At 68.8% G+C, this 113,273-nt stretch carries 105 protein-coding genes, 1 tRNA gene and 2 pseudogenes (2 of these 108 only partly in view); 34 read left to right on the top strand and 74 right to left on the bottom strand.

Features of this window, described 5'->3' with window-relative positions:
* Both MWM08_RS07910 and MWM08_RS07905 read left to right on the top strand, forming a co-directional pair.
* Nucleotides 1–365 carry the 3' portion of a MerR family transcriptional regulator gene (locus MWM08_RS07910; protein ID WP_244458908.1) on the top strand. Its footprint begins 79 nt before the window's first position, so only the last 365 of its 444 coding nucleotides appear in the window; the start codon falls outside the window, past its left edge; its stop codon occupies nt 363–365.
* Between the two features lie 179 nt (nt 366–544).
* The gene (locus MWM08_RS07905) at nt 545–964 is read left to right on the top strand and encodes a hypothetical protein (protein WP_244458907.1); all 420 of its coding nucleotides are present in this window, start codon (nt 545–547) and stop codon (nt 962–964) included.
* A 310-nt stretch (nt 965–1,274) separates the two neighbouring features.
* On the opposite strand, the gene MWM08_RS07900 is transcribed toward MWM08_RS07905, so the two are convergent.
* The 15 genes from MWM08_RS07900 to MWM08_RS07830 all read right to left on the bottom strand — a co-directional run bounded on the left by MWM08_RS07900 (nt 1,275) and on the right by MWM08_RS07830 (nt 18,710).
* A complete protein-coding gene (locus MWM08_RS07900; RefSeq protein ID WP_244458906.1) occupies nt 1,275–2,711 on the bottom strand; it encodes a multicopper oxidase family protein in 1,437 nt (478 codons plus the stop codon).
* A 93-nt stretch (nt 2,712–2,804) separates the two neighbouring features.
* Nucleotides 2,805–4,580 (bottom strand): DUF3141 domain-containing protein, encoded by a 1,776-nt coding sequence (locus tag MWM08_RS07895; protein WP_244458905.1) that lies wholly within the window; start codon nt 4,578–4,580, stop codon nt 2,805–2,807.
* Nucleotides 4,581–4,862: 282 nt separating this feature from the next.
* Nucleotides 4,863–5,342 (bottom strand): hypothetical protein, encoded by a 480-nt coding sequence (locus tag MWM08_RS07890; protein WP_244458904.1) that lies wholly within the window; start codon nt 5,340–5,342, stop codon nt 4,863–4,865.
* A gap of 18 nt (nt 5,343–5,360) precedes the next feature.
* A complete protein-coding gene (locus tag MWM08_RS07885) occupies nt 5,361–7,463 on the bottom strand; it encodes a heavy metal translocating P-type ATPase (RefSeq protein ID WP_244458903.1) in 2,103 nt (700 codons plus the stop codon).
* A gap of 38 nt (nt 7,464–7,501) precedes the next feature.
* Nucleotides 7,502–8,161 (bottom strand): methyltransferase family protein, encoded by a 660-nt coding sequence (locus tag MWM08_RS07880; protein ID WP_244458902.1) that lies wholly within the window; start codon nt 8,159–8,161, stop codon nt 7,502–7,504.
* A complete protein-coding gene (locus MWM08_RS07875) occupies nt 8,158–8,397 on the bottom strand; it encodes a DUF2933 domain-containing protein (protein ID WP_244458901.1) in 240 nt (79 codons plus the stop codon). The genes MWM08_RS07880 and MWM08_RS07875 overlap by 4 nt, the downstream gene beginning before the upstream one ends.
* Before the next feature lie 5 nt (nt 8,398–8,402).
* Complete coding sequence (locus MWM08_RS07870) at nt 8,403–8,852, bottom strand: hypothetical protein (protein ID WP_244458900.1); 450 nt, start codon at nt 8,850–8,852, stop codon at nt 8,403–8,405.
* An 81-nt stretch (nt 8,853–8,933) separates the two neighbouring features.
* On the bottom strand, nt 8,934–9,560 hold the full coding sequence (locus tag MWM08_RS07865) for an RNA polymerase sigma factor (protein WP_244458899.1): 627 nt from the start codon (nt 9,558–9,560) through the stop codon (nt 8,934–8,936).
* A 15-nt stretch (nt 9,561–9,575) separates the two neighbouring features.
* A complete protein-coding gene (gene copM / locus MWM08_RS07860) occupies nt 9,576–10,031 on the bottom strand; it encodes a CopM family metallochaperone (RefSeq protein WP_244458898.1) in 456 nt (151 codons plus the stop codon).
* A gap of 157 nt (nt 10,032–10,188) precedes the next feature.
* Complete coding sequence (locus MWM08_RS07855) at nt 10,189–11,457, bottom strand: ATP-binding protein (protein WP_244458897.1); 1,269 nt, start codon at nt 11,455–11,457, stop codon at nt 10,189–10,191.
* A 98-nt stretch (nt 11,458–11,555) separates the two neighbouring features.
* Complete coding sequence (locus tag MWM08_RS07850) at nt 11,556–12,290, bottom strand: response regulator (RefSeq protein ID WP_230165320.1); 735 nt, start codon at nt 12,288–12,290, stop codon at nt 11,556–11,558.
* A 10-nt stretch (nt 12,291–12,300) separates the two neighbouring features.
* The gene (locus MWM08_RS07845; protein WP_244458896.1) at nt 12,301–12,687 is read right to left on the bottom strand and encodes a hypothetical protein; all 387 of its coding nucleotides are present in this window, start codon (nt 12,685–12,687) and stop codon (nt 12,301–12,303) included.
* Nucleotides 12,688–12,708: 21 nt separating this feature from the next.
* Nucleotides 12,709–15,822, bottom strand: a complete 3,114-nt coding sequence (locus MWM08_RS07840) for an efflux RND transporter permease subunit (protein WP_244458895.1) — start codon at nt 15,820–15,822, stop codon at nt 12,709–12,711.
* A gap of 12 nt (nt 15,823–15,834) precedes the next feature.
* Nucleotides 15,835–17,550: an efflux RND transporter periplasmic adaptor subunit gene (locus tag MWM08_RS07835; RefSeq protein WP_244458894.1), complete on the bottom strand. Its 1,716-nt coding sequence runs from the start codon at nt 17,548–17,550 to the stop codon at nt 15,835–15,837.
* On the bottom strand, nt 17,547–18,710 hold the full coding sequence (locus tag MWM08_RS07830; protein ID WP_244459927.1) for a TolC family protein: 1,164 nt from the start codon (nt 18,708–18,710) through the stop codon (nt 17,547–17,549). Before MWM08_RS07830 ends, MWM08_RS07835 begins: the two co-directional genes overlap by 4 nt.
* A gap of 368 nt (nt 18,711–19,078) precedes the next feature.
* Here MWM08_RS07830 and MWM08_RS07825 point away from each other — a divergent pair, with 368 nt between their 5' ends.
* The 4 genes from MWM08_RS07825 to MWM08_RS07810 all read left to right on the top strand — a co-directional run bounded on the left by MWM08_RS07825 (nt 19,079) and on the right by MWM08_RS07810 (nt 23,519).
* A complete protein-coding gene (locus tag MWM08_RS07825; RefSeq protein ID WP_244458893.1) occupies nt 19,079–19,279 on the top strand; it encodes a heavy-metal-associated domain-containing protein in 201 nt (66 codons plus the stop codon).
* 16 nt (nt 19,280–19,295) lie between these two features.
* Complete coding sequence (locus MWM08_RS07820) at nt 19,296–21,836, top strand: heavy metal translocating P-type ATPase (RefSeq protein ID WP_279323239.1); 2,541 nt, start codon at nt 19,296–19,298, stop codon at nt 21,834–21,836.
* Complete coding sequence (gene cueR / locus MWM08_RS07815) at nt 21,836–22,312, top strand: Cu(I)-responsive transcriptional regulator (RefSeq protein ID WP_244458892.1); 477 nt, start codon at nt 21,836–21,838, stop codon at nt 22,310–22,312. Before MWM08_RS07820 ends, cueR begins: the two co-directional genes overlap by 1 nt.
* A gap of 325 nt (nt 22,313–22,637) precedes the next feature.
* Entirely contained in the window at nt 22,638–23,519 is an 882-nt protein-coding gene (locus MWM08_RS07810) for a LysR family transcriptional regulator (RefSeq protein ID WP_255751392.1), read from the top strand.
* Here MWM08_RS07810 and MWM08_RS07805 read toward each other — a convergent pair.
* From MWM08_RS07805 to trbB, 10 genes are read right to left on the bottom strand one after another with little or no spacing between them, the layout of a single operon-like run.
* Nucleotides 23,498–23,755: a DUF2274 domain-containing protein gene (locus MWM08_RS07805; RefSeq protein ID WP_244458890.1), complete on the bottom strand. Its 258-nt coding sequence runs from the start codon at nt 23,753–23,755 to the stop codon at nt 23,498–23,500. The two genes, MWM08_RS07810 and MWM08_RS07805, sit on opposite strands and share 22 nt — an antisense overlap.
* Before the next feature lie 3 nt (nt 23,756–23,758).
* The gene (locus MWM08_RS07800; protein ID WP_244458889.1) at nt 23,759–24,919 is read right to left on the bottom strand and encodes a TraB/TrbI/VirB10 family type IV secretion system protein; all 1,161 of its coding nucleotides are present in this window, start codon (nt 24,917–24,919) and stop codon (nt 23,759–23,761) included.
* Nucleotides 24,916–25,875, bottom strand: a complete 960-nt coding sequence (gene trbG / locus MWM08_RS07795; RefSeq protein WP_244458888.1) for a P-type conjugative transfer protein TrbG — start codon at nt 25,873–25,875, stop codon at nt 24,916–24,918. The genes MWM08_RS07800 and trbG overlap by 4 nt, the downstream gene beginning before the upstream one ends.
* On the bottom strand, nt 25,872–26,555 hold the full coding sequence (trbF, locus tag MWM08_RS07790) for a conjugal transfer protein TrbF (RefSeq protein WP_244458887.1): 684 nt from the start codon (nt 26,553–26,555) through the stop codon (nt 25,872–25,874). The genes trbG and trbF overlap by 4 nt, the downstream gene beginning before the upstream one ends.
* Nucleotides 26,555–27,817, bottom strand: coding sequence for a P-type conjugative transfer protein TrbL (gene trbL / locus MWM08_RS07785; RefSeq protein ID WP_244458886.1), 1,263 nt, complete (start codon nt 27,815–27,817; stop codon nt 26,555–26,557). Before trbL ends, trbF begins: the two co-directional genes overlap by 1 nt.
* A gap of 44 nt (nt 27,818–27,861) precedes the next feature.
* Nucleotides 27,862–28,611, bottom strand: coding sequence for a P-type conjugative transfer protein TrbJ (gene trbJ, locus MWM08_RS07780; RefSeq protein WP_244458885.1), 750 nt, complete (start codon nt 28,609–28,611; stop codon nt 27,862–27,864).
* Entirely contained in the window at nt 28,608–31,046 is a 2,439-nt protein-coding gene (trbE, locus tag MWM08_RS07775; protein ID WP_244458884.1) for a conjugal transfer protein TrbE, read from the bottom strand. Before trbE ends, trbJ begins: the two co-directional genes overlap by 4 nt.
* 7 nt (nt 31,047–31,053) lie before the next feature.
* Complete coding sequence (locus tag MWM08_RS07770) at nt 31,054–31,326, bottom strand: VirB3 family type IV secretion system protein (RefSeq protein ID WP_244458883.1); 273 nt, start codon at nt 31,324–31,326, stop codon at nt 31,054–31,056.
* Nucleotides 31,326–31,646 carry a TrbC/VirB2 family type IV secretion system protein gene (locus MWM08_RS07765; RefSeq protein WP_244458882.1) on the bottom strand — a complete coding sequence of 107 codons (321 nt, stop codon included), beginning with the start codon at nt 31,644–31,646 and terminating at the stop codon, nt 31,326–31,328. The genes MWM08_RS07770 and MWM08_RS07765 overlap by 1 nt, the downstream gene beginning before the upstream one ends.
* Complete coding sequence (gene trbB / locus MWM08_RS07760; RefSeq protein WP_244458881.1) at nt 31,643–32,611, bottom strand: P-type conjugative transfer ATPase TrbB; 969 nt, start codon at nt 32,609–32,611, stop codon at nt 31,643–31,645. The genes MWM08_RS07765 and trbB overlap by 4 nt, the downstream gene beginning before the upstream one ends.
* Nucleotides 32,612–32,894: 283 nt before the next feature.
* Between trbB and MWM08_RS07755 the strand changes: the two genes are divergently transcribed.
* Nucleotides 32,895–34,054 (top strand): IS3 family transposase gene (locus tag MWM08_RS07755; RefSeq protein WP_244459925.1). Its coding sequence is split into 2 segments (ribosomal slippage): nt 32,895–33,156 and nt 33,156–34,054, totalling 1,161 coding nucleotides; the frame shifts between segments, so codons are not numbered across the junction.
* Between the two features lie 323 nt (nt 34,055–34,377).
* Here MWM08_RS07755 and MWM08_RS07750 read toward each other — a convergent pair.
* Genes MWM08_RS07750 through MWM08_RS07740 form a run of 3 tightly spaced genes read right to left on the bottom strand, consistent with a single transcriptional unit; the run spans nt 34,378 to nt 39,461 of the window.
* Entirely contained in the window at nt 34,378–36,279 is a 1,902-nt protein-coding gene (locus MWM08_RS07750; protein ID WP_244458880.1) for a UvrD-helicase domain-containing protein, read from the bottom strand.
* A 1-nt stretch (nt 36,280) separates the two neighbouring features.
* Nucleotides 36,281–38,266, bottom strand: coding sequence for an ATP-dependent nuclease (locus MWM08_RS07745; protein WP_244458879.1), 1,986 nt, complete (start codon nt 38,264–38,266; stop codon nt 36,281–36,283).
* A gap of 10 nt (nt 38,267–38,276) precedes the next feature.
* Nucleotides 38,277–39,461, bottom strand: coding sequence for a Fic family protein (locus MWM08_RS07740; protein ID WP_244458878.1), 1,185 nt, complete (start codon nt 39,459–39,461; stop codon nt 38,277–38,279).
* Between the two features lie 110 nt (nt 39,462–39,571).
* Here MWM08_RS07740 and MWM08_RS07735 point away from each other — a divergent pair, with 110 nt between their 5' ends.
* The gene (locus MWM08_RS07735; protein WP_244458877.1) at nt 39,572–41,017 is read left to right on the top strand and encodes a toll/interleukin-1 receptor domain-containing protein; all 1,446 of its coding nucleotides are present in this window, start codon (nt 39,572–39,574) and stop codon (nt 41,015–41,017) included.
* Between the two features lie 19 nt (nt 41,018–41,036).
* Nucleotides 41,037–42,563: an argonaute/piwi family protein gene (locus MWM08_RS07730; RefSeq protein WP_244458876.1), complete on the top strand. Its 1,527-nt coding sequence runs from the start codon at nt 41,037–41,039 to the stop codon at nt 42,561–42,563.
* Between the two features lie 183 nt (nt 42,564–42,746).
* On the opposite strand, the gene MWM08_RS07725 is transcribed toward MWM08_RS07730, so the two are convergent.
* The 11 genes from MWM08_RS07725 to MWM08_RS07675 all read right to left on the bottom strand — a co-directional run bounded on the left by MWM08_RS07725 (nt 42,747) and on the right by MWM08_RS07675 (nt 51,820).
* Nucleotides 42,747–43,169, bottom strand: a complete 423-nt coding sequence (locus tag MWM08_RS07725) for a CopG family transcriptional regulator (protein ID WP_244458875.1) — start codon at nt 43,167–43,169, stop codon at nt 42,747–42,749.
* A 6-nt stretch (nt 43,170–43,175) separates the two neighbouring features.
* The gene (locus tag MWM08_RS07720; RefSeq protein WP_244458874.1) at nt 43,176–45,152 is read right to left on the bottom strand and encodes a conjugal transfer protein TraG; all 1,977 of its coding nucleotides are present in this window, start codon (nt 45,150–45,152) and stop codon (nt 43,176–43,178) included.
* A gap of 154 nt (nt 45,153–45,306) precedes the next feature.
* Complete coding sequence (locus tag MWM08_RS07715; protein ID WP_244458873.1) at nt 45,307–47,064, bottom strand: relaxase/mobilization nuclease domain-containing protein; 1,758 nt, start codon at nt 47,062–47,064, stop codon at nt 45,307–45,309.
* 316 nt (nt 47,065–47,380) lie between these two features.
* Nucleotides 47,381–48,082 carry a lytic transglycosylase domain-containing protein gene (locus MWM08_RS07710; protein ID WP_423816018.1) on the bottom strand — a complete coding sequence of 234 codons (702 nt, stop codon included), beginning with the start codon at nt 48,080–48,082 and terminating at the stop codon, nt 47,381–47,383.
* Between the two features lie 113 nt (nt 48,083–48,195).
* A complete protein-coding gene (locus tag MWM08_RS07705; RefSeq protein WP_244459923.1) occupies nt 48,196–48,684 on the bottom strand; it encodes a S26 family signal peptidase in 489 nt (162 codons plus the stop codon).
* A gap of 38 nt (nt 48,685–48,722) precedes the next feature.
* Nucleotides 48,723–49,187, bottom strand: a complete 465-nt coding sequence (locus MWM08_RS07700) for a DUF2840 domain-containing protein (RefSeq protein ID WP_244458872.1) — start codon at nt 49,185–49,187, stop codon at nt 48,723–48,725.
* Entirely contained in the window at nt 49,175–50,254 is a 1,080-nt protein-coding gene (locus MWM08_RS07695) for a replication initiator protein A (RefSeq protein ID WP_244458871.1), read from the bottom strand. The genes MWM08_RS07700 and MWM08_RS07695 overlap by 13 nt, the downstream gene beginning before the upstream one ends.
* 7 nt (nt 50,255–50,261) lie before the next feature.
* Nucleotides 50,262–50,546: a helix-turn-helix transcriptional regulator gene (locus MWM08_RS07690; RefSeq protein WP_137127624.1), complete on the bottom strand. Its 285-nt coding sequence runs from the start codon at nt 50,544–50,546 to the stop codon at nt 50,262–50,264.
* 128 nt (nt 50,547–50,674) lie between these two features.
* Nucleotides 50,675–51,049: a DUF2285 domain-containing protein gene (locus MWM08_RS07685; RefSeq protein ID WP_244458870.1), complete on the bottom strand. Its 375-nt coding sequence runs from the start codon at nt 51,047–51,049 to the stop codon at nt 50,675–50,677.
* A 43-nt stretch (nt 51,050–51,092) separates the two neighbouring features.
* A complete protein-coding gene (locus MWM08_RS07680; RefSeq protein ID WP_244458869.1) occupies nt 51,093–51,431 on the bottom strand; it encodes a transcriptional regulator domain-containing protein in 339 nt (112 codons plus the stop codon).
* A gap of 122 nt (nt 51,432–51,553) precedes the next feature.
* On the bottom strand, nt 51,554–51,820 hold the full coding sequence (locus MWM08_RS07675) for a DUF2285 domain-containing protein (protein ID WP_244458868.1): 267 nt from the start codon (nt 51,818–51,820) through the stop codon (nt 51,554–51,556).
* Between the two features lie 157 nt (nt 51,821–51,977).
* On the opposite strand from MWM08_RS07675, the gene MWM08_RS07670 reads away from it, so the two are divergent.
* From MWM08_RS07670 to MWM08_RS07655, 4 genes are all read left to right on the top strand, one after another.
* A complete protein-coding gene (locus MWM08_RS07670) occupies nt 51,978–52,253 on the top strand; it encodes a helix-turn-helix domain-containing protein (protein ID WP_244458867.1) in 276 nt (91 codons plus the stop codon).
* A gap of 231 nt (nt 52,254–52,484) precedes the next feature.
* A complete protein-coding gene (locus tag MWM08_RS07665) occupies nt 52,485–53,726 on the top strand; it encodes a hypothetical protein (protein ID WP_244458866.1) in 1,242 nt (413 codons plus the stop codon).
* Nucleotides 53,723–54,070, top strand: coding sequence for a helix-turn-helix domain-containing protein (locus MWM08_RS07660; RefSeq protein ID WP_244458865.1), 348 nt, complete (start codon nt 53,723–53,725; stop codon nt 54,068–54,070). The genes MWM08_RS07665 and MWM08_RS07660 overlap by 4 nt, the downstream gene beginning before the upstream one ends.
* Nucleotides 54,071–54,073: 3 nt before the next feature.
* Nucleotides 54,074–54,652: an RES family NAD+ phosphorylase gene (locus MWM08_RS07655; protein WP_244458864.1), complete on the top strand. Its 579-nt coding sequence runs from the start codon at nt 54,074–54,076 to the stop codon at nt 54,650–54,652.
* A 19-nt stretch (nt 54,653–54,671) separates the two neighbouring features.
* On the opposite strand, the gene MWM08_RS07650 is transcribed toward MWM08_RS07655, so the two are convergent.
* The 8 genes from MWM08_RS07650 to MWM08_RS07615 form a co-directional block, all read right to left on the bottom strand.
* Nucleotides 54,672–58,049: a type ISP restriction/modification enzyme gene (locus MWM08_RS07650; RefSeq protein ID WP_244458863.1), complete on the bottom strand. Its 3,378-nt coding sequence runs from the start codon at nt 58,047–58,049 to the stop codon at nt 54,672–54,674.
* 95 nt (nt 58,050–58,144) lie between these two features.
* Nucleotides 58,145–58,651 carry a hypothetical protein gene (locus tag MWM08_RS07645; protein ID WP_244458862.1) on the bottom strand — a complete coding sequence of 169 codons (507 nt, stop codon included), beginning with the start codon at nt 58,649–58,651 and terminating at the stop codon, nt 58,145–58,147.
* A 57-nt stretch (nt 58,652–58,708) separates the two neighbouring features.
* Nucleotides 58,709–59,656 (bottom strand): toll/interleukin-1 receptor domain-containing protein, encoded by a 948-nt coding sequence (locus tag MWM08_RS07640; protein ID WP_244458861.1) that lies wholly within the window; start codon nt 59,654–59,656, stop codon nt 58,709–58,711.
* Between the two features lie 166 nt (nt 59,657–59,822).
* Nucleotides 59,823–60,140 carry a DUF736 domain-containing protein gene (locus MWM08_RS07635; RefSeq protein WP_149536470.1) on the bottom strand — a complete coding sequence of 106 codons (318 nt, stop codon included), beginning with the start codon at nt 60,138–60,140 and terminating at the stop codon, nt 59,823–59,825.
* Between the two features lie 139 nt (nt 60,141–60,279).
* The gene (locus tag MWM08_RS07630; RefSeq protein ID WP_244408573.1) at nt 60,280–60,579 is read right to left on the bottom strand and encodes a DUF736 domain-containing protein; all 300 of its coding nucleotides are present in this window, start codon (nt 60,577–60,579) and stop codon (nt 60,280–60,282) included.
* A gap of 578 nt (nt 60,580–61,157) precedes the next feature.
* Nucleotides 61,158–62,306 carry an IS110 family RNA-guided transposase gene (locus tag MWM08_RS07625; RefSeq protein WP_244408572.1) on the bottom strand — a complete coding sequence of 383 codons (1,149 nt, stop codon included), beginning with the start codon at nt 62,304–62,306 and terminating at the stop codon, nt 61,158–61,160.
* 501 nt (nt 62,307–62,807) lie between these two features.
* Nucleotides 62,808–63,347 (bottom strand): hypothetical protein, encoded by a 540-nt coding sequence (locus tag MWM08_RS07620; RefSeq protein ID WP_244458860.1) that lies wholly within the window; start codon nt 63,345–63,347, stop codon nt 62,808–62,810.
* A 102-nt stretch (nt 63,348–63,449) separates the two neighbouring features.
* Nucleotides 63,450–64,382: a DUF2493 domain-containing protein gene (locus MWM08_RS07615; RefSeq protein WP_244458859.1), complete on the bottom strand. Its 933-nt coding sequence runs from the start codon at nt 64,380–64,382 to the stop codon at nt 63,450–63,452.
* Between the two features lie 593 nt (nt 64,383–64,975).
* On the opposite strand from MWM08_RS07615, the gene MWM08_RS07610 reads away from it, so the two are divergent.
* From MWM08_RS07610 to MWM08_RS07590, 5 genes are read left to right on the top strand one after another with little or no spacing between them, the layout of a single operon-like run.
* Nucleotides 64,976–65,809, top strand: coding sequence for a MurR/RpiR family transcriptional regulator (locus tag MWM08_RS07610; RefSeq protein ID WP_244458858.1), 834 nt, complete (start codon nt 64,976–64,978; stop codon nt 65,807–65,809).
* A 19-nt stretch (nt 65,810–65,828) separates the two neighbouring features.
* On the top strand, nt 65,829–66,074 hold the full coding sequence (locus MWM08_RS07605) for a YjiS-like domain-containing protein (protein WP_244458857.1): 246 nt from the start codon (nt 65,829–65,831) through the stop codon (nt 66,072–66,074).
* The gene (locus MWM08_RS07600) at nt 66,071–66,823 is read left to right on the top strand and encodes a COG4280 domain-containing protein (protein WP_244458856.1); all 753 of its coding nucleotides are present in this window, start codon (nt 66,071–66,073) and stop codon (nt 66,821–66,823) included. Before MWM08_RS07605 ends, MWM08_RS07600 begins: the two co-directional genes overlap by 4 nt.
* Nucleotides 66,823–67,056: a hypothetical protein gene (locus tag MWM08_RS07595; protein ID WP_244458855.1), complete on the top strand. Its 234-nt coding sequence runs from the start codon at nt 66,823–66,825 to the stop codon at nt 67,054–67,056. The genes MWM08_RS07600 and MWM08_RS07595 overlap by 1 nt, the downstream gene beginning before the upstream one ends.
* Nucleotides 67,053–68,282, top strand: a complete 1,230-nt coding sequence (locus MWM08_RS07590) for an MFS transporter (RefSeq protein ID WP_244458854.1) — start codon at nt 67,053–67,055, stop codon at nt 68,280–68,282. Before MWM08_RS07595 ends, MWM08_RS07590 begins: the two co-directional genes overlap by 4 nt.
* 137 nt (nt 68,283–68,419) lie before the next feature.
* Here MWM08_RS07590 and MWM08_RS07585 read toward each other — a convergent pair whose 3' ends face one another.
* The 3 genes from MWM08_RS07585 to MWM08_RS07575 form a co-directional block, all read right to left on the bottom strand.
* A complete protein-coding gene (locus MWM08_RS07585) occupies nt 68,420–69,451 on the bottom strand; it encodes a DUF7146 domain-containing protein (RefSeq protein WP_244458853.1) in 1,032 nt (343 codons plus the stop codon).
* A 62-nt stretch (nt 69,452–69,513) separates the two neighbouring features.
* Nucleotides 69,514–71,646 carry a ParB/RepB/Spo0J family partition protein gene (locus tag MWM08_RS07580; protein ID WP_244458852.1) on the bottom strand — a complete coding sequence of 711 codons (2,133 nt, stop codon included), beginning with the start codon at nt 71,644–71,646 and terminating at the stop codon, nt 69,514–69,516.
* A 175-nt stretch (nt 71,647–71,821) separates the two neighbouring features.
* The gene (locus MWM08_RS07575; protein ID WP_244458851.1) at nt 71,822–72,652 is read right to left on the bottom strand and encodes an EamA family transporter; all 831 of its coding nucleotides are present in this window, start codon (nt 72,650–72,652) and stop codon (nt 71,822–71,824) included.
* A 126-nt stretch (nt 72,653–72,778) separates the two neighbouring features.
* Here MWM08_RS07575 and MWM08_RS07570 point away from each other — a divergent pair, with 126 nt between their 5' ends.
* Complete coding sequence (locus tag MWM08_RS07570; RefSeq protein WP_244458850.1) at nt 72,779–73,288, top strand: Lrp/AsnC family transcriptional regulator; 510 nt, start codon at nt 72,779–72,781, stop codon at nt 73,286–73,288.
* Here the strand turns inward: MWM08_RS07570 and MWM08_RS07565 are convergent.
* Together MWM08_RS07565 and MWM08_RS07560 are read right to left on the bottom strand one after the other, a co-directional pair.
* Entirely contained in the window at nt 73,245–73,625 is a 381-nt protein-coding gene (locus tag MWM08_RS07565; protein WP_244458849.1) for a hypothetical protein, read from the bottom strand. The genes MWM08_RS07570 and MWM08_RS07565 overlap by 44 nt on opposite strands.
* On the bottom strand, nt 73,622–74,590 hold the full coding sequence (locus tag MWM08_RS07560) for an ArdC family protein (RefSeq protein WP_244458848.1): 969 nt from the start codon (nt 74,588–74,590) through the stop codon (nt 73,622–73,624). Before MWM08_RS07560 ends, MWM08_RS07565 begins: the two co-directional genes overlap by 4 nt.
* Before the next feature lie 11 nt (nt 74,591–74,601).
* Between MWM08_RS07560 and MWM08_RS26460 the strand changes: the two genes are divergently transcribed.
* Nucleotides 74,602–75,102 (top strand): helix-turn-helix transcriptional regulator, encoded by a 501-nt coding sequence (locus tag MWM08_RS26460; protein ID WP_341482860.1) that lies wholly within the window; start codon nt 74,602–74,604, stop codon nt 75,100–75,102.
* On the opposite strand, the gene MWM08_RS07550 is transcribed toward MWM08_RS26460, so the two are convergent.
* On the bottom strand, nt 75,068–76,348 hold the full coding sequence (locus MWM08_RS07550; protein ID WP_244458847.1) for a tyrosine-type recombinase/integrase: 1,281 nt from the start codon (nt 76,346–76,348) through the stop codon (nt 75,068–75,070). The two genes, MWM08_RS26460 and MWM08_RS07550, sit on opposite strands and share 35 nt — an antisense overlap.
* A 317-nt stretch (nt 76,349–76,665) precedes the next feature.
* A complete protein-coding gene (guaA, locus tag MWM08_RS07545; protein WP_244458846.1) occupies nt 76,666–78,246 on the bottom strand; it encodes a glutamine-hydrolyzing GMP synthase in 1,581 nt (526 codons plus the stop codon).
* 99 nt (nt 78,247–78,345) lie between these two features.
* Between guaA and MWM08_RS07540 the strand changes: the two genes are divergently transcribed.
* Nucleotides 78,346–78,528 (top strand): hypothetical protein, encoded by a 183-nt coding sequence (locus tag MWM08_RS07540; RefSeq protein ID WP_244458845.1) that lies wholly within the window; start codon nt 78,346–78,348, stop codon nt 78,526–78,528.
* Between the two features lie 3 nt (nt 78,529–78,531).
* Here MWM08_RS07540 and MWM08_RS07535 read toward each other — a convergent pair whose 3' ends face one another.
* The 4 genes from MWM08_RS07535 to guaB form a co-directional block, all read right to left on the bottom strand.
* Nucleotides 78,532–79,110: a GNAT family N-acetyltransferase gene (locus tag MWM08_RS07535; RefSeq protein WP_244458844.1), complete on the bottom strand. Its 579-nt coding sequence runs from the start codon at nt 79,108–79,110 to the stop codon at nt 78,532–78,534.
* Complete coding sequence (locus MWM08_RS07530) at nt 79,107–80,459, bottom strand: RsmB/NOP family class I SAM-dependent RNA methyltransferase (RefSeq protein WP_244458843.1); 1,353 nt, start codon at nt 80,457–80,459, stop codon at nt 79,107–79,109. The genes MWM08_RS07535 and MWM08_RS07530 overlap by 4 nt, the downstream gene beginning before the upstream one ends.
* Nucleotides 80,456–81,133 (bottom strand): haloacid dehalogenase type II, encoded by a 678-nt coding sequence (locus MWM08_RS07525; RefSeq protein ID WP_244458842.1) that lies wholly within the window; start codon nt 81,131–81,133, stop codon nt 80,456–80,458. The genes MWM08_RS07530 and MWM08_RS07525 overlap by 4 nt, the downstream gene beginning before the upstream one ends.
* Before the next feature lie 173 nt (nt 81,134–81,306).
* Entirely contained in the window at nt 81,307–82,812 is a 1,506-nt protein-coding gene (guaB, locus tag MWM08_RS07520) for an IMP dehydrogenase (RefSeq protein ID WP_244458841.1), read from the bottom strand.
* 251 nt (nt 82,813–83,063) lie between these two features.
* Between guaB and MWM08_RS07515 the strand changes: the two genes are divergently transcribed.
* A complete protein-coding gene (locus MWM08_RS07515) occupies nt 83,064–83,339 on the top strand; it encodes a type II toxin-antitoxin system Phd/YefM family antitoxin (RefSeq protein ID WP_244458840.1) in 276 nt (91 codons plus the stop codon).
* Nucleotides 83,336–83,608, top strand: a complete 273-nt coding sequence (locus MWM08_RS07510) for a Txe/YoeB family addiction module toxin (protein WP_244458839.1) — start codon at nt 83,336–83,338, stop codon at nt 83,606–83,608. The genes MWM08_RS07515 and MWM08_RS07510 overlap by 4 nt, the downstream gene beginning before the upstream one ends.
* Before the next feature lie 150 nt (nt 83,609–83,758).
* Here MWM08_RS07510 and MWM08_RS07505 read toward each other — a convergent pair whose 3' ends face one another.
* From MWM08_RS07505 to MWM08_RS07485, 5 genes are all read right to left on the bottom strand, one after another.
* Nucleotides 83,759–83,911 (bottom strand): hypothetical protein, encoded by a 153-nt coding sequence (locus MWM08_RS07505; RefSeq protein ID WP_244458838.1) that lies wholly within the window; start codon nt 83,909–83,911, stop codon nt 83,759–83,761.
* Nucleotides 83,912–83,982: 71 nt separating this feature from the next.
* Nucleotides 83,983–84,672, bottom strand: a complete 690-nt coding sequence (locus MWM08_RS07500) for a hypothetical protein (protein WP_244458837.1) — start codon at nt 84,670–84,672, stop codon at nt 83,983–83,985.
* A gap of 485 nt (nt 84,673–85,157) precedes the next feature.
* Nucleotides 85,158–85,841 carry an RlmE family RNA methyltransferase gene (locus MWM08_RS07495; protein WP_244458836.1) on the bottom strand — a complete coding sequence of 228 codons (684 nt, stop codon included), beginning with the start codon at nt 85,839–85,841 and terminating at the stop codon, nt 85,158–85,160.
* A gap of 193 nt (nt 85,842–86,034) precedes the next feature.
* Nucleotides 86,035–87,090 carry a Ppx/GppA phosphatase family protein gene (locus tag MWM08_RS07490; RefSeq protein WP_341482859.1) on the bottom strand — a complete coding sequence of 352 codons (1,056 nt, stop codon included), beginning with the start codon at nt 87,088–87,090 and terminating at the stop codon, nt 86,035–86,037.
* A gap of 93 nt (nt 87,091–87,183) precedes the next feature.
* On the bottom strand, nt 87,184–87,711 hold the full coding sequence (locus tag MWM08_RS07485) for a hypothetical protein (RefSeq protein WP_244458835.1): 528 nt from the start codon (nt 87,709–87,711) through the stop codon (nt 87,184–87,186).
* Between the two features lie 86 nt (nt 87,712–87,797).
* Between MWM08_RS07485 and MWM08_RS07480 the strand changes: the two genes are divergently transcribed.
* Nucleotides 87,798–87,871, top strand: a tRNA-Gln gene (locus tag MWM08_RS07480).
* Between the two features lie 16 nt (nt 87,872–87,887).
* Here the strand turns inward: MWM08_RS07480 and MWM08_RS07475 are convergent.
* From MWM08_RS07475 to MWM08_RS07445, 7 genes are all read right to left on the bottom strand, one after another.
* Nucleotides 87,888–88,301 carry a DUF3830 family protein gene (locus tag MWM08_RS07475; RefSeq protein WP_244458834.1) on the bottom strand — a complete coding sequence of 138 codons (414 nt, stop codon included), beginning with the start codon at nt 88,299–88,301 and terminating at the stop codon, nt 87,888–87,890.
* Nucleotides 88,302–88,433: 132 nt separating this feature from the next.
* A complete protein-coding gene (locus tag MWM08_RS07470; protein WP_244458833.1) occupies nt 88,434–89,477 on the bottom strand; it encodes a C-terminal binding protein in 1,044 nt (347 codons plus the stop codon).
* 28 nt (nt 89,478–89,505) lie between these two features.
* Nucleotides 89,506–90,405 carry a carbohydrate ABC transporter permease gene (locus MWM08_RS07465; RefSeq protein ID WP_244458832.1) on the bottom strand — a complete coding sequence of 300 codons (900 nt, stop codon included), beginning with the start codon at nt 90,403–90,405 and terminating at the stop codon, nt 89,506–89,508.
* A gap of 10 nt (nt 90,406–90,415) precedes the next feature.
* Complete coding sequence (locus MWM08_RS07460; RefSeq protein WP_244458831.1) at nt 90,416–91,372, bottom strand: carbohydrate ABC transporter permease; 957 nt, start codon at nt 91,370–91,372, stop codon at nt 90,416–90,418.
* A 59-nt stretch (nt 91,373–91,431) separates the two neighbouring features.
* Nucleotides 91,432–92,766, bottom strand: a complete 1,335-nt coding sequence (locus MWM08_RS07455; protein ID WP_244458830.1) for an ABC transporter substrate-binding protein — start codon at nt 92,764–92,766, stop codon at nt 91,432–91,434.
* A gap of 36 nt (nt 92,767–92,802) precedes the next feature.
* On the bottom strand, nt 92,803–93,849 hold the full coding sequence (locus MWM08_RS07450; RefSeq protein ID WP_244458829.1) for an ABC transporter ATP-binding protein: 1,047 nt from the start codon (nt 93,847–93,849) through the stop codon (nt 92,803–92,805).
* 57 nt (nt 93,850–93,906) lie between these two features.
* Entirely contained in the window at nt 93,907–95,535 is a 1,629-nt protein-coding gene (locus MWM08_RS07445) for a thiamine pyrophosphate-requiring protein (protein ID WP_244458828.1), read from the bottom strand.
* 163 nt (nt 95,536–95,698) lie between these two features.
* On the opposite strand from MWM08_RS07445, the gene MWM08_RS07440 reads away from it, so the two are divergent.
* The 7 genes and pseudogenes from MWM08_RS07440 (at nt 95,699) to MWM08_RS07415 (ending at nt 102,789) form a co-directional block, all read left to right on the top strand.
* On the top strand, nt 95,699–96,187 hold the full coding sequence (locus MWM08_RS07440) for a tripartite tricarboxylate transporter TctB family protein (protein WP_244458827.1): 489 nt from the start codon (nt 95,699–95,701) through the stop codon (nt 96,185–96,187).
* A complete protein-coding gene (locus MWM08_RS07435; RefSeq protein WP_244458826.1) occupies nt 96,184–97,680 on the top strand; it encodes a tripartite tricarboxylate transporter permease in 1,497 nt (498 codons plus the stop codon). The genes MWM08_RS07440 and MWM08_RS07435 overlap by 4 nt, the downstream gene beginning before the upstream one ends.
* A gap of 33 nt (nt 97,681–97,713) precedes the next feature.
* A complete protein-coding gene (locus tag MWM08_RS07430) occupies nt 97,714–98,694 on the top strand; it encodes a tripartite tricarboxylate transporter substrate binding protein (RefSeq protein WP_244458825.1) in 981 nt (326 codons plus the stop codon).
* A 117-nt stretch (nt 98,695–98,811) separates the two neighbouring features.
* Entirely contained in the window at nt 98,812–100,341 is a 1,530-nt protein-coding gene (locus MWM08_RS07425; RefSeq protein ID WP_244458824.1) for a hypothetical protein, read from the top strand.
* A pseudogene (locus MWM08_RS26500) lies at nt 100,334–100,954 on the top strand (glycosyltransferase); the annotation flags it as partial. The gene MWM08_RS07425 and the pseudogene MWM08_RS26500, both read left to right, overlap by 8 nt.
* Before the next feature lie 15 nt (nt 100,955–100,969).
* Nucleotides 100,970–101,491: pseudogene (locus tag MWM08_RS26495) on the top strand (glycosyltransferase); the annotation flags it as partial.
* 122 nt (nt 101,492–101,613) lie between these two features.
* Entirely contained in the window at nt 101,614–102,789 is a 1,176-nt protein-coding gene (locus MWM08_RS07415; protein WP_244458822.1) for a polysaccharide pyruvyl transferase family protein, read from the top strand.
* A gap of 74 nt (nt 102,790–102,863) precedes the next feature.
* Here the strand turns inward: MWM08_RS07415 and MWM08_RS07410 are convergent, their stop codons facing one another.
* Both MWM08_RS07410 and MWM08_RS07405 read right to left on the bottom strand, forming a co-directional pair.
* Nucleotides 102,864–104,102: a polysaccharide pyruvyl transferase family protein gene (locus MWM08_RS07410; protein ID WP_244458821.1), complete on the bottom strand. Its 1,239-nt coding sequence runs from the start codon at nt 104,100–104,102 to the stop codon at nt 102,864–102,866.
* A 155-nt stretch (nt 104,103–104,257) separates the two neighbouring features.
* Nucleotides 104,258–106,801 (bottom strand): glycosyltransferase, encoded by a 2,544-nt coding sequence (locus MWM08_RS07405; RefSeq protein ID WP_244458820.1) that lies wholly within the window; start codon nt 106,799–106,801, stop codon nt 104,258–104,260.
* Nucleotides 106,802–106,937: 136 nt separating this feature from the next.
* Here MWM08_RS07405 and MWM08_RS07400 point away from each other — a divergent pair, with 136 nt between their 5' ends.
* From MWM08_RS07400 to MWM08_RS07390, 3 genes are all read left to right on the top strand, one after another.
* Nucleotides 106,938–108,929 carry a DUF6212 domain-containing protein gene (locus MWM08_RS07400; RefSeq protein ID WP_244458819.1) on the top strand — a complete coding sequence of 664 codons (1,992 nt, stop codon included), beginning with the start codon at nt 106,938–106,940 and terminating at the stop codon, nt 108,927–108,929.
* A 221-nt stretch (nt 108,930–109,150) separates the two neighbouring features.
* Nucleotides 109,151–110,050, top strand: coding sequence for a Hint domain-containing protein (locus MWM08_RS07395; protein ID WP_244458818.1), 900 nt, complete (start codon nt 109,151–109,153; stop codon nt 110,048–110,050).
* Nucleotides 110,051–110,105: 55 nt separating this feature from the next.
* On the top strand, nt 110,106–112,187 hold the full coding sequence (locus MWM08_RS07390; RefSeq protein ID WP_244458817.1) for a tetratricopeptide repeat protein: 2,082 nt from the start codon (nt 110,106–110,108) through the stop codon (nt 112,185–112,187).
* Nucleotides 112,188–112,332: 145 nt separating this feature from the next.
* Here the strand turns inward: MWM08_RS07390 and MWM08_RS07385 are convergent, their stop codons facing one another.
* The gene (locus MWM08_RS07385; RefSeq protein ID WP_244458816.1) at nt 112,333–113,124 is read right to left on the bottom strand and encodes an enoyl-CoA hydratase/isomerase family protein; all 792 of its coding nucleotides are present in this window, start codon (nt 113,122–113,124) and stop codon (nt 112,333–112,335) included.
* Nucleotides 113,121–113,273: the 3' portion of a metal-dependent hydrolase gene (locus tag MWM08_RS07380; RefSeq protein ID WP_244458815.1), read on the bottom strand. It continues 558 nt past the right edge of the window; the window shows 153 of its 711 coding nt (coding positions 559–711); the start codon falls outside the window, past its right edge — the gene reads right to left on this strand; it ends in the stop codon at nt 113,121–113,123. Before MWM08_RS07380 ends, MWM08_RS07385 begins: the two co-directional genes overlap by 4 nt.

The raw sequence follows: 113,273 nt of genomic DNA, 5'->3' as shown, positions 1-113,273 counted from the left end.
AGGGCTGGATGCCCCCTCCCGCGCGCACCGAAGGTGGGCATCGGGTCTATGGTGTGGCGCATCTCCGACGCCTGGGCTTCATCCGCCATGCGCGCGAACTGGGGTTTGAGAGCGAGGCAATCCGAGCGCTGCTCGACCTGGCCGATCATCCGGAAGCCGATTGCGGCGCCGCGCACACGCTGGCAACGGCGCAGATCAGCGAGATCGATGCGCGGCTGCGGCGCCTCTCGGCACTGCGCGCCGAATTGCAGCGGATGGCGACCAGCTGCGAGGGCGGCGTGGTCGGCGACTGCAGGATCATCGAGACCCTCGCCGATTTCGCGCATGGGCACTGCGCGGATCCGATCCATCGGGAGCGCGGATGATCACGCCCGGAGGCACCTGAGCGCCGCGCATTGCCGTCACCCAGGCGCGCGCGCCCTTCGAAGCTGCAACAGTGCTACAGCTCGGGAATCCTTTGTCACGGGACTGTTGTTAGCCGGAAAACTCCGAGCGGCATGTTCACCTCGTCGGCCAAGCAACGGTCGAAAAGGAGAATGCATCCATGCACACCCAGATCCGCAATCCGCGCGTCGTTCTCTTCGCCGCGACCGCGCTGGTCATCCTCGGCACGATCGCCACTGCGGCCAAGGCGGATGGCCAGCCCGTGGTGTCGCTCGAGCCCATGATGCTTGGCCGCACCGGCTTCATGATCTATTCTGATCGCGCATCACCGCTATCGTCCCTGCCGGTCCGCCGCGTCATCACGAACGGCGACAATGTCGAGATCGAGTACGACACGTCCGCGCCGCCGCGCATGGTCGTGTCCCGCCCGGTCGCGCGCATCGTGGGCAGCGGCGAGAATCTCAGCGTCGAGTACGACGACCAGCAGGCCTCGAACATGCCGCATGCGATGCCGAATGTCGGCGGCGGCCACAACGCAGGCCTGTGGAACCTGCGCTCGCTGCCGCCGTCGCTGCGATAAAGCAGGCAAGCCCGGGCCGCGATGGCCCGGGCTTTGTGGCAGCCTTGCCGGTAACGGTTTGAAGCCCCTGGTCATCGCCGCGAAGCAACACTCTTCAGCATGCCGCTGAAGAGTACTGTTGCGTTCCTGACAGCGCTCTTGGCGACGCAGGAGCCACTCATATCAACGGTTGAATTCTTCGACCGGTTGGTATCCGCCTTTGCCGACCCTCAGACGCCGGGCGGAAACCTCCGGCTTCCTTGGCTTCGCCGGTCTCCCGGCGGCGCCCGTTCGGGCGCTCGGCACGAGTCAAGCGCTCGTGCCGTGGGTATCAGCCCGCCACGACGAATTCCGTCATCATGCCCGTCGCGAGATGCGGCATGTGGTGGCAATGGAACATCCAGCGACCAGGCGTTGCGAACTCGAAGGCCAGCGTAACGCGCTCCATCGGCGGCACCTGGACGGTGTCGCGCCTCGCGCCGACGAAACGCTGCGATCCCCATCCCACGACCTGAAACACTGTCCCGTGGATATGCATCGGATGCGCCATCATCGATACGTTCGTCATCGTCAGCTCAACGCGTTCGCCACGGCGGGCTTCGAGCACCCTGTGCCGACCCCAGGGGCGATCATCGATGGACCAGACATAGGGCGTCATTCCGCCGTTGAGCGTGACCGCCAGATTCCGATCAGCGCGACGCGCGGGCACCGGGCTCGCCGAATGCAGCCGCAGCTCCTGCCGTCCGTCGAAGCCAGGCGCGGCGCTCTCCGCCTCCGGGGCGATGCGCGCGACCGGAGCATTGGGCGTGGCCAGGATGATTCCGGTCCGCTCACGCGCGCCTTCCCGCAGCGCGAGGATCGGAAAGGTGCCGCCTTCACCTGGTAGCTCGAGAAGGAGATCGGCGCGCTGGCCCATCGCAAGCGCGAAGCGAGTTGTGCGAAGTGGATCGACCGGATGCCCGTCGACCGCGACCACAGACGCCTCGAGGCGCCCCGTATCGATCCAGAACACCGTCGCCGCCGCGCCGTTGATGACGCGCAGCAGAACGCGGCCGCCGCGCTCGACCCGGACCACCTCCGGATCGCCCAGCGTCCGGTCGTTGGCGAGGTAGGCGTCGAAGTCGATGTCATTGATGTCCGCCGCGCCCATCGGCATGCCGCCGTGCGGCGCTGCGGCAGGCGACATCCCGCCATGCGGATTGCCCGCCGCGGCATGCGGCGCGCCACCGCCCGCCCCGAGCCGGGCGAGGATCTCGCCGAGCGGCGTAAACGAATAGTCGTGCAGCATCATCACGACCTCCTGCCGATCCGCCCGGGCATCCTCCGCGCTGCGTACGATGTGCGGCGCCGCGAGAAGGCGCATCTCCTGGTCGGGCACATGGGCATGCATCCAGTGGGTGCCGGCATTGGGCACGAAGTCGAAGGCACGGTCGGCGCCGGCTGCGATCAACGGCAGCGGCGTATCGGGCACACCGTCCTGCGCGAAGGGCGGGGTCTGGCCATGCCAGTGGATGATGGTCCGCTCCGGCAGCCGGTTTTCCAGGCGCACGCGGAACCGCTCGCCGGGTTGTTGCACCAGTCCGTGACCGCCATCCGGGCGCAGAAGGCCCAGGACCGTCGCCGCGCGACCGTCGATGTCGAGCGTGCGTGACGTGGCACGGATCACCGTGGGCTCGGTGGCTGCTTTTGCCGGCTGACGGGCCGCACTCCAGATCGACAGGGGAAGTGCTGTGCCGCCTGCCATCAGGACACGGCGTAAAAGGTTCATGGTTTTCGCTCCAATCAACAATCGCGGAAGTCTGCCCACCGTGAGACGACCCGGAATTGAACGGAGCGCTACAAAGTGTTTCCGCCTGATCACTCATCCGGCGGTTGGTATTCCCGAGACATCCCGCTCCTGGATGGTCGGGCCGGAGCCGCCCGGTCCATTCCGCTGGAACCCGCCGTAGAGCGCCCGAAAAAGGAACTCATGCCACGTGTCGCGCATCTCCCTCGTGGCGCGCAGGGCCTGAGTTACCGCGCCGAGCGCGTCGCGTTCGGCAAGTCGCAGGGTTGGGAATTTGTCGTTCCCGCCCGGGGCCCTTGCGGCGCGCACCGCATCTGCCATGACCGCGACGCCGCCCATCCAAGGTGCGAAGCGTTCCGAGAGGAGATAACGGCTGACGCGCATCGGATGCATCCAGCGCGCCATCGCGGCTGCCGCGGGGTTCGCCGCGGCGCGGATCCATGGCGAGACAAGGGCGCCATAGACTGCATCGTTCCATTTCGAGACCTCGCCGACGCGGTCGAAGGCGGCGGACGGAGGGGCGAAGTGGAGGTCCTCGACCCGGCGTTCGACAAACCCGACGCTGTACTGCGGTTTCCGGCATTCCGGATCGCCGGTCGGATTGTCGATCGTCATCTCGTAGAGACCGGGCGCAAGCAGAGAGACATCGTCGAGCGCCTCCAGGATGGCGCGATGCTCGAAGCGGGCGACCGAAGCCGAGACGAAGATCCCGAGGTGACCCACCTTCGGGTTGAGCAGATACACGATGCGCTGTCCCGCCTGCTTCAGCGCGTCGGTATCGCGGTACACCCGCGCGATCCAGCCGAGGGCCTGGTGCGGCGGCGTGATGTTGTCGCCCTGCGATGCGAAAATCACCAGCGGGCTGCGCAGCTCCCGCAGATCGATCCGCGTGCCGTCGCCAAGGTCGAGCACGCCGCGTTCGAGCTCGTTGCCGATGAAAAGGTGCCGGACGATGGTGGTGATCTCATCGCGACTCAGGGCGTAGAATGTGTTCCACCAGCGCTCGAAGGCGAGGAAACGGGCACGCTCTCCTTCCGGGTCGAGGAACAGCGGAAGGTACTTCTCCCACAAGGCGTTCTCGGGCTTCAGGCCCTCGAAGTTCTGCACGAGCCAAGCGCCATCGAACTGGCCATCGCCGAGATCGGCGAGCAGCCGTACCGGCCAGACGCCGCCGGACAGTCCGCCCGCCAGCCGCATCGGGTTCACGCCCGGCTCCCCCGACCAGTACGACAGCGGCGATCCGTTCAGCACGACGGGGCCGAGCGATCCCTCGCAGTGCAACGCCAACAGGATAGCCGCCCATCCACCCTGGCAGTTCCCGTAGAGAATCGGTGACCTGCCCTCGTGCCGCGCGGCGACGGCATCCACGAAGCGCCGCAGCGCGTGCAGCACGTCGATCAGCGTCTGCCCGGGGCACGGTGCGGGAAAGAACGTCACGAAGTAGACGGGGTATCCCTCGTGCAGCGCGATGCCGAGTTCGGACTCGCGTCGGGTTCCACCGATCCCCGGTCCGTGCCCGGCGCGAGGGTCGATGACAATCAGGGGCGGCTTCGCCGGGTCGAGACAATGGTCAGCCTCGTCCTCCCCATACGCCGTGATGCGCAGGAGCGCGTAGTTCGCCGGGCGCGGAAAACGTCGCGCATCGAGCAGCGTTTCGTGCCGGAACGCGAGGATATCCGGCGCGCCTGCGCTGTACTGGCTCAGGATGTCGTTGGCGCGTTCGCGCTGCACGTCCCAGAAGAGAATTGCGCGCTGCCACGCTTCGATCATGTATCCGGCAGCATCGGACATGTCGGGCAGGACCGCAGGCGTTGCGGGATCGGTCGGTGTGGCGCTGCCGAGGTCTGCCATCGTCCTGCCTTCCATGTGGCGAGGGCCGGCGGGGTGGGTGTCCCCGCCGGCGGTCCCTCACCGGCCGGTGCCACTCGAGGCGCCGGCGATCATGCCGGCGCCGCTGCCAGGAATGACGAGCCACGCCAACGCGTCCACGGTCCGCCGCTGGGCGTCGTCGAGCGTCGGCAGGAGCGCGGCGGCCGCCTCGCGGCAGGTCCGCGCAGGAGTTCCGGCGCGGGATTTGCGGACCCGATCGAGGTCCGATCGCGGCGCGCGACCGCTCCGCGATGCAGGTGCGGGTCACGGCTTGGCGGCCTGCTCGCGCAGCGCACGCCGCGCACCTGCTAGTGCAAGCGGCGGCAACACTGCCCATTGCAGCAGCGGGCCGGCCCCGGTTCCGAGAATAGGCAGGACCGGCATTGCGCCGGCGTAGGCCCAACTGCGTCGGATCTCGACGTTCAGCCATTCGCTGTACACCGTATAGGCGAGACCGATCACGACCGTGGCGGCGAGCACCCGTCCGAAGGCCCGCTCGGGCCACTTCGGCGCGCCGACGATCACCAAGGCCCAGGACAATGCGGCGAGCGCGATCAGCGCATCGCCGGCGGTGCAGTGCAGGATGGCGAAGGCGATCTCCCACGCCGTGCCATCGCGCCCGAGCGTGTAGAGCGGCAGCTGCAAGATCTCCCATGCGAACATCGCCGGGACGAGCCGGATCATGGTGCCGCGCATCGCCGGCAGCCAGTTCGCCGGATGGCGCGTGACGTGGCCCGTCGGCATCGGGGGGGGCGCCTTCGATCATCCTGCAGCCGTGTCGCTGCGCGCGACGTCGGCGCGAAGCGCCGCGAGCCGGCGTTCGCCCTGGCGTCCCAGCAGTCGCGCATTGACCGCGACGACGACGGTCGAGAGCGACATCAGCGCCGCGCCGACTGCCGGCGTCAGCAGGATCCCCCACGGCACGCCGACGCCAGCGGCCAGCGGGATCGCCACGACGTTGTAGCCGGTCGCCCAGGCCAGATTCTGCGCCATGCGGGCATAGGTCGCACGGGCGAGCGCGAGGATCGCGACGACATCGCGCGGGTCGTTGCGCACCAGAACGATGTCGGCGGCCTCGGCCGCGACGTCCGTCCCCGCGCCGATCGCGATGCCGAGGTCGGATTGGGCGAGTGCTGGCGCGTCGTTCACGCCGTCCCCCACCATCGCGACGGTCAGGCCGCGCGCCTGTATGGACTGCACCACCTCGGATTTCTGGTGCGGCAGCACCTCGGCGCGCACCTCGTCGAGGCCGAGTTCGCGGCCGACCTGCTCGGCGACCGGCCTCGCGTCGCCCGTCAGCATCATGCAGCGCAGGCCGAGCGCGCGGAGCTGGCGGACGGCTTCCCGACTTTCAGGACGAACGACATCCGCCAGCGCAACCGCGCCGGCCAGCGCCCCGTCAGCCGTGACGAACACGACCGTCCGCCCGGCCGCCTGTTCCTCGGCGACGCGCGCATCTGTCACCTCGACGTCGCGGCGGCGAAGCGTGCCGGGGCTGACCACCTCGACCGCGACCCCCTCGATCGTCGCGCGCGCGCCTTCGCCGGGCAGGTTGCGAAATTCGGTCGCCGCCGGCGGCACGATACCACGCGCCTCCGCACCGCGCAGGACTCCCTTGGCGATCGGATGCTCGGAGGAGGATTCGAGACCGGCGGCCAGACGCAGCACCGCGGCCTCGTCGAAGCCGACGCCGAGCGGGACCACGGCAGCGACGCCGAAGCGACCTTCGGTCAGCGTCCCGGTCTTGTCGAAGACGACGACCTGGAGCGCGCGCGCCCGTTCGAAGGCTGCGCGATCGCGGATCAGCAGGCCGTTGCGGGCGGTGAGCTCGGTGCTGACAGCCACCACCAGGGGCACGGCGAGGCCGAGCGCATGGGGGCAGGAAATGACCATGACGGTCACCATCCGCTCCAGCGCGAAGGCCAGCGGCGCGTCCAGGAGCAGCCAGACGCCGAATGTCCCGCCACCGACCCCGATCGCGACCCAGGTGAGCACGGCGGCGGCGCGATTGGCGAGATCCTGCGTGCGCGACCGCGTGGCCTGGGCTTGTTCCACGAGGCGGATCACCTGCGCGAGATAGGTCTCGCCGCCGGTGCGTTCGATCCGCACGGTCAGCGCGCCTTCCCCATTGACCGCGCCGCCGACGACGCGGGCGCCGACGGCCTTGTCCACCGGGCGGGATTCGCCGGTGAGCATACTCTCGTCCATGGACGAGCGGCCCTCGGTGACGATGCCATCCGTCGGCACCTTCGCGCCCGGGCGCACGAGCACGAGGTCGCCGGGCCGCAGCGCGGCGATCGGCACCTCCTCCTGCGCGCTGCCCTCGCCGAGCCGGGTCGCCGTTGCCGGCATCAGGCGCACAAGGGCCTGGAGGGCGCCCGAAGCGCCGAGCACGGACTTGGCCTCAAGCCAATGGCCGAGCAGCATGACCAGGATGAGGGTCGCAGTTTCCCAGAAGAACACGTCGCCCGGCAGCCCGGCGAGCACGGCAAGCGAATAGACGTAGGCGGAGACGATCGCGAGGCTGACCAGCGTCATCATACCGGGCTTGCCGCGCCGCAATTCCCCCGACAGTCCAGCGAGGAACGGCCAGCCGCCGTAGAAGAAGATCACGCTCGCGAGCGCGGCCTCGACGAACGCGCTGCCGGGGAAGGCCAGGACGCCGGGCAGGCCCACCAGCATCTGGATGTGCCGCGAGAGCACCACGACGGCAATGGTCAGCGGGAGGCATATCCAGAAGCGCCGGCGGAAATCGGCGACCATCGCGCCGTGGTCGTGACCTGCCTCGCCATGGCCGGTGTGCGGTGCGCCGTCGCTCGCGGGCGCAGTATGTTGGTGATGGCGATGTGCGGCGTGTTCGGTCATGTCGGACTACCCTGCGGTCGTTTTCGTGGGGCGAAGGGTCACGGCGAGATCGCCGGTCCGCGAGACGAGCTGCTGAGTCTTGGGATCCAGGCGGGGACGCGCTTCGCCCAGGCGGCATGCTCGGCGCGGAACTGCGCCGCCGCGGCGGCCTCCTCGCGTGCCGCGAGGCGGAAGTAAATCACGAGCAGAACCGGATACATCGCCATCGTGACGAGGGTCGGCCACTGGAGAAGGAAGCCGGTCATGATCAGGATGAAGCCCGCGTATTGCGGATGCGGGATGCGCGCATATGGGCCGCTGGTTGCAAGCGTGCCGCGCCGCACGGCCCGGTAGAGCACCGGCCAGGCCGCCGCGATCAGCCAGAACCCCACAAGAATGAAGACCGTGCTGAGCAGGTTGAATGGTCCGAAATGCGGGTTGATGCCCGGCCTGGCAACCATCTCGAGCAGGTGGCCGCTGTCGTGGCTGAACCAGTTCACTCCGGGCCAGCGCGTCTGAAGCCAGCCGGCGAAGAGATAGATGGTCAGGGGGAACCCATACATCTCGGCAAAGAGTGCCACGATGAACGCCGAGAAAGCGCCGAAGCTGCGCCAGTCGCGCCCGTTGAGCGGACGGGCGAAGCTGTACGCGAAGCCAATGAAGAGCGCGGCATTTCCAGCGGCGAGCAACCAGAAGCCGTAACCGGCGGTCGGACTCATGGCTGCTTGCCCGCATCGCTGCCGTGACCACCGTGCCCGCCATGCATGAAGATGTGCATGAGGGGGCAAAGAAGGATCAGCCCCAAGGGCAGCCACTGGAAGACGTGCGCCGTGTGGCTGAAGAGAAGGTAGCCGGCGACCGCGACCGCGAAGACGATGAAGGTGAGACCGGTGCGGCTGCGCCAGAAGCCTGCTCTCGTCACCTGGCCCGCCGGTTCGTGCGAATGCTGGGACATGCTTCTCACTCCTGGCGTCCACCGGGCGCCCGACCGTCGGACGCGATGCTTGCATTGGCCTTGCGTGAAGGGCCGCGTGATGGGTGCGCGTCCGCGGCTTGCTCAGCCCTCTCATGCGTGGAGGGTGACTGGGGTTCGGACAGGAAAGCGGTACTGGCGGTCCGTGGATGCGGCAGTCCCGTCAACGCGGCCCTGAACCGCGTGGTCGCGACTTCGAGCATGGCAAGGCAGCAATCCATCTGAATGACGACGGCCGAGAACGGGTCTCGGGCCTCCGCGAGCTGACGACCATGCGCAGCCAATCGGTCTATTGCGTCCTGGGCGGCGCCCGCCTGAGCAGTAGCAAATGCGCCGGTGATCCCCTGGACGAGAGCGGCGAGGTCCATGGTGAGCACGAGCGGATCGAGACCTCGGGGATCGCCCGGCTGTCCTGTTGCCTCTGCTTCGCGATGCATCGCATGCACTCCCTTTCCATTGCGTGGCCGGCTGAGACATCGCAGGGCCACATTGGAACAGACGGTGCCGTGGGCGATTCCTTACACGCCGTGCGCGGCAGGCGATGGGCAGGCTGATGGGTCGAAACTTCCGCCCTCGGAACACGCGTCGCAATGCGCCAGGAACGCAGTCCGCAACGCTGCCCGCGCACGATGCAGGCGCACGTCGAGCGCATTGCGCGTCAGGCCAAGGCGCTCGGCGTGCTGTGCGCGATCACCTCCCCCGAGATCGATCACTTGCAGTAGATCACGCTCCCCTTGCCGCAACTGCGCCACGACATCCGGGAGGCAGTCGCAGGGCTCGCTGTGACGAGACGACATCGGGTGCGGCAGCGTGTACTCTTCGCGACGCTCCAGGGTCTGGGGATCATCGGATCGGACCCTGCGGCGTTCGGCTCGTGCCGATCGCCAGTGATCCGCGACGGTGGTGCGCAGCACAATCGCAAGCCAACCGCGCACCGCCGCCGCGTCACGCACTTCTGGCGCACGCGTGAGTGCGCGCAGGCAGAATGCGGCCAGGATCTCGCCGGCGGCCTGCACATCACTTTGGCAACGACGCAATACCCACCGGCGGATCGCCTCGAAGTCGGCAACGAGAGTGTCGTGGACCGCCGTTTCTACCCGACGCTTGGGGGCTGGATCAGCGGGCCGGTCTTCGAGGCGTTGCATGACCGCGTCTGCCGATCAGCGGGCCGGCAGGCGCGCCAGCATGGCGCGCATCTGGGCGATCTCGCGTTCTTGCGCGGAGACGATCTCCTGCGCCAGCCGCCGGACCTCCGGGTCCTGGCCGTGCTGCAGGACGATCCGCGCCATGTCGATGGCACCCTGGTGGTGCGGGATCATGCCGGCGACGAAGTCCCGATCGGCATTGCCGCTGTATTGGATCGCCATGTCGCGATGCATCTTGTCCATCGCTGCCGCGAAGGCCTGCGATGACGGTGCGGAGGCGCCGGGCCCGGCGGGCTGCATGCCCTGCTGCATCGGCATCTGGCCGTGCTGCATGCCGGGCATCATCTGGCCGCCGGGCATGCGGTGGCCGGGCGGCATGCCCTGGGCGAGCACGTAGCCCGCGCCACCGCCGACAAGAGCGGCGGCGGCCACCGCGGCAAGAATGGAACGACGCATCTCGAACTCCTTCATGGTTTCGGCACCTGATCGGTGACGACGTGAAGTTCGGACCCGCGCATGTCCCGCGCATCAACACAGTGTGACAAAACATGTCAGGCGAGGCTGGAACGGTCGAAATGCCTGACATGGCCACGGAATCGTACGGACGAAGCCTGCCGCGGGCACGCCGTCAGCGCGTGCGCGGCAACTCCACGAGAGTGCTCAACCCACCCGCCGGCCGGTTCACGAGCCGGATCGTGCCGCCATGTTGCAAGATCACTTGGCGCGCGATCGTGAGGCCAAGGCCGGTTCCGCCCGTGCCGCGGTTGCGCGATGGATCGAGCCGCCGAAACGGTTCGAAGACGACCTCCATGTCGGCTTCGGGAATTCCGGGGCCATCGTCGTCGATGCGCACAAGGATGCGCTCAGCGAGATCATCGAGTTGAACCCGCGCCACCTTTCCGTATTTCACCGCGTTCTCGATGAGGTTCGCGAAAGCGCGCTTGATGGCCACCGGGCGGCATGTGAGGCGAGCCTGCCCAGGTCCATCATAGTGCGCTTCTGCCCCGGTGTCGGCTGCGGCGTCGCACAGTGTTTCGAGAAGGGCAACGATGTCCGTGGGACGCTCAGGTTCGAGTTCGTCCTCACCGCGAAGGTAGGCGAGCGTCGCGCCGATCATGGCGTCCATCTCGTCGAGATCGGCATCGATCGCGCGTTGTGCTTCAGGATCGTCGAGGAAACCCGCGCGCAGCCTCAGCCGCGCAATCGGTGTGCGCAGATCGTGGCTGACCGCCGCAAGCGCCTGCGTACGATCCGCGATCAGCTTGTTGATGCGGGATTGCATGCGGTTGAAGGCGAGCGCCGCATGACGCACCTCGTAGGGGCCGGTCTCAGGCATGGCGATCGTCACGCCGGGCATGCCGACCCGATCGGCGGCATCCGACAACTGCCGCAGCGGCCGCCCGATGAGGCGCACGACGAGCAATCCCAGGAGCAGGATGCCGGCCGCCATGGCGCTGGTGGACAACAGGCTCGCATGTTCGGCGGTAGGGGGGCGAAACAGGCCGGCCGAGAAATTGAGCCAGGACCCGTCAGGCAGCTCGACTGCACCGATGATCACGTGACGGAATTGCTCGCCACCAGGCATCGGCGATGTGCCGTCCTCTGCATAGCCCAGCCGCAGGCCGGTGCTCCGAAGTTCCGGAACCAGTTCGATGAGCCGGGTCCGCAGGGCTTCGATCCGCGGGCTTGTCTCATCGACCAGGCGGACGGTTGGCGCCGGGGTCCAATGCATGTCGAGGCTGGCGGATGATAGGGCATGCGCTGTCCTGTCGCGATCGGCGACGGGCAGCTCGGCCACGGCGCGCTTCGCCGCGGCGAGGCGTTCTGCAGTCTGGCGTTCACGCGTAGACCCGAGCAGGGCGTCGGTGCCGACCTGGTGCAGCCAGAGGCTGCCCACGTGGAATGTCAGCAACCCGATCAGCAGAACGAGGACGATGCGCCCGCCAAGGGTATCGGGGACAAGACGGAGCCGGAATCGGCCAGGAGGCGTCCCGCTCACCCGCGGGCGACCGCAGGGACGAACATGTAGCCGGCGCCGCGGATGGTCTTGATGATCGTCGGGCTTTCCTCGGTCGGCTCCATCTTCCGGCGGAGCCTGCTCACCATCACGTCCACCGTGCGATCAAGCGCGTCCGAGACCCGGTTGCGGGCGAGGTCCAGCAGTTGATCGCGGCTGAGGATGCGCTGTGGGTGCTCGCAGAACGCCAGCAGGAGATCGTATTCGCCACCTGAGAGATCGACAGCGACGCCATCGGGCGCCATGAGTTCGCGTCGCCGCGTGTCGAGCGCCCATCCGGCGAAGAGCAGGCGGTCCGCAACCAGTCCCGAGGCACGCTGGTCGCTCCCCTGCGCCCGACGCAGCACGGCACGAATGCGCGCGAGAAGCTCAGGCCGAGAGAACGGCTTAGGGATGTAGTCATCGGCACCGAGTTCGAGGCCAAGCACGCGGTCGGTTTCGTCGCCGCGCGCCGTCACCATGATGATCGGAACCTGGGTCTTCGCGCGCAGCGCGCGAGTCAGGTCTAGGCCTGACTGCCCTGGCAGCATCACATCCAGCAGGATGAGGTCCACCGCGGCATTCGCGAGGGTTTCCCACATCTCGCGGCCGTCGCGCGCACCGGTCGCGCGGTAGCCGTTCTGACGCAGAAACTTCGCGATCAGGTTACGCATCTCGCCGTCATCCTCGACGACGAGCACATGCGCCTCCGGCGTCAGCAGGTCCGGCGCCATTCGGTCATCCTCAACCCTGATCCCTCGGCGTGAACCGCCCCTGCGAAGGGCGCTGTCCCGGCATGGTCAAGGTAACGACCACGCGCATTCCAGCAGCCGCGGTAAAATCCCCCTGCCCTCGCAGCATATCTGCGCCTGCGGGCGTGAGGGGTACCGTTGTCTGCCGGCCACCGGCCAGCACGACCGCCTGGCCGCTGGCGCCCTCGGCGGACCGGGGGCGATACGAATTATCGCTCAGATAGAGCCTGAGTTCATTCCCGTCGGCGACAAGTTCGGCGTGTCCGCCGGCAAGGTCGATCCGCTGGCCGCCATTCGGGCCGCGGGTGATGCTTGCGCGCGCAGCTGGCGCGAGGACGGGCAGCATCGCTGTCGCGGCGAGGAGGATGCGTCGGTTCATGGGTGTTGTCCTTTCATCGAATCAGTAGGCCTCGGCAACCTTCATCTCCTGCTGGCGATCCATCAGGCTCGCGAGCGCCGGCCTGCCGAAGCGATGGAACAGGAGGGGCGTGAGGAAGGTGTCGAGCAACGTCGCGGTGACCAGTCCGCCGAAGATCGTGACGGCGACGGGGTGTAGGATCTCCTTGCCCGGCTCACTCGCGCCGATCATGAGCGGGATCAGCGCAAAGCCGGCGGACAGCGCCGTCATGAGCACTGGCGTGAGGCGCTCGAGACTACCGCGCACGACGAGCCCGAGGCCCCAGGGTTCGCCCTCGAGCAGGGCCAGGTTCAGATAATGACTGACCTTCAGGATCCCATTGCGTGCGGCGATACCAGCCAGCGTGATGAAGCCGATCATGGAGGCGACCGATAGCGGCTGGCCCGCGATCCAAAGCGCCGCAATGGCGCCCACCAGCGCCAGCGGCACATTACCCATGATGATCAGCGCCAAGACTGCTGAGCGATATCGGCTGTAGAGTACCATGAAGATCAGCGTCAGCGAGACAAGTGAGAGCATCGCAATCAGGCGGGTTGCTTCCTCCTGCGCCTGGAATGTGCCTTCCAGCGCGAAGAAGTAGCCCGGCGGGAGCGGCGCATTGGCCATTTCGGTGCGGATGCGCTGCACGATCGCCGCTGTGTCGCTGCCATCGGTATTTGCCAGCACGACGATGCGTCGGCGCCCATTCTCCCGCAGGATCTGGTTCGGACCGTCGGTATCGCGAACCTCGGCCAGGAGCGAGAGGGGAACACGCCCACCCGGTGTCTCGATCATGATCGACGACAGCCCGCTGCCGGTGCGGTCCTGGTCGGCAAGCCGCATGACAAGGTCGAAGCGGCGGGCACCGTCGACAACCTCGCTGACGACCTGGCCGCCGGACATGTCCTGCACCGCCTGGCCGATGGTCGCGGCCGAGACGCCATGAAGCGCCGCGCGTTCGTGATTGACCGTCACTTGCAGCTGCGGGACACGCACCTGCCGTTCGATCTGCAGGTCGCGCAAGCCTGCCACTCCGGCCAATCGCTGCTGCATCTGCTCGGCGATGGTGCGCAGGGTGTCGAGGTCGTCGCCATAGATCTTCAGCGCGATCTCCGCCCGAACGCCCGAGAGCATGTGGTCGAGCCGGTGTCCGATTGGCTGGCCGATATTCAGACTTCCGGGAATGATTCCGAGGCGCGCACGGATATCCGCCGCAATCTCCTGCTTGCCACGGCTGGAAGGGTGCAGCGTGACGTCGATCTCGGAGGAATGGACGCCTTCAGCATGTTCATCGAGTTCGGCGCGGCCGGTTCTTCGGCCAACCGACCGCACCTCAGGCACCTGCATGATCAGCCGTTCCGCGGCCGTGCCCAGGCGGTTGGCCTCGGCCAGGCTGATGCCAGGCTGGAACTGCAGGCTGATCGTGAGCGTGCCTTCGTTGAAGGGCGGCAGGAAGGCGCGCGGCAGGAATGGCAATGTTGCCACCGCGACCGCGATAGCGCCACCGGCCATGACATACATCAGCCGCTCGCGCCGGAACGCCCATAGCAGCGCGCGCTCGTTTCCGGCCTTCAGCTTGCGCACCATCCAGCCGTCGCCGTGGTCCATCCGCTTCATCCGCGGCAGCAGATAGTAGCAGAGCACCGGCGTGACCGTGATGGACACAATCAGCGACGCCATGATCGAGACGATGTAGGCGACGCCGAGGGGCGCAAACAGCCGGCCCTCGATGCCGGATAGCGCGAACAGAGGCACGAAGACGAGGATCACGATCATCGTCGCGTAGACGATGCCCGACCGCACCTCCTGGCTTGCTTTCGCGACGACGGTGAAGACCGGCAGGGGATTGCCCTTTTCCCGGTTCTCCCGCAGGCGCCGGAAGACGTTCTCGACATCCACCACCGCGTCGTCCACCAGCTCGCCGATCGCGATCGCCAGGCCGCCCAGGGTCATGGTGTTGATCGACAGGCCGAGGAGGTGGAAGACGACCACCGTGATCAGCACCGAAAGCGGGATGGCCGTGAGCGAGATGGCCGTGGTCCGCACGTTCAACAGGAACAGGAACAGCACGACCGCGACGACCGCGACGGCCTCCAGAAGCACTGTCTGGACATTGCCGATCGACGCCTGGATGAAGTCCGCCTGGCGGAACTGCACATTGTCGGCAGTGACGCCCGCCGGCATGACGCGCTGCAGTTCGCGCAGCGCTTCCTCGACCGCGCGGGTGACGACGACCGTATCGGCGTTGGGCTGCTTCTGGATCGACAGGATCACCGCGGGCCGCCCCATGCTGCCGGCCTCACCGCGGCGCAAGCGTGCCGCGAAGTCCACGCCGGCGACCTGGCGAAGAAGTATGGGCTGGCCATTCCGCAGCGCGATGGGCGCATTAGCCAGATCCTCGATCCGCGTCGTGCGCCCAATGTTGCGAATGAGGTATTCGCGACCCGCCTGATCGACGTAGCCGCCGCCGCTATTGGCTCCGAACTGCCGCAAGGCGGTGACGATCTGGTCATGCGTGATGTCGAGCGCATGCATGCGGGACACGTCCGGGGTCACGCGATACTGCTTCACCTCACCGCCGATCGGGATCACCTGGCTGACGCCCGGGATGGTCAACAGGCGTGGCCGCACGACCCAGTCGGCCAGCTCGCGCAGTTGCATCGGGCTCGCCCGCCCATCGGTGGACATGGCCACGAGCATGATCTCGCCCATGATCGAGGAGACCGGCGCCATCTGCGGCACGACATTCGGCGGCAGCTGCGAGCGCACGAGCGACAGCCGCTCGCCCACCTGTTGGCGATTGATCCAGATATCGGTACCCCAGTCGAATTCGACGAAAACGATCGACAGGCCGACCCCGGACACCGATCGCACGCGGGTCACACCAGGCATGCCGTTGAGGGCAGTCTCGATCGGGAAGGAGACCAGGAGCTCGACCTCTTCGGGCGCCAATCCCTCGGCCTCGGTCAGCAGGGTGACCACCGGCTTGTTGAGGTCCGGGAAAACGTCAACGGGCAGTTGGCGGAGCGTGAGCGACCCATAGACAACAAGGATGGCCGCCGCTGCGAGCACGAAGAGCCGGTTGCGCAGGCTCGTGGAGACGAGGAAGTTAAACATCCGATGCGGCCCTCAGCGGATCTGCGCGATGAGGCTGGCCGCTTCAGTGACGACACGCTTTCCCGAGTCGAGACCGGCAAGGACGAGCACGTTGCGTCCATCCAGCGGCTGCACGCGCACCGGGCGCGGCACGAAGCGCTCGGCCGTCGTCATCTCAAAGACGATGGGCGGACCCTCCGCGCTGCGGATCACGGCTTCGCCGGGAAGCACGATCCCAGCTGCACGCCGATTCGTCTGCACCGTGACGGTCACCGGCGTTCCCACCGACAGGCCGGGCGAAGCGTTCACGATTCGGAACTGCAGGGGAACCGCCTGTTGGCGCAAGGCGAGGCCGCGACCGATGAACGCAAGGTCCAGGGTGAGTCCCGCCGAGGTCGTCGCCCTGGCGCCAGCGATGTCGGCAACCATCCCGCCATCATAGGCTACGGCCTCGACCCACAGTCGGGTCGGCTCGACGATTTCAAAGAGCGGTTCGCGCGCATCGACGATCTGACCGCCGAGGGCGGCCGCGACGCTGATGAAGCCGGACGCGGTGGCCTGGACGGCGAGCCTGCCATTGAGGCCCTCGGCCACCGCTGCCCGACGGGCGCGCAGCCCGTCGAGTTCCGCGCGTGCTTCGGCGATCTCGCGTGTGGAGACGCTGCCCGCCAGGCCCGCAAGACGCTGGGTCCGTTGCTGGGCGATGCCGATCTGAGAATCGAGCTCGGCAAGGGTCGCCTGCACCCCGCTGCGCTCCTGCGCCCCGAGCACCGGAACCACATAGGCCAGGGTTTGCCCGCGCTCGACACGGCTGCCGAGGGCGGGAAATCCACCCTCCGGCGATTCCACCCGGCCGGCCTGGGGCGCCTGAACGCGCCCGGACGCATTCGGATCGGCGATCACCTGGCCAACCAGTTGTAGTGACACTGGTGCGTCGGCGCGATCGACGATCGTCGCGCGTACGCCGAGCAGTCGCTGCGTCGGCTTCGGGACGAAGACGCTGCCGTCCGGCTGGCGGCGCGGCTGGTCCAACGGCTGCGCCAGGACCGGCAGTGCCACGAGTGCCAGGACTAGAGCCATCGGGGCAGCTGCTGCCCGCGCCGGCACGCCACCGGCAGCGGCCTTGTGTGGCGTTTCCAAGGCCGGTTCGACGCGGGGCTTGAGCGGGACGGTGTCCGCCGCCACCAGCGGCGGGAGGTTGCGCGGTGCTGCGACCCTGCCAACGAGAACGCCCAGGAGAAGCAGCGCGAGGCCCGCAGCCCAAACCATAGGCTCCACAGCAGCGCGAATCGCTGTTTCGCGCCAGCCCGGCGCTGCCGCGGCCGCGGTCGCAACGGCGGGGACCTCGATCTCGAGCGGCAGCAGATCCACATCGGACCCTGCGGTGATGGTGAAGATCAGGCTGCGCGGACCCGCCTGCCCGAGCAGGGGGTGGGACACGACATAGGTCGCCTCCGCACTGCGGGTGACCTGGACGGGTTGCCCGTCGAGCGTGGCGCTGATCTCGGCATTGTCGATCGGCTCAGCGGATGAGTATCGGTCCAGGTAGAGCCACAGGCGCGCATCCGGACCGAGGACGCCGACGAGATCGAAGATGTCGGAATGCGCGATCGCACGCGGAGCGGCGTTGGCGGGCGGAGGTGGCTCGTCTCCGTGACCGGGATGGGCAAGCGCAGGCGGCGCCGCGACCAGCAGTGCGAGGGCGGCAGTGGCAACCAGGCGGCGGAACAGATACGTGGCACGCTTCATGGTTCGACCCCGATCGCTTGATTGTAGCGTGATATGGCTTGGCGGACCGCCACCTGCATCCGCCGACGATCGGCATCGGCGCCGGCAAGGCTGGTCCGCAGCCTTAGCGTCTCCGCGAGGGTTGTCTGGCCGTCACGGAACGCGCGCTCTCCCAGGCTCGCGGCTTCCGCGAGCGCCGCATGGCGCTGATCGGCCAGGCGGGCGGCGGCCCGCGCATCCGCGAGGGCTGCGCGGGCCCGATCCCGTTCCGCGGCAATGAGGCGATCGACCGCACCGGCTTCTGCGGTTGCGGTGGTGAGTTCACCCTGCGCGGTCGCGCGTCGTTCCGCATTGCGCGGCGGATGAGCGAACGGTATCCGCACGCGCACGCCGAACCGGGTGTCCCATCCGGAATCACGGTCGTCGCGCTCCTGCCGCATGAACGCCCCTATCTCCGGGCTTTCGCGATCTTCGACCTCGGCAATTCGAATGCCGGCGCGGGCGACGTCGAGCCCGAGCCGTGCGGCGACGATGCGGGGATGCTCGGCAGGCGCGGCAGCGTCGCGCAACACTTCCTGGGATCCAGGCGCGGGATCACGTCCGGTCAGCGCGCGAAACGCGATCCGTGCCTCGCGGACAGAGGCCTCGGCTTCGCGCAATGCGCCCTCGCTTTCCCTGGCATCTGCGGTCGCGAGCAGTTCCTCCGCCCGAGAGACCTGGCCGGCCCGAGCCTGGCGCGTGACGTCGCGCGTCAGCGCCGCGGTGCTCGCCGTTCGCGTTCGTGCCGCGGCCAGGGCGGCCTCCGCGGCCGCCCAGGTCCAGTACGCATCGCGAACCTCAGCGGCGATGGCCAGACGGCGGGCCGCAATCTGCGCCGCAAGACGTTGGCCTTCAGCATCGGCGAGACCACGCTGCGCGCGGGACTGGCCCGGCAACCACACCGGGACGCCTACTTCCAGTTCGGCTTCACGGAAGCCACGGTTCTGGGTGAAACGATCGGTGGTGTAGCCGAGTCCAACATTGGGGGCGCCTGGGGTCAGCGCATTGGCGCCGCGCAGTCGCGCATCGATCGCTGCACGCTGCGCCTCGAGTGTCCGCAGTTCGGGGTTCAGTGCAGCCGCAGCCTCGAAAGCGTCGCGCAACGGACTGGCGTGCGCCGTGACGATACCGCCCGCCAGCACGGCAGCCAAGATTAACCGGATCAGCACTGAATCCCCTTCCGCGTCGCCCCTGTGCGGATGGGTATGACGACCCCACGCGAACGGGTCTTTTCCCGATCATGACAAAGTATTGCAAAACGGGAGGCTCGCTGGTGCGCCGGGATCAGGCGCCAAAGTCGCGCAGGCAACGCCGCAGTGCGTCGTCATCGCCTGGTACAGCAGCCTCCCTGCCGCAAATGGCAGAGAACGAACGCAGTGCGGCGCATCATGATGACGTTCACCGATGCCCAGCCGCGCAAGGCGACATCAGGGTTGAGATTCCGCTTGACCCTCCCAACGTGGGAGGGGTGACGAAGGCGTCTCCAGCAATTGCTGAACAGGAGACACACATGCAGCGCTTCGACATTCCCGCCATGACCTGCGGCCACTGCGTGAAGACGATCACGCAGGCCGTGCAATCGGTTGACGCGGCGGCGCAGGTCCAGGCGGAGCTCGCCACGCACAGCATCGGCGTGACCAGCAGCGCGAGCGTGGCGAGCCTCTCGGCCGCCATAGCCGCCGCCGGCTACGCGAACACCGTAAAGGCCTGAGGCAGGAGCACGCACGATGGCCCCCGACACCAACATCAAGGAGTGGACGCCCGCGACCGCGGCCTCCTCCTCCGATTCGCCGGACGCCATGCTCTCGGTCCCGATCGAGGGCATGACCTGCGCGTCCTGCGTCCGTCGCGTCGAGCGGGCCATCGCCGCCGTGCCCGGCGTGGCCTCAGCCACCGTGAACCTCGCGACCGAGCGGGCCGAAATCCGCTTCGACGGCACGCCGGACCTGCCGGCGGTGCTCGGCGCCGTCAGCCAGGCCGGCTACGGCGTCGGCACCGAGGCGACCGACCTCGCGATAGAGGGCATGACCTGCGCCTCCTGTGTCGGTCGCGTCGAGCGTGCGCTCAAGGCCGTGCCCGGCGTGACGGGGGCCGCAGTGAACCTCGCGACCAACCGCGCGCGCGTCGCGCACCTGCCCTCTGTCGATGCTGCAGCGCTGATCGCGGCCGTGCAAGCGGCCGGCTACGGCGCCGAGCGCCTCGGCGCGGAGGCCCCGGCCGACCGCGGCGACCGCGAACGCGCCGCCCGCGCGGCCGAGATCCGTGGCCTGGCGCGCAACCTCGGCCTCGCCGCCGTGCTCACGCTGCCGCTGTTGGTGCTGGAGATGGGGGCCCATCTGTCGGTGGCCGTCCACCACGCCATTCGCGACAGCATCGGCTTCGCACTGAGTTGGCAGATTCAGTTCGTGCTGGCCGCGCTGGTGATGTTCGTCCCCGGCCTGCGCTTCCAGACCAAGGGCTGGCGGGCGCTGCTGCGCGCCGCACCGGACATGAACTCCCTGGTCGCGATCGGCACGGGGGCGGCCTTCGCCTATTCGACCGTCGCGACCTTCGGCCCCGCCCTGCTGCCCGAGGGCTCACGCAACGTGTTCTTCGAGGCGGCGGCGGTGATCGTCACGCTGATCCTGCTCGGCCGCTGGCTCGAGGCACGGAGCAAGGGCCGCACCTCCGAGGCCATCCGGCGGCTGATGGGCCTGCAGCCGGCCACCGCGCGCGTGCTGCGCGACGGGCAGGAGCAGGAGGTCCCGGCCGCGCAACTCCTCGCCGGCGACATCGTCCTGGTGCGGCCGGGCGAGCGCATCCCCGCCGATGGCGAGGTGACCGAGGGCGCCTCCTTCGTCGACGAGGCGATGATCACCGGCGAGCCGGTGCCGGTGGAGAAGACCCCCGGCGCGCGCGTGACCGGTGGCACGGTGAACGGTACCGGCGCCTTCCGGTTCCGCGCCACCGCCGTGGGTGGGGAGACGGTGCTCTCGCAGATCGTGCGCATGGTCGAGCAGGCGCAGGGATCGAAGCTGCCGATCCAGGCGCTAGTGGACCAGGTGACGATGTGGTTCGTCCCGGCGGTGCTCGCCATCGCGGCGCTGACCTTCGGCGTGTGGCTGGTGTTCGGGCCGGATCCCGCGCTCGCCTTCGCGCTGGTCAACGCGGTCGCGGTGCTGATCATCGCCTGCCCCTGCGCGATGGGCCTCGCGACGCCGACCTCGATCATGGTCGGCACCGGCCGCGCGGCAGAGCTCGGCGTGCTGTTCCGCAAGGGCGAGGCGCTTCAGTCCCTGCGGGACGTTGAGGTCGTCGCTCTCGACAAGACCGGCACGCTCACGGAAGGCCGCCCGACCCTGACCGACCTCTCGGTCGTGCCGGGCGAGGATGAGGCCGCGATCCTAACGCTGGTCGCCGCGGTGGAGGCCCAGTCCGAGCACCCTGTCGCCCAGGCCATCGTCGCCGCGGCGCGGACGCGCGGGCTGGTCCTGCCGGAGGCAACGGCCTTCGAGGCCGTGCCCGGCTACGGTGCGACCGCGCTGGTGGACGGGCGGCGCGTCGCGGTCGGCGCAGACCGCTACATGGCGCGGCTCAGCCTCGACGTCGCGCCCTTCGCCATCACGGCCGCCGCGCTCGCGGACCAGGGGCGCACGCCGCTCTACGCCGCGGTGGACGGGCGGCTCGTCGCGGCGCTTGCGGTCGCCGACCCGGTCAAGCCGGGGACGCCGGCGGCACTCGCCGCGCTGCGGGCGCAGGGGCTGCACATCGCCATGGTGACCGGCGACAACCGGCGCACGGCGGAAGCAATCGCCCGCGGCCTCGGCATCGATGAGGTGGTCGCCGAGGTGCTGCCGGACGGCAAGGTTGCCGCCGTGCAGGGCTTGCGTGAGGGCGGGCGGAAGGTCGCCTTCGTCGGTGACGGCATCAACGATGCGCCGGCGCTCGCCGCCGCTGATGTCGGCCTCGCGGTCGGCAACGGCACGGACATCGCCATTGAGAGCGCGGACGTGGTGCTCATGTCGGGCGACCTCGGCGCGGTGGCGACGGCCTTCGGGATCAGCCGGGCCACCATGGCGAACATCCGGCAGAACCTGTTCTGGGCCTTCGCCTACAACGTTGCGCTGATCCCGGTCGCGGCGGGCATACTCTGGCCCTTCGGCGGCACGCTGCTCTCGCCCATGCTGGCGGCGGGGGCGATGGGGCTGAGCAGCGTCTTCGTGCTGGCGAATGCACTCAGGCTGCGGCGTTTCCAACCCGCCGCAGCCACGGCGGTGGAGGGACGGTGATGAACATCGGCGATGCGGCCAAGGCGTCCGGTGTCTCGGTGAAGATGATCCGCCACTATGAGGCGATAGGACTGATGCCCTCCGCGACCCGGACGGAAAGCGGCTACCGCGTCTACCGACCCGAGGATGTGCACGCGCTGAGGTTCGTCCGAAATGCTCGCGACCTTGGCTTCCCGCTCGCGGAGATCGAGGAGCTGCTTGGCCTGTGGCGAGACAGGGAGCGAAGCAGTGCGGATGTAAAACGTCTCGCCCTTGGCCATCTCGCGGCGATCGAACAGAAAGTCAGGACGTTGCAGGCAGTCGGTGAGACTCTGCGACACCTTGCCAAAGCCTGCCACGGAGATGGCCGGCCCGAGTGCCCGATCCTGCAGGGTCTTTCCGAACGCGAGCCGCCAGCGGCGCCCTCGGCGAGGCGCGCCTCACGGTCCGGAGGAGGACTGCGACACAGCGGGATCAGCGCCGAACCGCGCGGGTGAATGTGTTGGCGATGCTCTTTACGGATTTGCAATCGAGGCCTGGGTTCCCACGCTGCAGCCGAGGACCGCAAGCAGCGGGCCGAGAACCGATGACCTCGGGCACGGTTATTTCATCTCGTTTGTGATTGCACACGGACAACTGAGTTCGGCATGCTCCCGTCATCGTAGAAGATGAAGGCCGGTCCTGCGCGTCTGGAGCGCGCTCCAAGGCCCGCGCACGACCGGGATCGGGGTCGGCCGGCATTGGAGGCTGGGGCAAGTGCCGCAACGGCTACAGCGGCCGAAACGAGGCGAACCACTTCGGGGCGAAATTGACCTGCGTGGAATGTCGTTGGCAATCTTGGTCGCACGCACCGGGAGCATCCGTTTGGCGGCACGCGAGGCGCGCAGAACTGTTTCGGCCGTCAGCCGCAGTATTCGGGCGCTTGAGGACGGGCTCGGGGTATCGCTCTTCGAGCGGCGTCCGTCGGGCGTGAAGCTGACAGCCGCCGGCGACGAGTTTCTTGTTGAGGCAACACGCGTGCTCGGCGGCCTGCAATCTGCCGTATTGCGGGCGCGGGGGGCTGGATCGGCAGCGACGGGCCGATTGGTGATAGGCACATATTTCTCGGCCTCGATCGGACGGTTCCGAGAGGCGCTGATGCGGTTCGTCGAGCAGAACCAAGGCGTCGAGATCTGGCTTCGTGAGGGAAGCCGCGATGAACTCCTGTTGACCCTGCGCCGCGGCGAGGTGGATCTCGCATTGCTGCTGGGGCCGATGGATGAGGCGGCGCTGGATCGCCTGGCGCTTTGGCAAGAGGCCGGCATGGTGGCCTTGCCCGAACGCCATCCCCTTGCCGACGCCGACTTCATTCGATGGCGGGACTTGGTGGACGAGACATTCATAGTCACGTCGCGTGGTTCCGGACCAGAGGCCCGCATCACGGTCCAAGGACTGCTGCCGCCTGGGACGACAGCTCGCTTCGCAGCGCATGATGTCAGTCGGGAGGGCATGTTCAATTTGGTCGGCGCGGGGTTTGGCGTCGCCGTGCTCGCTGAATCCGCGTCAGGCGCGTCCTATCCGGGCGTCGTGTTCCGGCCCGTTGGCGACCAGACCGGGCCGACGATGGTAGAGGCCGCGGCGTACTGGGACCCCAAACGCGACAACCCCGCCTTGCGTCGTTTCCTGGCGCAGTTGCGTGCGACTCAGGGATCGCGCGCTGACTGAGCCTGTGGCCCGCGCGATCGAGGCGCGGGCCGGCGTGCCGAGCGGAAGCCCCGGTCGCTCGCGAGGAACCGCGCCAGCATCGGCGCGACGAGCTTTGTCGGCTCGACCTGCTGCCCCGTCTCGCGCGAGAGCGCTTCCGCGTAGGCGACGAGGTCGCGGTGCAGTTCGGCAGGCAGCTCCACGCTGAGCTTCACCGGGCGGTCGTCGAGGATCGGGCCGAGCTTCAGCTTCGGCATGGATCAGCCTCCATAGGGCTCGAGCACGAGGTCGCGGTGGACGATGACGCGCACAGGAAAGCCGGGGCGCACGGTCAGCGTCGGCGGGACGGAGAGCTGCCGGCGGACGATCTCCTCGCCGGCGCGGCCGACCGTGTCCTGGCCGCTTTCGCGGATGGCGCGGGCGATATCGCTCTCGTCGTCGCGGCCGAGTTCCAGGCCGAGGTTCAGCAGCGTCGCCAGGCCCGCGGCGAGGAAGAGCCGCCCCCAGTGGTAGTCCACGCCGTCCTCGAGCCCCGCGTAGCCTGCCTCGTCGGCGCCCGGCATGCGCTCCAGCACGATGGAGCGCCCGTTGGGCAGGATCAGCCGGTTCCAGACGAGCAGGATGCGGCGCTGCCCGAAGCTGACGCGGCTGTCGTAGGCGCCGATCAGGCGCGCGCCCTGAGGGATGAGCAGGTGCCGCCCGGTCGGGCTGTCGAAGACGTTCGCCGTGACCTGGGCGGTGATCTGGCCGGGCAGGTCGGAGCGAAGGCCGGTCAGCAGCGCCGCGGGGATGACGCTGCCGGCCTGGATTACGAAGGGGCTGGCGGGCGCCTGGAGCCGATCCGGCGAGGTCGTGCGGCGGTCGGCAGGCCCGCCCTGGAAGGCGAGCCGCCGGTCGGTGGCGTCGGGGCCGATCGGCATCGCGCCCTGTTCCGCCGCCAGCGGTCCGGCGGGCGCAGCGCCGAGCGGCTCCCCCCGCGCGTCGACCTGCACGAAGAGCCGGCTCGTGCGCGCCGACTCGATCTCCTGCAGCCGCCGCTGTTCGGCCGGATCGGCGGTCGTGGGAACCGCCAGCGTCGCCACCGGCTGGCCGCGCTCCTGCGCCCGCACGATCGGCCGACCGAGATCGCCCGGCAGCGGCGGCCCCAGCTGCGGGATGCCGGCATAGTCGCGCGGCAAGGTCGCGAGACCGTCGGCCTGCGGGTTCCGATCGGTGCTGTAGAGCTCGCGCGGCCCCTCGCCGCCGCTGCGACCCTGGAGTGCGACGATCAGCGCCGCCCCGATGCCGAGCCCTGCCGCGACGCCAAGCCCGATCAGCACCCGCCGGGAGAGCCGCACCACGCGCGGCGGATCGGGGCGCAGGCGCAGCGCCGCGGCGATGTCACGCTCGCTCCCGCCCCGGTCCGGCGCCGTCCCGCTCATCGCGCCCGGCCGTCGGTGCGCACGATGCGCACGCGCTGCTGCCGGTCGCCGAGACGCAGTTCGGCGGCGGCGAAGAGACGATCGACGATCATGAAGTTCTGCCGGACGCGGTAGTTGACCAGCTGCCCCTCACCCTCCGGCCCGATGACGAAGAGTGGCGGCATCTCGCCCTGGCCGATGCCGCGCGGGAACTCGATGAAGACCTGCCGCCCGTCGTCGAAGGCGCGGAGCGGCCGCCAGGCCGGGCTGTCGCCCTCGATCTCGTAGCGGAAGCGCAGCCGCGCGAGATCGAGGCCCTGCTCGACAGGGGCCGCGGCGTTCTGCCGGCGCAGCGCGATCAGCGCGTCCTGCGGATACTGCCAGGAGACGGAGGCCATGTAGGTGCGCTCGGTCGAACGCAGTTCCAGCAGGTAGGTGCGGCGGTCGGTGTTGATGATGAGGTTGGTGGTGAGGTCGGGCCGCGTCGGCTTGACGATGATGTGCACGCGGCGTGTGGGACCGGTGCCGCTCTCGGTGTCGCCGATGATCCAGCGCACCGTGTCGCCGGCGGCGACGGGGCCGTTGCCGACCAGCGTCTCGCCCTCCTGCAGCATGATGGCGGTGACCTGGCCGGGCGCGGTGTAGACCTGATAGAGCGCGCCCGGCGTGAAGGGGTAGACCTGCACGGCATTGATGAAACCCGCGCGGACCGGCTGCACGCGCGCGGCGGCATTGGCCAGGTTGACGCGCACGGTGGGATCGGGCGGCTCGGGCGTGCGGCGCGAGGGCGGGATGCGCTGGAGCTGGCCCGGGAGCGGCAGCGGCGTCGGCACCTCGACGATTTCGACCGGCCGGGGCGGCTCGGGGATCTGCGTCGCCTGGATCGGCTCGTCGTCGTAGCTGATCTCGGGCGGGCGGAAGGCGCAGGCGCCGAGGCCGAGCAGAACGAGCGCCAGGGTGGGGTGTGCGTGCCTCATTGCCCGAGCTCCCGCGACCAGTTGATGGCGTGGACGAAGATGCCGAGCGGGTTCTTCCGAAGGCGTTCGGCATCGCGCGCCGGCTGGACGACGATGGTGAGGATCGCGGTCCAGCGTTCGGTCCTTGCGAGCTGACCGTTCTCGTAGGTGCGTTCGATCCAGGCGACGCGGAAGCTGTCGTCGGAGGCGCGAATGACGCTGGAGACTTCGATGGCCACCTGCTGGCGGCCGACACGGCCGAAGGGATCGCTGGCGCGGGCGAAGTCGTTCAGCGCGAGCGCGCCGCGGTCGGTCGCGAAGTCATAGGCGCGCAGCCAGTTCTGGCGGACGATGATCGGGTCGGCGGCGATGCCGCGCACCTGCTCGGTGAAGCGCGCGAGGTGCCAGGCGATCTGCGGGTCGGTCGGGCGGAAGTTGGCGATGGCGGGAGCGACCGCCTGCGCCTCGCCGAGCCGGTCCACCTGCACGACCCAGGGCACGATGGTGCCGCGGGCGGACTGCCAGACCAGGGCGCCGGCGAGCCCGGCGATCAGTGCGAGTTCGCCGAGTGCCATGAGCCGCCAGTTGCGTGCCTGGACGCGGGCGGAGCCAATGCGCTCGTCCCAGGCCTGGGCGGCGCGCTGGTAGGGCGTCTCGGGCTCGGGGGTGCGCCCGTAGCGGACGGAGGGACGGCGGAACATCAGCGATCCTCCGAGAGGCGGATGGAGGAGCCGGCGCCGCCTCCATCGCCGGACCGGATGGCATGGCCGAGGGTGGTGACGCCGTGGCTCAGCGCCTGCCCGCGCCGCATGCGGCGGGCCCAGGCGGGGGCGCCGGAGGATGGTGGCGGGTCAGCCGGTGGCGAGGCGCCGCCGGAGACGACCGCGCCGCCAGCGGCGTGGCTCGCGCGAAGGCTGCCCGCCGCGCTGCGCAGCGGGCTCATGGCGCCCGAGCCTGCGGCCATCGCCACGCCGGACGCGCCGCCGCTGCGGTAGGCGGTGCTGGTGGCGCCGAGCGCGTAGGCGGAGCCCCGCGCGCCGGCGCCGATGGCGGAGCCCGCCGCACCCACCGCGGCCGCGCCCGTGCGCACGGCCGCGGCGCCGGCGACCATGGCACCGCCGGCGGCGAGACCGGTCCCGACGGCCGCGCCCGCGCCGAGCTGCGGTCCGCCGGAGATCAGCCCGTTGGCGATGCCCGGCCCGAAGATGCCGAGCGCCAGCAGCGCCAGCGCCGCGAGCACAATGGACATCGCCTCGTCGATGGTCGGCTGGTTCGCGCCAAAGCCAGCGGTGAACTGCGCGAAGAGCGTCGAGCCGATGCCGATGATGACGGCCAGCACCAGCACCTTCACGCCGGAGGAGACGACATTGCCGAGCACGCGCTCGGCGAGGAAGGCGGTCTTGCCGAACAGCCCGAAGGGCACCAGCACGAAGCCCGCCAGCGTCGTGAGCTTGAACTCGATCAGCGTGACGAAGAGCTGGATCGCCAGGATGAAGAACGACAGCAGCACGATCGCCCAGGCGAACATCAGGATCGCGATCTGGACGAAGTTCGTGAAGAACGAGATGTAGCCCATGAGCCCGGAGACGGCCTGGAGCAGCGGCCGCCCCGCATCGAGGCCGACCTGCGCGACGCGTCCCGGCTGGAGCAGCTGCTGTGCCGTGATGGTCGATCCCGAGGCGACCAAGCCGAGCCCGGCGAAGCTGTCGAAGATGACCAGGGCGAGAAAATTCCAGTTACCGATGATCCAGGCGAAGACCCCCACGAAGAGGGTCTTCTTGATCAGGCGTGCGATGATGTCGTCGTCGGCGCCCCAGGCCCAGAACAGTGCGGCGAGGGTGATGTCGATGACGATGAGCGTCGCGGCGAGGAAGGCCACCTCGCCGCCGAGCAGCCCGAAGCCGCTGTCGATGTAGCGGGTGAAGACGTCGAGGAAGCGGTCGATGACGCCGGTGCCGTTCATGGCACGTCCCGAGATGCGCGAGGATGCGGCGCCACGACCCCGCCTCAGCGGCCATGGAACATCTGCGCCGAGCCCGGCTGGTAGCCGGCGCCCGGGGCGAGGAAGCGTTCCAGCTGCTCGCGCGCCTGCTCCTCGCCGCTGGCCACGCGCGCGGCCTCCAGCGCCTGGGCACGGCCCTGTGCGGCGAGCAGCGCAGTGAGGTCGGCGATCTGTTGGGACTGGAGGGCCAGGAGCTGATTGCCCGCCTGCGCCGCCTGGAGCGCGCCGGTCGCGCCCTGGCTCTGGCCGATCAGCGCCTCGATCTCGGCGCGGGTCCCGGTGAGGTTGCCGACCACGGTCGCCTGGGTCATCAGCGCGTCCTGGAATCCGGCGACGGAGGTCTGCCAGCGCTCGCGCGCATTGGCGAACATCTGCTGGCTGGAGCCAAGCGAGGCCGCGCTGCCATAGCCCTGGGTGAAGGCGCGCTCGATGTCGGTGACCTCGTAGGCGAGGCGCTGGGCGCGGGCGATCAGCGCTTGGGTGCGCGCGAAGGATTGCTGCAGCCGCATGAGCGAGGAGTAGGGCAGGCTCGCGAGGTTGCGGGCCTGGTTGATCAGCATCTGCGCCTCGTTCTGGAGCGAGGCGATCTGGTTGTTGATCTGGTCCAGCGCGCGGGCGGCGGAGAGGATGTTCTGCGCATAGTTCCACGGGTCGAAGACCGTCCACTGCGCCTGGACGGGCGTGACCGTGACGGGGAGTGGCAGCGCGAGGACGGCCGCGCCGAGCAGCGCGGCGCGAAGCGGGCGGCGGATCATGGAGCGATATCCTCCAGAGGGTCGGGCAGGAGCTCGGCGGCCCAGTCGAGGCCACGGCGTAGCAGCCAGGCCCGCGCGAAGCCGGCGCGGCCATGGGTGGCCAGGGTCTCGGCGATGGCGGCCTGGTCGGTCTTGGAGGAGGCGGCGCAGAAGGCGAGCGCGACCTCGGACAGCCCCAGCTCGAAGAGCCGGTTGCCGCGGCGGGACTGGCAGTAGTAGTCGCGCTTGGGCGTCGCGCGAGCGAGGATCTCTGTCTGCCGGTCGTTCAGCCCGAAGCGCGCATACATCGCGGCAATCTGCGGCTCCAGCGCGCGCTCGTTCGGCAGGAAGACGCGCGTCGGGCAGCTCTCGATGATGGCCGGCGCGATGGCGGACCCGTCGACGTCTGCCAGCGACTGCGTCGCGAAGATCACCGAGGCGTTCTTCTTGCGGAGCGTCTTGAGCCATTCGCGCAGCTGCGCGCCGAAGGTGGCGTCGTCCAGTGCCAGCCAGCCCTCGTCGACGATGATCAGCGTCGGCCGACCATCGAGGCGGCGGCCGATGGCGTGGAAGAGATAGGCGAGCACGGCGGGTGCCGCGGCGGTGCCAATCAGCCCCTCGGTCTCGAAGGCCTGCACCTTGGCCTCGCCCAGCCGCTCCGCCTCGGCGTCCAGCAAGCGGCCCCAGGGGCCGGCGAGGGTATAGGGCTCGAGCGCGCGCTTGAGCGCCTGGGACTGCAACAGCACCGCAAGGCCGGTCAGGGTGCGCTCATGGGTGGGCGCGGAGGCGAGGGAGGTGAGTGCGGACCAGAGATGGTCCTTCACCGCCGGGTCGATTGCGACGCCCTCCCGGGCGAGCAGGCCCGCGATCCACTCCGCCGCCCAGGCGCGCTCCTCCGGCGCGTCGATCCGCGCGAGCGGTTGCAACGCCACCGGCTCTGCCATGTCGCCGCCTAGCGCGCCGCCGAGGTCGTGCCAGTCGCCGCCCATGGCGATCGCCGCGGCGCGGATCGAGCCGCCGAAGTCGAAGGCGAAGACCTGTGCGCCCGCATAGCGGCGGAACTGCAGCGCCATCAGCGCCAGCAGCACCGACTTGCCCGCGCCGGTCGGGCCAATGACCAGCGTGTGCCCGACATCCCCCACGTGCAGCGAGAAGCGGAACGGCGTCGATCCCTCCGTCCGCGCATGGAAGAGCGGCGGGCCGCCGAGATGCTCGTTCCGCTCCGGCCCGGCCCAGACCGCCGAGATCGGGACGATGTGGGCGAGGTTCAGCGTCGAGATCGGCGGCTGCCGGACATTGGCGTAGAGGTGGCCGGGCAGGCCGCCGAGCCAGGCCTCGACGGCGTTCACACCCTCCCGGATGACGGTGAAGTCGCGGGACTGGATGACCTTCTCGACCAGGCGGAGCTTGTCGTCGGCGGCGCGGACGTCCTCGTCCCAGACCGTCACGGTCGCCGACACATAGGCCCAGCCAGCGATGTCCTGGCCGAGCTCCTGCAGCGCCGCGTCGGCGTCGGCAGCCTTGTTGGCAGCATCGCTGTCGAGCAGGACGCTCTGCTCGTTGGTCATCACCTCCTTGAGGATCGCGGCGATCGACTTGCGTTTGGCGAACCACTGGCGGCGGATGCGCGTCAACAGCTTCTGCGCATCGGTACGGTCGAGGCAGATGGCGCGGGTGCACCAGCGATACTCGAAAGCGAGCGCATTGAGCTCGTCGAGGATCCCGGGGAAGGTCGCGCTCGGAAAGCCGATGATGCTGAGCACGCGCAGATGCGCGTCGCCGAGCCGTGGCGCGAGGCCACCCACCAGCGGCTGGTCGGCTAGCAGTGCGTCGAGATGCATCGGCGTCTCGGGCACGCGGACGAGGTGGCGGCGCGTCGAGACCGTCGAGTGCAGGAAGGTCAGCGTCTCGGTGTCGTCGAGCCAGCGCGCCTCCGGCACGAAGGCCTCGATCTGGTCGAGCACGCGGTCGGTGCGGTCGATGAAGTTTCTGAGCGCCTCGCGGCCACTCGTTACATCGGCGCCCTCCGTGCCCTCATAGAGAAAACCCTCAGCGCGGGCGGCATCGTCGGCTGGCGGAAGCCAGGCGAAGGTGAGGACGTAGCTGCTCTCGAAATGTGCGCCGGCCTCTTCGAACTGGGCGCGGCGTTCGGCGTCGACCAGGGCGGAGACCGGGTCGGGGAAGGTGCTGGCGGGGTAGCCGCGCGCCGGGACGCGTTGCGCCTCCGCGAAGACCGCCCAGCCCGAGCCGAGGCGGCGCAGCGCGCCGTTCAGCCGCGCGGCGGTCGCGGCAAGCTCGGCCGGTGTGGCGCTGTCCAGGTCCGGACCTCGGAAGCGCGCACTGCGCTGGAAGGAGCCATCCTTGTTCAGCACGACGCCGGCAGCCACGAGCGCGGCCCAGGGCAGGAAGTCCGCGAGGGTCTGGGGCTTCCGGCGGTACTCGGCGAGGTTCAGCACCGCCGCCTCACGCGCGGAGCCAGGCGGGATAGCGCAGGTGCCGGCGCGCCACCTCGACGAACTGCGCATCCCGCCGCGCCGCCCAGACGGCGGCGAGGTGGCCGACCAGCCAGATCAGCACGCCCGCGACCCAGAGCCGCAGCCCGAGCCCGATCGCCGCGGCGAGCGTGCCGTTGGCGATGGCGACCGCACGCGGGGCGCCGGCGAGCAGGATCGGCTCGATCAGCGCGCGGTGCACCGGCGCCGAGAAGCCCGGCACGGGATCGGTCGGCACGGCCATCAGATCAGCGCCCCGCCGCCAAACTGGAAGAAGGACAGGAAGAAGCTCGACGCCGCGAAGGCGATCGAGATCCCGAAGACGATCTGCACCAGCCGCCGGAAGCCGCCCGAAGTGTCCCCGAAGGCCAACGTCAGGCCGGTGACGATGATGATGATCACCGCGATGATCTTGGCGACCGGCCCCTCGATAGACTCCAGCACCTGCTGCAGCGGCTGCTCCCAGGGCATGTTGGAGCCGGCGGCGTGGGCGGGCGCGGCGAGCGCGAGGCAGAGCGTGAAGGCGGCCGCGCCGGCGAGGCGCGTGCACAGCGTGGGCGTCATGGGATGTCTCCTGTGGGGGTGAGGTCGTAGTCGCCGGCTGCGGTCAGGCCGCGGACCTGGGCGAGCTCGGCGAGGCGGCGCTCGGCGCCGCGGCCGGCGAGCACGGCGATGACATCGATCGTCTCGGCGATCAGGGCTCGCGGGACGGTGACGACGGCTTCCTGGATCAATTGCTCGAGCCGGCGCAGTGCGCCGACGGCGGAGCCGGCATGGATGGTGCCGATGCCGCCGGGATGGCCCGTACCCCAGGCCTTGAGGAGGTCGAGCGCCTCGGCGCCGCGCACCTCGCCGATGGGGATGCGGTCGGGGCGCAGGCGGAGCGCGCGCCGGACGAGTTCGGAGAGCGAGGCGACGCCATCCTTGGTGCGCAGCGCGACCAGATTCGGCGCTCGGCATTGGAGCTCGCGGGTGTCCTCGATGAGGACAACGCGCCCGCCCTCGCGCGCCACTTCGGCGAGCAGGGCGTTGGTGAGTGTGGTTTTGCCGGTGGAGGTGCCCCCGGCGACGAGGATGTTGCGGCGCTCTGCGACGGCGGTGCGCAGCGCGGCGGCCTGGGCGGCCGTCATGATGCCGGCGGTGACATAGTCCTCCAGGGTGAAGACCGCGACGGCGGGCTTGCGGATCGCGAAGGCCGGGGCGGCGACCACGGGCGGCAGCAGGCCCTCGAAGCGCTCACCCGTCTCGGGGAGCTCCGCGGAGACGCAGGGGCGGTCGGCATGCACCTCGGCGCCGACATGGTGCGCGACGAGGCGGATGATGCGCTCTCCGTCAGAGAAGGAGAGACAGCGGCCGGTATCGGCGAGGCCCTCAGCGAGGCGGTCGATCCAGAGACGGCCGTCGGGGTTCAGCATCACCTCGACGACGGCGGGGTCCTCGAGCCATGTCGCGATGCCGGGACCGAAGGCCGTGCGCAGCATCCGTGCGCCACGCGCGGTCGTCTCGGCCTTGAGCGGATGCAGCGGCATGCGGTCCCCGGGGTTGCGCCGCAGCGAGCGCGCTGCGGCGGGCGGGGACGACTAATGGGCGGGCGGACGAAGGTCGATCAACGAGGGATCAAGGGTGTAGCGCTGGCTCGCGTAAAGGCAGGCAGACTGCGGGGCGGCTTTGCGCCGATGTCGGTCGCGGGCGGGTGTCCGCGCCTCCCCCAGAAGCCGCCATTCGTTCGGGTTTGCACCGGCGCTCGAACCACGCGGTTGGAGTTGACCCGGTTTTGTGGACACCCCGAGGCTTGAGACGGAGGTGTTCGAGATGCCCAGGTTCAGAGTGCCCTACCCGCCGGAGTTCCGGCGGCAAATGGTGGAGTTGGTCCGATCAGGTCGAACGCCCGAGGACCTCGCTCGCGAGTTCGAGCCGACGGCGCAGTCGATCGCGCACTGGGTCCGTCAGGCGGAGCGCGATGCCGGCCAGCGCCGCGACGGCGGTACGACCAGCGCCGAGCGAGAGGAACTGAGCAAGCTCCGCCGTGAGAACCATCGGCTGCGCCAGGAGCGCGACATCTTGGCAAAGGCGGCGGCCTGGTTCGCGAAGGACAAGACCCCGTCGGGGTCTTCGAATTCATGATCGCGCACCAGGCCGAATTCCCCATCCGTGTCATGGCCCGTGTGCTGCGGGTTTCCGTTTCTGGGTTCTACGCCTGGCGCAGCCGGCCGGCCTCGGCCCATGCCCGGGCCGACGCCATCCTGCTGCGCCGGATCCGCACGATCCACGTGGCCTCACACGGCACCTACGGCGCCCCGCGGGTGCATGCCGAGTTGCAAGCCGAGGGCACCGCGATCGCCCGCAAGCGTGTGGCGCGGCTGATGCGCCAGGACGGGCTGCGCGGTGTGTCACGGCGACGTTTCCCGACCACGACGCGGCGCGAGCCGACACACAGGCCGGCCAACGATCTCGTCGGCCGGGTCTTCACCGCACCAGGGCCGAACCTGCTGTGGGTGGCCGACATCACCTACGTGCCGACCGCGGCAGGCTTCTTGTTCCTGGCCGTCGTGCTTGATGCCTGGTCGCGCCGCATCGTCGGCTGGTCGATGGCCACAGACCTGCGGACGCGCCTGGTGCTCGACGCACTCGACATGGCCGTCGCCACGAGGAAGCCAGCCGATGTCGTGCATCACAGCGACCAGGGCAGCCAATACACCTCTGTGGCCTTCGGGATGCGCTGCCGCGAAGCCGGCGTGCGTCCGTCCACAGGCTCGGTCGGCGACGCCTATGACAACGCCATGGCAGAGGCGTTCTTCGCCACCCTCGAGTGCGAACTACTCGACCGGCGTCGTTTCCGTTCCCAAGCCGAAGCCCGCATGGCCGTGTTCCACTTCATCGAGGGCTTCTACAACCCCACCAGGCGCCACTCAGCCCTGGGCTACCTCTCCCCCATCGAATACGAAGCGACGAAGATGCTCATGAACGACTGATCACTACCCGCAGACCGTCCATGGAAGCGGGGCAACTCCAGGTAGAGGCGTGTCGGCGGGCTCGACCGTGACTCCGATGAGCACCGCGGCGAGGGCAGCTGGGGATAGATCTGCCGCCGCAGTAGCCCGTAGATCGCAAGGCGCGTCCTGGGCGCCAAGCGCGCGCTCAAGTCCCAGCAGGTGTGGGTCATGCGCTCAGCGCGCCGTCCTGACGACTCGCCCGCCCTCACATGGACCCTGGAAGCCGCCATGGCCGTCGGCCTGGAGGATGCTGGTGAACGCCTTGAGGTGCGCCTTCGAATGATCCAAAGGCCGGCCGCACTTCAGCCGATCGAAATAGTCGGCACCCCGGCCTTGTTCAGGAGATTGTACAGGGTAGCTATTCTGGTCCGCGTGCCGCGTCGCGGGCAGTAAGTGAACACGACCCTCTGCTTGGCCCGCGTAAACGCGACGAAGAAGCCGGCCGTCGCTTCGATCTGGTCACCGGCGAAGCTCCACCATGCGCCGTCGTCGAGGCCAACAAAGATGACGCTGTGATACTCTAGACCTTTGCTTTTGTGGATGGTCATGAGCGGAACCGCGTGCAGGCCCTCATAGGCGTCGAGCGCATCTGTCCAGGCCAACTGCCCATCGCAGGAGGCCTGGAGATGAAGCGTTGTCGCCTCGGTCACCTTGGCGAACCAGTCGCCTTGCGCATAGGCGGGATGAACCGCGATCAGGCGGTCCCGTCCAACGAAGTCCAGTATCGAGTCGACCAAGACGCGCGCTTCCGCGGCGGTCGCGACAGGTTTGGGAAATCGGCGGAGAAGATCGAGAGCGAAGGCGTCGATTTCGCGGGCCAGCTTGGCTTGCATCTCTTCGTCATCGGTCGAAATGCCGCGCAGCGCCGCGAGCGCCGCCTGACATTCGGTCCAATACCGACCTGCGCGCCTGGTCATGGCCAGCCGTAGTACGTAGACCAGCAGCGTCGATGCTTCTTCGGCGAGCAGTTCCTGCAGCGCGACCTTGCCCATGGACGCGGCTTCGTTACGAAGCGGAAGTCCGCCTCTACGGAAAGCCGGCTCCAGGACACCGGCATAGTCAGCCGCCTTCTGACGCACCAGTAGCACGAAGTCGCGTGGCGCGAGGTTGTGAGCCTTCATCTCGGCGGCGACGAAGGTGGCAAGCCGTTCGGCCTCCACTTGGGGCGTCGAGAAGTCCCAGATCGCGCAGCTATCGCCAGGCACGGTGCCGGCCGTTTTGGACAAAGCCTCGACCGCCTGCGCGTCGAGCGCTTGGGCCAGGACATGCTGGATGCGCACCAACGCCGGGGACGACCGATAATTGTTATAGAGGGGCGTGCGCTTGGCGCCGAAATCCGCATCGAAAGCGGCGAAGGGGTCTTCCATCGCCATTGCCCAGCGCATGATCTGCTGCTTGTTGTCACCGACCGCAGTGACCACGGCGTCGGTGCCGAGGAAGATGGTCCGAACGAGATCATACTGAACCTGGGTCGTGTCCTGAAACTCGTCCATGAACAGATGCGAATAGGTCAGTTGCAGCGCGCGGCGCGCCATCGGGTTGATGCGAAGCAGCAGTTCCGCAAGCCGGCCCAGCATCGGGAAGGACAGGTAGGTTGCATTGCCTTCGTGCAGCGACGACTGCCAGAACCGGTCCGCCGCCCATTGTTCGGGATTGGTCGCCGGCCACCCGCCTTCTGGAAGCGGTGAGCCGAGCAGATGGCCACGCTCGAACCGCTTCACCGTAATCGCCATGATGTCCGCGCGGCTGCCGACCGCGGTTGGCGGCGTCGGAAGCTCATCCAGAAAGCTGCGATACATCGCATCGGTCGGGAAGAGGATTTCGTAGTCCGGGCGCGGTCGCCAACGCCGCGGTAAGGCTTGTCCGAAGCGATCGACGAGGCCCTTTGAAAAGGCGTCGAACGTCAGGGAGTCCAGCCGGCCCGCATGGATGCGATGGCAGCGCTGCCGCACCCGTGCGGCGAGGTTGGTCGCTGCATCGCGCTTGAAGCTGATGGCGAGGATGCGCCGTGGCGCGGGCGCGCCGCCGGTCTGAAGCAGGTAGGCGGCGCGTTGAGCGAGGAGCTCGGTCTTTCCCGCGCCGGGGCCGGCGATCACCGAACGATTGCCGGTCGAGCGCACGACCTTCATCGCATTCGCTTCGAGGGCCTCAACCCCGATCGGGGTCCAGTCGTCAGGACGAACGCGCCGGGCGAGAACGGCCACGTCAGTCGCGCCGCAGATTGCCGACGATGTGCTTCAGGAGCTCCGCCAGGATCGGAGGCATGCCGTCACGCAGCGCTGTGGCCTTGATATGAGTCAGGGCCGCCAGATGCGTCGCCGGTTTGCTGTGCGTGAGGAAGTGGTAGCGATAGGCGGGCAGCAGGTTCGGATAGGCCTCGAACGCGCCGGCATAGAGGGCCAGGCCCGGCCCGGCTGTGCCGAGCACCGCCTCGGCAGCTTTGTCGACGGCCATCTTGGGCCCGCCGCCTTTGGGAATCGTCGCGGCATAGGCCTCGGGGAATGCGTTCAGCATGGCCAGGTCGAGGTCGAGCGGCGCTGAGAAAAAGACGCCATGCGGCTTCAGCGAGTCGATCCAGCCTTTGAGGTTGTCGAGCCCGTCGGCTCCCTGCCACTCATGCATCTTCGCGAGATCGCCATCGGAAAGTTGTGATCCGTTGCTCAGCGCGAGCAGTTTGGCTTTCGGCACGCCGACATCGATCAGCTTTTGGATCGCCGTCTTGACGCGGCCGAACCCGCCTCCCTCACGGCCGAGGTCAAGGTCGAGAAGCGTTGCATGGGGAATGCCCAGATGATTGAGCAGTCGCCAGAAGTGCTGAACGTGGCGGCCGCCGAGCGGAACGATCGCAACGAATGCCGGATCGATCAGAAGGCCGAGCGCCTCGGCGAGGCGCGGCAGGACGATGCGCTCGGAATCGCCTTCGACCAGCAGAACGAAGCGCGCGAAATAGAGCTCGGGATAGGCGAGAACCGCGCCGCGAACGAACTTGGCCTCTTCGTCGAGGGCGGGCGGCATCTTGATCGTCTTGATCGTGGAGATGCGCGTCTGCGGATCGCAGCGGCAATAGCGGACTTCGCGCGGATTGATGCGGCTCAGCACGGCCGGCGAATGGCTGGTCACTAGCGCCTGCGCGTTGCCGCTTTCGGTCAGCGACCGGACCTGCTGGATGATGCGCGCCAGGAAGTAGGGTGAAAGGTGGTTTTCCGGTTCTTCGAGGGCGAAGAGGGTAAGCGCGGGAATACGAAGCTGATCGTCGAGGAAGCCCTCGACGTCGCCGGCGACAACCTCGCGCTCCAGATCGAACACCGCGGCGGCGAGCGCGAAATAGAACAGGGATTGTTGGCCATCGCTCAAGGCGTCGAGCCCCCGTTCACGGCCGTCGGGTCCCTGTTCGAAGATCACGGCGATTTTGCTGACGATCTCCTCGAAGCGGCGGCTGACCAAGCTGAGCCTCGGCTTGGTGTCGACCACCTCGTCGTGCAGCCCGGACCAGCGTGTCTCCAGCGCCTTGCTGATGGCGGTGATCGCCGTTTCACCCTCGAAGGCGGCGGAAAGGCTCTCGCCGGCTTCCTGGACGGCCTCTTCGGTCTCGCTTGACCATTCGATCGCGCGAAGCAGCCGCGCCGCGAGCGCGCCGGCCGTGGCCCGCACCTGCGCGGCCGCGTCACGGCTCGCCGGCGTGTAATAGAGCTGAATGAGACCGCGATCGGCGGCGGAAACCGGTTGGCGTTTGTCGGCCGCCGGCGTGTTGTCCAGCGTGTCGACCCAGAAGAGCTCTTGCGAGACCTCGCCCTCGACGGTGCCGTCATCCTCCCATCGCGCTTCGAGGCGGAGCCGGCAGACCGGCGACTTGCCGGCCCGTTCCAGCTGCATGTGGCGGAAGGAGGGGGCGACCGTTTCGGCGGTCGCGGTATCATCAGCAAGCTCGGGTAAGCCGATCAGGACGTCGATGAAGAGGTCCTTCGGCGCCCGGTCGTCGGGATCGTCGTCGGCGCCGACGTGAAAGTCCGATCGCTGCATGGTTCGCTGCGCCCGAGAGACCCCGAAGAGTTTCGACAGGGCATGAAGGAGCGCCGTCTTCCCCGCCGCGTTCGGCCCGACGATTGCCGTGATCTCGCTGGCGACGGACATTGTGATCGGGGCAGGCCCGAAGCAGCGGAAGTTGGAGAGGGTGACGGTCTCGAGACGCACGTCGGTCCTTTCAGGGGTTTCCCGCCGGCAGTGGCTCGGTGCCTTCGGCGAGGATGGCGAGGTAGCGGCGATAGCCGAAGACGCGGCCGCGCTTCCGCCCGGTGACTTCCTCGACCACGCCAAGCCGCTCGAGATCGGCGAGCGCTGCGTTCACGGTCGGCGCGGAAAGGCCCGTGTGGGCGACCAGGTGGTTGGCGGTGAGATAGGGATTTTGCTGGAGGAGGTGGTGGACGCGGAGCGCCGAACCGGGCCGTTCGCTCTCAGCAGTGATGCGTTCGCGGTCGGCCTTGAACAGGTCGACGATCCGCGTCGCCGCGTCGAACGCCCGATTGGCGGTGTCGGCGACCCCGATCAGGAAGAATTCGAGCCAGGCCTCCCAGGCGCCATGCTCGCGCACTTCCTGGAGCAGCCGGTAATAGTCGGCGCGATGCGTCTTGAGATAGAGGCTGAGGTAGAGCAGCGGCTTGCGCAGCACGCCGTTGAGGCAGAGGTAGAGCGTGACGAGAAGGCGGCCGATGCGGCCATTGCCGTCCAGGAACGGATGGATGGTTTCGAATTGGACGTGGAGCAGCCCCGCCTTGATCAACGCGGGAAGCTTGGCCTCCTCCTCGTGCATGAAACGCTCAAGCGCATCGAGGCAGGCGCCCAGCTCGGTCGTTGGAGGAGGCACGAACAGCGCATTGCCGGGCCGTGTCCCGCCGATCCAGTTTTGCGAACGCCGGAACTCGCCCGGGTCCTTTGTCTCACCGCGTCCGCTTTGCAGGAGACGAGCGTGCATTTCGCGGATGAGGCGAAGCGAGAGCGGCAGGGTTTCGAGCCGCTCCAGCCCGAACATCATCGCATCGACGTAGTTGGAGACTTCTCGGATGTCGTCGACGGGCTGGCCGGCCTGGGCCTCGGTTTCGAAACGCAGCAGATCCGACAAGGTGGACTGGGTGCCCTCGATCTGGGAGGACAGCACCGCCTCCTTCCTCACATACATGTAGAGGAACAGCTCTTGGCGGGGCAGCAGCATAGTGATGCCGTCGAGGCGACCCAAGGCCCGTTCGGCGAGCGTCAGTCGATCAAGAAGGCCGAGCACGTCGATCTGCGGCTGCGGCGGCAGCGCCGGGGGGACGAAGGCGCGCACGATCTCGCCTGCAACCGGCGTTTCGACGTAGCGGCCTAAGCGTGAAGCGGTACGAGCCTCGACCATGGCCCCGATTATGGGGGCGGGAGCTTATTTAAGCAATGACGGCTTGGCTTAAATAGCGGTTCGGCTAAGGTAAGCGCACTTAAACAAGCGAGAGGAGTCGCGCGAAGCCGATGAAGGGTTCACCGCCGCAGGCCGCGCGTGCTCCCGGGTCAGTCACTGAGGCGGCCGATCGGCCCGCACTGTTCATCAGCCACGCCGCGCCGGAGGACAACGCCTTTACTTTATGGCTCGGCGCAAAGCTGTCGGCCATGGGGTATGAGGTCTGGGCTGACGTGCTGCGGCTGCGCGGCGGTGACGACTGGCAGCGAAAACTGGAGCACGCGCTCCGGCACCGGGCGCGCAAGATGCTTCTGGTCGCCAATCCGCGCGCCGTCGACAAGCAGGGCGTACGCAACGAGATCCAGATCGCGTCGGACGTCGCGCGCAACATCGGTGACAAGGAATTCGTGATCCCTCTCAGGCTCACGCCCTTCGAGGCGCCGTTCCTGATCGCGCATGCGCAATACATCGACTTTCAGCGCGGCTGGGCCCTCGGTCTGGCCGAGCTTCTCGAAACGCTTGATCAAACCTATCAGGTCCCCCGCAGCGCCACGGACAACAGCGCCATATGGCGCGAGATTCAGCTTCTTCACAGCCGAGCGGTCGCCGCCACGCCCGAGCGGCTCGTCTCGAATTGGGTGGCGATCGAGCGGCTGCCGTCCAGGATTCGGTATTTCGATTTCAGGGCCGGCTCCGAAAGCCTGGCGCAAGCGCGCATGAAGGACGCGCCTTGGCCGCTCGTCCCATTCCGACGCGGCTTCCTGACATTCGCCCGCTTCCACGATCTGCAGGACCACTTTGGCGCGCATCTTCCGCTCAAGCTTGAGGCCGAGCTATGTACCGAGGGGTTCGTCGAGAGTGGCTGGACGAAGTTCGACATCGCCCGTTGGGATGCCCGAAACAAGTTTTCCGACCTCGCGCGGCAAGCCCTGGAGGGACTGTTTCGAAGCAAGGGGTTGAAGAGCTACCGAATGTCGGGATGGCAGCAGGCTTGGTGGCCGCCCGTCGACCTTGCCCCGACGACAAAAGTGGCATTCCGCTGGGGTGATATCGCCGGCCTTCGCCAGATTCAGGGCGTCTCCGCGAAGCGCCAGATGAACTGGCACTTCGGCGTCAGCGTGGCGGCACGCACCGCGCCGTTTCGGCATGTCCGCATTCTAAGCCGCCTGATTTTCACGCAGGACGGCCAGAAGCCGTTCGATGATCCTGCGAAGATGCACCGGCTACGCCGATCCTTCGCCAAGACATGGCGAAACCGGCGCTGGCGGGACATGCTGCTGGCCTTTCTTCACTGGCTTGCGGACGGCGGCGATGTGCTGAGCGCGGCGGTCAACGGCGATGAAGCTCTTGTGCTCAAGCTCCCTCCGGTCTCGTGGATGGCGCCCGTCAGCATCCCGACCGAAGCAGATCCCGTTGAGGACGACGATGATGACCCGAGCGACGATGACGACATCGACGAATACGAAGCGGAAGAGGGCTTCGACGGCCCGCAAGCGACCGGTGAGGAAGAGCCCTAACGTTTTCGAGCCGCGTCTGATGCATCTCGGCGAGCCGCTGCTTGAGTTTCGCTATGGACAAAAGCTCGCGTATCCGCGCGACGGCCTCTTTCTCTATGGCCCGGTGGGCGATGTCGGGCAGCTGAAAGCCGTTCGCTTCGGCGTGATCGGGACAGCGGAGGGCGTTCGTCGCTTCAACGCGTGGTCGAAGCGCCTGCGAGGCTTTATCGACGTGCCGCCGCCGGGCCGGAGGTCGAGAGCGATCGAACCCCAACATGTGCCCTTCCCGGGCTTCGCGGAGGCCTTTCACGCCGAGTGGCCGGACACGCCGGCGGCCGTCGTGGCTGATCTCGATGCCGTAGTGATCGACAAGGCGCTGCATCTAGCCAATAGGCATGAGGCCGTTCGCAAGACCGTTGATCTCTTCGTCAGCCGGCTGGTTAACGAGAACAACCGGCTCGAACACCCGCCTGCGGTGTGGTTCGTGGTCATCCCCGAGGCCGTGTACGAACTCGGCCGACCCAAGTCGTCTGTGCGCAAGGGCGAGCGCATCGCCGGCGACGTCACGATCAGCCAGAGCCGGGCACGCCAGCTGCAAGTGCAGCCGACCTTGTTCGGAGAGGACGAACGCGAGGCCGAAGTCTACCTCTACGCGACGCATTTTCGTCGTCAGCTCAAGGCGCGGCTGCTGAAGGAGAGGATCGTCACGCAGATCGTGCGGGAGACGACCTTAGCGCCGGAGGAATTCCGGCGGGACAACGGCATGCCGACTCGGCGCGTCGAGGACGCCGCGACCATAGCCTGGAAGCTGGGTACGGGCGCCTATTACAAGGCGGGTGGCAAGCCGTGGCAGCTCGCGGACGTTCGGCCGGGTGTCTGCTATGTCGGTCTGGTCTACAAGCGCAGTGAGCTGACCAGCGACAAGCGCCACGCCTGCTGCGCGGCCCAGATGTTCCTCGCCGATGGCGAGGGCGTTGTGTTTCGTGGCGCGCTAGGTCCGTGGTTTCAGACCGATACCAAGCAGTTTCACCTGGACGAAGCCGCCGCCAAGTCTCTCATCGAGATGGTGGTCGGGGAGTACACGCGCCTTCATGACGGGCCGCCGCGCGAGCTTTTCATTCACGCGAAGTCCGCCTTCACGGACCCGGAGTGGAAAGGCTTCCTGGCGAGCTGTGGGACGTCGACCAATCTGGTCGGGGTCCAGATCGCCGAGGCTCGTGACGACCTCAAGCTCTTTCGGCCGGGCAATTACCCGGTCGTCAGGGGGACAGCGCTGCAAGTGGGCGAGCGGCAGGCGTTCCTGTGGACCTCGGGATACGCGCCGCGGCTCGACACCTACATGGGACCGGAAACCCCCAATCCGATTTCGGTGAAGGTGCTTCGCGGCGACTGCCCATTGAATACGGTCCTCCAGGACGTGCTGGGTCTGACCAAGATCAATTTCAATTCGTGTCTGCACAACGACCGTCTGCCGGTCACGATCCGCTTTGCGAACGCCGTGGGCGACGTACTGATATCCGCGCCGATGGACGGCGAACCAAAGCTGCCCTTCAAGTTCTATATTTGATGGCGCGGACTTAATCGCCCGCACCTCCCTATTCCGTTCGCCGATGTTGATGCGGCTCGCTCGCAATTCTCCTTTGAGCGATCATCACGCCCGGGGGCAAGACCGCCGGAAGCTGCGAACGTGCCCGTTTTGAGCCCTATCGCGTCCGAACCGGACAGGCAGCCTTCGGCCCATTGCCGGCCGTCAAGTAGCGTCTGGCTTTTCGCTGGGCGTTTCGCGGACGACCTCATCCGCCAGCACCTGCCCCTTTGCCAACCGTCGCCCGAGGGCCTCGACGAAACTCTGGTAGCGCTCCTTGCCCTTCGCCTGCGCAGCGGCCTGCGTCGTGTCGGGCAAGGGTGGCGTGGAGGTGAGCCAGAAGCGGACGAACAGCGCGACGGCCTCGTTGCCGACGGTGACGTGACGCTCAAGCCGTTCTGCGCTGCGGGTCAGGCGGTCGAGCCGCCGGGTGAGCGCGGCTTCGAGACGCTCGGCGTTGTCAGGGGAGAGGAAGCTCGCCAGCGCGGCCTCGACTACGACTGCCTGGCTAACGCGCTTTCGTGCCGCATAGTCGGCGAGGCGGTGCATCAGGTCGGGCGGTAGCCGGAACGTCGCCTTCGTGCGCATCGCGGCTCAAAGCGCAATGCCGTCGTCGGGATCGAGAGCCGCTTGGCGCGCCACGCGGCGTGCGCGCGCCGCCAGGGAGCGCGTGCGCGCGGCATCGTCTTCCTGGTCTTCCTCCGCGAAGACGAACTCCTTCTCGGGCGGCGGCCCTGGCTCGAGCGCGATCTGCTCGTGCTCAGGCACGGTCGGCTCCCGTCGGATGCCTCCGTCGGTATCATCATTCGTGCCGGCGGCTGATGGTGCTGCCTCACGCACGACCGGCTTCAGCGCGCTCCAGTCATCCTCACGGTTCGAACACGACGCAGCCGGCACGGGGTCCGGCGGCGCCACCACGCGCGCGCGCAGCTGCTGGTCCTCGTAGTAGCGGGCCTTCCACGCGCGAATCGGCGGGCAGCCCGACACCAGGACGATCTCGTCAGTGGGCGGCAGCTGCATCACCTCGCCAGGCGTCAGCAGCGGCCGCGCAGTCTCCTGGCGGCTGACCATGAGGTGGCCGAGCCATGGCGAGAGACGATGCCCCGCGTAGTTCCGGCTGTCGCGGATCTCCGTCGCCGTCCCGAGCGCATCGGAGACGCGCTTGGCCGTGCGTTCGTCATTGGTCGCGAAGGCGACGCGGACATGGCAGTTGTCGAGGATCGCGTTGTTCGGCCCGTAGGCGCGCTCGATCTGGTTCAACGACTGTGCGATGAGGAAGGACCGGATGCCGTAGCCTGCCATGAAAGCGAGCTGGCTCTCGAAGAAGTCGAGCCGCCCAAGCGCGGGAAACTCGTCCAGCATGAGCAGAAGGCGGTGGCGGCGGCGTTCGTTCTCCAGAGCCTCGGTGAGGCGGCGGCCGATCTGGTTCAGCACGAGCCGCACCAGCGGCTTGGTGCGGACGATGTCGGAGGGCGGGACGACGAGGTAGAGCGTGACCGGCTCGCGTGCCTCGACCAGGTCGGCGATGCGCCAGTCGCAGCGACGTGTGACTTGAGCGATGACCGGATCTCGGTAGAGGCCGAGGAAGCTCATCGCCGTCGAGAGCACGCCGGATCGTTCGTTGTCCGACTTGTTGAGCAACTCGCGCGCGGCGGAGGCGACGACGGGATGCGGCCGGTCGCCCAGATGCGGCGTCGTCATCATCGCCGCCAGCGTGCGCTCGATCGGGCGGCGCGGATCGGAGAGGAAGCCCGCCACGCCGGCGAGAGTCTTGTCCTGCTCAGCGTAGAGGACGTGCAGGATGGCGCCGACCAGCAGCGAGTGGCTGGTCTTCTCCCAGTGGTTCCGCCGTTCCAGCGCGCCCTCGGGGTCCACCAGGATGTCGGCGATGTTCTGCACGTCTCGCACTTCGCTGTCGCCGCGGCGGACCTCGAGCAGCGGGTTATAGGCGGCGCTCGCCGGGTTGGTGGGGTCGAACAGCAGCACACGGCCGAAGCGCGCCCGCCAGCCGGCGGTGAGCTGCCAGTTCTCGCCCTTGATGTCGTGCACGATGGCCGAGCCCGGCCAGGTCAGCAGGGTCGGCACGACTAGGCCCACGCCCTTGCCGGAGCGTGTCGGCGCGAAGCACAGCACGTGCTCCGGCCCGTCGTGGCGGAGGTAGCGCTGGGCGAACCAGCCGAGCACCACGCCGTCGGGGGCGAGGAGCCGGGCGTCCCGCACCTCCCGCTCCGTCGCCCAGCGGGCCGAGCCGTAGGTGGTGACGTCCCGCGCTTCGCGGGCGCGCCACACCGACATGCCGATGGCGATGCCGATTGCCGCGAAGCCCCCGGCCGCGGCGATGATGGCGCCCTCGTAAAAGACCTGCGGCGCGTAGGCGTCGTACCAGTACCACCACAGGAAGAAGGCGGGCGGCGGGTAGACAGGCACGCCCGCCCAGACGTCCATTGGGTGGCCGAGCTGCGCCTGGTAGCCGAGGCGCCAGGCGACCCACTGCGTCGCGCCCCAGACCGCGGCGAGCACGATCAGGAAGACGACCAGGACCTGACCCCAGAGGATCTTGGTGGCGGTCATGGGTGTGTGACGAGCGCAGCGACCATGCCGCCAGACGTGCGCGATCGTCGTGCTCGTGTTCAAGTCGTCGCGGACCTGCGTCGTAGCCACGGCGAGCGCATCGCGCGAAGCGGCGGGGGACCCTACCGGGCCGATCCAGCGGCGCGGCATGCGGTCAGAGGCTGAGGCCTCGCTTGCGTGCGGGCACGAGCTCGAGACTGCCGCCGGGCGCAATGCTCCCCGCCACGGCCAGCCCCCGCTGCCGCTCCATCGATAGCTTCCACGGCACGAGCTGGAAGCCGAGCCCGTCGTCGATCATCGCGAAACGCCCCGAGGCCAGGTCGAGGCGCCGGGTGAAGACCCCGGCGACGCTGTCCCCCTCCCGCACCGGCCGCCACGGCTTCCCCGTCTCGGCCGTCACCCGCGCGGCAGCCGCCTCCAGCTCGCGCTGGCGCAGCGTGTTGAGCAGATCGCGCGCGAAGATCACGCGCTGACCCTGCCGGCGCGCGAGACCGGCGGTCACGAGATGCTCCGTCCGGCGCGCGAGCGCGTCCTGCACCGCGGCGCCGAACCCCTGCCCGACGAGCGGCAGCGCCTCGCGGTCCAGCAGGCGCCGGTCCAGCCAGGTCGCGCCGTCGGCGGTGACCTGGGCCTCGACCGGCAGGTCCGACCGTACGGCGATGGCACTGCGCTCCCGCCCGCCGGCATCCTGGTAGCGCCGGAGCTCGACAACCGCACCCGGTTGCCCGTCGCCTGTCGCGTCGATGTCCGCGAAGCGAAGGTGGTGCACGCGGCCGTCGATCCCGTCGATGATCGCGTAGCCGCTGCCCTTGAGTTCGTCGGCGATACCGCGTTCCACTAGGCGACCGATGATCGGTTCCGGCCGGTCACCATGGATCGCGAACTCGCCTGCCGCGCGCTCGGCACCGAGGCCCTGCATGGCGCGGTGCATGGTCCTGATGATGTCGCCGCGGGTGCCGAGGTCACGAAGCGTCTCCTCGATGCCGGGCCTGAGCGTCCAGACCGCAGGTCCATGGCGTTCGGCGAGGCCGAACCGCTCCAGCGTCTGCGCCCGGCCGATCATCAGCCGACGGAGTTCCGGATCGGCAGCGTCCGCGCCGCCGGGGCGCAGGTCCAGGATGCCGCCCGCCTCATCGGCGGCGGCGCGCAGGGCTCGGTCGAGACCCGTCCAGCGCTCGGCACCGACCTCGGCCTCCAGCGCGCTGCGGATCTCCCTCTCGGTCCGTGGCCCGAGTTCCAGTTCCACGAGCGCCTCGGCGCGACCACGGAAGCCGCGCGCGATGTAGTCGCGCGCGATCACAAGGTCGCCGCCATCCTCGGCGCGGCCACGCACCAGGACATGGACGTGGGGGTTGTCGGTGTTCCAGTGATCGACCGCGACCCAGTCGAGGCAGCTGCCCAGATCCTGCTCGGCTTGGCGCATCAGGTCGCGCGTCCAGGCCTTGAGGTCCGCGAGGGCGGGCGCGTCCTCCGGGCTGACGATGATGCGGAAGTGGTGGCGGTCATCCGTGCAGCGCTCCGCGAAGTCTCGGGCATCGGCGTTGTCCGAGCCCGCGTCGAAGAGCCGCGCCTTGGCGTCGTCACGGGTCACCCCGTCGCGCTGGAGATAGCTGATGTGGGTCGCGAGCGACGTGGATCGGTAGCGCGTCCCCTGGTGGCGCACGACGCGCGCCTTGATCACGACGCGTCGCGAGGGTGAGCGGAGCGCGGCCTGTGCGGCGGCGGCGCGGCCCCGCCCGAAGCGCGAGCGGCTGCTGCCGCGCGTCCCGCCACCAAAGCCGGGGCCGGTGTGGCCGGCCTTGCGGACAGCCCGCATGACCTGGCCGACGAAGCTTCGCGCGCGGCGGGTCGGCGCACGCGTATCGACGATGCGGCCGGGGCGAACATGCAGGTCGTCGTCGCGGGCTGTCATGGCCGCCGATCCGCCGGCGCGCAGCGGCGGCTGGCGCTTAGGCCGTTGATCCGCCTTGGTTTTTCGCAGGAAGCGCCAGCCGCCACTTTGGAGCGGGACACGAATTGCCATGCTGGATCAGACACATACGACCGACCGCCAGCCCTGCTTTTATCTGGCAATCTGCGGTCGGGGTTCCTCAGTTCGCCGCCTCCATCGCTTTGGTGGTCGGTCCTGGAGTAGCCGGCAGCACGACAGACGCACCCGAGCGTGCGCGCACGTGTGACATGGGTGAGACTGCAGGGCCGCACGATGCCCTGCGGCCCAACGCCATCGCTCATGGTGCACCGCCCGGGCTGCGACGGATGGCGAAGATGGAGCCGCGATGGCCCCCCGGACCGTCGGCCTCATGCGCCTCCGCTGCTCCGGCTCGGCCGACGAATGGCTGCGCGGCTGGTGTGTCGGCTGCGATCGTCGCACCGCCAACCGGCACGAAGATCGACCGCGTCGGTGCCATGTCGTCACCGCCGAGCCGCACGAAGATGCCGTCAGCGTTGCGTGCAGAACGCAGCACAACCTGGCCAACCGCAGCGGTGCCGGCGTCACCGGTGAGCAGCGGCGCGAGAGCTGCGACGTAGGCGCGCGTCTCCGCCGGCAGCGGCTGCCCCGTGGCCAGATGCATCTCTACGCGACGCGGCCCCGCATTGTAGGCCGCCAGCATCAGCGGCACCGATCCGAACCGGTCCAGCATTTCGCGCAGATACGCGGTGCCCGCCAGGATGTTGTCGTGCGGCGCGAAGGGATCGGCGCCGAGGCCGTGCAGCGCGCGCAGGCCTGCCCAGGTCGCCGGCATCACCTGCATCAGCCCCATCGCGCCGCGGTGCGACACGGCGTGCCGATCGCCGGCGCTCTCCGCGCGCATCACCGCCCTGATCCAGCCTTCCGGGATACCGAAGCGCTGCGATGCGGCAGCGATCTCGGCAGCATGGATCGTCTGCGCCGCCAGCGCGGACAGCGGCAGGCTGACCAGCAGCAGCACGGCTGCGATGCAGGGCCACGACCGGGACGGGAGGGAGGAAGCGAGCTGTCCAGCGCGCCCTGCCGGAGCGCCGCGCGTCGCCAATGGGCGTGCGTGGGAAGGTGGCGTCGTGCTCATGGTCCGCGCCCCGTGATCCAGACCGGACGCAGCCGGGCGACGATGCTCGTGCGCGGGAGAGGCCCGAAGTAGCGGCCGTCGAGGCTGTCCGGCTCAGCGGGGTTGAGGAGGAACACCTCGCCGGATTCCAGCCTGTGGCACCCGTGCCAGGTCGGCAGCACGCGGCCCAGGCGGTCCGTGCCGCGGCGGTGTGCGACCGTCCCGCCGTCGACGATGATCGCGTGACCCTCTACGCACACCATCTGCGGCGGCAGGGCTGCGACGTGCTTCAGCAGTGGCACGCCGCGCGCGACATACCCTCGCTCGGCGAGGAACGCCGCCAGCGTCTCGGGCGGGCGGACGAGGACGAGGTCGCCCAGCGCCATGCGGTCAGCAGGTACCGTGACGTAGAGGCCGAGCGGCACGCTCGCCGACGCGTTCCAGATGATGCGCGGCTGCCAACCCGCGACCGCCGGGACGGCGATCAGCCCCAGCCCGGCGAGCATGGCCACGACGGGCGCCGTGCGCCTTCTCCGCCGTGCCGTCACGCGTCGATCCTCCGCCGCAGCAGCCAGGCGCGGTGGCGCTCGCGCGTGTAAGCGCGTGGCGGCTCGCCCGCCGCGAGGCGGTTCATCACGTGCCGCCAGTGGTCCGGGCAGGCGTCCTCGGGCGCGACGCCCGTCTGCTCGACCGCGCCGATCCCGCGCAGCGCCTCATTGACCTTCGGCCAGCCGGAGATGCGCAGCAGGATCTCCGCTCCCGGCTCCACGAAGCCGATCGTGCTGTAGGCCTCGCCGGGCGCGACCGCGCGCAGGATGTCGATGCGGCTGACTACGGTTCCGTAGCCATTGGACGCCCAGCGGACGAAGGCGAAGACCTCACCCGCCGCGAAGGCGACGACGCGGCGGCGGCGGTCGAGGATCGTCTCCTCGGCGATCCGCCCGAAGCGGATCCAGCGCTCGACGCGGCCCTCGAGCCACAGCAGCTCGACGCGGGTCAGCGCCGCCATGGCGCCGCCTCCCGCTCCCCGTCCCGGTCGTGTTTTCCACCGACCGCGCTGGGCCTACCTTCATTAGAATTAGACTCAATTAGAGTCTTTACGGGCCAGACTTCCGCTTGTGCTGCAACGGCTTGCGGGTGGTTCGTGCGCCTGATCTGCCGTGTCGGTTGCGCCTGATCTGCCGAATCTCCTGCGCCTGATCTGCCGTGCGGTTCCACAGGCCTGCACAAGTTATCCACAGGGCCGGCGTGGCGGCTGCACGGCGTGATCCGCAACAATTCGGTGCCGCCGGCATCGCGGCGGATGGCGAGGCGATAGCCCGGCAGGCTCTGGCGGGCGGCGATCCGGCGGAGATCGAGTGCGAAGTCGGCGAAGCGCGCGAGGCTGCCGGACTTGGCGTGCAGGTGCCGGAACTCGAACGCCCAGCCGAACGGCTGATGCCCGGCGTGCTTGCGCGCGACACGGTAGAGCCAGCGCTCGATGCCTCCCGTAAGGCGGAAGTAGGCCGGATCGATGGTCAGCAGGAGCTGCCGATCGAGGACGCCGCGGTAGAACCAGTCCGGCAGCACGAACTCCATGCCGTCGGCGCGGCCGGAGGCGGTGACCCGCTCCTCCCACTCGTTGATCCAGGAGAATTGTTGGCGTCGCCAGTGCGCGCCGTGCCGGATCGTGGTGCGGATGACGGTCGACTGGAGGCGGGCGAGCGCCGCCTTCAGCAGCAGGTACTGGTGCTGGCCGGTGCCGCGCCCGATGGCGGTCAGCAGTTGGTGCGGCGCGAAGCGCATGAACCGGGAGGCTGCGAGCCCTCGGTCGGCGGCCTCGACGATCTGCGAGCCGGCCCAGATCAGCACGTCGGCATCCCAGATGGTCGCCATGCCGTGTTCGGGAACGGCATGGACCTGCACCTCGATGTCGCCGGCGCGGTAGAGGATCGGCGCGACGCGGCGGCCTTTCGCCAGCGAGAAGAACGGCCGCTCCATCAGATCGCGCTGGTCGCGGCGCGGCGGTCCCTCGTCCGGCAGGGCGTCGAATGGGCTCAGCCTGAGCCGCTCGCTGGGGGTGCGCTCGCCGTGCATCGTCGGGTCAGCGACGTGCGGCGCCGGCGTAGGCCGGCGAGACGGCGGCATGGCGCTTGGCGGGCAGCACGGTCTCGCCCGTGTCATCGCTGGTCGAGGCCTTGGTGCCGCGGTTTACCCAGGCCTGGAGATCGGTGACGGCGTAGACAACTCGACCGCCGAGCTTCGAGTAGCGCGGGCCGGTGCCGTAGGTGCGGTGCTTCTCGAGGGTGCGGCCGGACAGGCCGAGGAAGCGCGCGGCCTCGGGCGTGCGGAGGTAGCGCGGCGGCAGGCCGGCATTCGGGTCGGGCATCGGGAGCCTCCGGTGATGCTGTCGGATGCCGCGCATGGGGCGCGGCGGTCAGGTCGGAGGCTGGCGAAGCGTGGTCGCAGTGGGGGAGTCCGAAGACGGCGCCGGCGAAAGCGGACCCCGTGCGGAGGTCAGAGGCGTATGCTGCCTCCGGCGGTCAGCAGGTCGCGGTAGCCGCCATCTCGAAGCGCGCGGGTAGCCGAGAGGAGGCGCAGGGTGCGGCTGCGCAGATCGTGGCTCTTCCAGACGGCGCCCCGGGGAACGCGGGCCGGTCCGAACAGGCCGACAGCAAGGTCGCGGATGCTCGCGCCCTCCGCATCGCCATCGAGTGCGCGCAGGCGGTTGATCAGGACGCGTCGGCGGTTGCGCGAAAGAGCGCGCTCGCGCGTGGGTCGACCCCGGAGCGCAGTCCAGAACTGCAGCGCAGCAGCCAGGCGCTTTGGCGTGAGGGCGTCGAGCGGCACCAAGACGCCGAGCGGCGCATCGGGCGGCGGATCGCCGATCAACCAGACCGGCAGCGGCGGCGTCCCTACGGTTCCGTGCAGCCCGTCACTCCCCAGCTGCGGTGAATTCAAGGGCGGCAGGGCAGCCGGCAAGGGAGGCGAGAAGGACGGCGGCAAGGCCGACAGCGCAACGGTGGCGGTAGAGATGGTCGGCGCCCAGATGACCGTTGCGCTGCGCGCGTCGACCGCCGGGTCGGCCGCGAAATCGCAACCCCCAGCGCTCGGCGACGGCGCTGGCCGCGTCGTCGGGCCGCCGGTCGTCGAGCTGTTCCCAGTCGCGCACATAGCGCGGGTTGCGCCGGAGGAATTCCCAGGCGAGATCGCGCGCCGAGGCGTTCTCCAGATCGGCATAGGCGGCCGCCGACCGCCAGTCTCGCGACGGCATGGCAAGGCTCCGACACAGCGCGGAGCACACGCTCCGCGCGCAGCACGCCGAGACATGCGACCATTCCGTGTGTTGTCCAGGCGCACGCCAGGCAAACCGTGTTGCCGTGGGTGCAACGCCGGTCAGTTTGTCGAGCTCTGCCGCAGCAGGTCGCGATAACCGGCCTCGGTCATCCACCGGGCGCGGGCCAAGTGGCTGTCGTGGATGCGCTTTGCGCGGTCAGGGTCGCGCGCCGGGTCCAGGCCAAGAACGAGGCGGCTTGCCTCGCGCCAATCGGCCTGATCGGCGGCGGCATCAAGCAGACGGAGATAGATCACCTTGTGGGCGAGATCGTACTCGGTGACGGTCGGCTCGTCTGGCGGCCTGTCGAGGATCTTCCTGCTGCCCATGCAAGCTCCTCTCAGCATCGACGACTCGGTGCACGCACCTCATCAGCGTCGTCGACTGGTGCGCAATGCGCCATCCCCCAAGCGCTTTTTCGGGGTCCCAGTCGATACATACTATAGGTGATAAACTCAAAGTATGTAGCGCCCCGACCGTGCCGGCATGGACATGCGCCGGCTGGTGGGGAGGAACGTGCGGCGGATCAGGCTCGAGAAGGGCCTGACGCAGGAGGCGTTCGCCGAAACCTCGGGCTTCAGCCAGCAATATCTGAGCAGCCTGGAACGCGGCCGCCGTAACCCGACGGTCGTCACGCTCTTCGAGCTGGCGTCCGCGCTCGGAGTGAGCCACGTCGCGCTTGTCGCGCCGGACGGCGAGAGCGATGCCGCCGCTCCGCTTCGCCGTGGCGGTCGCTCCGGCACCGCGGGCAAGCCGCGGTAGATGCCCACAACCCCTCAATCCCGAGGCGGGGTACACCGAAGCCCGCTCTTCCTTGACGCATTGGCGTTTCACAGATAGTTTCTCGTGAAACTCAGATGCGCGAGGTGCGCTGTGGCCGCCCAGATCCTCCCCTTCCCGAAGCCGTCCCCGGCCCCTTCGTCGCCGATCGCAACCTATCTCTGGGTCGGCGAGGCCCATCGGAAGCTCGCGGATCTTCATGGAGCAGGGCACTTGCCCGCCCGCCGCCTGGTCGTTGAAGCCTCCCGCCTGCGCCACCAGCAAGAGCTTATCGCGGCAGTCCGCGACGCCGGCGGCGAGATCGTCCTGGACACCGAAGCGGCAGAGCTCGCCAGCGTCGGGCGGCACTCCGGGCGGGTTCGCACCGCACCATGGGCCTTGCCCGAAGGTGCCGGGCCGCTCGGCCCCGATCATTTCCGGGCCGACGCAAAGTCCGACGTCATCGGCCAGATCGCGCGCCTGGCGGTCTCATCAGGCGTCACCGCTGTCCTGTCGCCGGCGCATCACCTGGGCGATCCGGCATTCCGCGATTGGTTCTCGGTGGATCGCGACGCCTGCCTCGCGTTGCGGAGAGCACTCGACCGCGAGGGGGGCCAGGGCATCGCGATCGACTATCCGCTGATCGTTCCGAACGCGGTGCTGAACCAGCCGAACCAGCGCGGCATCCTGGTCGCGACGCTGGCCGCGCTTCCCATCGACTACGTCTGGCTGCGCGTCGCGGGTTTGGGCGCCGATGCCGGTCCCCTGCAATTGAGCCGCTACCTTTCGGCCGTGGCGGGGCTGCACAACCTCGGCAAGCCCGTGATCGCCGATCAACTGGGCGGGCTGCCAGGCCAGGCGGCCCTAGCGTTCGGCGGGGTCTCCGGCATTGCGCAGGGCATTGGCGAGCGCGAGCGCTTCGACACGGGCGACTGGCACAAGCCAGCCAAACCGCGTCCCGACGACGCGAAGTTCGGCCGCGCGGTGCGGCTCTCGATACCCGGCCTCAACCGCACGCTGACGCGCAGCGAGCTCGACGTTCTCGCCAGCGCGAAGAATGGCCGCCGCATCTGCGGATGCGCTGATCGCGCGTGCTGCAAGCATGGGTACGACAGCATGGTCGCCGATCCGCGGGGCCATGCGGCGCGGCAGTTCTTCAACAGCATCGCGAAGCTGGAGGCCGTGCCGGACCTTCGCCGCGAGACGTACTTTCTCAGCCACGACGGGCCCATGGCGAAGGCCGACCGGACGGCGCGCGAGATCAAGGCGTTGCGCCCGGACGCCGCCGAAGCAGCGCGCCACAACATCGATCCGGAAGCCCTGATGAAGCGACTCGCAGAGCATAGCCGGACGACTGAGAAAATCCGCACGACGCTCGAGACCATTCACGAGACCCGCGGCAACGACGTGCCCCGCGCACGCGTGGCCGCGCTTCGGAGTGGAGGAGCACCCAAGGCCGCAAAGGGGCAGCCGTGAGCGGCAAATCGGGCGCAATGCCCCGCTACATCGACGATCTGAATGAGTTCGGCGGCCTGTCGGGCACCGACATCGCCAATATCGCCGATGTCTCCAAGGCCACCGTCTCGCGCTGGAAGTCGGGCACGGTCAAGCCGCAGCCGGACACGCAGCTGGTGCTGTCCGACCTGCACTTCATCGTCCAGCGCCTCACGGAGTACTACAGCGCTGACGAAATCCGCACTTGGCTCTATGCACGCCATCCGCAGCTCGATGGCCAGCGCGCCATTGACCTGATCAACCAGAATCGGTCCGAGGATATCCTGCGCATCCTCGATCGGCTGGACTCGGACGTGTATCTCTGACGCATGGCCGCGGCTCGCTCCCCGCGCGACAACCATCTGCTCGACGCCGTCGAGGCGTTGCCGCGGGAGGCCTGGAGCGGCCCTGTGTGGCGTGTCGTGCGCGAAGGGCGCGACCCAACGCAGTGCAGCGCGGTGGGCGGCCGTTGGGATGATCGCAGTTTCGAGGTGCTCTATACCTCGACGCATGAGGATGGCGCGCGGGCCGAAATGTTCTTCCATCTCAGCCGCGGCCAGCCGGTGATGCCGTCCCAGGTGCGCTATGGCCTGCACGAGCTTCGCGTCACGCTCGACGCCTGCGTGCGCATCGCATCCCTCGAAGTGCTCGCGGGCCTGGGTCTCAAGACCAACGCCTTCGGCCAGCTGTCCTACAGCGAGCGGCAGCTCGAATATCCGCGCACGCAGGAGATCGCCGAGGCCGCGCATTTCCACGGCCGCGACGGCCTGTTCGTGCCCAGCGCGCGCTCCGCCCATCCCAACCTGGTGGTGTTCTGCGGCGTTGCCGGACCGGAGGCGGTCGAGGTCCTGCGCGACCACGGCATCGTCGACTGGACGGCCTGGCGCAACGCGCAGCGCAACGGCTGAGCGGCGCGCCGCCGGCGTCTCAGGGATCGTTGCCGCCGAGCAGATCGCCCTGCGCCGCCACGCGCCGGCGACCTCGCCGTGCGGGGGGCGCCGTCGTCGCCTCCGCCGCAACCGCGGCCTGGAGCGCCGAGGCCGGCAGCGTGGCGCCGTTGCAGATGCGCTCCAGCAGGTCGGCCTGCGCGGTCTCCAGCGCGACCAGGCCGCCGAGCACGTTCAGCACGTTGAGCAGTTCCGCCGTGTACTCCGGCAGCCAGCCAGATGGCTGAATGTCGCCGAGCGGCGAGGGCTTGCGGCGGTCGCCGATGATCGGGCGCGAGCGGTCGCGGCCGCGATAGCTGAACCACTGCGTCAGCACCTGCTTGCCGGAGACTTCGTAGTCCCAGACCGCTGGCGAGACATTGTCGACATGGCCCTGGCCGACATGCAGCCGGCGCGTGGTCGCGTCGTGGCGGATCGTGTCCGGCATCGCAGCGGGGTCGGCCGGGATAGCGCCGTCTTCCGGGATGGTCGGGCGTTCGGCGGCGGGCAGGCGTGGCGCGCCGGCGGGGCGGCCCTCGGACGCATCGACGAAGCGCTCGCCGAAGCTGTGCAGCCAGATGACGCGACGGCCAAGGCGTGCGGCCTCGGCAAACAGCGCGGCGTCGGTGGTGAGCGGGATGCGCAGGCCGGGCTGCACGAGGTCGGTCGCGAAGCGGGTGACATAGGCCGGGTGCGCGGCGACGGCGGCGATGTAGGCGAGGAGATCGGGCGCGGAGACGGGCGTGCCGAGCGCAGAAGAGAGCGCGGCCAGCACCGCGGCGGGGATGTTCGGGGCCGTCGCGGCACTGTCGGCCCACAACGGAAAAGCGCGGCCGCCGCGACCATTGTAGTGGTCGAGATCTGGGACGAAGCCTGTGAAGGAGATGCCTGGGCCGGTGCTGGGCGACGTCCTATGCAGCGCCGTCAGGTAGACTTGCTTCTCTGAATGCGTGCGCCACAGCGTCGGGTTCGGTCGGTTCAGCAGGCGATTGTCGGGGATGATCCATTGGCGGTCGAAGGATCGGAAGCCGTAGCGTGTCGGAGCGACGATAGACCCCTTGTCCTTCGCGACGGAAAGCGGGCGATTGTCGTGCCCGGATAGCCCCTCGGTCAGGACCTTGCCGGTGTGGCGATCGCCAAGATCGCCTTCGGTTCCGTGCGGGTGAAACAGCAGTTCTTTCCGCGCCGGATCGCGCTCGGCCGCCAGGTGCTTCCACCGTTCTTCCAGTGACCAGCGATCCGGCGCGATCACCCAGGTGCGCCCCGGCATGACGCCCGAACCGTTGTAGGCGAACAGCGCATCAAGCGCCGGATAGGTCGCCCACCCGCCCGTCGCGGCCGGCAGGAAGGCCGCGCGCTCCTCCTCCGGACACTCGATCCAGCCCTCGCCGTCGAGCGTCAGCGTCGCCAGCGCCGCGAACTTCTCCTCCCGCCGCCCGACCGGCAGCGCGCGATACCGCACGCGGGCGGGCTTGCTGGCATCCGCCTTGCCCGTGCGCGCCACCAGCACGATGCACACCGGCTGCTGCACGCCCTGGAAAATGCGCGAGGCGACGGCGGGCTGATGCCCCTCCGGCGAGCAATCCACCACCCAGATCTCATCCGCCGTGCGGCGCAGATCGGCGCGCATCGCCTGGAAGCCCGGCCCGTTGAGAAACCCCGCCACGGTGATGAAGCACACGATTCCGCGCCGGTCCGCGCGCGCCTGCGGCGCGGCCGCCGCATCGCCGAACACCTTCCACGTCGCCCAACGCCAGAAATAGACATAGAGGTTGCGCAGATGCTTCGAATGCGCGCCCACGCCCCATTCGGGCGGCGGCATCCAGCGCGCGAGCGGCGCGGCCTCGGTCGCATTCGCGCTGCCGGCCTCCACCCACCCGCCGCGCCCCTTCGCCTTTTCCTTGTAGGGCGGATTGCCGATGACGACGGTGATCGGCTCCGCCCGCTTCACTTTGTTCGCTTCCCGCCGGGATTCCGCGAGCGGCTTCAGGATCTGCGGGATGTACTCCTCATCGGCATAGGGATTGCCGAGGGTGTCCGTGACATAGAGGCGCAGATGCACGTCGGACGGCACCGTCCCCTTCACCTTGAGCAGGTCGGCGACCTCCGCCAGCAGGCGCAGCTGCGCGACGGCGAAGGGGCCGAACTGCAACTCGAAGCCGATGATGCGCTTCAGCGCCGCGCGGATGACGCCCGGCACGGTGCCGGCGCCATCGGCGCGCGCGGTCTCCGCGATGCGCCGCAGGACGCCCAGCAGGTAGGTGCCCGTGCCGACGGCCGGGTCCGCCAGCGTAACCTCGTTGGAGGCAAGGCCCTCCGGCTGTCCGAAGCGCGCCGGGTCGCGCAGCACGTCATCGACCAGGCGCACCATCGCGGTGACCACCTCGGGCGGCGTGTAGTAGGACCCGGTGAGCTTGCGCAGGTCGTTGTCGTAGGCCTCCAGGAAGTGCTCGTAGAAATACAGCCAGGCCTCGGGGTCGCCCTCGCCGATGGCGGCCCAGTCCACGGCATCGAGCACGCGCGTGAGGGTACCGAGCGAGGTTTTCAGCGCTTCCTGCCCGTCGACATCGTCGGTCAGCACGCGGAAGGCGCCACCGATCACCGTGTTGGTCTTGGCCAGCGCCTTCGCGACGCGGTCCAGGCCATCGGCGAGCACGATGCCCTGCGCGCGCGCCATCAGCAGGCCGAAGGTTACGGCCTGCGCGTAGCCGTCGGCGAAGTCTTCGTCACTGGCTTCGGGGAACAGCAGGCGGCGCCAGTCCTCGGCGAGGCCGGTGAGCGCCGGGACCTTCTGATCGAGTTGCTCGGTGACCTCGTCGCGCAGCAGGCGGCACAGGCCAGCGCTGAGTGCAGCGAGCGCGCGCGCATTGGTCGGCGGGATCGGCTCCCAGCGCAGGAAGTCGCCGAACAGGCGGGTCAGTGCGTCCGGCGCGGTGAGCGCGGCACCGGCGGTTTCCACGTCGCCGGACAGCCGGACGATCTCGCCCTGGAGCGCGCCGTCTCGCCACAGCGAGAAGGCATTGCCGTCGGTGTAGATGAGGTTCGGTAGGGATTTGAGCTTGGTCCACTGGTCGCGGTCGTGCTCGTCCTTGAAGCGGCGCGGGTCGGCGCCCTTGCCCGGCGCCTTGACCTCGATGAAGCCGACGAGGGCATTGCGGGCCCGGACGGCGTAGTCGGGCCGGGTCTTCAGGGAGGACAGCGTGGTTTCGCCGATCGCGACCACGTCTCCCGCCTTGAACAACAGGATGGCGGCGAGGTCGGCGATCAGTGTCTCGAGCGGCGCGCGGAGCTGGTCCTCCGGTGCGCCGACCGCTGCCTTGCCGGAGAGCTTTGCCTTGAGCGAGGCACCGAAACGGGAAATGGCGTCGGCGAGCGTCATCACGGGCACGCGCGGGGAACCTCGGCTATTGTTGCTGTCCGGCCCAGGCTAGGGGACGCGGTGGCCAATCGCCAGCACCACAGCCGAAACGCGGCTCAGGTCGGCGCTGCGAACCGGAACAGGACGATTGGCTGTCCGCCAGGGTCGGCGGGCAACAGCCGCAGGTCCCAGTCCGTGATGGCGACATCCCCACTTCCACTCCCGCCGGCGGTGATCTTGCCGGATGCGATGTCGACATCGCGCGACCCCAACCGCATGCCCCCGCGCCGTTGAGGCACGCGCAGGACGACGCCGGACCTGCGGACGATCAGGCAGCCCTCGCAGCTACCGCCTGACGCTGCGAGCCGGATGCGAGGACTTGTCGGGTCGAAGTGGAAGCGGACAGCGGCGCCGAACGAGAGGACGGACGACGCCTGAAGCGCATGCGGCCAAACAAACTCGGGCAAGCCATCTGCGCTGCTGTTCAGCAGGACGAGTAGCGCGCCGTCCGCCATGGCTCCGCCAGCAGCGTCCTGCGCGCAGAAGCCCACGGCGGGTGATGCCAGGTCGAGCAGCAGGAATGCTTCGCCTGGGGACAGTTCCTCGATGGGACGGAGAGTCACCGGGGGCCACAAATGCATGCGCTGCCTTTCGTGCTACCGATGGGCGTCCTGCCCTCGTCACCGCCGCATATCGCGCAGGAAGAGCTCCCAGTACGCCTCGGCAGCCGCCTGCGGCATGAGACGTGCCGCATCCTGGCTGCGAATGTTCATGCCGATCGGACGCCAGAACAGGCCGTGTTCATCAGTTTCGACGTTGAGGATTTCGTTGTAGCTGTTGCGAGCTTGGCTTTCTGACGACGAATAGGCAATTCCGTCCGGCAGCTTTCCAAGGAAGATGTGGCAGGATGCCGCCTTCTTTCCGCCGCGGTACAGCGCCGCCGTGAACGCTTCGGCATCAATGCGCTTGAAGCGCGCCTCGACGTCGGGGTGTCGCTGCGCCAACTCATTCAAGGAGTTTTCGAAGAAGGCGGCAAAGAACTCGAAGGTTTCGTCACGGAAGCGGTCACGATCGATATCGGTGAAGCGTCGCGGCAACCCAAGATTACTGGACCTGGGTGCCGGACGAACGGGCTGTTGTGGGTGCGGCTTGGTAGCCGTCCGGCTCGGCGGCGCCGGCGGCGCAGTCGGGGCGCTGGCTTGCAGGGCCCGCCGGATAGCGCGCACCACCTGGAGAAAGCCTTCGTCCATATCGGCGAACGACCGGACTGGCTTTCCGTCATCCGGTGTTGCAGCGATCTTGCCGAACGGCGTGCCGTGCCAGTCGCAAGGACGCAGGATGACAGGGATGACCCGCGCTTCCCTTGCCGCATGTCGCTCCATGGCGCGGCGCATCTCGATGTCGAAGCAGTATCTCGAAGCGAGGAAATCTGCGCTGACGAGAAGCAGGATGACATCGGCGCGCTCAAGTTCGGCACTGATCGCGTCGTCCAAAACATCGCCGGCTGGGATGCGCCGATCGTGCCAGGTTTCGACCAGGCCCTCGTGCTTCAGCGCAGACAGGTGTTTTTCGAGCTGGTCGCGCAGTGCCTCGTCGGCGTGGGAGTAGGAAAAGAAGATCGTCGCCATGATGTCCCAGCTGGCCGCTGGAAGGGGCGAACCGTGTGTCAACACGGGCACGCTGGGCGGCACTCTCAGGGATCGGATAGCACGATCCGGCGATTCGGACTGGCGGTATCGCGGCTTTGGTGGGAGGGAGGCGCCCCGCCCGGCAGGGCGGGGCGCCGTTGGCTGTTCACTCCCGGCTGCGGTTGCCGTTGGGGCGGGACCAGATCAGCTCGAACTCGCCGCCCTCCATCTCGAAGAGGTTCGCCAGGATCGGCGCCGGCAGGGACGGGTCGTCGAGCTTGACCGAGAGGTAGTCGCGGCCCTCGTTCGAGGTCTTCTTCCACGCCGCCCCGATCTCGGCGCGGCCGGCGAAGATGCGGAAGTCGGGGGCCTTGTCGCTGCTCTTCTCGGCCGGCCGGACCTGGACCTTGGCGTCGAGGGTGAGCGTCGAGACCGTGCCGGTGAAGCCGTCGCCGGTGCGGGTGAAGGTGCCGATGGTCGCCATGATTGTCTCCTGTCTGTCGATCGGGCCGCGCCCATCGCGGCCTCACATGAGGGTTTCAGGTCAAGGTGCTTGTGGGATCCGGAGGGCTGTAGCGCGCAGATCGGACGCTCCGCCGGCGGCGGAGCGTCCGTGGCCGCGGTCAGCGCGACCAGATCAGGCGGTGCTCGCCGTTCTCGCCCGCCACCAGACTGGCGTAGACCGGGGCGTTGAAGGACGGATCGTCGAGCTTGACCGACACGTATTCGGTGCCGGTGTCCTTCGCCGCCTTGCTCCAGCCGGCGCCGAGTTCGACGCCGCCGACGGTGACCCGGTAGTCGGGGCTGCGCTCGCCGTCCTTGGCGACCGGGCGGATGGTTGCCTTGACGTTGATGTTCAGCGTGCGGATCGTGCCGTTGAAGCTGCCGTCCTCGCCGCGGGTGAAGCTGCCGATCTGAGCCATCGTCGTATCTCCTGACTGCTGTGCGAAGCCGCCCGATGCGGCCTCGACGGCGGTCGAGAGGCGTCGGCCGGCCGGCTTGCACCCGCAGGGCCGCAGCGCAGCGGAGGACGGCGGCAGCCGAGCTTCTTGCCTCGCGAGGAATGCGCGGAAAACCGGGGCCCCCACGCGGCTTGCCGCGTGGGGTGGTGGCGCAGGGGAAGAAGGTCGGCGAAGCCGTTGCTGGCCATAGGCCGGACGACGCCAGACCAGCCGACAGAGAGGCCGCACGGCGGCTGCCCGGCATGTCTGCCGAGAAGACGATGGCAGCCAGTGCAGCCCGAAACCGTGGCTGGCCTGCGCCGGCCCGCATCCCGCCCTGAACCTCAGGTCTGAGCCCATCTGCTGATCCGCGCCCGTGCACGTATCAACCTCACATCCGGTCGCCGCGCCTGCGGCTGCACCAACATCCCGCCTGCGGCGGCAAGGGCTCAGGAGGACGAGACCATTCTCGATGACGGCGTGTTGGCCATGCCGCGATGCGGTCGTCCACCTGGTTCCGGCGGGCTGATCAGGCCCAGGCCGAACGGTGAGTCAGCGTGTCATGCGCGCACGACCGCGCCCTCGATGACGACGCCGGCGGTGACGTATTTCCAGAGCGCCACGACCAGCTTGCGCGCCAGTGCCGTGATCATGACCTTCTTGAAGCGGCCGCCGTTCTGGGCGACGCGCGTGTTGAACCAGCGACTGAGCGCGGATGCGGGCTGATGGCGCAGCCATAGCCAGGACATCTCCAGCAGCGTGGCGCGCAGCCGGGGATTGCCCGACTTCCCGATGCCCTGCTCCCGGTCAATGGATCCGCTCTGCCAGGGTGTCGGCGCGAGGCCCGCATAGGCTGCGACTTGGCGACGGTTGTCGAAGTGGCGGTAGAGGCCCTCGCTCCAGAGGACGGCGGCGAACTCCGGGCCGACGCCGACGACGTTCGACAGTACGGCCACCTCGCGCGACGACTGCCGCTCCTCGGCGAGCATGGTATCGCGCTCGCCCTCGACGGCCTTGATCTGGTCGAGCAGAAGCTCCAGGCGGTCGAGCTCGCGCTCGACCTGGCGTTTCAGGTGATGAGGGAGATCGCACCCATCGCCGGTTCGCAGCGCCTCGAGGCGCTCGCGGCGATCGCGCTTGAGGGGATCGTACCCGGTGATGCCCTGCGAAAAGAGCAGGCCCTTGATCCGGTTGCTGTGCTGGATGCGCTCCTGCATGAGCACCTTGCGTTCGCGCGCGATGCGGCGGCGGTCCTCCTCGGCGGGAGACGGCACGCGCAGCATCGAGCAGACGCGCGGCTCACCGCGCTTGAAGGCGAGCAGCGCGCGGATCAGGCTCTCGCCGTCGAGCCGATCCGTCTTGATCCGCCGGAGCCGGCGCGACGTGGCGATCGAGGCGGCGTCAACGACGTGGCTTTCGTGTCCCTCCGCCTGCAGGACCCGGTGCACCCAGAAGCCGTCGAGCCCGGCCTCCTGGATGACAGTGATAGGGAACTCCTGGCCGGTTCGCGCACGTGCCTTTTGCCGCAGTCGACCGAGGCGTTCCAGCAGGCCGGCGAGATCGCCGCCAGGGACTGTGTGACGCGACAGCTTCTCGCCCGCGCCGGGCGACAGCGAGGTGATCAGCCATGTCTTTCGGCTGAGTTCTACGGAGACGACGACCTCAGCGAGCTCGCCATCACCTGTTCTGCGTGCATGGTTCTGCGACATCGACTTCCCGCTCCTTTCCTTCACGGCCAATGACACCCGCCGCACCTGAGCAGGTTGCCGGTCCGCCCTCATAGGATCTCGATGGCGATCGCCCGGCCGGGGGCGGGCGCCGACGCACTCCGCAGGAGCCGCAGCGCAGCGGAGGACGGGGCTGGGAGACTTTCTTGCCTCGCGAGGAATGCGCGGCACGCGCAGGGGAAGAAAGTCGCATCCGCGCCGTTGCGGCCGGGGCGCCCGAGGCGTCAGCCGTCCCTCGGCCAGATCAGGCCATCCGAGGCAGCGTGGCAGCGCGACACCGGACGGACCACGGAGACAGCAGGCGACGGTCGCCGCGCCCGGCACAAGCGCGATGAACCAGGCATCGCGGTCTCGGCGCCCATGGCGTGCACAAGGGAGGATCCGGCCGAAACGGGGAAGGCGAAACGCTGGCCCTGTTGCGCATCATCCCGGCTGTAAGGGTCGCGGCGCTGATGTTCCCGACGAGGGCCGCCCACCTTGGGCTTAGCCTCGCGGTTCCGATGATGGCGCGGTCAGGCGTGCCGTAGAGGGCGATGGCAGGCGAGGCTGATCCGGTCCCGCCCCTTCGGCAAACTCTGCGTCACGACGGCCAACGGTGACCTGCATCGGCTGGGCGCCGGCGCCCGCGAACGCAGCCAGCTGGACGGCTGCTGAGACACCCACGACGAAGCCGCCAATTGCCGCGAACACGTGTCGCCAGGCTTCCGACGGCACGAGCAGCGCCGAGATCCCGAGCACCGCGTGGTAACCAGCCACGGCGGCCGGTACGGCGAACAGCAGCGCGATGACGGCCCGGAGGACGAGCGAGCGCACAGAGGCGAAGAGCAGTTGCGCGGCGAACAGCGCCACCACGCCCGCGACTAGGCCAACCAGCGTCGCGCCGATGACACCCGCGCCCGTCTCGAATGCCCACATGCCGATCGTCAGCGCGACGAAGAACGGCACGGCGTAGATGGCGAGCGTGAACAGCAGCACGAGCGCCGTGCCGAGGCCGAACAGGCTGACGACAATGCCGAGCGTCATGCGACCCTCCTCGGCCGAGGCGCGATGCTGCGCGCCGATTGTAGCGGATCGCGGGCGCGCAGCGGTTCGCCTTTGCGCGAGCGCATCGTCATGCGGGCGTCGCTACCCGCCGCCCCCGCGGAAGTCGAAGAGCGGGATGCCGAGGCGCTTCGCCTTGTCGGCCAGGTTGTCGGTGACGCCCGAGCCTGGGAAGACGATGACGCCGATCGGCAGCGTCTCGAGCAGCGCGTCGTTGCGCTTGAACGGTGCGGCCTTGGCGTGCCGGTGCCAGTCCGGCTTGAAGACGATCTGCGGCACCTTGCGATGGTCGGCCCAGCAGGCGGCGATGCGCTCGGCGCCCTTCGGTGTGCCGCCATGCAGCAGCACCATTTCGGGGTGCTTCGCGTGAACGCGGTCGAGCGCGGCCCAGATGCGCTGGTGGTCGTTGCACTCGACACCGCCGGCGAACGCGATGCGCACGCCTGCGGGCAGCAGCAGCTCAGTTTCGGCGCGGCGCCTGGCGGCGAGGAAGTCGCGGCTGTCGATCATCGCCGCCGTCATCGTGCGGCGGCTGACCATCGATCCCGCGCGCGGACGCCAGGCGGAGCCGGTGTAATGCTCGAAGTGCTCGGCGGCGGCGTCGCGGAGGAACTCGAAGGCGTTGCGGCGCTCGATGAGCGTGAGGCCCTGGGCGAGGAGGCGTTCCAGCTCGACGGAGCGGACCTCGGAGCCGTCCTGCTCGCGCTGGGAGCGCTGCTGCGCGGCCTCGTTGGTGTCGAGCTCGCGGCCGATGCGGTCGATGCCGCGATGGAAGAGGTTGACCAGCGACCAGAGCAGGTCAGGCAGGTCGGGCTCGAGGCGCGTCTCGCCGACGCTCGCGACGAGGGCGTCGAAGATGTCGGCGACGGCGCCGGAGAGGCGGTCGGGATCGGGCAGCGACCGCGGGTCGGGCTCGTCGGCGAAGGGGCGGTAGCCGTGGAGCTGGAGCTCGTCGAGCAGATGCGCGGTGGCGGAGGCGGCGTGGGTGGGTTCGGCGTCGTCGAAGCGGTCGGTCATGGCCGGGTCCTCGCTGTCACGGGCCGCGCCCATCGCGGCCTTCGTGGCGATCACCCGGCCGGGGGCGGGACGGACCGGCACCCGCAGGCGAAGCCGGAGGGCCGCAGCGCAGCGGAGGACGGCGGCGCGCGGCTTTCTTGCCTCGCGAGGAAGCGGCCCGTCAGGGCCGCGGGGAAGAAAGCTGCGCGACGGCGTTGCGGGGAGGGAGCGGCCCGGGCCCGATCGCCCGTGAGAAGGCCGTGGGCGCCGTGATCGGCGAGGAGCATGAGTTGAAGTGCTCCGCGTGGACGAAAGAATGCCGAGTCCAGGTCTCATGCCTGCCTCGACGCCTTCCCTGATGGACAACTGCCGCGTGCGTCCGCGGCGACGCGGGAATCGGGAAGTGAAATCAATCCACTGGATCGCGGATTTGTTGCCTTGCCAGGCGGTGCATCCGGGCAAGCAGATCGTCGCTCAGCATGACGGAGCATTGACTACATAAACGATTTTTCTGTAGCATTTACTGCGTTGAGGAGGGTCATATGCCGCGACGCGCGCCCCAATCATCGCCGACTGAGGCCATAGATCCCTTCGGTGATCGCCTCGGCGCGACCTTGTCCACGCTCTCCCCTGCCGCACGCCGCGTCGCGCGCTTCGTGGTCGAGAATCGACCACTGGCGCTGGCGCTGTCCGCCGCGGAACTGGCTGAGCGCACCGGCACCTCCGACGCGACCGTCGTTCGCACCGTCCAGGCACTCGGCTTCGCCGGCCTGCCCGACCTCAAGCGTGAACTCTCCGCGGCCCTTGCGGCACCCCAGGCCAATCCGGCCGAGGCCATGCGCACCACCCTGGCGGAGGCAGGCGAGGAATCCAGGCGCGCCGTGGACCTCGCCATCGACACGCAGCGTGAGGCGGTGGAGGCGCTGGCGACGCCGGAAGCGCGCGCCACGCTCCGTTCCGCGGTGGCGGCCTTGCATCCCGCGCGGCGCATCCTGGTCTTTGGACTTGGCCCCTCTGCGGCGCTGGCGCGCTACCTCGCGACGCTGCTCGCGCGTGCGGGCCGCACGACGCGGGCGTTGGATGCGAGCGGTATCGCGCTGGCCGACCAGATGCTCGACCTCGGCCCCGGCGATGCACTGCTCGTGCTGGCCTATGGCCGTGCCTATCGCGAGGTGGTGGCGCTGTTCGGCGAGGCCCGACGGATGGCGCTGCCGGTGGTCCTCGTGACCGACAGTCTCGACCGATCTCTGGCACGGCACGCCGATGTTGTGGTGCCCGCCCGGCGCGGGCGCACACGCCGCGTCGCGCTGCATGGCGCGACACTGGTGGCGCTCGAGGCCATCGCCCTCGGTCTTGCGGCGATGGATGGCGAGCGTGCGCTGGCCTCGCTCGACCGTCTCAACGACCTCCGCGCAGCCATTGCCGGAGGGCGCCATGATGTGGGCTGACACCGCCCCGGCTTGGCTGATGGCCATGCTCGGCGTCGCGGATCGCAGAGCGCCGCGCCGCTGGCCGCCGCCGCGCCTGCCCATGGAAACCCCGGCCGAGCGCCTGGCGCGCCATGCCACTGACCGCCGTCGCCTGGCCCGGCTGGACGACCGCCTGCTGGACGACGTCGGCCTGACCCGCGACGCGGTCGAAGCCGGCATCCCCTTCCAGGATCCGCTCACCCAGCCCCGCCTCACGCATCAGAACTGGAGCCGCAAGCCATGACCTGGATCGAACTCGCCCCCACCGTATCGGCTGCCTTCCTCGCCTCGCTCGTTGAATGCGTGGAAGCGGCGACCATCGTGCTGGCCGTCGGCACCGTGCGCGGCTGGAAATCGGCCTTCGTCGGCACCGGCCTGGCGCTCGCGGCGCTGGTCGTGCTCGTGCTGGCGCTCGGTCCGGCGCTCTCGCGACTGCCGGAGCAGGCGTTGCAGCTCTTCGTCGGCGTCTTGCTGCTCCTCTTCGGCATGCGCTGGCTGCGCAAGGCGATCCTGCGCGGCGCCGGCATCATCCCGCTGCATGACGAGGAGGCGATCTTCAAGAGCGAGACCGCTAACCTGAAACTGGCGCGGACCACCGAGCGATGGGGCGTCGATCCCATCGCCATGGCCACGGCCTTCAAGGGTGTGCTGCTGGAAGGAGTCGAGGTGGCCTTCCTGGTGCTGGCCGTTGCCGCTGGCAGCCCCGCGCTGATCGGCCCAGCCGCGTTGGGCGCCCTCGCCGCGGCCCTGCTCGTGACGGTCGCCGCGGTCGCGATCCACAAGCCGCTGGCGCGCGTGCCCGAGAACACGCTCAAGTTCGCCGTGGGCGTCCTCATCTCTGCCTTCGGCATCTTCTGGACTGGCGAGGGCATGGGCATCGAGTGGCCAGGCCACGACCTGGCGCTGATCGGGATCGCGGTGGTCCTGCTGGGTGCGGCGCTGCTCGCCGTCCGGCTGGCCGCAGCGCCTGCGCAACCGATGGAGGCACGCTGATGGGAACGCTTCGCGCCATTCTGCACGAGATCGTCGGCCTGTTCGTCGATGACGGCTCGCTCGCCCTGGCCCTGGTCGTCTGGTGCGCGCTGGTCGGGCTGGTGATGCTGGCCGTACCCGGCGTCACGATGGCAGCGGCGGGGGCTGCGCTGCTGGCGGGGTGTATCGCCATCCTGCTGGTCAACGTCGTGACTGCCGCCCGCAAGCGTCGAGGCGCCAAGGCCGCGACGTGACGGCACCCACTCCGGGTGGCGGCAGCGAGGCTGCGCGGCCTCGCCTGCCGCGCAGCATCTGGGCGCTTGGCTTCGTCTCGCTGCTGATGGACGTCTCCTCGGAGATGATCCATGCCCTGCTACCGGTCTATCTCGTCGTCGTGCTCGGCACATCGACCATGACGGTCGGCATCATCGAGGGCATCGCCGAAGCGACTGCGGCGATCACCAAGGTCTTCTCCGGCGCGCTCTCCGACCGCCTCGGCAAGCGCAAGCTGCTCGCCGCCACCGGTTACGGCATGGCGGCTTTGACCAAGCCGATCTTCCCGCTCGCAGAGACGGTGGGCTGGCTGATCGGCGCTCGCTTCATTGATCGCATCGGTAAGGGCATCCGCGGTGCCCCGCGCGATGCACTGGTTGCCGATCTCGCGCCGGCGGATATGCGCGGTGCCGCCTTCGGGCTGCGCCAGGCGCTCGATACGGTGGGCGCCTTCGCAGGACCGCTGCTCGCCATCGCGCTGATGTGGTGGACCGCGGACAATTTCCACTTCGTCTTCTGGGTGGCCGTGATCCCGGCGGTTGGCGCGTTCCTGCTGATCCTTTTCGCGGTGCAGGAGCCGGCGCGACCGCCCGGCCTGGCTAAGCCGCGGGTGCCACTTTCGCTGGCGGAGTTGCGACGGCTGCCGGCCGCCTATTGGTGGGTCGTCGCCGTGGCCGGTGTCTTCACGCTGGCGCGGTTCAGCGAGGCCTTCCTGGTGCTGCGCGCGCAGCAGGCTGGCCTGGCGCTGGTTCTTGTGCCCGGAGTGCTCGTGCTGATGAACGTGGTCTATGCGCTCTCAGCCTATCCCGCCGGGGTGCTGGCCGACAGGATGGACCGCGGAAAGCTGCTCGCGCTTGGGCTGGGCTGCCTGATCGCCGCGGATCTGACGCTGGCCGCCTTCGATGGGCTTGCCGGCATCGCCCTCGGCATCGCGCTGTGGGGACTGCACATGGGGCTGACACAGGGACTGCTCTCAACGCTTGTGGCGGACACCGCGCCAGCTGCCCTACGCGGCACGGCATTCGGCATGTTCAACCTCGCCTGCGGCGTCGCCATGTTGGGCGCCAGCGTCCTGGCTGGGGCGCTGTGGGATTGGTTCGGCCCGGGCGCGACATTCCTGGCAGGCGCGATACTCGCGGCGGCGGCGCTGGTTGGTCTCTTGCGGCTGCTGGGTCGCTTCGGTATTGCGAGCGGTCAGAGCAAATAGCCTGCCGTGCTTGCGAAAAGCGCCCTATAAAGAAGCTTGAGAACTAAACGTCGCGCCCGGTTCAATGTTTCGATTGAATTTGGCTGTGGACGGGCCCAACGATGGTTGCGTCAATGCGATGGACGCCTCGGCTGACGTCAGCCAATTCCGGTAGGCGATAGGCAGACCGTATCCTCAGGTGCGATCTGAACGCGCACCCAAGCGGCCAACTCCAGAGGGCCGATCTGGCGCAGATCGCTGTTGAAATCATCCGAACGCGGGCACACGTCGATGGGCTCAATTCCCGCTCGCCAAGCCCACTCGGTCAGCATTGCAGCAGCGCGGATGCCTGCGTGGTCGCCGTCTTGTGCAGCATAGAGTCGGCGCAGTCCAGGCGGCAGTGCCAGTGCCACGAGATGGTTTGCTGACAGTGCGGCGATCATCGGGAGCTTAGGCATGACGCAGCGCAGAGCGAGCATCGTCTCGATGCCCTCGCCCACGGCGACGACGTCCTGCACGACGCCAAACCGCACACCATTCCCAAGCAGCCGCCCTATCGCGCGCCGTGGCGTCGCGACCGGCGCCTTGCCGCTGCCGTCGCGCGCGAGCCAGGTGCGGTGCACGCCGGTGATCGTGCCGTCGAGGTCCGTCACTGCGGCGAGCATTGCGGGCCACGTCTCGACCGGCGCATTCTCTTCCGCGCGGTAGTAGCAGCGCGGGTGGAATCGCAGCGCCGGCAGGTCGTCCAGGTAGGTGATGCCGCGCGCGCGCAGATAGGTCTCCGCGAGCGTCCCCTTGATCGGCTGCCCGGCGTGGAACAGCCGACGCGCCGCATCCGGCGAGCCGGCCGCGACCGGCGCGCGTGGCTCCGGCCGCTGTGGTGGCGGCAGGCTCAGGAACCGCCGCGCCTCGTCCAGCACGTCGCGCAGGCTGTCGAGGCCGCGCGCCCGGGCGATCAGGTCCAGCAGGTCGCCGTGCTCGCCCGTCGCCGCGTCGGTCCACTTCCCGGCGGCGCCGCGACCGGTGTCGGGCCCGTACAGCCGTACGAACAGGCTGCGCCCCGGCGTGTTCGCGACATCGCCCACGGTCCACCAGCGCCCCTCGCGCCGGCCGTTGAAGAGGTAGTGGCGGCAGACTGCTTCGGCGTTGCGGGCCAGGCGGCGCGCGATCGCTGCGGCATCCTCGCGCATCGGTCCCTCCATGAAGATGCGGGCCCGCCTTGCGACGGGCCCGCGAGGTGCAGGGAGGCCGGTTACTCGGCGGCGATCGCGGCGGTGGGGATCGCCGCGGGCTCAGTGTCCTCGGCCGGCGGCGCCGAGGCGATGGCCTGTTCGCCGCCGTCTGCCGCCAATTCCGCTTCGCCGTCCGGCGCCGCCTCGGTCTCCGGCTCCACCGCGGCGAAGACCTGGCCCGGCGTGCGCAGCGGCTCGGGAACCCAGCCGGTATCGGCGAGGAGCTCCTCCGCCGCCGTCGCCATCTCCGCCTTCTTCAGGCCGGCGAGGCGCTCCGCCGCCCGCGCGCCGCGCGCCTCCCGCACGGTGGCGAGGATGCGGCCCTTGGTGACGCGGCCGAGATAGGCCTCCGCCGTCGGCCGCCAGCCGACCGCGGCCATGTCGAGGCTGACGGCCTCCGCGATCCGGTCGGCATGCGCGATCGCCTTGGGCCGGCGGTTGTAGGCCTCGTGCACCGCGTTGACCGTCAGCCCGACGCAGTGTGCGAACAGTGCCTCGCGGCTGTCGGCGTCGAAGCCGGCAAGGACCGACCAGAGCTCCCCCGGCTCCTGCGGCATCTGCGCCTGCCAGCGCGCGTGGCGGGTCTCGATCGCGCGCGCTGAGGCGGTGTCGGTGAGGCCGGGCGCCTGGGCGGAGAACAGCGCGCTCTTCGGCTCGATCTCCAGGCAGGAGTCGAGGCCGTAGCGGTAGAACAGCCTCAGGCAGAGCGCGTGCAGCGCAGCCAGGAAGGCCGTCTGCGGATCGGCGGCGAGTGCATCACGCAGCGCGAGGGTGCGGTGCGCGGTGAGCTCCATCAGCAGCCGGTCGGGCAGCGGGCGGATGCCCTCGTCCTCCTCCGGCGGCTCGGCAGGCGGGGCGGCCGTGCCGGAGTCGGGCTCGTCCGTGGTCTCGCCCTCCGTCTCCGCATCGGCCGAGGGCTGGCCGGCCCCGACCTGCTCCTGCTCTGGCTCGGCCGCGACCGGCGGCTCGTTCTCCGGCCGGACATACCCGCGCTCGACGCGCAGCGCGCCCGAGCCGTCGATGCTGACGAAGACGCCGGCGCGTGACATCTCCCCGGGATCGTAGGTGACGGGCCGGTCTTCGAAGGCGGCGAGCGCCTCCTCGATCTCGGCCAGGCGCCGGTCAGTTTCTTCCGGCACCTCGTCGGCCTCGGCGGATTCCTGCTCCAGTCGGTCGAACTCGGCCTGAAGCGCATCGCGCCGCGCCGTCTCCTCCTCGGTCAGCGGCTGCGCCTCGCCGACCAGGCGGCGCTGGCCGTAGGTGTGGCCGTAGGGGAAGTCGGGCGCGACCTCGACCCAGCGCCAGCCCTCGGCGCGGATCGCCTCAGCCTCGCGCTCCAGCCGCTCGCGCGCGAGCCGGTCGAGCAGCCCGGCATCCTGCCACCAGCCGCCATCGTCGGGCTGGAACAGGTCACGCAGGATCAGCCCGCCCGCCGTCTCGTAGGCCTCGGCGCCGACGAAGCGCGCGCGCTTGTCGGAAGCACGGACGGCGCCCTCGGTCAGCAGGCGGCGGATCTGGTAGGGCTCCTTCGTGTAGGAGCGTTGCAGCGCCTCCCACACCTGCTCCTGGCGCTCATGGTCGGGGCTGACGGTGAAGGCCATCAGCTGCTCGAGCGTCATGCTGTCCTCGGCGTAGAGGTCGAGGAGGCGCGGCGAGACGGCGGCGAGGCGCAGCCGCTGCCGGACAACGCTACCCGAGACGAAGAAGGCCGCGGCGATGTCCTCCTCCGAGCGGCCGCGCTCGCGCAGCGCCTGGAAGGCGCGGAACTGGTCGAGTGGGTGCAGCGGCGCGCGCTGCACGTTCTCGGCGAGGCTGTCCTCCTCGGCGATGCCCTCGGTGCGGATGATGCAGGGGATCGGCGCGGTGCGGGCGAGGCGCTTCTGCTTCACGAGCAGTTCCAGCGCACGGTAGCGGCGGCCGCCCGAGGGGACCTCGAACATGCCGGTCTCGCGGCCGTCATCGCCCAGCACGGGGCGGACGGTGAGGCTCTGCAGCAGGGTGCGCCGGGCGATATCCTCGGCCAGCTCCTCGACGGCGATGCCGGCCTTGATGCGGCGGACATTCGCCTGGCTGAGGACGAGGCGGTTGAAGGGGATGTCACGCGACGCGGAGAGCGCGACCTTGGGGGCGGACTTCGAAGTGTTGGTCGACATGGGGGGGTTCTCCATGACGGGCCGGCCGGGAGCCTCTCTCCCGACCCTCAACCCGTCACGAGGACCGCCTCGGCCCTCTTACTCTGACAGCATCGACTGGGTCGCAGCCCCCGGTCACGCGCAGGCACTGCGGACCGCTGGGCCGCCCGGCGCTTCTTTGCCGGCACCGCCGCCGCTACTTCTCTGACCTGTGCAGGGCAACGCCTACGATGACCAGCCCGATACCCGCCACCTCGATGGGCGTGGGCACCTGCCCCAACACAAGCAGGCCGATCGCCGCCGCACTCGCCGGCAGCAGCGACAGCAACAGGGCGAAGGAGGCGCGCGGCAGCCGGCGCATGGCGAGTTGATCGCAGACGTAAGGGATGACGGAGGAGGACACACCGACGCCGACCGCAGCCGCGAGGAGCCAGAAGTCAGCGAAAGCGGGCGCGGCCTCACGCACGCCGAAAGGCAGCGCGGCTACGGCAGCGACGAGCATGGACAGCGCGAGGCGGTCCACGCCCGAGACGCCGGCGCCGCCCGCGGACATGCGGTGGCCAAGCAGGATGTAGAGCACGAAGAGGGCACAGTTGGCGAAGGCGAGGAGGTAGCCGAGCGGCTCGCCCGCGAGCCGCGCGTCCGTCAGCAGCCAGACGCCTGCGACGGCGAACGACAGCGCGGCGAGGTTGCGGCGCGAGCGGAAGCCGAGCGCGGCAAGCGCAATTGGGCCGAGGAACTCGATGGCACCGACGGTAGCGAGCGGCAGCCGAGCGATCGCCTCGTAGAAGGCAGTGTTCATCAGAGCAAGGACCGCGCCCATCGCGGTCACCACCCACCGATCGCGGGCGGGCAACGCCGCCCAGGCGCGCCAGGGTCGGCGCCACAGTGCAAAGACGAGCCCAGCGCTGGCAATCCGCAGCCACGCGACGCCCGGCGGTGCGAGGCTGGCGAACAGCAGCACGGCAAAGCTGGGGCCGAGATAATGGAACACGGCGCTGACGACGAAGAAGGCGTGCGGGGGCACGCGATCAACGAGGGTCGGAGCCGGCGGGGTTAGAGCGGACACGGAGACATAGTCGCATCCGAGTGGCGCGTGCTACATACCGAGACGAAGGCCAATCTATGCTTTTGGCTTCGAGACGGAGGAAGAATGGCCGCAAACGGCACCGCCTCGGAATTGCTATCCGATGCGCGCAACGTCGAACTGCTGCAACTGCTATGCAATGACCCACGCATGGGGATCGCGGACCTCGCGCGCCGCGTCGGCATGTCGGCACCTGCCGTGCGCGAGCGCGTCCTGCGGCTGGAGGAAGCCGGCGTCATCCGCGGCTGGCGGCTCGAGCTCGATCCGGTGGCCCTCGGCTACCCGGTCTGCGCCATCGTGCGTGTTCGGCCGGCGCCGGGGCAGTTGCCGAAGGTGACGGAGCTGGCGCGAGCGATTCCCCAGGTCGTGGAGTGCCACCGTGTCACGGGCGAGGATTGCCTTGTGCTGAAGGTGCACCTCCCGTCGATCGAAGGGCTCGACGCGGTGCTTGATCGGTTCCTTGCGCACGGCCAGACAACGACGAGCATCATTCAGAGTACGCCTGTGCCGCCGCGGGGCTTGCCCTTGCCGCTTAGCATTCCTGATCATCGCGGCGCTGTTCGGCGGAAGAAGTGACGGCGTTGGGGCCCGATGAGGCTGCGCGCTCACGCAAGTAGGTCAGCAATTCCGCACCACGCCACGACGAGCCATGGAGGTCAGCTGACCAGGAGAACCACGGCTCCTCGGGGTGTCCCTCCGCATCGCTCGCGACGTCGATGACGCGCCAGCCGTCGTGTTCCTGTGCCGCGAGCCACGCGCGGCAGGCCTTAGCATCCGCGGACTCCAGCTCCAGCCCGGACCAGTCATCGTTCACCAGGGCGGTCGCCCAGGATGCCGGCGCGACGATGGTCTCGATCTCCCAGATCGTGCCGCGGGCGTCGCGCACGGTACGGCTTCGCCCGTCGCCGGTCACGACACCACCTCCGCCGTCTCAGGGTCCCCGCATACAGGTTCTGCCTCGGCGGCGAAGGCGAGCAGGAAGTCAGCCGTCTTCGACGCCGCGCTCGCCGCGCGGACGATCGCGCGATTGTCCTCGCGCAGCACCTCCAGCCAGGAGCCTATGTAGTCGGCGTGGCGCACACTCGGCACGATGCCGAGCGCGGCGCAGGTGAAGGCCGCGGTCATCTCGGCGACCAGCTCCTCCTGCGCATACTTCTTCGAGCCGAAGCTGTTGGCGATTTCGCGGCTGAGGCGCGACGCATGCCCCGTCCAGTGACCGAGCTCATGCAGCGCGGTCCGGTGCCAGTCGATCGGCTTGAAATAGGCCTGCGGCGGCGGCACGCGGATGAAGTCGCCGAGCACGTCGTAGTAGGCGCGCTCCCCGCCGATGCGAAGATCGGCGCCTGAGGTCGCAATCAGCGCCTGGACCCGCGGCTCGATGAGCGAGGTATCCGCAGGCGGCGCCGTCGCGGTGAGCTCGGGCGGCAGGCCATCGCACTGCTCGACATTGAAGACGGTGAAGCGCTTGAGGAAGTGGATCGCGCGGGCGTCCGTGCCCGTCTCCTGCGCGCGCTGCCGCTCCTCGCCGGGAATGAACCGATCGGCGTAGACGACGGTGGTGCCACGCTCGCCCTTGCGCACGCTGCCGCCCAGCGCGAGCGCTTGGCGGAAGGTGAGCCAGCTCTGGCCGGTGTGGCCGCGCTCGACGACGGCACCCCAGAGGATCAGCACGTTGATCCCGGAGTAGCGTCGGCTGGTCGCGGCGTTCTTCGGCAGGGCCAGCGGCGCGGCCACGCCCGAGGTTCCCCAGGGCTGGACCCAGGGCAGGCGCCCGGCCTCGAGTTCGCCTATGATCTTTCCGGTGATCTCGTCGTAGAGGTTCGCGCGGTCAGCCGAGGCTCGGCCGCTCGGGGCCGGCCGCGTCGCGGAGCGGGTCATGGCGGTTCTCCATGACGGGACGGCCGCGAGCCTCTCTCTCGGCCCCGAAACCCGTCACGGCGACAGCCGCCAAACTTTCACCCTCTTCGGCGCGGTCAGACGTTTGCGTTGCCAGCGGATCACCATCCGATTTGCACGCAGCGACGCGACGCGGCACTACGGCGTTCAATCTCGGCTTTTCTCTGCTCGATAGATGCCGCTGCATGGCAATAGCGGTCGTCACGGAGTGGCACATGTCCGAAAGTCAGCGCAGCGTCCCCGCCCTTCGCCGCACTCTTCGACGGCACGAGCTTCGGGATCTCGTCCCGCTATCGGACACGACGATCTACGAGATGGAGCAGCGGGGCGAATTTCCACGACGGTTCCATCTGACGCCGCGTTGCGTAGCTTGGGACTATGCAGAAATCGCAGCATGGCTCGCGGAGCGGCGGCACGGCGCTGACCATGGTGCGTCAATGCGCGCGCCAATACCCGATGTCAGGATGCGGCGGACGCGGCCAGTGAAGGCATGACGTCAGTGGGCCCAAGCTGCATCGTAGGCGGATAGAGCGTGGGCACCCGCTTCTGGCCGCTGCACCATGCGTCGATCATGTCCGCCCACTCCTGGAGCATGTGTCGACGCTGCGGCTCATACTCCGCCTTGTTGTAGACACCGCGCGACGATCGATTGTCCTCATGGGCAAGGCTTTTCTCGATCCAGTCGCTGTTGAAGCCGAGCTCGTTCAGCAACGTCGCGCCAGTGCGCCGCAGGTCGTGCACCGTGAAGGCGCCCAACGGCAGCCCGCTGGTCTTCGCACGCCCGACAACCGCGTAGATGACGCGATTGAAGGTCGCACGGGACATCGGCTGGTCGGCCTCATAGCGAGAGGGCAACACATACGGTGAATTGCCAGCGCAGGTTTTCAGCGCGACCATGATGTCGAGTGCCTGTCGCGCGAGATAGACGTTGTGTGCGCGCGAGCGCTTCATGCGCTCCTTCGGAATAGTCCAGACAGCGTTCTCAAAATCTACCTCGTCCCAGGTCGCATCGAGCAGCTCGCTTTTGCGCACCATGGTCAGGAGAATGAGGCGGAGCCCGAGCCGTATGGTCGGCAAGGTTGCGACGTGTTCGATCTGGTCGCACAGAATGCGGATCTCCGACGGCGAAAGCGCGCGATCCTTCGGCAAGAAGGTCGCGATTGATGCCGGCCCCACTTCGTCAGCCGGGTTCGCGATCTTCTCGCCATGCAGGATCGCGTGGCCGTAGATCTGCTTGATGATGTCGCGAACATGGATCGCGGTTGCGGGCGCGCCTCGCTCCTTCACTTTGGCGCAGAGCCCGCGCAGGTCGTCAGGCGTGATCTCCGAAAGGAACCTGTTCTTCCACGTTGGTAGGATGTCTCGGTCGAAGATTGCCTTGCGCATGGCCCTCGTACTCTCGGCCATTCGCGCGCCCTCGAACCAGCGCTTTCCGGCGGCCGCGATGGTGAGTGCTTCTGCAGCGCGGCGCTTCGCGCGCTGCTTCTCCTGCGCGGGCGACTGTCCACCCGCAACGATCTTCCGAGCAATGAGGCAGCGCTCGCGGGCTTCGGCGAGCGTCAGTCCGCCAAGTCCGTAGGCGCCGAGGGTCAGCGTTTCGCGGCGCCCGTTCAGCCGATAGTCGTAGCGGAACGAGATCGCTCCTGACGGCAGGACCGCGACATACATACCGTCACGGTCAGCAACCTTGTACGATTTATCTTTTGGTTTCAGCCGCTTGATGGCGATATCGGTTAGCATGGCATCCTCCTCAGCGACTATGCTACGCCCCGCTCGGGAGCCGTCCATACCGTCAGAGTCGATACCGTCAAGTCTATCCAAATTCTCAATAAATTCAGCGCTTTACCTGTGAAAACTGGATCGAGCTTGATGGATCTCCAGGCTGGTAAGCTTTAACACGCCGACACTACCCGCCAGTTGATACCGTCAATGATGCCGTCAGATCAACTCGCTTGCGCGCGATAGATCGCGAAGCATATCACCAGGTAATCTCAATAATTTTCGCTACTTAGCGCCGTTGGCGCGATAGGTCTCGAACCATGCCGAAGCCTATCGCATCATTCCCACTCGATCGTCCCCGGCGGCTTGCTCGTGATGTCGTAGGTCACGCGGTTCACGCCGCGTACCTCGTTGACGATGCGGTTCGCCACCCGCCCCAGGAACCCCATGTCGAAGGGGTAGAATTCCGCCGTCATGCCGTCCGTGCTGGTCACCGCGCGCAGCGCGCACGCCATGTCATACGTGCGCCCATCGCCCATCACGCCCACCGTGCGCACCGGCAGCAGCACCGCGAAGGCCTGCCAGATCGCGTCGTACAGCCCGGCGTTGCGGATTTCTTCCAGGTAGATGCTGTCCACCTTCCGCAGCAGGTCCGCCTTCTCCCGCGTCACCTCGCCCGGGATGCGGATGGCCAGGCCCGGCCCCGGGAAGGGGTGGCGGCCCACGATCTCCTCCGGGATGCCGAGCTCGCGGCCGAGTGCGCGCACCTCGTCCTTGAACAGGTCGCGCAGCGGCTCCACCAGCTGCATGCGCATGCCCTCGGGAAGGCCGCCGACATTGTGGTGCGACTTGATCGTCACCGACGGCCCGCCGGTGGCGGACACGCTCTCGATCACGTCCGGGTACAGCGTGCCCTGCGCCAGGAAATCCGCGCCGCCGAGCTTGTTCTGCTCCTCCTCGAACACCTCGATGAACAGCCGCCCGATGGTCTTGCGCTTCAGCTCGGGGTCGGTGACGCCGGACAACTGGCCAAGGAACAGGTCGCTCGCGTCGCGATGAATCAGCTTGATGTTGAAGCGGTCGCGGAAGGTGGCCACCACCTGCGCCGATTCATTCGCGCGCATCAGCCCGTGGTCCACGTAGATGCAGGTCAGCTGGTCGCCGATCGCCTCGTGGATCAGCACCGCCGCGACCGAGGAATCCACACCCCCCGACAGCCCGCAGACCACGCGCCCGGACCCGACCTGCGCGCGGATGCGCGCGATCGCCTCGGCCCGGAAGCCGGCCATGGTCCAGTCGCCGGTGCAGCCGCAGATGCCGTGGGTGAAGTTGCGCAGCAGCGCCGCGCCATGCGGGGTGTGCACCACCTCGGGGTGGAACATCGTGCCGTAGAAGCGGCGCGCATCGTCGGCGATGACCGAGAAGGGCGCGCCCTCGCTGCTGGCCACCGACCGGAAGCCCGGCGGCAGGGCGGTGATGCGGTCGCCATGGGACATCCACACCTGCTCGCGGGCGCCTGGCGCCCACACACCCTGGGTGATGGCGCATTCGCCGGTCACGTCCACGAAGGCGCGGCCGAATTCGCGGTGGTCGGACCCTTCCACCACGCCGCCGAGCTGCGCCGCCATGGTCTGCTGCCCGTAGCAGATGCCCATCACCGGCACGCCGAGCGTGAAGACGAAGTCCGGCGCGCGAGGGCTCGCTCCCTCGTTCACCGAAGCCGGCCCGCCCGACAGGATGATGCCCTTCGGCGCGAAGGCGCGGATGCGGTCCTCGGGTGCGTTGCTGTAGGGCCAGACCTCGCAATAGACGCCCGATTCGCGCAGGCGCCGCGCGATCAGCTGCGTCACCTGGCTGCCGAAGTCGAGGATCAGGACGTGGTCGTGGCGGGGGGCGGGGGAAGCGGAGGGGTCGGCCATGGCGGCGTGAAGCACGGCCGCGCGAGTCGGGCAAGACGGCGCGGCGCAACCAAACCCCGTCCCCGCGCGCTGCGGTCCTGGAATGGATGGAGGACCGCGATGACCACGCTGATCGTCATCATCGTCGTGTTGCTGGTGTTCGGCGGCGGCGGCTTCTGGGGCTACCGGTCCGGGCACTACGGCGTCGGTGGCTTCGGCGGCATCCTGGGGCTGCTGCTACTGGTGCTGCTGGCCTACCTGATCCTGGGCGGCGGATACGTGCGCGGGCCGGCGCTGCCCTGAAACTCAGCCCTCGCGCGCCGGCGTCGTCGCCGCCAGCAGCGCCTCGATCGGGTCCCACACGAAGGCGGTCTGCTCGACCGCCTGGCCGCCCACGCGGATGCCTTCGCGCGCCGCCTCGCGCCCGCCCAGGTGGTTGTAGAACCAGCGCGTGGGGTTCTCGCGCAGCACCCAGAGCATGGCCGATCGGCAGCCCATGACGCGCAGATGCGCCCCCATGGCGCGCATCAGCCGTCGCCCCGCGCCGCGTTCCCGCCAATCCTCGAGAAGGTACAGCGTCTCGACCTCGCCATCCGCGATGCCCGGCCGGCGCGCCCGCCCGCCCGAGGCGAAGCCCACCACCGCCGACCCCGCAACCGGTCCGGCGGTCGGCGCCTCCGCGCCGCCGGCCACGGCCACGAACACGGCATGCCCCTCGCGCCGGTCCAGGATGGCGCGCTGGTAGAACCCCGCGAGCCGCACCGCCGACAGGGACGCGAGATAGGTCTCCGGCAGGATCCCGGCATAGCTCGACCGCCAGACCTGCGCATGGATCTCGCCGATCGCCGGCGCATCCGCAGGCCGCGCGCGGCGGATGCTGATCACGCCGCGCGCTCCAGCACCGCGCAGAAAAAGCCATCCGTCCCTTGCGCGCCCGGTGACAGGGAAAGCCAAGGCCCGGCGCAAGGCGCCGCCACCCCCGGCAGCAGCGCACCCCACAGCCCATCGAGCGGAACCGGCGCGAAGCCCGCGGCCTGCGCCAGGAAACGGTCCATCTGCGCCTCGTTCTCCTCTGGCAGCAGGGAGCAGGTAGCGTAGATCAACCGGCCGCCCGGGCGCACCAATTCTGCAGCCCTGACGAGAATATCATGCTGCACCGCCACCAACTCGGCTAGGTCGGCCGGCTGGGTGCGCAGCCGTGCATCCGGGTTGCGCCGCCAGGTGCCCGTGCCGGTGCAGGGCGCGTCCACCAGCACGCGGTCGAAGCTGCCCGCGCGGCGCTTCGCCCAGCGGTCGCCGGGTTCCAGCAGGTGGCGCTCGGCATTGTCCACGCCCGCGCGCTTCAGCCGCTTCGCAGCCCCCTCGAGCCGCGCGGCCGAGGTGTCGCAGGCCGTGATCTTCCCGCGATTGCCCATGGTCGCGGCCATGGCCAGCGTCTTGCCCGCCGCGCCCGCGCAGTAGTCGGCCACGCGCATGCCAGGCCGCGCATCCGCCAGCAGCGCGATCAACTGGCTGCCTTCGTCCTGCACCTCGACCAGGCCTTCGCGATACGCCGCGGCACCCGTGATCGGGCGGCGCGCCGGCAGGCGCAGCCCCCAGGGAGAGAAGGGCGTGGGCGTGCTGCCGATCCCCTCCCCGGCCAGCAGCGCCGCCGCGCGCCCGCGGTCGGTCTTGAGCAGGTTGGCCCGCAGGTCGACCGGCGCATCGCCTTCCAGCGCCGCGGCCTCGGCCGCCAGCGCATCGCCGAAGCGCTGCCGGAACGATGGCAGCACCCAATCCGGCAGGTTCAACCGCGGCCCGTCGGGCATGGCACGGTCCACCAGCGGCCGACCGGCCAGCGCCGCCGCGGCGCGCCGTTCCCCGGCGTCGAGCACCGGCGGGCCGTAATGCGTGCCATCGAACACGGCCTCGGCGGCCTGGCGCGTGCGGCCGTGGTCATCCCCCGCGCCCGACTTGTCCCCATCGAGCAGCATCCGCGCCAGCACCAGCAACCGCGGCGTCGCCGCCATGCCGATGCGCGACAGGTGCCAGTCCAGCCGCAACCGCTGCCGCACCACGCCCCAGGCCATCTCGGCCACCGCGCGCCGATCTCCGCCACCGATGAAGCGGCGGTCACGGAAGAAATCCGCCGCCACCGCATCAGCCGGGCGCCGCCGCGCGCCGGGGGCGAAGCATTGGTCCTCGAGCGCGCCCAGCAGCGCGATCGCCGCCGCCACCCGTGCCGAAGGGGTCACGCGATCAGGTCTTGCAGGCCGGAGAGATCGCGCAGCACCGGCACGCCCGTGGCCGCCAGCCCGTATTCATCCGGCGCATCGGCCCGGTTCACCCGCACCACGCGCATGTTGAACGCATGCGCCGCCTGCGCGTCCCAGGCATTGGCCGAGATGAACACCAGGCGGTCCGGCGGGCAGCCATATTGCCTGCTGGCCAGTCGATACACACGTGGGTCCGGCTTGAAGACGCCCACCTCCTCCACGCTCAGCACCTCGTCGATCAGCCTGGCGATGCCGGCATGGGCCAGCGCATCGGCCAGCATGCCCGGCGTGCCGTTCGACAGGATGGCGGTGGAGATGCCCTGTTCGCGCACGGCGCGCAGCATCTCGGGCACTTCGGGATAGGCAGGCAGCACGCGGTAGGCCTCCATCAGGTCGCGCGCCAGCGCGGCATCGGCAATGCCGTGCCGCGCCAGCACGAAGGCCAGCGCATCGCGGGTGCACAGCCAGAAATCCTCGTGATGGGCCGCGCCGGTCAGGCTGCGCACCCAGGTGTATTCAAGTTGCTTCGACCGCCATTCGGCCGACAGCAGCGGCCATCGGTCGCCCAGCCGCGGCGCATGGGCGGCCATGGCGGCATCGATGTCGAGCAAGGTTCCATAGGCGTCAAAGACGACCGCTTCGGGCGCGGACATGGCAGGCGTTCCCAGGCACGTGAACCGCCAGGATGGCCCGGAAGACCGCGCCGCAACAAGCGAGTCCCGCCCGGCCCGCCTCCGCGCGCCCTGGCCCGCGGCGACCCCTCGGCGCGCCTGGGATCGCGCTCAATCTCGCCCGATCGGATGAACCGCTCCGACTGGAGGCTACCCTACCCCTCCGCGCGATAGTTCGGCGCCTCCCGCGTCACCGCCACGTCGTGCACGTGGCTCTCACGCAGGCCGGCCCCGGTGATGCGGCGGAATCGCGCATTGGCCTGCAGGTCAGGGATGGTGGCGCAGCCCGTATAGCCCATGGCCGCGCGCAGGCCGCCGACCATCTGGTGCAGCACCGCGCCGACCGGGCCCTTGTAGCCGACCCGACCCTCCACGCCCTCGGGCACCAGCTTGAGGCTGTCCTGCACCTCGGCCTGGAAGTAGCGGTCCGCCGACCCGCGCGCCATGGCGCCCAGCGAACCCATGCCGCGATAGGATTTGTAGGACCGGCCCTGATACAGGAACACCTCGCCCGGCGCCTCGTCCGTGCCAGCAAACACGCTGCCCATCATCGCGCAATCGGCTCCGGCGGCGAGCGCCTTGGCCAGGTCCCCGGAGGACCGGATGCCGCCATCGGCAATGGCCGGCACGCCGCGTTCGCGCGCCGCCGCGGCCGATTCCATCACCGCCGTCAGCTGCGGCACGCCCACGCCAGCGACGATGCGCGTGGTGCAGATGGACCCCGGGCCGATCCCGATCTTGACCGCATCCGCCCCCGCATCGATCAGCGCCAGCGCGCCCTCCGGCGTCGCGATGTTGCCGGCCACCACCTGCACGGAGTTGGACAGGCGCTTGATGCGCTCGACCGCTTCCATCACGCCGTGGGAATGGCCGTGGGCGGTATCGACGACCACCACGTCCACCTCGGCCGCGACCAGCAGTTCGGCGCGCCTCAGCCCGTCCTCGCCGACCCCCGTCGCGGCCGCGACGCGCAGCCGGCCCATCGCATCCTTCACCGCATTCGGGTTGGCGTGCGCCTTGTCCATGTCCTTCACGGTGACCAGCCCGACGCAGCGGAAGGCATCGTCCACCACCAGCAGCTTCTCGATCCGGTGCTTGTGCAGCAGGGCGCGGGCCTGGTCGGGCGTGACCTCGGGGCCGGCAGTGATCAGGTTCTCGCGCGTCATCAACTCATAGACCCGCAGGTTCGGGTCGGTGGCGAAGCGCACGTCGCGGTTGGTGATGATACCGACAAGCCGGCCCGACCCACGCTCGACCACCGGAATGCCGCTGATGCGGTGCCGGTCCTGCAGGGCGCGGACCTCGGCCAGGGTCTGGTCGGGGTGCACGGTCAGCGGATTCACCACCATGCCCGATTCGTACTTCTTAACCTGGCGCACCTGGGCGGCCTGGTCCTCGGGGGACAGGTTCTTGTGGATCACGCCAATGCCGCCGGACTGCGCCATGGCGATCGCCATGTTCGCCTCGGTCACGGTGTCCATCGCGGCCGCGATCAGCGGGATGTTCAGCGTGATCTCCCGCGTCATGCGCGTGCGCGTGTCGGTCTGGGAGGGCAGGACGGTGGAATAGGCCGGCACCAGCAGCACGTCGTCGAAGGCATAGGCCTCCTCGATCCGGCTGAGGCCAGTGCGGGACGACGGGGGGGTGGTGTCGGGGGCCATGGGGGACCTTTCGGTGTCCGTACCTTGGCGGCCCTCCTTAGTCGTGTGAGGGGGCGGCGGCAAGCGCGGGAAAAAGAAAGGTTGGGGGAGGAGAACCTCCCCCGAATCCCCCTCCCTTCTGTGGGGAGTTGGGCGGGGGTACCGGGTGCGCACGATCGCCAGAGCGCCGATGGCGCGGGCACAGGGCGGACAATGCTTGCGGATACCGGGGGAGACGTACATATATCTGTACGGAAATCGGAGCGTCAGGCATGAGCACGTTGTCCTACACCGAACTGCGCAGCAACCTCGCCCGCACCATGGACGAGGCCATTGCCACCCGCGACGCCATCCTGGTCACCCGCCAGGGCGGCAAGGGCAACGTCGTCCTGATGGCCGAGGCCGAATTCCGGTCCTGGCAGGAAACCATCCACCTGCTCTCCGCCCCGGCCAACGCGGCGCGGCTGCTGCGGTCCGTCGCGTCGGCCGAGGCCGGCGACGCCGCCGAGCGCGACCTGGCCCCGCCCCCGCGCACCCTCCGCCGGTGAAGGTCTGGTTCACGGCCGAAGGCTGGGAGGACTACCTGCACTGGACCACCACCGACCGCGACACCCACCAGCGCATCAACGACATGATCGAGGACACGCGCCGCCACCCCTGCACGGGGCTCGGCAAGCCGGAACCGCTGAAGGGACCGCTGGCGGGGTTCTGGTCGCGACGCATCACGCGGGAGCACCGGCTGGTGTACCGCGTGGCAGGGAAGGCGGGGGAGGACCAGCGGATCGAGGTGGTGCAGTGTAGGTATCACTATGGGTGAGGCGCGCGGATGCCGCGGCGGATTCCAGGCGCACGTCAGCGCGTCGAGGAACGGCAGCGCGACCGGCCTGTAGCCATTCGTGGCCATCGGGAATGATGGCCTGGCCGATGCCCCGCCAGGCTGCCTCGCGCGCGATGACCGGCCCGGGCGTCACGCCGGCGGCGGCTGGCGCAGGCGGTCACGCAGCACCGTGAAGTAGGCCTCGTCGGCCCGCACGGCTGGCGCCGATGCGGCGCCCTCTCGCAGCAGGCAGCGCAGGCGTTCGATCTCCTGTTCCGGTCGGATCAGGCCGCCGTTGTCCAAGTTGCTGGCGCCATGGTCGCGCCTGGCGCCGGTGTCTGCGCGCCCTGGCCGCCGGCGCCGTGCCATCTCGATCACCGCGCTGTCCACTGTTCAAGCGTCCGCGTCACCGCCGCGTCGAGCCGCCCCAGCACCCATGTCGTCGCACTGGAACGCACGACGGTTTCGACCGACACGTCCGGCCCGGACACCCAATGCGAGGGGCGCCCGATGCGCCGGAAGTAGCGGACGATTTCGGTGAGCGTCACGGTCGCGACGCGCGTCGGTGGCGGAAAAACCAGGTCCTGGCTGATGTCACGCAGATAGAACTGCACCTGGATCGAGACCGCCGCGTCGCGTTCCTCCTCCGACATCATGGGGTGCCAGCGATACGGCTCCGGGTTGGGACCAGTCAGCACGCTCCCGGGCGGTCGAGGCTGGGCCAGGAGACGCTCGGTGAGCTCGCACACCCGTTGCTGAAGCACCGACGGACCGGTGTCCCGAACGTCCAGGTCGTTGCGGATCAAGCCGTCCGGTGACGCCTGCGGCCAATCACCGGATATGGCCGGCGGTCGCAAGGCTCGCCAGTGGCGATCGCCGGTATCCTGGACGAGGATTCGCGGCTCGACACTGACGAACCGCACCCCCTGGAGCCAATACTGAGGAATACCGGGACTGACGATGTGCGCGCGGGCATCACCCGCGCGAAGCGAACCAAGTCCCAGGCCGGCCGCGAGGACGTCGCGCCGGCGAAGAAGCCGAGGCGCTTCCCCGCGACGGGTCATCGTTGCACCGGTGCAGCGGGCATGCCCGCTGGGACGGCCGGGCGCTGTCCCCTCTCGGTGAGCGCGCGCCCATCAGACCGGCGCTTCCACGCCGGCGGCGCCTCGGCGCGCGCCGATCCTGCCACCAGCCCGGCAGACGGGACCGGCAGCGGGACCGTTCCTTGGCGCACGCGCAGGGGCGGGATCATGGCGCGACTCTTGCCCGCCGAACCATCGCCGGGCAAGCGCGGACCGCGACCCGACCGTTGGCACCAGCGCACTGGCCGTCAGGCTGCTGGACATTCACGCCAGGCCGAGATAGGATAAATTTCTTCATCGTCGCGAGAGGCGGCGGGACTGTTCTTTGACATTCGCATCCGCGCTCCCGAAGCGCCGCGCCGATCCAGACCGGCGGCGCGCCCACATTCGGGCAGAGGCACCCGCAAGCTCCGTCCATTTGTCCGAAACCATACAATCGCCGCAGATTGGCCCAAAATCCTAAAGCCCTAAAGCGCTAAAGCCCCCCGAAACCCCACCCCCACCACATACATCTCCGCACTGTCCTTCCGGCTCGCCGGCGGCTTCACGTGCTTCACACTGACAAAATCCCGCTTGAGCACCGCCAGCATCTCCGCCTCCGTGCCCCCCTGCAGCACCTTGGCCGCAAACGCCCCGCCCGGCGCCAGCACGCGCTGCGCGAAATCCAGGGCGATCTCCGCCAGCCCCATGATCCGCAGATGGTCGGTCGAGGTATGCCCCGTGGTGTTCGGCGCCATGTCCGACAGCACCAGGTCCGCCCGCCCACCCATGGCCGCGATCACGCGGGCCTCGGCCTCCTCCTCCTGGAAGTCGCCCTGCAGCACGGTCGCACCCGCCACCGGGTCCATCGGCAGGATATCGATCGCGACGACCTGGCCGCGCGGCCCCACCGCCTGCACCGCAACCTGCGTCCAACCACCAGGCGCGGCACCCAAATCCACCACCCGCATCCCGGGCTTCAGCAGGTGCAGCTTCTCGTCCATCTCCAGCAGCTTGAACGCCGCGCGGGACCGCAGCCCGCGCTCCTTCGCCGCCTTCACATACGGGTCGTTCAACTGCCGCGTCAGCCACCGCTGCGAGGCGGTGGAACGCCCCTCGGCGGTCTTCAGCCGCGTGGTCATGCCCCGGCTGCCGGGGGGGGTCTTCGCCATGGGTATCGTCCTCGGGCCCGCACGGGCGTCACGCGCCATGTAGCACGCCCCCGACGCGGCATCGCAGGCGGCCTCCGGTGCAGACGCGACCGTGGTCGATGTCGGAGCCGCACCAGGCGACCCAAATTTCCAAGACAGCCGGCCATGCCCGCGGCCGGATTGCCGGGCGGATCCCGCACGGACCACCCGGACGCTACCGCGCCCGCCGCCGCCCGCCCCGCTCCGCACGGATCATCCGCGTCAGCATTCCCTCCCGCAGGCCACGGTCCGCGACCGTCAGCCGCGGCGTCGGCCACACCCGCCGGATCGCGGCATAGACCGCGCAGCCTGGCAGGACGAATTCCACCCGTTCCGGCCCCACGCAGGGGTGCGCCGCCAGCCCTTCGCGCCCCAGCGCGAACAGGTCGCCGAGCGCCAGGTCCGCCGCCTCGCAGTCCAGCGTCTTGCCATCCACCAATGGCCGCCGGTAGCGCGGCAGCGCCATCGCCACCCCCGCCAGCGTGGTGACGGTGCCCGAGGTGCCCATCAGCCGCACCCCGCCGGCGCGGATCTCCTGCCCGATCCTGTGCACCTGGTCGAACCGCGCAAGGTAGGCGGCCACCTCGTCCACCACCTCGAAGAAGCCGTGCTCGGTGAAGCAGGAGTTGCCGGCGCGCTCGGCAAGCGTCACCACGCCGAGCGGCAGCGAGACATAGCCGATCAGTTCCGGCACCCCATCCGCCGGCACGCGGATCCAGGCGATCTCGGTCGATCCGCCGCCGATGTCGAACAGCAGGGCGCGCCGGTCGCCGGCTTCCAGCAGCGGCGCGCAGGATTCCATCGCGAGCTCGGCTTCCTCGCGCGCCGAGATGACGCGCAGCCGCAGCCCGGTCTCCGCGGTGATCCGCGCGAGGAAGGCCGGGCCGTTCTCGGCGCGGCGGCAGGCCTCGGTCGCCACCGCTTCCAGCCGCCGCACCTGGCGGCGCGCCAGCTTGTCGGCGCAGGCGCGCAGCGCCGCCGCGGCCCGTTCCATCGCCGGTTCCGCGAGCCGACCGGTATTCGCGAGCCCCTCGCCGAGCCGCACGATGCGGCTGAAGGAATCGACCACCCGGAACCCGGAGGAGGTCGGGGCCGCCATCAACAGCCGGCAATTATTGGTCCCGAGGTCCAGTGCCGCGAAGGGCGCCGGCCCGTGCTCCACGCGCGAAGCCGCCGGCGGCGCCGTCTCGGGCAATGCGGTGGCGGCGAACTGGGGCGCGTGGTCGGTCATCTCGGGGTCCGGACCGGCCAGGCAGCCGGTCGATCATGAATGATCCCGAGATGTGGGCCGCCGGGCAAGGTGTTTCCACCCGCAGGGGCAGCGTCACGGCAGGCTGGCCGCCACCTCCAGCACACGGCGATCGAGGTTGGCCGGGTCGCGGCACTGGCGCGGCAGCCCCTCGCCGACCCGGTCGAAGGCGGCACGGCCAACACGCCCCTCGGCGCCAGCCATGAAGGCCACGACCGCCGGCACGATCGCCCGCGCCTCCTGCCGCCAGCGCGGCGCGAGCGTCGCGCAGGTCAGTGTCGCGAGGTCGATCGTGGGTCCGTCCTGCGGCACCGGCACCGCGGCCGCAAGGTCGGCCAGCCGGGCCTGCGCGTTGGCGGGGTCGCGGCAGCCTTCGCGCAGCGCGTCGCGGATGGCGGGGCCGAGGGCAAGGTTCACCTCGGTCCGCCCGGCGCGCAGCGCAACCAGGCCGGCCAGGGTGGCCGGCAGGATCGCCCCGGGCAGTGCAGCGCCGTCGGCCATCGCCTCGGAACAGGTGAGCGTGGCGATGGCGGCGTCCTGCGCGCGGGCGGGCGCTGCGGCGAGCATGCCCGCGACAAGGAGGGCGGCGCGGGCGAGCATCATGGGGCACTCCGGGTTGGCAGGAGGCAGTGTTGCCGAGGCCGGGCAGCGGTGCTACATGCGCGCCCCCGGCCAGTGCCGGTCCCGCTTGGGGGATAGTTTAACGGTAAAACTCCCGACTCTGACTCGGGCATTCTTGGTTCGAATCCAGGTCCCCCAGCCACCTTGCGCCGCCCCGATTACGCCGGGCGAAAGGTGATCGGCTTAGCGCCGTCCCACAGCACCGACCGGCCGATCACTGCCAGGCGATCCAGTCCACCCGTGATGGTCAGAACATGGTTGCCTGCGAGCGGGCCAGCCTTGGACGCGAAGGCGGTCGGGCCATAGGCGATCAGGATTTCGGTCTCGCTGACCCCGCCCGGATAGACGATGACGTGGCCAGGTGCCGGGTGGGACGTCGCGTTCTCGAAGGACAGGCCGAGGTCGTAGTCGCCCATCGGGATCCAGCACGCCTCGCCTGACCAGCGCACATGGATGATGCGGTTGCTGTAGGGGATGAAGTCGCAGAACCGCGCGACGGTCTTGGGCGCGTCCTTGCTTTCGTAGACGGCTTCGAAGATCTCGCCGCCGATATCGATGATGACGTCCGCCATGAGTGCGTCCTTTGTGCGTGGTGCTGTCCGCGGTTAAGCGCGGTTCGCCCTTCGCGCAAGGCGCCAAGTGACGGGATCCAAGGGCCTCTCGGCCCTTGGCGGGGAGGTCCGGAGGGGCAGCGCCCCTCCGCCTTACGAATTGGGCCCGCGTTCCATCGAATAGGGCTGCCAGCGCCGCAGCGTCGACTTCTCCAGCACGGTCGGATTGACGCAGGACATCGGCCACTTCCCCTGCATGGTCAGCGCCAGTTCCTGCCCCACGCGCCGCTTGCGCGCAGGATCGAAGCGTGAGGATGCCGAGGCATTGTGCGGCGAGAGGATGATGTGCGGCATCCTGTGCAGTGGGTTGTCCTGCCTGGTGGGTTCGATCTCGAACACATCGAGGCCGGCGCCGGCGATCCACTTCTCCTCCAGCGCCTTGATCAGCGCGGCTTCGTTCACCGTAGGCCCGCGGCCGGTGGTGACGAAGATCGCGGTCTTCTTCATCTGGCGGAAGTGGTGTTCCTTGAGGAAGCCGCGCGTCTCGGGCGTGTCGGGCAGGTGCATCGAGACGAAGTCGGAGGTGGACAGCACTTCTCTCAGCGAGGCAGGCTCGACGCCGAGGGCGGAGAGCGTCAGTTCCTCCACATACGGATCGAACGCCTTCATGTGCAGCCCGAAGGCCTTGGCACGCCGCGCGGTGGCGCGCGCCACGCGGCCGAAGCCGATGAAGCCCAGCGTCTGGCCCATCAGCCGCGGGATCTGCAGCAGTTGCGGGCGGCCTTCCGCCCAGCGCCCTTCGCGCACCATGCGGTCCTGTTCGATGCAGCGGCGGTGTGCGGCCAGCAGCAGCATCATCGCGTGGTCGGCCACTTCCTCGATGAAGGTATCGGGGCAGTTGGTGACCGGAATGCCCTTCGCCGTCGCCGCTGCGACATCGACATAGTCCACGCCCACGGTGCCGAGTGCGATGTGCCGGCACTTGGTCAGCGCATCGATCATCGCCGCGGTGAACTTCATGCCCTTCGCGTAGACGGCATCGGCGTTGGGCGCGGCCGCGATGAAGCCAGCCTCAGTCGCCGGGCATTCCACGATCTCGGCGCCGGTGCCTTCCAGCGCCTCCATTTCGTAGTCGTAGCCCCCGCCCTGCGTGGTGAAGGACGCGCCCGCGGGCGTGAGGATGGTGTACTTCGCCAAGGCTCTCTCTCCTGATGTGCGGACGCCCCTATTCCTTCACCGCGCCGGTGAGGGAGGAGACGTAGTAGTCCACGAAGAAGGAATAGAAGATCGCGACCGGCAGCGAGCCCAGCAGCGAGCCCGCCATCAGCGCGCCCCACTGGTACACGTCGCCGGTCACCAGTTCGGTCAGGATCGCGACCGGGACGGTCTTGTTCTCGCTGCTCTGGATGAAGGCGAGCGCGTAGATGAATTCGTTCCAGGACAGCGTGAAGGAGAAGATGCCCGCGCTGATCAGCCCCGGCACCGCCAGCGGCAGCGTGATCTGCCACAGGATCTGCAGGCGCGTCGCACCATCGATCAGCGCGCACTCCTCGAGCTCGAAAGGGATCGACTTGAAGTAGCCGATCAGCAGCCAGGTGCAGAACGGGATGAGGAAGGTCGGATAGACCAGGATCAGCGCCATCGGGCTGTCGAACAGCCCGAGCTGGAACACCATGGTCGCCAGCGGGATGAACAGGATCGACGGCGGCACCAGGTAGGCCAGGTAGATCGCCAGGCCGACATACTGGCTGCCCTTGTAGCGCAGCCGCTGGATCGCATAGGCGGCGAGCGTGGACGACAGCAGCGACAGCACGGTGGCGCAGACCGACACGATCATGGTGGTCATCAGCCAGCGCGGATAGGCGGTGCCGAACAGCAGGAGCCGGATGTGATCGAGTGTGGGCGAGCTGATCCAGAACGGATTGTGCCGGCCGTAATCGTACAGCTCGGCGTTCGGCTTGAAGGCCGTGATCGTCATCCAATAGAACGGGAACAGCAGGATGATCAGGAAGCACACCAGCGGTACGTAGATCGTCACCATGCGCCGCGACCGGCTGTCCCAGGTCATGGTCTCCGGCTGGGCGGTGGCGGCGTTGGTCTGCTGCGGTTCGGTGGTCGCGCTCATGGCCGCCCCCTCAGTCGTTCGACTCGCCCTGCTGCCACTTCCGGCGCGCCAGGGCGAAGTAGGAAAACAGCGTCGCGAAGACCAGGAACGGGATCATCGACACGGCGATCGCCGCGCCTTCGCCCAATTGCCCGCCGGGAATACCGCGCTGGAACGCGAGTGTCGCCAGCAGGTGTGTCGAGTTCACCGGCCCGCCGCGCGTGATGGCATAGACCAGCTGGAAGTCGGTGAAGGTGAAGATGATGCTGAAGGTCATCACGATCGCCAGGATCGGTAGCAGCATCGGGAAGGTGATGTAGCGGAAGCGCTGCCAGCCGGTGGACCCATCCAGCAGCGCCGCTTCATAGAGCGACGGCGAGATGGTCTGCAGCCCCGCGAGCAGCGAGATCGCGACGAAGGGGATGCCGCGCCAGATATTGGCGCCGATCAGCGACCATCGCGCCGGCCAGGCGGTGTTGATGAAGTCTATGTTCGTGTCGCGCAGCCCGAGTTCGATGAACATCCAGGAGATGATCGAGAATTGCGGGTTGTAGATCCACCAGAAGGCGATCGCGGTCAGCACGGTCGGCACGATCCAGGGCAGCAGGATGATCGCCCGCAGCATGGACTTGAACGGCAGGTGATTGTTCAGCAGTAGCGCGAGCCAAAGCCCCAGGCCGAATTTCCCGATGGTCGCCACGCCTGTGTAGAACACGCTGAAGAAGACGGCGTTCCACCAGATCGGGTCCTCGAGCATGTATTCGAAATTCTCGAGCCCGACCCAGCGGCCCGACCGGCCGATCGTGGTGTCGGTGAAGGCCAGCCAGATGCCCAGGCCCAGCGGGTAGGTGAGGAAGACCGCCAGCAGCCCGACCGCGGGCAGCATGCACATCACGACCAGGAAGGGCTTCCAGTCGAACAGCTTCGACAGCGCGGATTGCGCGCGGGCCTGGCGGACCCAGACCTGTTGTTCGGCGGTGACGGACATGCGCGATCCTCCCTGGTGCAGCCGGCGGCGCCGCGCGGCGCCGCCGGCTGCGGGTCACGTCAGCGGCGGAAGATGCGCCGCGCGCGGCGATCGGCCTCGCGCATCGCCGCTTCGGGCGTGGCCTGGCCGGCCGCGACCGAGGCGAACATCTGCACCAGCACGTATTCCGCGTTGGCCTGGCCGGAGGCTTCCGAGATCGGCCCCTTGTAGCCGTTCCAGAAGCGATTGTTCATGGTGTCGCGGAAGATCGCGATCTTCGGGTCGCTGCTCCAGACCCCGGCATCGCGATACGCGTTCAGCGGCTGCGCCCAGTAGCCGAGGTTGGCGTTCAGCCATGGTTCGTATTGCGGCTGCTCCATCAGGAAGGCCAGCAGCGCTTTCGCCGCATTGGGGAAGCGGCTGTGGCGGAACACCATCGCGTTCAGCGTGAGCGGCGCCGAGGGCCAGGACGGCGCGGCGCCGAAAGGCAGGAAGGAGTGTTCGGTGTCGTCGGCGATCGGGCGCGTCGCCGGGTCGTTCTTCAGCGCGAAGTACAGCGAAACGCCGTTCGAGGTGAGCCAGCAGTTGCTCGCGGCATAGGCCTGGTTGTTGGAGATGTCGCCCCAGGAGATGGTGCCGCCATCGACGAAGGTCGCGTACAGCTCCTTCAGGTAGTTCAGCGCTGCCAGCGTCTGCGGGCTGTTCACCGCGACGCCGCCGGCCTCGTCGGTGATCGACGCACCATGCGACCACATCAGCCAGTTTGCGAAGCCGTTGCCGTCGCCCACCGCATTGCCCAACGCAAAGCCGGCCGGCTTGCCGGCCTGGCGCAGCTTGCGGCACAGATCGAGGAAGCCCGGCAGATCGTTGGGCGGCGTCTGGAAACCCACCTGGTTGACCGCCGACTTACGCCACACGAGCGGCCCGGCCGTGCCGCCGAAGGGCAGGCCGATCCAGTTGTTGCTCCCGTGACGCTTGCCGAGCTTGTCGGCGGCGAACATCCAGCCGCCATACTTGCGACCGAGGTATTCCGCCACGTCGCTGAGTTCGACCAGCTTGCTGACGTAGATGTGCGGCGCGTCGCCGAAGCCTACGATGATGTCGGGGCCGGCACCGGTGTTGGCCGTGACCGCGGTCTGCTGATTGATGTCCTCCCAGCCCACGAAATCGACGCGCACCTGCACGCCGGTCTGCTGCGTGAAGCGGGCACAGTTGGCGCGGAACACTTCCTCGTCCGGCGCCACGAAGCGCACCGGGCGCAGCATGCGCAGCGTCGCGCCGTTCTCGATCGGCAGGTTCGGCGCGGCGACGCCAGAGGCGACCTGCACCTGCGTCTGCGCCAGCGCTTCCTGTCCGAGCGCGAGCGTGGCCGCGCCGGCCCCGAGGATGCTGCGCCGTGTGATGATGTTCGCCATTGTCGTTCCCTCTCCCTTTCTTGTCGGCCGCGGGTTCTACAGACGCTGCCCGGTGGCCTTGTCGAACAGATGGATGAGCGACGGTTCGGGGCTGACGCGCAGCACCTCCCCGTGGCGGGTCAGGATGCGTTCGCGGAAGGCGCCGAGCAGATGCGCGCCCCCCACATGCATCACGACCTGCGTCTCGGAACCGGTGGGCTCCACAACGTTCACCACGCCCTCGAGCCCATCGGGATCAAGGCGCAGGTGCTCGGGCCGGATGCCGTAGATCACCTCGCCGGAGGCCGGCGCACCAGGCGGCAGCGGCCAGGCGACGCCGCCCGGGCCGTGGAAGGCGCCGCCGTCAATGCGCCCCTCGATCATGTTCATCGCCGGCGAGCCGATGAAGCCCGCGACGAACAGGTTGGCCGGGCGGTCATAGAGTTCGAGCGGTGCGCCGGCCTGCTCGATGCGGCCGTGGTTCATCACCACGATCAGGTCGGCCATGGTCATGGCCTCGATCTGGTCGTGCGTCACGTAGACGGTCGTGACCTTCAGCCGCTGGTGCAGTTCCTTGATCTCGGAGCGCATCTGCACGCGCAGCTTGGCATCGAGGTTCGACAGCGGTTCGTCGAACAAAAACACCTGCGGGTTGCGCACGATGGCGCGGCCCATGGCCACACGCTGGCGCTGCCCGCCCGAAAGCTGGCGCGGGAAACGATGCAGCAGTTCGCCCAGGCCCAGGATCTTCGCCGCCTTCTGCACCTCGCGCTCCATGTGCTCCTTCGGCGCGCCGGCGAGCTTCATGGAGAAGGCCATGTTCTGGAACACGGTCATGTGCGGATAGAGCGCGTAGTTCTGGAACACCATCGCGATGTCCCGATCCTTGGGCGGGACGTTGTTGACCACGCGACCGCCGATGGAAATCTCGCCGCCGGTGATGTTCTCGAGTCCTGCTAGCATGCGCAGCAGCGTGGACTTGCCGCAGCCGGACGGTCCGACGAGCACGACGAACTGCCCGTCCTCGATCGCGACGGAGACCCCGTGCAGGATCTTCGTGGTGCCGAAATTCTTCCGCACGTCGCGGATGTCGACCGTCGCCATTCAGCCTCCCCTGATCTGCCGGGCGGGTTGACTGCCCCGCCTCGTGGCCATGTCGCGCTACAGGCGCGAGACGGCGGTTTCCTTGGACGTGATGAACTCCAGCAGCGCCGGGGTTCCATTCTTCGTCTGCTCGATGCCCCGCTGGATGGCCGGGATGATGTCGGCGATCTTCGTGACACGCTCGCCATATCCACCGAAGGCGCGCGCCATGGCGGCATAGTCGCCCGAAATGTCAGTCGAGCGGAACTTTTCCGTACTCACCGGCATGACCTTCAGCTCGATGGCCATGGAGAAGTTGTTCAGCAGGATGGACAGGATCGGGATGCGCTCGCGCACCGCCGTTTCGAAATCCATGCCGGTGAAGCCGATCGCGGCATCGCCCCAGACATTGATGCAGAGCTTGTCGGGTGCGGCGAGCTTGGCACCCATCGCGAGGCCCAGCCCATAGCCCAGCTGCGTCGTCTTGCCCCACCCCAGATACGACAGCGGCGTGCGCGCCACCCAGAAGGGCGAGAGCTGGTCGCGCGGCGAACCGGCATCATGCGTGATGATGGTGTTGTCCACATCGACCGTTCGCCACAGGTCGCGCAGCACGCGATAGGGGTTCAGCGGTTCGGCGTCGCTGTCGGTCTTGGGCGCCCAGGCCGCCAGCCATTCGGCGCGGTGCTGCGAGATCTCGGCCGCGACAGGCGCGTGGTCGCGCGCCGCCTTCACGCGGCCCGCGAGTTCCGCCAGCAGCGCATCGAGCGTGAGCCCCGCATCGCCCACCAGGCCGATCTCGCAGGCGACATCCTTGTTGAGGTGGTCGGGGTCGAGGGTCGCGTGGATGATCTTCTTCCCCGCGGGCATCTTCACGCCGAAATTGGTCTCGGTGAAGGAACACCCGATGCCGAGGATCAGGTCGGCATTGTCGAGGAAGTGCCGCACCGGCTTCGGGATCGCCAGGCCACCCGAACCGAGCGCCAGCGGATGGTCCTCCGGGAAGGACGACTTGCCGCCGAGGCTGGACGTCACCGGTGCGGCCAGCAGTTCCGCAAGCTGCCGAAGCTGCGGCCAGGCGCGCGCCCAATGCACGCCGGTACCGGCATAGATCACCGGTCGCTTCGCCGCCGCCAGCGCATCCGCGGCGCGCGCAACGTCCACCGGATCCGGGCCGTAGCGCGTCGCGATGACAGGCGTGTAGGCCAGCGGTTCCGGCACCTCCTCATTCCACATGTCGGTCGGGATCTCGACCAGCACGGGACCACCGCGGCCGTTGCGCAGGCGCGAGAAAGCGCGGCGCAGGATGTTCGGTACCTCGGCCGCCGACATGATCGGCTCGGCGGATTTGGTGATACCGCGCATCTGCACGGAAGAATTGAAGTTCGGGTCGATATGCGCGAGCCGCCGCGGATAGCCCATCGGCAGCACCAGGACGGGAATGCTCTCCCCGTAGCACTGCGCCACGCCGCCATAGGCGTTTTCGGACCCGGGGCCGTGCTGCATGCAGAAGGCGCCGATGGTACGCCCCGAGGTGACGCGGCTGATCGCATCCGCCATGTGCAGGCCGATGCGTTCCTGGCGAACCATGATCGGGCGGATGTCGATCTCCGCGGCGAATTCGATCAGGTGATTCACGGGATAGCCGGTGAGGATCTGTATACCCTCACGCTTCATGATCTCGGCGATGGCTGCGCCAAGCTTCATCGTGCCGTTTCCTCATCTGCCGGCATTCGCGAGGACCGGCTTGCTATAGCAGCCTAGACACCACCGCGCTCCGGCCGCAACCCCCAAGCTGCCCGCTGACACCGCGCCGCACGATGGTCTAGCGTCCGTGCGCGGCAACGTCCGCGCAGGGGGAAAGCACCAGATGCATCTGTCGGATCGGGTCACGGGCGGCTTTCTCGTCTTGCTCGGCGCACTGGCCTTCTGGGGCGGATCGCGCCTGCCGGGCGTGCCGGGTCAGGATGTCGGGCCCGCGGTGTTCCCCATGGTGATCGGCGCGGGACTCGTGTTGTGCGGAGCGCTGATCGCGCTCGGCATCGGGCGGTCCTTCGAGGCACCGGAGAGCGACGACACCGAACCCCTGCCCGGCCTGGCCGGTCGCCTCGGCCGCTACGCGCCGCTCGCCGCGCTGCTGCCGCCCGCCTTGCTGATCGCCTACGTCTACGTGGTCGAATGGCTCGGCTTCCTGCCGACTGCGGCGATCATGGTGGGCGTCACGGCGCTGGCCCTCGGTGCCTCCGCACGCCTCGCGCTCGGCATGGCGCTGGTCGCGCCGCCGGCGGTGCACCTGATGTTCTACAAGTTGTTGCGCGTGCCATTGCCCGACGGTCTCCTGGCGGCGCCCTGGGCATGAACGCGATCCTCGACGCCTTCGCCATGGTGGCGACCACCGAGGTCGCCATCGCCGTCCTGGCCTCCGCCGTCTACGGCATGGTGATCGGCGCGCTGCCGGGACTCACCGCGACCATGGCGACGGCGCTGCTTGTGCCGGTGACTTTCTACCTCTCGCCGATCGCGGCGATGGCGACGATCATCACGTCGTCGGCCATGGCGATCTTTTCGGGGGACATCCCGGGCGCGCTGATGCGCATTCCCGGTACGCCCGCCTCCGCCGCCTATACCGACGAGGCCTATGCACTTACGCGCAAGGGGCAGGCTGAACTGGCGCTGGGTGCCGCGCTGTGGTTTAGCGCCATCGGGGGCATCGTCGGCACGGTCTGCCTGATGGTGATGGCGCCGGCACTCGCCGAGATCGCGCTGTCCTTCTCCACCTACGAATACTTCTGGCTGTCCTTCCTCGGGCTGATGTGCGCGACGCTGGTCGCGCGATCCTCGCCCATCAAGGCGATCGCGGCGGCGCTGCTCGGGCTGCTTGTGGCCTGCGTGGGCATCGAGAATCCGGGCGGCGTGCCGCGCTTCACCTTCGGCAGCACCGACCTGCTCGGCGGGATCGAGGCGCTGCCAGCCCTGGTAGGCGTCTTTGCGGTCAGCGAGATCATGCGTGCGATGAACAGCGCGCCGCCGCCACCCATCCCCAACCGTCGCTTCGGGTCGATCCTGGCCGGGCAATGGGAACTGACGCGGCGCTACCAGAAGCAGATGTGGCGCGGCAACGTGATCGGGGTGCTGATCGGCGCGCTGCCCGGCGCGGGGGCGGACATGGCGGCCTGGGTCGCCTATGCCACCTCGAAGCGCTTTTCGAAGGAGCGCGAGAAATTCGGCACCGGGCACCCCGAAGGCCTGGTGGAATCCGGGGCGGCGAACAACTCGGCCCTGGCTGGCGGCTGGGTGCCGGCGCTGCTGTTCGGGATCCCGGGCGACACCATCACCGCCATCGCCATCGGCGTGCTCTACATGAAGGGGCTGAACCCCGGCCCCACGCTGTTCACCGAGAAGGCGAGCAGCATGTACGCGCTGTACATCATCTTCATCCTGGCGAACCTGCTGATGATCCCGCTCGGCATCATGATGATCCGTGCCTCGCGCCAGGTGTTGCGGGCGCCGCGGTCGGCAGCGATGCCGCTGATCCTGCTGCTGTGCGCGGTCGGCGCCTTCGCGATCGGCAACAATCTGTTCTCGGTGCTGCTGGTGGCCGCCTTCGGCGTGATCGGCTGGATCATGGAACGCAACGGCTATCCGGTCGCGGCACTCGTGCTCGGCGTGGTGATGGGCACCATGGTCGAACAGAACCTGGTCAGCTCCCTCATCAAGTCCGACGGGGAGATCCTGCCCTTCTTCGAACGCCCGGTATCGTCGGTGCTGGCGGTGCTGACCATCACCGCGCTGCTCTGGCCGGCCGGCGTGTGGGCGTTGCGGCGCTTGCAGCCGGCGCAAGCCGCGCGATAGCGTCGCGGCATCGTCAGGAGGAAACAACCAACCATGTCCAAGATGACCCGCCGCGGGGCGCTTGCCGGCGCTGCGACACTTCCCTTCGTCCGCCCGGCGCTGGCGCAGCCGCGGTATCCGGCGCGACCGGTCCAGCTGATCGTGCCCTGGGGTGCCGGCGGGGGCACCGACGCCACCGCGCGCATCGTGGCCTCCCTGCTGGAACGCGAACTGGGCCAGCCCTTCAACGTGGTGAACCGGACCGGCGGGTCGGGCGTGGTGGGCCACAGCGCGATCGCGCAGGCGGCGCCCGACGGCTACACGATCGGCATGATCACGGTCGAGATCTGCATGATGCACTGGCAGGGCCTGACCGAGCTCAAGCGCACGTCCTACACGCCGCTCGCGCTGATGAACGAGGACCCGCCGGGCGTGCAGGTGAACGCCAGCTCGCCCTATCGCGACATCAAGGCGCTGGCGGATGCGATCAAGGCGTCGCGGCCGGGGCAGTTCAAGGCGTCCGGCACAGGGCAGGGTGGCATCTGGCACCTGGCGCTGGCCGGCTGGCTGGGCGCGATGGGGCTTGCGGCGGACCATGTGCGCTGGGTGCCCTCCAACGGCGCGGCACCGGCGATGCAGGACCTGGCCGCCGGCGGGGTCGACATCGTCACCTGCTCGGTGCCCGAGGCGCGCGCCATCATCGAGGCCGGGCGTGCGCGTTCGCTCGCGATCATGGCCCCGCAGCGCAATCCGCAATTCGCGCAGGTGCCCACGCTGAACGAGACGCTGGGCATCAACTACAGCGTCGGCGCCTGGCGCGGCATCGCCGCGCCGCTCAACCTGCCTGCGCCGATCGCGCAGCAACTCACCGCCGCGCTGCAGAAGATCTGGAACAGCAACGAGTTCAAGGACTTCATGAACGCGCGTGGTTTCGGCATGGTCTGGGGCGACGCCGCCGGCTTCGCGCAGCACATGGAGCGCACCGACGCGACACTCGGCGCGGCGATGCGTTCGGCCGGCCTGGTGCGCGGGTAGCCGGCGGGTTTGCCGAACTTCCCGGCATGGAGTGATCAGGCCTCGTGCACCCCTGCGTTGACAGCCGATTTAGCCAAGCACCCCCAGGTTGACGGTCCGACGCATGGAGTATGAGACTTGATCACCCAGCAGCCGGGACCCTTCATGCAGGCCAGCCTCGGCGGCAATGTGCTGGTCGGACTTGATGGCCTTCAGGTTGTCGCACCCAGCAGCGTGCTGCTGCTGGGCTGGGTAGGCTGGCCGCGTGGTGACGACCGGCCCGAACTCTCGGTCAGCCTTGATGGGCGGCCGCTTGCGACACTCGCGCAATCCCATCATGACCGGCCCGACCTTCGCGACGGGCTCGGCTTAGCGATCCAGGCGCAAGGCTTCGCCATGGTCGCACGGCTGCCCCCCGGCACGGCGGCGAGCTCTCAGCGGCTGTTCCTCGACGCCGCTGGCAGCGCGCAGGGAATCGCCCTGCCACGCGAACGCGTCGGCCCGCCGATCCACGAACTGTTCGGCCAGTGCCACTGGAGTGTCGTCTTCGAATTGCTGCGCCATGCCGCCCTGCTGCCGGAACTCGGCAGCCTGATGCACGACGACCAGGGCGGGCTCGGCGCCTTCACCCGCTGGGTCGATGGCCTGCCCCTGCTGCCCGCGGCCGTGGACAACGTGCACGGGTTCCTGCGCCTTGATGCCATCGCGACGCCGTCGGGCGAGTATGCGGTCGCGATCGCACTGCCTGCGCCGGTCGATGCGGGCACGACGCTGCATGCCATCGCGCTGGCGGGTGGCCCCGGCGGACGACGCGTGATCCCGCTCGAGGGCACCGCGCCGCTGCTGGGCGAAACCGGTCTGCTGCTGCACGGCCGCCCAGCGGTTCCGGCCGCCCTGCCCTCGCCGCCGGGCGAACTGGTGGTGCAACTGCGCGGCCCCGGCGGGGATGCCTGGTTCCGCACTCGTCCGGCGCAGAAATCGGCGCCCGACTTCCTCGACGCGCTGCGGCGCCTGGCCAGCGGGGCCGCCGGCACGGACGTCATGGAAAGCTTTGCCTGGCTGCGCCTGCTGCTCGAGGACCGGCTGGAGGCCCTCGCCCCGGCCGCCGGGCCGGCCGAATCTGCGATGGACGCGGATGCGCCACGGATCGCGGTGCTGCACGGCATCGACGACCCCTTCGCCGCACGCCTGGCCTTCCTGGCGGCGCCGGAGATCGAGCGGCGCGCGGCCGAGGTGCTCGTGCTGGGCCCCCGGCAGGCCGCGTCGGCGGTGGCGGACATCTTCCTCGAACGCGGGCAGGTGCCCACGCGCACCAGCCTCGACCTTGCCGCGGCGGTGCGGCGCGGCACCTATCGCCGCTGCGCGCTGGTGCCGATCGACGCGCAGGACCTGGCAGAGGCGGTGCTGGAGGACGGCATGGATGCGCTGTTCGCGCGCAACCTGCCCGGCACGCGGTTGCCGATGCTGCTCCACTTGGCCGCCGTGGCAGGCCGGATCGAAGGCGCGGATGCGATGGAGCGCGTCACACGCCTGATGCAGCAGGGTGCCGGCGGAATCCGCGGCTTCGGGCGGATGGAGGGGGCGGCCGGTCAGTTGGTGGGCGAGCACCTGGCGGCATTCTGGCGCCGCGCCGCGCCCGCCTTCGTCACGCAGGTGGCCGATGCCTGACGCGGGCGGCGCGCGGCGTGCGGCGGAGGCGGTGTGCATCCTGGTGCATGCGCATCCCGATTTCTCGAAGGGCGGAGGCGAGACCGCGGCCTATCGCGAGTTCCTGACGCTGCGCGCCGCCGGCAGGCAAGCGGTGATCGTCGCGGCGGCGGACCTCGCGGGCTTCGATGCGCCGGTGGTGGCGCACGCGCCGGGCGAGCATCTGTACAGCATCGCCGGCATGACGGAGGACCGGCTGTCCTGGGCGGATATCGCGAACCGGCGCGCGCTGGTGGGCTTCCTGGCCGAACTGCCGGTGCAGGTGTTCCATGTGCATCACCTGTGGCGCGTCGGGCTGGACTTAATGGCGGAGCTGATGGAGGCGCGCCCGGATGCGCGCTTCGTGGCCACGCTTCACGAGATGCTGCCGATCTGCGCGCATCATGGGCAGATGATCCGGACGCGGGGGCGAGAACTGTGCCGCGCGGCGGCGCCGACGCAATGCGCGGCCTGCTTCCCGGAGCGGCCGGCGGCGCATTTCGTGCTGCGGCGGGCGGCCTTCCTGGGGGTGTTGCGGCGCTTCGACGCGGTGATCTACCCGTCGGCCTTCGTGCAGCAGCGCTTCCGGGACTGGGGGCTGCGGCCGGCGATGGACCTGGTGCTCGAGAACTACCTGGGCGACGCGCTGGCGCAGTTTCCACGCCGGCGCACCGCGGACCCGGCGCTCGCGGGCAGCTTCGCCTTCTTCGGGCAGCCCACGCCCTTCAAGGGGCTGGATGTGCTGGTGCGTGGCTTCGCGATGGCGCTGGCGGGGAGTTCGTGGCTGTCCTTGTCGGTGTTCGGCTGCGAGCGGGAGGATGTGGTGCGCATGTTCCCCGAGGTGGTGCCCGCGCTGGACCAGGCGGGGACAGCGATCAACTTCTTCGGCCGGTACGACCAGGCCGAGGTGCTGGACCTGATGCAGACGGTGGGCTGGGTGGTGGTGCCATCGATCTGGTGGGAGAATTCGCCGGTCGTGATCCAGGAGGCGAAGCGGGCCGGGACACCGCTGGTGGTTTCGGATATCGGGGGCATGGCGGAGAAGGTGCGGCCAGGGGTGGATGGGCTGCACTTCAAGCGGGGGTCCGCGCATCATTTGGCGCGGGTGTTGGAGGAGGCGGCGGGGGCGGAGACGTTTGAGCGGCTGGTGCGCTCTCTCGGGGATAGCGTGGCGTGCGAGACGTTTCTTGCAGGTCTCGATGCATGCTTTGGGGCGGCCTGTCCCGTTAAAGAGCCCTGGGGAGATTGATCATCATGGGAACCAGTAAGGCGCCGCGAATTCTGGTTATTTCTCCCGCCGGCGAAATCTATAATCATGACGATGTGCGATGGTACCCACATTTTTCTCAGCGTGAGAATATCGATAGGTATTTTAACATAGGAGACATGGTTGTTTTTGATTCTACACTAAAGATTCTGTCGTTTTCTGAAGCAAAATCCTTAACAATATCCAAAATTGACGAAAAAGAAATTGATCATATCAAATCATATGGTTATGATTATTGTATCGTCCGAGCATCTAATTTCATCCACAATGAGATGAATTGGCTTAATGCAATTGATGTCCTGAAGCAAATTCATCTGCCTGTCTATGCCGTGGGCGTTGGCGCGCAGGCGCATGGCCGGGGTGTCTACAAGCTCGAAGGCATGAACTTGCGGTTCTGGAAGCTCGTGTCCGAACGCAGCCGAGTCATTGGGGTCCGCGGGGCGTTTACTGCCGATGTTTTGGCTGCGAGTGGCATCCATAATGTCGAGATCGTTGGTTGTCCCTCGATGTTTCGGACGCGCCGCCGCGAACTTGGACTGACGGCTCCGCAGGATCCAGAGCGGGTGGCGTTCTCGATCCGACGTGAGTCGGACGGCGCTTATTCCTCCGATGTAAAGAAATACCGCGCGGTTCAGCGTGACTTCATGCTCAAATGCGTTGGTGCATTCGATACCCGCATCACGATACATGGCGAGCCAGAGGAAAAGGCCTTCTTCTACGGCGACGAGGCAGGAATGGACCGCGCGCGTGCGCTATTCCGTCAAGAAGGATGGTGGACGCCAGAAACGGAAGCGCGAATGGAGGCGTGTTATCGGGACCGGCTTTTCTTCTTTCTGAAGGTCGCCGATTATGATGCGTTCATAAGGACACAGGATTTCGCCATAGGATACCGTGTCCACGGTGTACTTCCAGCACTCGCGAACGGTATTCCCGGCGTTCTGGTTCGCTACGATTCACGGAGTACGGAATTGGCCTACACACACGGCATTCCGTCCATTGAGCTATCAGCAGCCGAGGACATTGATGTCCTGGCATTGGTCCGAAACACGGACTTCAGTCAATTCAATAAGGTGCATACACTTCGCTACGACAAGTTCAGGTTCGTCCTCGAACAGAACGGGATGGCGCACCGCCTGGACGCTGCGGCGCCTGGTCAGATGTGATCCCAATCGAGCATACAGACCACGTCAACGAAAAGCGCAGCAGCAGCGCCGCGCAACTCCCGACCAATTCACCACTATCGCGCAAGGTTGAGCAAGAATGGTGCTGGCGCTACTGAGTTATTCTGCAGGAACGCAACATATTTCTGTGCCATACTCCGTCGGAATGCGTCGTATTTTTTGGCATTGAACGCAACCAGCTTCTTGAGCGCTTGGCGTGTGAGCGGCCCGGTAAGTTGTTCGTGACTGACGTGAGGCACGCCGGTGTTCTCACATAGCTCACGCGTACGACTATCGATGGTAATTGTCAGGCCCATCTTTTCCGCCTGCAGCGCGAGCGCCACCCCATGATAGCGCGCACCAATCGTCAGGTCATGCTGACGCAATGAGTCCATCCAGGCGGGAATATCGTAATACGAACGCGCATATCGCCGGCACCACCCAAGAAATTCCTCCCTTGAATAATGCGGAACCGTATGATTTCGGATTCTATCCAATATTTCATCTTGAATTGACGCGAATTCATTCCTGGATATTTTGATCATGTCGGACATCGACTGCACAACGTACTGTCCCGGATACAGAGGGTCCATCATCATCGCAATAAGCTGGTGCTCGATCGGCCTCATGTATCCCCAGGCCTGATGCCCAGCAGCCACCGTTATGGACCGAATCGTATCTCCACCATTCCAGTTTGCCGCGATCCGCGCGCCAAGATCCCTGGCTGGATTGATGAAGTGCGACGGGCAGCCACCGCTTTGCGCGCCGACAATCCCGATCTTGTTCAATTGCTCTACAGTGTAAGCGCCGCGGGTCAGGATGTTGGCGTCGGAGCTGACCTTGAGTCGCGCGAGCGTCTCTGCCCAGCGATGCGTCCCCTCGGAGAGTTGCATGTCTTCGCCATAGCCCTTGGTCTGCGCTCCAAGACCTATGGCCACGATCGGCACCCCTGCCGCCGCCAGATTGTCGGCCATCACCCCCAAATCGGTGTGCGCACCCAGTTGGTTCGCGCACGGGATGACCAACAGGTCAGCGGCCGCGCGCAGCGCCTCGGGCTTTGAGTGCCAAGGCATGAAAACCTTGGTATTGGCAACATGACTGGCAATTGCATAAACAAAGGCCAGATTCCCATTGTTATGACCGATCCCCTTATACAGCGTATCGAACTTTGTATTTGAATAGAGACCAAGAGAAGGCGTCTGCCACAACAGCGCAACACGCGGCGCCGAAAATCGGGACGCATCGACTATAATATTTGACGCGGCGACAGGAGATTCTACTGGAAAATCTTCACTTGCAGCGTTCTGCTCGGTCATCGGCGCCTTAACCGAGTTTTGCGGCAAAGTCCCATCCTCAGAAGCCCCAGGCACCGAATCTTCATCATTTTTGACCACGCGCACTCTCCACTACCGTTCAATGCAAAAACAACTGTCGGTCACTGCAGTCTATCAGCACAAGACAGATCGAAGATTCAAGTAAAACGTAAGACTTCCGAGACGTTTAGTGCAACAGAAAACCTGGCCGCCTCCGTCTCCCATCGCCTCGTGCCCCCCCGCTGCATCGCGCCCTGCGCCAATCGCCACCGCACCCCATCATCCCGCGCCAAACCCAGCAACACCTGCGCCATCCCCTGCGCAACCTCCCAATCGCTCCCGTCAGGCACCAGCACTCCGTCGCGCCCGTTCTCCACCGCCTCGCTCACCCCCCCCACATCCGTCGCCACCGGAATACAGCCCATCCGCTGCGCCTCCAGCACTGTCAGCGGCACACCCTCGAAGCGCGATGGCATCACCAGCACGTCTGCCCAGGCATAGAGCGCATCCAGCGCCGCCGGCTCGCTCACCGGCGGCTCGACCGGCAGCGGCAACACCGGCGGTTCATCGAGCACAGCGCGCCCCACGATGCGCCACTCCACCATCCCCTGCGTCGCGGCGATGATGGCAGGCAACCGGTCCGGCGCCTTCTGCCGGTCGAGCCGGCCGAGGAACAGCGCCCGCAACGCTCGGCCCCCCAGGCCCGCTTGCCGCGCCACACGAGCCGCGGCCACCCGCACGGGGTCGGCCTCGTAGCCAGGTGCATTCGACAAGGCCAGGATCTTCTCCTGCGGCACTCCCGCCCCCGCGCACCAGGCCGCGAGTTGGCGCGAATGCGTCACAAGCAGGTCGTAGGCGTGTTCGTAGGCCAGCGCGCTGTGGGGGTTGCCGATGGGTTCGCCGAAGCGCCCGCGCTCGGCCAGGTGCAGCCCGCAGGCGGTACGCACCCCCATCCGCCGCAGCCGCCCCGCCAGCGCATGGCCGGCGAAGGAATGTGTGGTCAGCACCGCGTGCATCGGCGCCAGCAGCCCGGCCAGCGCGTCCGCCTCCTCGGTGTCCTCGCCCAGCAGGGACGTGGCGGCCCCCGCATAGGCGTTGCGCCCGCCGCCATGGCGTTCGCTGTCGAAGCCCGGCAGCATTACCAGGCTGTCGAAGGCGCCGCGCGGCGGCGCGTCGACGCGCTCAGCCCCGGTCACGACCAGGTGCGTGCGCCAGCCCCGTTCGCGCAGCGCGGCCGCGAGGCACACCAGCACCCGCTCCACCCCGCCCAGCCCGAAGACTGGCGTGACGAAGGCGATGTCGCGCCGCGCCGGGTCGCAGCGGATCGGCAACAGCGGCCAGGCCCGCAAGGCCGATCGCGCCACGCGCCGCGCCGCCCGGTCGCGCGGCACGCGTCCGTCGGGCCTCCATATGCGCTCGCGCGGCAGCCGGGCCAGCGCGTCGGTCAGCGCGGACACCGCCTGCTCCGCCAGGTCGAGCGCCCCGCCCGGCACCGGCACCGGCCCGGGGATCGACGCCGCCAGCCCGCGCCGCGCCAGCAGCGCCGGTGCGGGCCCCTGGCGCGCCGCGGCCACCAGCGCGTCGCGCCGCACCACGACCAGCTGAGCCGCGGCGACATCCGGGCGGATGTCGGGCTCGAGACCCACCAGCCCGTCGATCGACGGATACAGCGTGAGGGTGCACAGCGGAGCCGCCTCCAGCAGCCGTTCGGCATGCGCCAGCGCGCCGCGCAGCAGCCCCGCCCCGCGCAGTGCCTCGACCGCGCCGGTCGCGGCGAAGACCAGCATCGCCGGCGCATGCAGCCGCCCCGGCGCGGCCTGCGCCTGCGCCACCTGGTCGAACAGCCCCGCCGCCGCGTCGGGCTCCGACGGCACACCGGGGTCGAGGCAGGCGGTCCCGCCGGCGGGTGTGATGATGCCGAAACGCGGCGCCTCCTGCGCTTCGAGCTCCAGGATGCGGCGCGGCGCATAGAGGCCAGGGTGGCGCGCCTGCAGGGCGGAGAACAGCGCGCCCCCGCTGCGGCGCGCGTCGCGCAGCATGCTTTCGGGCCGGCGGCGATAGACGAAGCCGGCAGCGGGCAGATGGGCGCCGCGGAAACCCGCGCCGGCGGCACGCAGGAAGAAGTCCCAGTCCTCGTAGCCCGCCTTCAGGCTGTCGTCGAAGGCAACGCCGGCCTCGACCATCTCGCGCCGCACCAGCACGGCGGCATCGCAGACATTCTCGGTCAGGTGCTGCAGCAGGTGGTGACTGCCCGCGGTCGACCAGGCGCCGCCCATGCCGAACAGGTCGAAATCCGGATAGACCCAACCGACCTCCGGGGGCGCCACCGTCAGCGCATCGAAGGCGCGGCGCAGCACATGCGGGCCGATCCGGTTGTCAGCATCGAGGAAGAACAGCGCCCGGCACGCCGGCCAGGCCTTGAGCGCGAAGCGGATGCCGGCATTGCGCGCCGCCGCGACCCCGCCATTGGCCTGCGCCAGCACCACGATCCGCCCGGGATGCGCCCGCGCCCAGGCGGTCGCGCTGGCGAGCGACTGCCGATGCACGCACCCATCGAGCACCACCGTGATGCGGAAGGGCGGCGGATCGACCTGGCGCAGCACCGAGGCGACGGCTTCCGAAAACAGTGAGGGCTGGCCGTACAGCGGAATGATGACGTTGACGTCGCATTCACTGGCGACGCTGTGCGCTAGGGCATCCATTCGCGGCGTTCCAGTGTCGGCACTTGGCTTGGCGTAGTGCAGACGTGCAAAATTGTCGACGTTGTTTTTGGCGCCTTCATGACAGATACGTGCATACTTGCAGCATGGTCCGCAGCGCCTACCCGCGAATGAACGCATGATGACGGCATCGTCCTCCGCACCTTTCGCCGCCCACCATTCCGTTCCGCTCGGCGTCCGTGTCGCCCGTCCGGACCTCGCAACCCTGATGGATGCGCAGCCCGTGATCCTGGTTGATGCGCGCCTGCCGGACGCTGTCGCCCTGCATGGCGCCGGGGCCCGGCTGTGCCGCGCGGTCGTTTCGCCGGCGGGGGTGACGCTGCGGCTCAGCCACGCCGCCGTGCCGGACCAGGAGACCGTGACGCTCGACCACGCCCCGTCCGGCGTCCTGGCGCTGGTGGCGCAGACGCCGCGCAGCCTGGCGCCGCTGCAGGCCTGGTGGGCGGCGCAGGGCGTCCCGGTACCGCCGCTGATCGTGGCCGAGAGCGGGCTCGCAGCCCTGCCCGCGCTGCTTGGCCTCAGCCTGGCCCAGGCCACCGAGGCCTTGCTCCAGGTCGCCGCGCTCGAGGCGCAGCTCGTGGCGCTGCGCAGCGAGGGCGAGGAGCTGCGAGGTGCCGTGGCCGCGCTGCTGACCACACTGGGCGGCCACCCGCCCCCGACGCTCGAGATGCGGCTACAAACAGCGCCCGATCCGGCGGCGCCCGCCCTCCTGCTGCAGCCGGGCGACCCGCCCATTGTGGTCGAACCCGGCCTGCCGACCAGCGGCGCGTCGCAGCTGTCCCTGCATCTGCAGCGCCCGGCCACTGCCGGCCTCGCGGCACAACTGGTCGCCGCCGAGACCGGGCGGGTGCTTGCAGCCTGGCGGGTGCCCGCCGCGGCGCTCCCCGGCGGCTGGATCCACCTCGAGACTCCCGAACCGCTGGCCGGGCGCGCCCAGACGCTGCTGGTACTGGTGGCGGCGGAGGGCGCGGAGGGCAGCGTGGCCTTGTCGCGCGCGGCCGATGCCGCCGCGGACCCCGCCCTTGCGGTCGCGGTGCTGCCGCCCGGGGCGCGCCTGGTGCAGCCCCTGCACTTCGACTGGGAATCCTGGCATGGCGATGCGCCGCCGGGCATCCCGCGCCTCGCCCCCGCCGCGGCGCTCGCCGGTGCCCGGCTCGAGGGTCCCGGCACACTCGTGGCGACATCCGCGCGTGCCAGCCTCGCCGAACTGCCCGAGGGTTGGGACCAGGCGCGCATCGTCCTGGGGCCCCTGCCGGAGGGCATCGCCGCGCTGCGCTGGGATCTCGAGCTCGAGGCCGGGCTGCTGGAAGCGAGGCTGGCCGTGGAGCCGGCTGGCCCGATGACGGAGTGGCGCCTGCTGGCGCCCGGCGAGGCTCGCCCCTTCGCCCTGCCGATCGGCCCGGACGGGTCCGCCGTGCTGGAGTTGCGCGGCGCCGATCCCGCCAGTCTGGTGCTGCGCCAGCCGGTCGTCTTTCCCGCCCGGATGGACCGTGCCGAGGCCGGGATCGTCCCGGTCCGCCTCGACCTCGCCGACGCCCCGTTGCGCGCGCCGCCACTGCGCGCCATCGAAGGGACCTACCCGCGCGAGGCCGCGGTCCCGGCCGAGCCACGCGCGCCGGCACTGCAAACGGGCGCCGAGGCCACCGGCACGGACGACGACGCCGAGCGCGTGGCCGGCTACACCGAGGTGGTTCTCGATGCGCGCCAGCGCGGCACCGACTGGGAGCTGCTGGACCTGCGCGTGCGCGACCTGGCCTGGCGCGGCGAGCGCTGGCGCGAGCTGAAGTTTAAGTTCGGGATCGCCGGCAGCAACGCCGTCCTGGAGTTCCGCCGGGCCCCGTCCTGGCCCCGCGCCTTCGAGACCTGGCCGGGCACCGAATCGGACGCCTATGGCGACAAGTTCGTGCTGGTGGTCGAACCGGAGCGCGTGGTGGGTCTCGATCGGATCGCGCTGGGGCGCGACACAACGCTGGTCGCGGCGATCGCCGTCGCGATGCCGCGCATTGTCGCCGAGGTGCTCATCGAGGAGGAGGAGGCCCCGGCCTGCGCGGCGGCTGCGACGGAGATCGCTGCCCGGCTGGCCGGGCTGGCGGACGCGGAGGCCGCGTGAGCGGCGGCGCGTGACGGCCTGATAGACTCCACGGGCGCGAAGTAACAAAAAGATTGCACGCTTGGGTTGTGGATGTTATTTAACTTGGTTGCGTCATCATGAATGATTGACTCGTCGCCAACAGACCCCGATTCTGACGATCCAAGTTGGGTCGCCACTTCGGCGTCTGGTGCGGCGGCGAGGGCAGATGGCTCCCCGCCGATGTGGGGGGATTTTCGACCATGCCTGTGACGTCCGTGAACGCGCCCGTGGTGAACCCTGCTGATCCGGCCGGCACACCGCCGACGGTGAGCATCGGCGTGACGAATGGGGCCGCACTGACCCGCTTCACGCTCTTCGCGCGCGACGAGAATGGCATCATCACGGCGGTCGCCCAGGAAGACCGCGCGTATGTCGGGAATGGCGCGCGCACCGTGACGTTCAACCCGAACAGCATCGATGATCTGCCGTCCGGGAACTACACGTTCTTCGTTTCGGCCGACAATCTGATCTCGCCGGACATCACCGGCCCGGATTCGAGCCCGATCTTCGTGTGCTTTCTCGCCGGCACCGCCATCCGCACCCCGACCGGCGACGTGGCTATCGAGTCCCTGCGCCCCGGTGACCTCGTGCTGACCGCCGATGGCAGTGCCGAACCGGTACTGTTCGTGGGGCGGCAGACCGTCTCCAGCCGCTTCGGCAATGCCGAGACCCGCGACCCCATCCTGATCCAGGCCGGCGCGCTCGACGAGAACCTGCCCGAGCGCGACCTGCGGGTGTCCCCGCACCATGCCATCGTGTTGGACGGCGTGCTCTGCTTCGCCCAGGCGCTGGTGAACGGCAGCACCATCCGCCAGATCCCGGCCCCGGCGGACACCTTCGAGTACTTCAGTCTCGAACTGGCGCGCCACGACGTCATCATCGCCGAGGGTCAGCCGGTCGAATCCTTCTGCGACCACGTGCCGCGCGAACGCTTCTCCAACCACGCGGAGTTTGTTGCGCTGTTCCCGCACGGCCGCGAGGTCGGCGAGATGGACCTGCCGCACGCCAAGTCCCGCCGCCAGGTGCCCGCCGCGACGCTCGCGCGGATCGACGCACGCGCCCAGGCGATCGGCACCGCCCCGGACCAGGCGGCGGCCTGAACCGGCGCGGGGCCCTGGCGGCCCCGCACCGCCGACCGCCCAGCGGAGGGCTCGATTGACCGTCGACATCCCGGGGATGCTGGCCGCTGCCCGGGCCGCGCGCCGTAACCGCGAGTTCGACGCGGCCGTGACCTTGTTCGACCGGATCCTGGAACAGCAGCCGGGCAACATGCAGGCCCGGCTCGAACGGATCGGCACGCTCACCCAGTCAGGCCAGGCCGACAGCGCTTTGCCGCTGATCGCGGCCGTGCTGGCCGAACACCCGAACAATCACCACGCGCATCTCGAGGCCGCCTGGGCCAAGTCCGCCCGCGGCCGCCCGGCCGAGGCCCTCGCGCATTTCGACATCGCCCTGCCCAAGCTGCGCGAACCCCACCGCATCCTGGTGCCGATGGCCAACCAGGCGCGCGCCGCCGGGCAGCACGCCCGCGCGCTGGACCTTGCGCGCGCCGCCACCGAACACGACCCCGCCGCGATCCCCGCCTGGAATGCGCTCGCGGCTGCCGCCAAGGCCGCCGGGGATGCGGATACCGAACACCAGGCGCTTCGGCAGGTCGCAAGCCTCGATGCCACCGCGGCCGCGCCGCTGGTCGCGCTCGCGCAGGCTGCGCGCGCGCGCGACGACCTGGTCGCGGCGCACGACCTGCTCGACCAGGCCGAGGCGCGCGACCCCGCCGCGCCCGCCATCTCGCTGCTGCGCGGATGGCTGTGGTTCGCAGAGCGCGTCACCGACCAGGCCGCCGACTGCTTCACCGAGGCGCTGCAGCGCGACCCGGGACTCGCCAATGCCGCCTCCGGCCTCGCGCAATGCCACCTGCGCGACGGCGCGCCGGATGCCGCCGCGGCCGTGCTGGACGCGGCCGAGGCCAGGCTCGGCCCAAGGCCGGACTTCATCGGCCCCCGGGCCCAGCTTCTGCGGGCACGGGGCGAGGTCGCCGCGGCGCTGGCCCTGCTGCGAGAGGCCGCGCTGGCGCAATCCCCGGTCCAACACGGCCGCTGGGAGGCCTGGGCGCGGCTTGCTCTGGTGTTGGGCGACTCGGCGGAGCGTGCGGCTTGCCTCGCGGCCGCGCCGGAGGCATCGCCGGCCGAGCGGCACGCGCGGCTGATGTTCGCGGCACGCTCGGCCGAGGCCGAGCTCGACTTCGCCGCCGCGGACGAGGCCTTCGCCGCCGCGCTGGCGATCGACGCGGCCGACAGCGCAGCGCTGGATGGCCGCGCGCGCATTGCGGCACTGAACCTCGACGACGTCGCCGCGCGCGGCTTCCTGGCGGCCCAGGCCCAGGCCGAGGCGGCGCTGCGCCGCCGCCAGGGCCGTTCGCTGAACCCGAGTCAGACCGATACCGGGCAGATCGCGCTCGAATTCAGGCTCGATCAACCGGGCGCTGCGGCACTGCGCGATCTGCTGCCGCTGGCGCCCACGGCCCGCATACTGCCACTGATCGACCGCGTCCGGCGGTTGCCGGACTCGACCGCGACCGCGTTGTGGCTGTTGCTGTCGCTGGTGCAATCGGGCGCCTTGGCGCGACCGCGCGCGCAGGGCAGCGCCGTGCCGGCACGGCTGCTCCTGGTGGTGCCCCGCGGCGCGCCCGGCGAGGCCGATGCGCAGGCATGGCAGCGCGCCAATCCGGGCGTCGATGTCGTTGCGATGGACCGCGAGGCCGGTGCCGCCTTCATCGACGCGAGGCTCGGCCAGGCAGGCCGCCGGGCCTGGGCCCGCGCCTGGGAAGGGTCAGTGCGCGCGGACCTGCTGCGCCTCGCGTGGATCGCCACGGTCGGCGGCTGGACCGTGGCCCCCGGCGCGCGCCCGGCCGCGCCGATCGCGACGCTCGCCGCCGGCGGGGCCGATCTCGTCGCGACCCCCGGCCTGTGGGGGGCGCCGCAGCCGCTGCTGTTCGGTGCGGCCGCCGGGCATCCGGTCGCCCGTCGCGCGGTCGACCGGCTGATCGAGGCGCTGGCGCGCGGCGACGAGGAACACCCCTGGCTGCGCTCCGGCCCCGGCTTCCTGGCACGTGCCCTGGCCGGCGCGCTGGCCGAGGCGCCAGGCCTCGCCGAGGCGATCCACCTCGCGCCGGGCCACGCCGTGCAGGCCGTGGTGCAGCACGACTGGCGGCCGGAATGGAATCAGGCGCTGTTCTGACCGGCGCCGGCCAGGGATCGGGCCTGACCCCCTGCCCGCTCGCCTTGGCGCGCTGCAACGGCACCAGGCATCTGCCCGCGAGCGGCTTCACCCGACCGGATGAGTCCATCCCGCCGGCGTCTGCGTCAGCGTCGCGCAGCCGCCGCTACCGCCCCTTGAACACTGGCTTGCGCTTCTGCGCGAAGGCCGCAAGCGCCTCCTGCGTGTCCTCGGTCTTCGCCAGCAGCGCCGTCTGGGTCTGTTCGTAGACGTAGCCTTCGCGCAGCGGCATGTATTCGTTCAGGGTGAAGGCGCGCTTCGCGGCCTCGACCGCGAGAGGCACCTTGCCGGCGATCTCGCGCGCCATGGCCTGCGCCGCGGGCAGCAGGTCGGCCTTCGGGTAGAAGCCCGATGCGACGTTCATCCGGTACAGCTCGGTGCCAGACAGCCGCCGCGCGGTCAGCAGGAACATCCGCGCATCCGACTGCCCGAAATGGCGCAGCACATGCGCCACGCCGCCGGCCAGGCCGACATCGACCTCGGTCATCGACATGAAGGCGTCGTCCGCCACCAGGATGATGTCGCAGACCAGCGCCAGCACGCAGCCGGCGCCGATCGCGGCCCCGTTCACCGCCGCGATCACCGGCTTGCGGCATTCCATCACGCAGTCGAAGCCGGCGCGCACGGCGCGCGAATGGCGCGGGAAGGCGCCGGGGCGCGCGGCATCCGGGCGGTCCTTCAGGTCCGCCCCGGCCGAGAAGGTCTTGCCCGCCCCGGTCAGCACGATGGCGCGCACCGCGTCGGATTCGTGCAGCACGTCGAAGACGCGCACGATGTCGTCGCGGAAGGCGCTGTTCTGCGCATTCACCGGCGGGCGGTCGATCGTCACCGTCGCCACGCCCTCCGCGACCTCGACCCGCAGGGTCGCGAGGTCCTCCAATCCGGGAAGGCTGCTCACGGCGTGAAGGCCTTGTCCTTCTCGGGCACCAGGACCTTGGCGTTCGCACCTTCCATCGCGGCCACGAAGCCGGAGGCATCGGGCAGCAACAGCCCGAAGGTCGCGTAGTGGCACGGGATCGCCACGCGCACCGATGGCAGGAAGCGCTT

It is taken from the genome of Roseomonas fluvialis (assembly GCF_022846615.1).
In the GTDB taxonomy this organism is placed as follows: domain Bacteria; phylum Pseudomonadota; class Alphaproteobacteria; order Acetobacterales; family Acetobacteraceae; genus Neoroseomonas; species Neoroseomonas fluvialis.
Note: the sequence above shows the minus strand (reverse complement) of the source record. Positions and strands in the feature narration are given on the sequence as shown.

Coding starts and splice junctions, on each gene's coding strand:
- MWM08_RS07735 (WP_244458877.1), top strand. CDS start 39,572: ATGAAGGGTTCACCGCCGCAGGCCGCGCGTGCTCCCGGGTCAGTCACT.
- cueR (WP_244458892.1), top strand. CDS start 21,836: ATGAACATCGGCGATGCGGCCAAGGCGTCCGGTGTCTCGGTGAAGATG.
- MWM08_RS07620 (WP_244458860.1), bottom strand. CDS start 63,347: ATGACGCTCGGCATTGTCGTCAGCCTGTTCGGCCTCGGCACGGCGCTC.
- MWM08_RS07650 (WP_244458863.1), bottom strand. CDS start 58,049: ATGACGCTCGCCGACGCCATTTCCCGTTTCGGTGCCTCGCTCAAGGCA.
- MWM08_RS07680 (WP_244458869.1), bottom strand. CDS start 51,431: ATGCCGTCGCGAGACTGGCGGTCGGCGGCCGCCTATGCCGATCTGGAG.
- MWM08_RS07455 (WP_244458830.1), bottom strand. CDS start 92,766: ATGGCGAACATCATCACACGGCGCAGCATCCTCGGGGCCGGCGCGGCC.
- MWM08_RS07810 (WP_255751392.1), top strand. CDS start 22,638: ATGTCGTTGGCAATCTTGGTCGCACGCACCGGGAGCATCCGTTTGGCG.
- guaB (WP_244458841.1), bottom strand. CDS start 82,812: ATGGCCCCCGACACCACCCCCCCGTCGTCCCGCACTGGCCTCAGCCGG.
- MWM08_RS07550 (WP_244458847.1), bottom strand. CDS start 76,348: ATGCTAACCGATATCGCCATCAAGCGGCTGAAACCAAAAGATAAATCG.
- MWM08_RS07430 (WP_244458825.1), top strand. CDS start 97,714: ATGTCCAAGATGACCCGCCGCGGGGCGCTTGCCGGCGCTGCGACACTT.
- MWM08_RS07885 (WP_244458903.1), bottom strand. CDS start 7,463: ATGACCGAACACGCCGCACATCGCCATCACCAACATACTGCGCCCGCG.
- MWM08_RS07400 (WP_244458819.1), top strand. CDS start 106,938: ATGATGACGGCATCGTCCTCCGCACCTTTCGCCGCCCACCATTCCGTT.
- MWM08_RS07475 (WP_244458834.1), bottom strand. CDS start 88,301: ATGGCGGACGTCATCATCGATATCGGCGGCGAGATCTTCGAAGCCGTC.
- MWM08_RS07715 (WP_244458873.1), bottom strand. CDS start 47,064: ATGACAGCCCGCGACGACGACCTGCATGTTCGCCCCGGCCGCATCGTC.
- MWM08_RS07770 (WP_244458883.1), bottom strand. CDS start 31,326: ATGGCCGTGCCGACCGATCCCGTGCCGGGCTTCTCGGCGCCGGTGCAC.
- MWM08_RS07440 (WP_244458827.1), top strand. CDS start 95,699: ATGCATCTGTCGGATCGGGTCACGGGCGGCTTTCTCGTCTTGCTCGGC.
- MWM08_RS07695 (WP_244458871.1), bottom strand. CDS start 50,254: ATGCACGGCGAGCGCACCCCCAGCGAGCGGCTCAGGCTGAGCCCATTC.
- MWM08_RS07875 (WP_244458901.1), bottom strand. CDS start 8,397: ATGTCCCAGCATTCGCACGAACCGGCGGGCCAGGTGACGAGAGCAGGC.
- MWM08_RS07500 (WP_244458837.1), bottom strand. CDS start 84,672: ATGACCCGTCGCGGGGAAGCGCCTCGGCTTCTTCGCCGGCGCGACGTC.
- MWM08_RS07600 (WP_244458856.1), top strand. CDS start 66,071: ATGACCTGGATCGAACTCGCCCCCACCGTATCGGCTGCCTTCCTCGCC.
- MWM08_RS07800 (WP_244458889.1), bottom strand. CDS start 24,919: ATGAGCGGGACGGCGCCGGACCGGGGCGGGAGCGAGCGTGACATCGCC.
- MWM08_RS07805 (WP_244458890.1), bottom strand. CDS start 23,755: ATGCCGAAGCTGAAGCTCGGCCCGATCCTCGACGACCGCCCGGTGAAG.
- MWM08_RS07905 (WP_244458907.1), top strand. CDS start 545: ATGCACACCCAGATCCGCAATCCGCGCGTCGTTCTCTTCGCCGCGACC.
- MWM08_RS07595 (WP_244458855.1), top strand. CDS start 66,823: ATGGGAACGCTTCGCGCCATTCTGCACGAGATCGTCGGCCTGTTCGTC.
- MWM08_RS07485 (WP_244458835.1), bottom strand. CDS start 87,711: ATGATGCTCGCCCGCGCCGCCCTCCTTGTCGCGGGCATGCTCGCCGCA.
- trbB (WP_244458881.1), bottom strand. CDS start 32,611: ATGCCGCTGCATCCGCTCAAGGCCGAGACGACCGCGCGTGGCGCACGG.
- MWM08_RS07525 (WP_244458842.1), bottom strand. CDS start 81,133: ATGTCCGCGCCCGAAGCGGTCGTCTTTGACGCCTATGGAACCTTGCTC.
- MWM08_RS07655 (WP_244458864.1), top strand. CDS start 54,074: ATGGCCGCGGCTCGCTCCCCGCGCGACAACCATCTGCTCGACGCCGTC.
- MWM08_RS07840 (WP_244458895.1), bottom strand. CDS start 15,822: ATGTTTAACTTCCTCGTCTCCACGAGCCTGCGCAACCGGCTCTTCGTG.
- MWM08_RS07865 (WP_244458899.1), bottom strand. CDS start 9,560: ATGCAACGCCTCGAAGACCGGCCCGCTGATCCAGCCCCCAAGCGTCGG.
- MWM08_RS07630 (WP_244408573.1), bottom strand. CDS start 60,579: ATGGCTCAGATCGGCAGCTTCACCCGCGGCGAGGACGGCAGCTTCAAC.
- MWM08_RS07890 (WP_244458904.1), bottom strand. CDS start 5,342: ATGCCGACGGGCCACGTCACGCGCCATCCGGCGAACTGGCTGCCGGCG.
- MWM08_RS07560 (WP_244458848.1), bottom strand. CDS start 74,590: ATGACCCGCTCCGCGACGCGGCCGGCCCCGAGCGGCCGAGCCTCGGCT.
- MWM08_RS07725 (WP_244458875.1), bottom strand. CDS start 43,169: ATGCGCACGAAGGCGACGTTCCGGCTACCGCCCGACCTGATGCACCGC.
- MWM08_RS07675 (WP_244458868.1), bottom strand. CDS start 51,820: ATGGGCAGCAGGAAGATCCTCGACAGGCCGCCAGACGAGCCGACCGTC.
- MWM08_RS07495 (WP_244458836.1), bottom strand. CDS start 85,841: ATGGCGAAGACCCCCCCCGGCAGCCGGGGCATGACCACGCGGCTGAAG.
- MWM08_RS07820 (WP_279323239.1), top strand. CDS start 19,296: ATGGCCCCCGACACCAACATCAAGGAGTGGACGCCCGCGACCGCGGCC.
- MWM08_RS07625 (WP_244408572.1), bottom strand. CDS start 62,306: ATGTCGCAGAACCATGCACGCAGAACAGGTGATGGCGAGCTCGCTGAG.
- MWM08_RS07850 (WP_230165320.1), bottom strand. CDS start 12,290: ATGGCGCCGGACCTGCTGACGCCGGAGGCGCATGTGCTCGTCGTCGAG.
- MWM08_RS07705 (WP_244459923.1), bottom strand. CDS start 48,684: ATGCTCGCCGGGCTGGGGCTGATCGCCGTCCCGGCGGTCGCGGGTTGG.
- MWM08_RS07605 (WP_244458857.1), top strand. CDS start 65,829: ATGGCCATGCTCGGCGTCGCGGATCGCAGAGCGCCGCGCCGCTGGCCG.
- MWM08_RS07490 (WP_341482859.1), bottom strand. CDS start 87,090: ATGACCGACCACGCGCCCCAGTTCGCCGCCACCGCATTGCCCGAGACG.
- MWM08_RS07515 (WP_244458840.1), top strand. CDS start 83,064: ATGAGCACGTTGTCCTACACCGAACTGCGCAGCAACCTCGCCCGCACC.
- MWM08_RS07435 (WP_244458826.1), top strand. CDS start 96,184: ATGAACGCGATCCTCGACGCCTTCGCCATGGTGGCGACCACCGAGGTC.
- MWM08_RS07825 (WP_244458893.1), top strand. CDS start 19,079: ATGCAGCGCTTCGACATTCCCGCCATGACCTGCGGCCACTGCGTGAAG.
- MWM08_RS07415 (WP_244458822.1), top strand. CDS start 101,614: ATGGGAACCAGTAAGGCGCCGCGAATTCTGGTTATTTCTCCCGCCGGC.
- MWM08_RS07880 (WP_244458902.1), bottom strand. CDS start 8,161: ATGAGTCCGACCGCCGGTTACGGCTTCTGGTTGCTCGCCGCTGGAAAT.
- trbG (WP_244458888.1), bottom strand. CDS start 25,875: ATGAGGCACGCACACCCCACCCTGGCGCTCGTTCTGCTCGGCCTCGGC.
- MWM08_RS07405 (WP_244458820.1), bottom strand. CDS start 106,801: ATGGATGCCCTAGCGCACAGCGTCGCCAGTGAATGCGACGTCAACGTC.
- MWM08_RS07640 (WP_244458861.1), bottom strand. CDS start 59,656: ATGGCGACGATCTTCTTTTCCTACTCCCACGCCGACGAGGCACTGCGC.
- MWM08_RS07570 (WP_244458850.1), top strand. CDS start 72,779: ATGGCCGCAAACGGCACCGCCTCGGAATTGCTATCCGATGCGCGCAAC.
- MWM08_RS07730 (WP_244458876.1), top strand. CDS start 41,037: ATGCATCTCGGCGAGCCGCTGCTTGAGTTTCGCTATGGACAAAAGCTC.
- MWM08_RS07460 (WP_244458831.1), bottom strand. CDS start 91,372: ATGTCCGTCACCGCCGAACAACAGGTCTGGGTCCGCCAGGCCCGCGCG.
- MWM08_RS07670 (WP_244458867.1), top strand. CDS start 51,978: ATGGACATGCGCCGGCTGGTGGGGAGGAACGTGCGGCGGATCAGGCTC.
- trbJ (WP_244458885.1), bottom strand. CDS start 28,611: ATGATCCGCCGCCCGCTTCGCGCCGCGCTGCTCGGCGCGGCCGTCCTC.
- MWM08_RS07540 (WP_244458845.1), top strand. CDS start 78,346: ATGACCACGCTGATCGTCATCATCGTCGTGTTGCTGGTGTTCGGCGGC.
- MWM08_RS07895 (WP_244458905.1), bottom strand. CDS start 4,580: ATGGCAGACCTCGGCAGCGCCACACCGACCGATCCCGCAACGCCTGCG.
- MWM08_RS07690 (WP_137127624.1), bottom strand. CDS start 50,546: ATGCCCGACCCGAATGCCGGCCTGCCGCCGCGCTACCTCCGCACGCCC.
- MWM08_RS26460 (WP_341482860.1), top strand. CDS start 74,602: ATGACGGGACGGCCGCGAGCCTCTCTCTCGGCCCCGAAACCCGTCACG.
- MWM08_RS07765 (WP_244458882.1), bottom strand. CDS start 31,646: ATGACGCCCACGCTGTGCACGCGCCTCGCCGGCGCGGCCGCCTTCACG.
- MWM08_RS07635 (WP_149536470.1), bottom strand. CDS start 60,140: ATGGCGACCATCGGCACCTTCACCCGCACCGGCGACGGCTTCACCGGC.
- MWM08_RS07410 (WP_244458821.1), bottom strand. CDS start 104,102: ATGACCGAGCAGAACGCTGCAAGTGAAGATTTTCCAGTAGAATCTCCT.
- trbL (WP_244458886.1), bottom strand. CDS start 27,817: ATGAACGGCACCGGCGTCATCGACCGCTTCCTCGACGTCTTCACCCGC.
- MWM08_RS07445 (WP_244458828.1), bottom strand. CDS start 95,535: ATGAAGCTTGGCGCAGCCATCGCCGAGATCATGAAGCGTGAGGGTATA.
- MWM08_RS07700 (WP_244458872.1), bottom strand. CDS start 49,187: ATGGCGGCGCTGACCCGCGTCGAGCTGCTGTGGCTCGAGGGCCGCGTC.
- MWM08_RS07835 (WP_244458894.1), bottom strand. CDS start 17,550: ATGAAGCGTGCCACGTATCTGTTCCGCCGCCTGGTTGCCACTGCCGCC.
- MWM08_RS07395 (WP_244458818.1), top strand. CDS start 109,151: ATGCCTGTGACGTCCGTGAACGCGCCCGTGGTGAACCCTGCTGATCCG.
- MWM08_RS07450 (WP_244458829.1), bottom strand. CDS start 93,849: ATGGCGACGGTCGACATCCGCGACGTGCGGAAGAATTTCGGCACCACG.
- trbF (WP_244458887.1), bottom strand. CDS start 26,555: ATGTTCCGCCGTCCCTCCGTCCGCTACGGGCGCACCCCCGAGCCCGAG.
- guaA (WP_244458846.1), bottom strand. CDS start 78,246: ATGGCCGACCCCTCCGCTTCCCCCGCCCCCCGCCACGACCACGTCCTG.
- MWM08_RS07465 (WP_244458832.1), bottom strand. CDS start 90,405: ATGAGCGCGACCACCGAACCGCAGCAGACCAACGCCGCCACCGCCCAG.
- MWM08_RS07720 (WP_244458874.1), bottom strand. CDS start 45,152: ATGACCGCCACCAAGATCCTCTGGGGTCAGGTCCTGGTCGTCTTCCTG.
- MWM08_RS07580 (WP_244458852.1), bottom strand. CDS start 71,646: ATGTCGACCAACACTTCGAAGTCCGCCCCCAAGGTCGCGCTCTCCGCG.
- copM (WP_244458898.1), bottom strand. CDS start 10,031: ATGAAGGAGTTCGAGATGCGTCGTTCCATTCTTGCCGCGGTGGCCGCC.
- MWM08_RS07585 (WP_244458853.1), bottom strand. CDS start 69,451: ATGCGCGAGGATGCCGCAGCGATCGCGCGCCGCCTGGCCCGCAACGCC.
- MWM08_RS07900 (WP_244458906.1), bottom strand. CDS start 2,711: ATGAACCTTTTACGCCGTGTCCTGATGGCAGGCGGCACAGCACTTCCC.
- MWM08_RS07870 (WP_244458900.1), bottom strand. CDS start 8,852: ATGCATCGCGAAGCAGAGGCAACAGGACAGCCGGGCGATCCCCGAGGT.
- MWM08_RS07740 (WP_244458878.1), bottom strand. CDS start 39,461: ATGGTCGAGGCTCGTACCGCTTCACGCTTAGGCCGCTACGTCGAAACG.
- MWM08_RS07615 (WP_244458859.1), bottom strand. CDS start 64,382: ATGACCGACCGCTTCGACGACGCCGAACCCACCCACGCCGCCTCCGCC.
- MWM08_RS07845 (WP_244458896.1), bottom strand. CDS start 12,687: ATGAACCGACGCATCCTCCTCGCCGCGACAGCGATGCTGCCCGTCCTC.